Origin of the sequence: Marinobacterium rhizophilum DSM 18822 (assembly GCF_000378045.1) — a bacterium.
GTDB lineage: Bacteria > Pseudomonadota > Gammaproteobacteria > Pseudomonadales > Balneatricaceae > Marinobacterium_A > Marinobacterium_A rhizophilum.
In genome coordinates this window covers 1-85203 of the sequence record NZ_KB899111.1, presented here as the reverse complement: position 1 = coordinate 85203, position 85203 = coordinate 1, and the positions used below count along the sequence as shown (strand labels likewise).

Genomic DNA, 85203 nt, shown 5'->3' with positions numbered 1-85203 from the left:
TGCTGCTCACTGCTCAGAAACGAAAAAAGCCTGACACTTTTCAGTACCAGGCTTTCCTCTTAAATAGGGTAGCGGGGACAGGATTTGAACCTATGACCTTCGCTGCCCTTATGAAGAGCGAGCCCGACGCTTTACGCTCTTGCTGCTCACTGCTCAGAAACGAAAAAGGCCCGAAATCTTTCGACTTCAGGCCTATTCACAAGACCGATAACTAAATATTACCGGCCTTTTAATATGGTAGCGGGGACAGGATTTGAACCTATGACCTTCGGGTTATGAGCCCGACGAGCTACCAGACTGCTCCACCCCGCATCAACGTGGGGCGTATAGTATAGAGGGCTTCGCGACAGCACAACCCCCTTTGGCATTTTATTTTTAAAATCAGCAAATTAGTGTGGATCCTGATTTGCTGTCCAGTGCGCCTGGCAGCCGCCCGCGCTCGAGCGCGGGCAGGCAATACCTCAGGGTTGCTCGATACCAACGATCACCCAGTCGGCATTCTCAACCGACATGTCACGCATGAGGTGCCAGACTTCACTGAACTCGGTGGTCTGATCGGAATCTTCCTTCAGCCAGCCGTAGAAGTTGATGCTCGCAACCACGTGATCCTTGTTGTCAGTGAAGCCCGCCAGTTCTGCCATGACAGACACGACTTCGGTCTTCTGCGCACCCTGCTTGCCCCGTTCAGCCTGCAATTCGGCAAAGAGCTCCGGTGATACGTAGCTGCGGATTTCATCCCAGTTCTGCTCGTCCCAGCATTTCTGCAGGTGGCTGAAGTGCTTCTGGGCACCCACCACGAAAGCGTCGCGGTTAAACCACTGCGGTGTCTCTATTTCACTATTACCAAGCCCGGCACCAAAACCGGCACCCGCAGCATTCGCGGCAACAGGTTCAGCCTGGGCTGAGCTGCGCGCCATCGGTTCACTCTGCGCGGTATCAGCATGCCCCTGGATCGGCGCACCGCCTGCGCCGGCATAGGCCGGTGCATTCTGACGCCGAAACATGGCAAACAGCTTAAATGCCGCGAAGGCCAGCAGGCCGATCAGCAGGAAATCCATTATTTGCATGCCTTCAAAGGCACCGCCCATGAACAGGGCAGCCAGCAAACCACCGGCCAGCAGGCCGCCGAGCATGCCGCCAAAGCCCGGCTTGCGCGGGGCAGTCGTCGGCGCGGCCGCTTTTTGCTGCGTGGTCGACGAAGTGGCTGTGGGGGCCGTCGTTTTCTTGGGCAGGGAGAAACTCTTGCCAATGCTGCTACCGCCGCCGAAGCGCTTACCCGCGTCGGCCTCTGGCGTCAGCAAGGTAAAACTCAGAAAAACGGCGAACATTATGGTCATCAGCTTTTGCATGAAGGCTCCTGTGTTTTGGTTGGTCGCAGGTTACGCAGTGTATCAGTAACGACGGCCAGATAAATGCCACCGAATATTAGGGTGATCCCGATGAAATGAAAAGCCTGTACCTGCTCTCCAAGAAACAATACCGACATCGCCAACCCAAACAGTGGCATAAGATGGATAAAGAGACCCGCCACTGGGGCGCCAAGTTCCGCAACACCCCGATTCCAGCACAAATAAGCCAGGATTGACGGGAATATGGCCATGTACAGTACCGTCAATCCCGTGTGCAACGTCAGTTCGGGCATGCGCCCCTGGCTGAGTTCCAGTATGGCCGGCAGCCAGAGCACCACGGCCCCCACCGAAATGGTGATGCCAAGAAACGCCAATCCACTGATCTCAACCGGCTTGTAGCGCAACAAAATGGAGTACAGTGCCCAGTCCAGCACGGCAACAAACACCCACAAGTCGCCGCGGTTAAATTCCAGGCTGAGCAGCGCCGACAGGCTCGCCTGGCTCAACAATACCAGCACACCACTCATCGACAGTGTAACGCCCACCCACTGGCGCCCGCTGACCGCATGGTGCAGAAAGACCCGACTGATAATCAGAATCAGCACCGGGATCATCGAGTGCATCAGGGTGGTATTGGTCGCAGTGGTGGTCTGCAGGCCGGTATAAATCAGGGTATTGAAGCAGGAAACACCCAGTACCGAGAGCAGCAGGATGATCGGCCAGTGGGCACGGATCTGTTTCCATTCACGCCGAATGCGCGGCAGCACGAAGGGCAACAGAATCACCATCGCGAGCGTCCAGCGTGACGCCGCCAGGGTGACCGGCGGAAATTCCAGATGAATCGCCCGCGCCATCACCGAGTTTCCGACCCAGAACAGTACCGTGAACACCAGCAGCAGTTGGGCCATTACCGCTCACCGCTGCTGCGCAGCAGACGCGACAACAAAGTATGACTGTGGTCCTGCCCGGTGAGCAGGTATTGCAACAGGTTGTAATTATTCACTGTCCACTCCATTTGATGCAGCGCTGTACTCAAGCCACAAAACAATATTTCATCCCCTTCGCGCAGCTCGAGAAGCTCACCCGGCAGCAACCGTACCTCATCGCCACGCCTGTGCATCAGTGGCAGGCATGCCAGGCTGCAGCTGCGATCCCGCGGATCTTTCATGAGAGTACGCAACTTTAGCACCTGCCCCTGCTGCAGCATCAGCAGCGCCGGGGTTTGCTCTTCACACAGCCGAATACCCCAGCTATCGAGTTCCCGGTCGCCCACGACATGACTCATGCGATTCAGCAACACATGGGCCCACACATCATCGTGTTCGCTTAGCATGCGTGCGATAAAAACCGGCAGCAGTGGTGTTTTGATCTGCGCGAGTATTCGGTTGGCAATGATCCGCCCGGGCTCCATCACAAAGTCGGCGCGCGAATGCTGAAACACCAGGTCATTCTCGCCCAGATTCTGGCGCACCACCGTTATCAGCCTGGGGTTCAGCGCCCGCGCCGTCATGATGATCGACAGGTTATCGGCATCGTGGAAGGTACCGGCCACGATGCCGACGGCATCACGAACACCAGCCTCCTCCAGCGTCACCGCTTCGGTACCGATGCCCCGCACATGCTGTCCCGCCAGCACCAGGTCAGGACTGCCCTCGTCAACCAGGGTGAGCTCAACGCCGGCCTGCCTGAAAGCCGAGAACAGCGCGCGGCCAAAGCGGCCATAACCACAGATGATCCAGCGCCCTTCCCGGCGCTTGTGTACCGTCGCCATATGACGGTGCCGGGGATTGAGCAGCCAGTCGTACACCAGGTGGGTATAGGGTGCATGCGTTGTCAGTACCAGATAGTCGGCATAGGATCGAAACGGATCGACGATCAGGTCAGTCCCAAAGGAGTCAAGGTTGGCAGTGGTGACATCGGATTCGGTACGGCTGATCACCATGCGCTCGGGCACCAGCACCTTGCTGGCAATCGCAATGGACAGGTTTGCCTGATCATCGTTGGTCATTGCCAGCACACCAATACAGCACTGGTGCCGCAAGCCGGCATCATGCAGCACATCCGGCAGCGCGGCATCAGCACACAGGCGCGGCACACGGATCGACAGCCCGTCCATTTCCACGGCATCGATGCGCTCCTGCTCGAGATCCAGCACAACGCTGCGAATGTCCCGCGCCGCCAGCTTTTTCACCACCAGGCTGCCGGTCACCCCGTAGCCACACACCAGGTAAAACGGCTCGCGCAGTCGTTGCACTTCAGTAACGAAGGCACGTCGGCGCATCAGGCGCCCGAAGGCCGGCTCCTGCAGTAGCGCGAGCAACATGCCGATGCTGTAGAGCCAGGCAATCACGGTGGCGTAGATACACGCCAGGGTCCAGAAACGCTGAGCATCGGTAAAGGCGTAGGGCACCTCGCCAAACCCGATGGTCGAGCCCATAAAGGAGACGAAATAGAACGCATGGAAAAAGCCCATGCTCCAGGGCTGGCCTTGGTCATCTTCACCGGGAATCAATACCAGCCCCAGCACCGATACCGCGTAGACGACGATGAGCGTGATCAGCGGGGCCCGCAGTCGGCGCAACAGTATATAGATGACATCATTCATCGCAGCGGGCCTGTCAGCGCCGAACCATCACGGTCTCGACCACCAGCAGCACCACGGAAAGGATATTGGCCATCAGCGCCCCACCGGACAGAGAGACAATGCTGGCCAGTATCATTTCGTCGAGACCACCCCCAATCTGGACGGCGTAGCCCCAGATGACCGCTGCAGCCACCAGCTGCAGATCCGCCACCAGGCTGGTCGCCAGCATGAGGGCGCCAACATGGGTACGATCGCCGAACTTCAGCACGGTGCAGATCAGACTCGTCACCAGCGCCGCGAACAGTTCGTACTCATTGTGGTGGTGGGGGTTACTTATCTCACCAATGAAAAAGCCAAAGTTCAGCGTCAGCGCCAGCACGATAAAGAACGCAAAAATCACTTTCTCTCGGTTCATGGTATTCCCTTGCTCGACCGACTGGCCCGAAATAGACTCCGATTGTATCGACTGTAGCCCGTTACTGCCACGCAGCGTACGGACGCGAGCCACAGCATCATCGGCGCGGCCCCATCCACTGCAGGATATCAGGGGAAGCCGAACTTTGCGCCGCGGTCATAGTCACATGGCTCACAACTCTGAGTGACAAGTCATGCGCAGGCTCAGTAGTATGTTGCCCCTGTCGCCGGTACCCAAGGACCTCCAGACGCTATGAGACAACCACGCTTCGCCGCCCCAGTTATACTGCTGTTTTGCTGGCTGATCAGTCTGCCGGTACTGGCCCAGAGCCAAATCAACGTCAGCCCCAACGACACTCGGGACTACCTGAGCTTCACACTGGAAAACCAGCTCAAGGTCTTGGTGATATCGGATCCCGACACCGACAAGGCGGCCGCGTCCCTTGATGTCGACGTAGGCTCCAATGCCGATCCGAAGGAGCGCATGGGGTTGGCGCACTTTCTGGAGCACATGTTGTTTCTGGGCACCGAAAAATACCCGGAGGCCGGCGCCTACCAGGCCTTTATCCGCGCCAGTGGCGGCAGTCACAACGCCTACACATCCTACGACAACACCAATTACTTTTTCGATGTCAGCGCCGAGAACCTGGCGCCGGCACTGGATCGATTCTCGCAGTTTTTTATCGCGCCGCTGTTCAACGAAACCTATGTGGACAGAGAGCGTAACGCCGTTAACTCCGAATACCAGAGCGGCCTGCGCGACGACGGACGGCGCATCTGGAGCACCTACAAACGCCTGATCAACCCGCAGCACAGCTTCAGTCAGTTCAACGTCGGCAACCTGGAAACCCTGTCCAACGACGAACCGGGCGCACTGCGCCAGGACCTGCTTGATTTCTACCAGCGCTACTACTCCGCCAACCTGATGACCCTGGTGGTACTGGGTGCTGAGCCTGTCGAGACGCTGCGTACGCTGGTCGAATCCCGCTTTGCCGCGATCAAGAATTTCGATGCAGCCCCCTATCGTGACACCGCGCCACTCTACACGCCCGGCACCCTGCCCGCCCGGCTCGATATCCAGACACTGGACGATACGCGGCAACTGAGCCTGAGTTTCCCGCTGCCCCCGGCGCGCGACTACTGGGCGCAAAAGCCGCTGCACTACCTGTCGAGCCTGATCGGCTATGAAGGCAAAGGCAGTCTCCTGTCGGCGCTCAAGGCCCGGGGATGGGCCCATGGACTGAGCGCCTCGGCGGGAATGGACCTGCCCAACGCCTCATCCCTGGCCGTCAATATCGACCTCACAGAGCCGGGGTTTGACCACTACCAGCAGGTAGTCGCGCTCTTTTTCAGCTATGTGCGCCTGCTGCGTCAAAGCGGCATCGACGAGCAGCTGTATGCTGAAGAACGCCAGCTCAATGCCACCCGGTTTCACTTTCTCGAACCCAGCCCGCCGAGCCACTACGTACGCTCACTGGCGCGAGCGCTGCAGGAATACCCGGCAAAACACGTGCTGGATGCCAGCTACCTGTTTGCCGACTTCGATGCCGGACTGATCCGCCGCTTTCTGGAACCGGTGCGCCCACACAACATGCAGCTCACACTGCAGGCGCAGGATCTGGACACCGACAGCGTCGACCCCTGGTACAACACCGGTTATCGCATCACGCCACTCGATGATGCGCAGCTGTCCCAGTGGCGCCGCAATCCGGCGGGCGACGACATGCTGGCTATCCGCGAGCTCAACCCCTACATAGCCACGGAACTGGACCTCAAGCCTTTGGAAACGCCTGTGCGTACCCGCCCGCAGGCATTGCTGTCCAAATCCGGACTTGAGCTATGGCATCAGCAGGACAATGAGTTTCGCATTCCCAAGGCCGACTTCTACTTCTCGCTGCTGTCCAAGCCGGGCAATGCCGATGCCACAGGCGCGGTGCTGAGCGCCCTTTATACCCGCATGGTCAACGACCAGCTCAACGAAACCCTGTACGACGCGGCATTGGCCGGCCTCTCGGTGAGCCTGTACCCGCACATGAAAGGTGTCAGCGTACGGGTATCCGGCTACAACGAACGCCAGCCGCTGCTGCTCGATGCCCTGCTTGCAGCCATGGTCAAGCCACAACTGGACGCCGGCCGTTTTGAGCTTATCCGCCGCCAGTACGCCCAGGAACTGGCGAACGAGCGCAACGATACGCCTTATCACCAGACGACCGGCGAGCTGTACAACCTGCTGCTGCCGCAGTGGTCCAGCGAGCAGAAACTGGCGGCACTGAACGACATCTCGCTTGAGCAGCTGCAGCGTTTCGTACCCAGACTGCTCGCAAAAACCCGCCTGCGCGTGCTGTCCCACGGCAACCGACAGGCCGACGAAGCCCTGGCCATGGCACAAACAGTAAACCAGGTGCTACGTCACAACGCCGAGGTTGCCGAGCCCGTCAGTATCGATGTCGTCCAGCTGAACCCGCAGGAGACACTGGTACAGACACTGGAGCTGGAACATGACGACTCCGCCGTAACCCTGTACCTGCAGGGGCAGGACACCCAGCTCAGCACCCGGGCCGCCTACATGTTGCTGGGCGAAATGCTGTCAGCGCCGTTTTACAATGAGCTGCGCACTGAACAGCAGCTGGGCTATGTCGTTTTTGCCAGCGCCCTGCCACTGCTGAATGTGCCGGGACTGGCACTGGTGGTGCAATCGCCCGTGGCGGATCCGCTCACGCTGGCGCAAAAAATGGAGCAGTTCCTGCATGACAGTGCGCCCCTGTTCAGTCAGCTGGACGCCACAAGCCTGGCCGCGATCAAAGCCAGTACACTCTCCCGCCTGCTGCAAAAGGAAACCAGCCTGAGGCAGCGTAGCGGGCGTTACTGGCAGGAGCTGGATCGGGGTGAGCTGGGCTTTAACAGTAAAGAGAAGCTTGCCGCCGCCATAGAGGCGCTCAGTGTAGCGGACCTGCAACGTGAGTTTGGCAGCATTAACAAACGGCGCCTGCTGGTACGCAGCTTTGGCAAAAGTATTCGCGCCGAGTTTGGGACGCGGGAAACGATGCGGCGCGCCGATACGGCCATCAGCGCCCTCAAGGCCGCGGATGCCTTCGTGCCGGGCGCCTGATAAAAGATAAGGCTCAGCCGGATGGCTGCTCCTTCGTTTCAAGATAGGGGGAGCCGGGCTCGGTGCGGATTTGCTCGAAGACTCGGTCTTCCCCGCTCGGTGGTGTGGGCGTGCGTACGGGGCCGATCAGAACTTCACTGGCTTGCGGAGTCCCGGCATAAGGCACGATGTAGGGCGCCGGCAGTTCCGGCCCGCTTGCCTGCGGCCTGACCTCGGGCATGGGCTCCGTATCAAGACTGCCACGCGCCTTGTTGTCATACACGCTCTGGGCGTCGACGGAACCGCCGGAAAAGCCCTGCGGCTCGGTCAGCGCATAGGGCAAAACCTCATCACCCCAGAGGGGCGTTGCCAGCAGGCTCAACACACAGGCGCCAAGCTTCAGACGACTCATCCATCCATGCCTTCCATCGGGTAGATCGCTTCGGCATAGACATTCAACTCTTCCAGAATGCGACGCTGCGCATCGGTGCGCTCCGGTGCCTGGTACAGCGTATTCAAGCGTTCATAGAATGCCGTCATGCCGAGGTAACCGTCGTTGTTGTCACCCAGCAGCTTGCGATGGCGATACTCTTCCCAGTGCAGACGTTCATCATCTGTCAGGCTGTTGGGAAAGTTGCGCGCCTTGTATCGCAGCAACATCTCTTCCAGTCGCGGATCCTGAAAGGCCAGTTCCAGTGAGCCGAGTTCCGCCGGGTCGCAGTCTCGAATCCGTGCCATCGCGGCCTTGTCCGCTTCACCAAAGAAGCCCCCGCTATAAAGCATCTGATCGGGGTCGGATGGCGTATCGAAATCGCTTTCACTGAAGACCTCGGCCAGACAGGCCTGCAGGCCATCAAAACTGCGCAGGATCTGCAAATGCGTACGGCAGCTATCGCCATCGATCTGCAGCCGCTTGGCCTCCGTCGACGTCAGCATTCCGGCCGGCGCGACGATAGGACACTTGTTGATATGCACCTGCTTGAGCGCGATGCGCGGCGCGTCCGGCTCAAGATCCTCATGCCGGGTGTACATCAGGCGGCGAATTTCATCGGCGGGCAAACTGAGCAAGGGCGTCGGATCCACCCGCAAATCCCACACGATCACACTGTTGCGATTGACCGGGTGCCCGGCCAGGGGGGCAACAATGGCGCAGTTACCCCACTCCACCGGATAGCGGGACGAAACATGCAGTACCGGCTTGTGGGTCGCTACATCCAGCAACGCCTGCACCGCACGCTTGCCACGATTTTTCAGCACATAGTCAAACAGCTTTGGCTGACGCTCACGCACCAGCTTGGCCATGGCGATGGTTGCATAAACGTCGGACAGCGCATCATGGGCATGACCATGATCGATGCCGTTGGCACGGGTCAGATCTTCCAGCCGCAGACTGGGTGTACCGTCGTCGTAGCTCGGCCACTCAATACCTTCGGGGCGCAGGGCGCGCGTCAGGCGCAGCATGTCGATGATGTCCCAGCGCGAGCAATCGTTCTGCCACTCACGTGCATAAGGATCGTAGAAATTGCGGTACAGGGTGTAACGTGTCACCTCATCATCAAAACGGATGCTGTTATACCCCACACCGCAGGTACCCGGGCGAGACATTTCTGCATGGATGCGAGCAATGAATTCAGCCTCGCAGACACCCTCCACCAGCGCTTGCTGCGGTGTAATACCGGTAATAAGGCAGGCATCGGGACTGGGCAGAAAGTCATCCGCCGGCTTGCAAAAGAACATCACCGGCTCTTCGATGATGTTCAGTTCCATGTCGGTACGTACACCGGCAAACTGCGCCGGGCGATCGCGCTTGGGGTCGGCGCCAAAGGTTTCGTAATCGTGCCAGAAGAAGGTCGGCGTGGCGGAGACAGACATCGGATCGAAGCTTCCCTGATAAAAATGATCAATCCGACGGCAGACGCCACATCGGATCCTGTTTAGACTATGGGCCAGTATGCGGCCGCACGGATAAACACCGCGCCGCCGCGAGCATTAAAGCCTAACAGCTAGGGCGCCGTCGATCCATTTCCGTCCCGCCGCCGCTGCTTAACCTGACGGATACCCATGTCGAAGAAAAAATCTGCCGCCAAGATGACCGGCACCCCGGACATGCCCTGCCCCTGTCAAAGCGACAAGCTGTACCGTGACTGCTGTGAGCCTGCCATCAGCGGCAAGCGACCGGCGACCACCGCCGAAGGCCTGATGCGCTCGCGCTACAGCGCCTTTTCTCTGGGTCTCGCATCATACCTGATCGACACCCTGGCGCCTGAGCGACGTCAGCCGGGTGAGCGCGGTGCGCTAAAACGGCAGTTCAGACATACCCGCTGGACGGGACTGCGGATTATGGATGTACAGGCAGGCGGCGAGCAGGACACCGTTGGCATGGTGGAGTTCGAAGCGTTTTACGTCAGTGAGGCAGAACCCGGACGGCTGCACGAGCGCTCAAGTTTCAGACGCGACCAGGGCCGTTGGTACTATGTAACCGGCGATGCTGAATTCCAGTCGAACCCGGGCGCGTAACGACGTGAAGACAGCACACTCGCGACTCGGTTCCTGCATTCGACAACTTTGCGTGCATGTCAACTCTTTCACTGCCTTGCACGGCGCCTTAGAATAGTTAACTTTCGCGTTGCAGCATGCCAGGCGCATGCTGCCCAACCCTAATGCCGGGACCCCCCTACCAATGTTTGCGAAGTTTTTCAGGCCCAAGTGGCAAAGCAACAAGGCGGACGTACGGATACGTGCAATCAGCTCGATGCTGACGGAACACCCCGACCAACTCGAAATAATCGCCAGGCTGGCTCAGACGGATCAGAGCCCCGACGTTCGCAAGGCCGCTGTCGCGCGGTTACAAGAGCCAGAACTGTTACTGCGCGTCATTGCCAGCGAGCAGGACCCTGCCATTCGGCATGTCGCCACCGACCAGCTGTGTAACCTGGTGGCCGGTGAAACCAGCGCACTCACGACCGAGCAGCAACTGTCCTGCATCGAGGTAATCCAGGATCAGGACCTGCTGACCCATATCGCCCTGCACACGGGCCAAAGCGCTCTGCAGCAGGCCGCGGTGTTGCGCGTACGCGATGAAAGCAACCTCGAAGTGCTGACACTGAATGCACAGAGTGCCCAGATGCGACGTCTGGCGGCGGAACGCCTCGAAAGCGAAGAGTCACTCGAACGCGTCGGCCGCCAGATGCGCCAGCGCGACAAGGCGGTGTACCGTGTAACACGGGAAAAGCTGCAGCAGCTGCGCGAGCAGGTACGCGCCCAGCAGGCCCTGCAAGCCGACAGGCTAGAGCGCGTAGAGCGCATGGAGCAGCTGGCCGAAGGCGAACTGATGCCTTTGTACGGCGCCCGCATCGATGCGCTTAGCCAGGAATGGCGGAAGCTGGAATCCTCCGCAGATGCACTGGAAGATCGCTTTCAGCAGGCCCTGCTGATTTGCCGGGAACGCGCCGCCAGAATGCAGGCAGAGGCCGATGCCAAAGCACAGTTGCAGCGTCGCCAGAAAGACTATCAGGAACACTGCGAGCAGCTGCTGCAACAACTCGAAGCGATCGAACAACGCAGCCATGAAGCGTTGGCGAATACCCGCCTGGACGCTGAGACCCTCAGCGCCGAACTCACCGCCTGGCAGCAGCAATGGGACGCCCTTGACCACGCCCAGTTCAGCAATGACTCAGCCGATGATGCCGCCAGGGCAACAAGCGCACGCAAGATCCTGGCACGCATAGAGCACACTGCACATAGCGCCCAGGCGTTGCAACAGGCCCAGACCGACCTGCAGCGCGTTTTGGCTCAACCGGTAGACGATGCAAGCCCGGCGGTGCTTCGCAAGCAGCAACAACGCATTAACAGCCTGCTGCAGAAGATCAACTGGCCACAGGCACTGGCACAGCCAGATACCCTGAAGCAGGCCAAGCAGCGCCTGCAGGCGATTGATGCGCGCCACAAGGCACTGCAGGACCAGGAGCAGGGACTGGTGCAAAGCCTGCAGGAGCAGCTCGACCGCCTCGAAAAGGCCATTTCAGAAGGCCACGTCAAACAGGCAGGCAAGTACCATGAACGGGCCGCCCAAGCCCTGGAAATGCTGAATGGCAACGCGTCAGCGTCACTGGATCTACGTTTCAAGCAGCTGCATGCCCGGCTGCTTGAACTCAGGGACTGGCAGGGCTACGCCGTAACGCCGAAAAAAGAGCAGCTGTGCGCGGATATGGAAGCCCTGATCGGCAGCGAACTCGACGTGACGGAACTGGCCGACGCCATCCGCCGCCTGCAGCAACAGTGGAAGGTGCTCGACAGCACAGATCCCTTCCATGCGCAGGCAATCTGGCGGCGCTTCAAGAACGCCTCGGACCAGGCTTATGCACCCTGCGAAGCCTATTTCCAGGCGCAGGGTGAACGCCGGCGCGAAAACCTGGTACAGCGTGGTGTTATCTGCGACCAGCTGGAAAGTTACATCGCCAGCATCGACTGGGATCAGGCCGACTGGAGTGCCATCGATACTATCAGCCGCGCCGCCAAGGATGAATGGAAGCAGTATTCACCCGTCGACCGGGGGCCGGGCAAGCAGGCACAGGAGCGGTTCAACCAGCTACTGCAGCAACTCGATGGTCCACTCCACGACCACTATCACGCCTGCCTGGAACTCAAGCGCGACCTGGTCGACCAGGTCGCAGCCCTGCGCGAGGCTGAAGATCCGCAGGAAGCAGCACAGCAGGCCAAACAACTGCAACAGCAATGGAAAGACGCGGGCAAAACCTTCCGCAGCCAGGAGCACCGGCTGTGGAAACATTTTCGCGCCCATTGCGACACCCTCTTCTCGCGTCTGGGAGAAAGCCAGCAACGCGGGCGCGAGCTGCGTGCAGAGCAGCGCGAATGCGCTGAGCAGATTTGCCGCCAGCTGGAACAGTTGCTGCAAGCGCCCTGCAGCCGCGCCCAGCTGGAACAGGTCTTGCCCCAGAGCATTACCCGTTTCTGTGAGCTCGACGAAGACTTCAGCACACCCTACCTGCGCCGCTTTGACGATGCCCGGCAGCAGCTTGAACGCCAACGCGCTGATCTGGTACAGCTACAGGATGGCAGCGCTTATACGGCGCTGCGACTGCGCATCGAACTTTGCGACGAGCTGGAAGCGCAGCTGCTGGCCGATGACCCGGATACAGCCGTACTGGAGCAACTCCAGGCCCGCTGGGAAACGCTGGACAGCTGCGGCAACGAATATGCTGAACTGATTGAACAGCGCTTTGCGCTGGCACGACAAATCCAGCAGGAACCCGAGCTGCTGCCGGAACTGACCGAAGCAGCCGGCCTGCGTCTGCGACAGCTGTGTATTCAGCTGGAAATCGAGCTGGGACTCTCATCACCGGAAGACGACCAGGTCCTGCGACTGGAATACCAGATGCAGCGCCTGCAACAGGCACTGGAGCAACATAGCGAGTCCGTGACAACGGCAGACCTGCAGCGGCTCGAATATGAGTGGCGCTGCGTCCCCATGGCTCGACGCCACCCGGATCTGGTACAGCGTTTCTACAAGCCTCTCAAAGGTTTGTTGTAACGCCGTGAAAGATCAAAAAAAGGCATAAAAAAATCCCGCTAATAGCGGGATTTTTTATGCGCGAGCGTTAAAGCTCAAACCAGGGCCAAGGCCCTGGCATGTTCCATCACGACATGTGCAAACCGCCGTTCATGGACAGGTCGGCACCGGTGATATAACCGGACTGCTCGTCAGCGACGAAGGCCACCAGGCGGCCGATCTCTTCCGGCGTACCGAAACGCCCAACCGGAATGGTCGCAGTAATCTTGTCCTGGATATCCTGTGCGATCGCCGCCACCATGGCGGTCTTGATATAGCCGGGTGACACGGTATTAACCGTTACGCCCTTGCGTGCCACTTCCTGCGCCAGCGCCTTGGTGAAACCATGGATACCCGCCTTGGCAGCCGAGTAGTTGCACTGACCGAACTGGCCCTTCTGCGCATTAACAGAAGAAATGTTGATGACGCGGCCCCAGCCCTTGTCCAGCATGCCGTTGATCACGACACGGGTCATATGGAACATGGAGTCAAGGTTGGCGGACATGACTTCGTCCCACTGTTCCCATGTCATCTTCTTGAACTGGCCATCGCGAGTGATACCCGCATTGTTGACCAGGACATCAACGGTGCCGCCAGTCTGCTCCTCAACGTTGGCAATACACTGCTTGCAGGACTCTGCGTCAGTCACGTCGCCGTAGGCGATCATGATTTCATAACCATCCTTGCGCTGCTCGGCCTGCCAGGCCTGCGCCTTTTCATGTTTTCCGCCACTGTTATAGCCGGCAACTACGGTGAAACCCTGGTCTACCAGAGAGCGACAGATAGGAGTACCCAGACCACCGGTACCACCCGTTACAAACGCTATTTTCTTACTCATAAACGCATCCCCATAGTGTCAACTTCCTTCTTTTATAAGGTGACTTATAATTTTCGTGCCTACTGCTTAGCTCGTCCCTAAGTAAAACGACAATAATACCAACCCGCTTTACAAATCAACTTCATTTGCTACAGGCCGATGACAATACCCGTAAAAATTTACGGATATGTGACAAAAAGCAAACTCCACGCCCAGCTCGCCCAGTCTGGCTGGCAAACGTTCTGATATACTGCGCGCCCAAAGCCCTGGCACTCTGCACCCTGCATATCCATGAATCTGATCCTGCTGTTTGAAGACGACTTTATCGCGCCGGGCATCGTACGCCTGAGTGACCGGCGCTACAGCCATATCCACGCGGTGCACAAACCCGCGGTGGGCGAAGAACTGAAAGTAGGGCTGCTCAACGGTCTGACGGGATCCGCCCGCGTGCTGAAACTCGATGACCAGAGCATCGAACTGGAAACCCGCCTGGAACAGCAACCGCCGCCAGCCCTGCCGCTGACCCTGATCTTGGCGCTGCCGCGCCCCAAAATGCTCAAGCGCACGCTCCAGACCATTGCCACCATGGGGGTGAAAAAGCTGTGCCTGATCAACTCCTACCGGGTCGACAAAAGCTACTGGTCTACCCCCCTGCTCAGCGATGAAGCTCTGCGAGAGCAACTGCTGCTGGGACTCGAGCAGGCGGGTGATACAACGCTGCCCCAGGTAACGCTGCACAAGCGCTTCAAGCCCTTCGTGGAGGACGAGCTGCCCATGATCGCTGCCAATACGCGCGCCCTGGTAGCCCACCCTTACGAGGCATCAGCCTGCCCTCCCGCTGCGCAGGCACCCACCACCCTGGCCATAGGCCCGGAGGGAGGATTTATCCGTTATGAGATTGAAAAGCTGCAGCAGGCAGGTCTGGCCCCCATACATGTAGGGCAGCGTATTTTGCGCGTCGAAACGGCAGTGCCGGTCCTGCTGGCACGACTCTTTCCACCACTCTGACACAATGCCGGCAAGGCCAATACGATGCCGCCGGCAGTTGCAGTGCCCGTCAAGACTCACCACGAAAGTGCAAGGTTTGCCGACAAATTGCCCAAACATACCTGATGCTTGCATCAGCGGCGCAAACGCCCGGACCTTGGCGGCAGCCGGGTTCGTATCATGATCCTGGTCAAGTTAAGTGAGAATAATACTCATCTCACTTGACAGCGCCTGGAATATTATTAAGAATTGTTCGCATTACCTTTTACATAAAAACGTCGCACAAAAGTGAGTCTCTGTATGAAAAGCTCCCGCACACTGCTTGCTGCCGCCACCCTGACGCTGGCCGGCACCGCGTCTTTCGCCCAGGCCGCGAACGAAGTCAACATCTACTCTTACCGTCAGGCGTTCCTGATCCAGCCGCTGCTGGAAGAGTTCAGCAAGGAAACGGGCATCCAGGTCAACCTGGTCACCGGCGACAAGGGACTGCTGGAGCGACTGGAGCATGAAGGCCGCAACTCCCCGGCAGACATTCTGCTGACGGCTGAAGTCGGCCCGCTGTACGATGCCACCCAGAAAGGCCTGGTCAGCGCCGTGCAGAGCGACGTGCTGAATGAAAGTATTCCGCAGCACTACCGTGACCCCGAAGGTCGCTGGTTTGGCCTCACCGCCCGTTCACGCATCATTTACGCGTCCAAGGATCGTGTGCAGGACGGCGAAATCAAAACCTACGAAGAGCTCGCCGACCCGAAATGGAAAGGCCGCATCTGTACTCGCAGCGGCAAGCACACCTACAACCTGTCACTGATCGCATCCATGATTGCGCATCACGACGAAGCGTACGCCGAGCAGTGGCTCGAAGACCTCAAGGCCAACCTGGCGCGCAAACCCCAGGGTAACGACCGTGCTCAGGTCAAGGCCGTGAAGGAAGGCGTCTGCGATCTCGCGCTGGGCAACTCTTACTACTTCGGCAAAATGCTGACCAACGAAGAACAGCCGGAACAGAAGGAATGGGCACAGTCCGTTAACCTCGTGTTCCCGAACCAGGATGACCGCGGAGCGCACATGAACATCTCCGGCGCCGCGGTAACCCAGCATGCGCCGAACCGCGACAACGCCATCAAGCTGATCGAGTTCCTCGCCGCCGAAAAGGCCCAGAAAATTTATGCCGAAGTTAACTCCGAGTTCCCGGTACGCCCCGGCACACCCAACTCGGCCCTGATCGAAGAGTACATGGGCAATTTCAAGGGCGACGAAATCAGCCTGAGCGAACTGGGACCGCTGCGCGCCACGGCATCCCGTCTGGTGGACAAAGTCGGATTTGACAACTGATCCGGCACGCTCGCGCAGGACACCCCTGACGGGGCACCCTCGCTCGACATAACTGAGCGAAAACGATAGTCTGCCCGGCTATCGTTTTTCGCCGTTTCAGGACCAGGAACCTTACCGATGAAAGCAGGCACCGCCACCCTGGCGTACAGCCCTCCCCGCCAACCCCGTCCACGCCTTGCGGGATGGTACACGGCGGCCTGGGGCATTGCGCTGATGGTGGCGCTGCCGGTGCTGGCCGTTTTCTACCTGGCATTGTTTCCCGACGAGAACATCTGGGTACACCTGGCCAGCACAGTGCTGCCGGTCTATGTCATCACCACCCTGGAACTGATTATCGGCGTTGCCCTGCTATCCATTCTGGCAGGGGTCGGCAGCGCCTGGCTGGTCACCATGTACAGCTTCCCCGGCAAGCGCCTGTTTGAATGGGCCCTGCTGCTGCCCTTTGCCGTTCCGGCCTATGTGATCGCCTACGTCTATACCGACCTGCTTGAATTCGCAGGCCCCGTACAGGGCGCCCTGCGGGCACTGTTCGGCTGGCAGAGTGCCCGGGACTACTGGTTTCCCGAAATACGCAGCCTCGGCGGCGCGATCCTGATGCTGTCGCTGGTGCTCTATCCCTATATCTACCTGCTGACCCGTGCCGCCTTTCTGGAGCAATCCGTCAGCCTGCGCGATGCCAGCCGGTTACTCGGCTGCACAGCCTGGCAGAGCTTTTATCGTGTATCCCTGCCCATCGCACGCCCGGCCATCGCCGTGGGCGTATCCCTGGTGGCAATGGAAACCATCAATGACTTTGGTACGGTTGACTACTTTGCCGTCAAGAGCCTGACAGCCGGCATCTACGACACCTGGCTGAACATGTACAACCTCGGCGGCGCAGCCCAGATCGCCAGCCTGATGCTGGTGTTCGTGGTCATTCTTATTACGCTGGAGCGTATGGCACGCGCGCAACAGCGCCAGTTTCACAGTGCCGACCGCTTCAGCACACTCCAGCCCACAAGGCTGACGGGCGCCGCCGCACTGGCCGCAAGCACCTTCTGCCTGCTGCCGGTCCTGTGTGGCTTTATCGTGCCCTTCTCCCTGCTGAGCTGGTATGCCTCTTCCTATCTCGATCAGCTCTGGTCCGAGGACTTCATCAGCTACGCCAGCCACAGCTTTACCCTCTCGCTCGGCGCCGCCGTATTATCGATCGTGCTGGCCGTGATCCTGGCCTATGCCAAGCGCCTGTACAGCGAGAAGCGGGCGCTGCTGTTCGCCGTACGTTTTTCAAGCCTGGGCTACGCGATGCCGGGTGCCGTACTGGCGCTGGGTGTCATTATTCCGCTGGCGGCATTCGATAACGCCGTGGACGACTTCATGCGACGCACTTTTGACGTGTCCACCGGCCTGCTGCTCAGCGGCACCACCTTTGCCATCATTCTGGCCTATGTTGTGCGCTTTCTGGCGGTATCCAACGGTGCGGTAGACAGCTCCCTGAGCAAGGTGACCCCGTCCATGGACATGGCGGCGCGCTCGCTCGGCCATAGCGCTTCACAGACGCTGCTGAAGGTGCACCTGCCCCTTATCCGCGGCGGCCTGATGACCGCCCTGCTGGTCGTCTTCGTCGACTGCATGAAGGAGCTGCCGGCGACGCTGATTCTGCGACCGTTCAATTACGATACGCTGGCGACGTTCGTATACCAGTACGCATCCGACGAAATGCTTGAGCGCAGCGCGCTGGCAGCCCTGCTGATTGTACTGGTGGGGGTTTTGCCGGTCATACTGCTGAGCCGCTCCATTACCGCAACCCGGCGACAGAATAACGGTTAGCAGCCTATAGGGCTTAACACTGATCTACTGCGGAAAAGCCGATTTTGGTCATTTTGTGTACTCTTTTTTACTCGTCGCAGGCTCCTCGGTCTGCGACCCCGCTAAAGCGGTTCTTTACACTTCGTTGCAAGTGTTAAATAGAGCCGCTATTCGCCTCAAAAGAGCTCAAAAACTGCCTCATTCAATCGTCGGGAACGATTGAATGTGCAAACCCCGAAGGGGTGAAGCACATGGATGTGCTGAACAAAACGGACTTTCCCTCGTTACGACCGGCCAAGCCCGACAGGCTGCTAGCCGATTACAGATCAAAAAATGCGATCGGGCGGTGTACGGAGACCTGCAGATACACCTGCTCACCGACCGCGTAATCCATCTTCTCGCGCACTTCAGACTCAACCCGGCGCCCGTTCGGCAATTCCAGCGTATAAAGGGTCATTCCCCCGAGAAACTCCCGGGTCAGCACCCGTGCCGGCACCTTCCCCTCGGCCGCCGGGCGCAGGTCTGCGGGGCGAATAAACAGCTGCACCGCACTGCCTCGGGGTGTGCAGAAAGGCTCTGCAAACTCCAGCAGACCCAGCTCGGTCTGGACGCAGGTCTCGCTCTCACAAACGCCGGCAAACAGGCTGCCCTTACCGACAAAACCCGCCACCAGCGGATTCGCCGGGGCATAGTACAATGTCTCGGCACGTCCCCACTGCTGTAACTCGCCACCGGCCAGAATACCCAGCTGGTCACTGATCGCAAACGCTTCTTCCTGGTCATGGGTCACAACGATAGCCGCGATATTCTGATGTTTGAGAATATCGCGCACTTCGAGCGAGAGCTGCTTGCGCAGCTCCGTATCCAGGTTGGAGAAGGGCTCATCCATCAGCAGCAATTGCGGACGGGGTGCCAGCGCCCGCGCCAGCGCGACGCGCTGCTGCTGGCCGCCCGACAGCTCGTGCGGATAACGCCTGGACAGGTCAGGCAACTGAACCAGCTCCAGCACCTCGGCAACCACACGCGCCCTTTCAGCCCGCGAGGCCGACACCAGACCAAAGCTGATGTTCTCGAACACATTCAGGTGTGGAAAAAGGGCGTAATCCTGGAACACCATGCCCATCTGGCGCTTTTCCGGTTCCAGCACATAGTCCGCACTGGACACCGGTACACCGTCAATACGGATACAGCCCGACCTCAGGCGGTTAAACCCGGCAAGCGCCCGCAGCACGGTGGTTTTGCCGCAGCCACTGGGACCCAGCAGGCAGGCGATCTCACCGGCGGCGACCGCGAAGGACAGGTCTTTTACCACGACGTTGTCCTGATAGGCGCAACTGACCGATTCGACTTCCAGCAACTGACTCATGCAAATCCATATCTTTTCGGGTTTCAAACAGGCCAGCACCCACCAGAACTGAAGAGGGTAGCGAGCATTCAATATTTCGCGGGCAAATAATAAATGAAAACAATTCTCAATACAGCCTGATTTCGAGCCCAGCCATGGCCAGTGCTGCAATGATCAGCAGCCAGAGTGTCAGCGCCCGGCCGACCAGGCGCTGCAGAGCCTCCATCTCCTCGGCCCCGCGCTGCGCCAGGGTCCCGGCAAGATCGCGGCTGCCCGCATAGTCTCCAATAGCGCCCAAGCCGACACGAAACAACCACTGAATATCGTTGCGCCGATGCGACAACCGCGACAGCGCGGCCCAGGCACCGTTACCGCTTCCCACAACGAAAAAGCTGAAACCCAGCAAACGCACTGGCAGCCACTGCACCCAATAGGCAAGGGAAGCAGGCCTGATGGTTTCGAGCTGCGGCTGCACCAGCACTGCCAGCAAAAGCCCCGGAATACCCGCGAGCCAGAACCAGAACAAGGGCACAAACAGCGTGAGCAGCAACTGCTGCAAGTAACACTGACAGAGGCGGTAATGCAGCCGTTGCGGCCGCTCGACCTCTCTCTGGGCATCGGCATGACGATGAAAGCGGATTTGCTCCGCGGCATGCATGGAGGCTGCGCTGTACTCCCCCCGCCCCCAAAGGCCGGCGTAGTCTCGCAACAGATTGCCGGGGGTGGAGCGCCCCAGCCAATAACTCAACAACGCGATTTCCAGAACTAACACCGGCAACCCATAGGCAAAATCCAGGCTGAACAGCAGTACGGTTTCGAGACACAGGGACAGGAAAAGCCAAGCGATGACCCGATCCCGGGTTGAGCCGGCTGCCGGCTGATAAGGCTGACTGTGAGGGCTAAACAGCAGCCGGCTGATGAACAGAGCGCTTACCAGCGCCAGAAACTTCATTGGCGCGCCTGCGCTAACTGCGCACGAAAACGATCCCAGTCAAACGCCGGTCCAGGATCCGTCTTGCGTCCGGGCGCGATGTCACTGTGACCCACAATGCGTGCATCGGTCAGCTGCGGGAAGCGCTGTTGCAACTGCAGCGTGACCGCTACCAGCGCGCGATACTGCGCATCGGTGTAGGGCTGCTCGTCGGTGCCCTCCAGCTCGATCCCGATGGAAAAGTCGTTACAGTTTGCCTGCCCCTCAAAACGGGAGCGGCCGGCATGCCAGGCCCGCAACTCCAGCGGCACAAACTGAATCAGGGCACCGCTGCGCTCAATCAGCAGGTGCGCCGACACCTCCATGCCTTCGATGTTGCGAAAGTATGGATGGGCATGCCAATCGAGGCGGTTACAAAAAAACTGCTCGACACATCCAGTGCCAAACTGTCCGGGCGGCAGGCTGATATTATGAAGAACCAGCAAGGAAACCTCGCACCCCGCCGGGCGCGTATTATGATTCGGGCTTGCCACAAAACGTGCACTGGAAAGCAGTCCTGCGGGCAGCGGCTTGGCTGTCGCCATCAATTACCCCTATTAGCAACATCCGGATTGGGCTAGAATTCTGCCTATATTAGCATCTCTCGCCTTTCCATTGCTGTTGCAGATCAAACACCTATGCTGACCCAACAAGACCTGAAAGATACCATCCGCGAAAGCGTTGCCCTGGCTCTGGCCGAGGATATCGGCGACGGCGACATTACCGCCCAACTGATACCGGCCACACAACCGGGTCACGCCCGCGTTATTACGCGCCAGCGCGCCGTTATCTGCGGTACCGACTGGGTTAATGAAGTCTTTCGCCAGGTCGACCCTCAGGTTCAACTCACCTGGCACGTGCATGACGAACAGAGCGTGGAACCCGACCAGCTGCTGTTTGAAGCCAAAGGCGCCGCCCGCTCGCTGCTGACTGCCGAACGTGCCGCCCTGAACTTCCTGCAGACCCTCTCAGGCACCGCCACCATCAGCCGCCACTATGCGGACCTGGTCAAGGACACCGGCGTGCGCCTGCTGGACACCCGCAAAACATTGCCGGGACTGCGCAAAGCACAGAAATACGCCGTCACCTGCGGTGGCTGTTTCAACCATCGCATCGGCCTGTACGACGCCTTCCTGATCAAGGAAAACCATATCCTGGCCTGTGGCGGCATAGACGCAGCCATCCGCACCGCCCGCACCAATGAGCCCGGCAAGCCCGTGGAGCTCGAAGTGGAAACCCTGGCACAGCTGGATGAAGCACTTAATGCCGGTGCCGATATCGTCATGCTGGACAACTTCAGCCTGGACGACATGCGCACGGCCGTTAAAACCACCGCCGGCAAGGCCAAACTCGAAGCCTCCGGCGGAATCAGCGAAGCAACCCTGAGGCCCATCGCCGAAACCGGCGTAGACTATATATCCATCGGCGCCCTGACAAAACACTGCCAGGCCGTGGATCTGTCCATGCGGCTGGTTTAAATACCGGATAGTTCAGAAACATGCTGAAAAAATAAAAAAGGGCGTACTGATAAGTGCGCCCTTTTTTGATCTGAATCAAATAATTAATTCCTGGCATTAAGAGCTGCTCGCGAAATACCACTGAAAACAGACCGAGCCGAATACTTAGGGCTTGCAGGACGCCTTGCCAATTAAATTCCAGTCCTCGCTCTGACGGATTTTATCCAGATCGTAGACTTCCACCGAGGTCTCGGTAATTCCCTGGCTTAGCAATAGCGCGCAAACATCCAGCGCCGCGGCATCCTTCGGCGCCCCATCAGCCAGCATACCCACCGCCAGTATGGCCCCATCCTGCCACCAGACCGGACGCGCTGGAAAGCGGGCGTCCTTGGCCAGCTGCGCTTCCACTGCAGCACGCACGCTCTCGGGCACGGGTTCAGCCTGCCGATTAAGATACAGGGTTACGCCGACGGACAACGCAATAAGTACAAGCAGAATTATTCTTTTCATAGCGATCAAGTCTGCCCCAGCAGCTCTTGGGACGATAGTATACTTTGGTAACGCCAAGCCAAGTGCACAAAACCTACCCAAGCAAGGCCATCAAGAAAACAGACAAAGGGATTAGCGACTCCAGCGATTAAAAACCCAACACCAGGCAACGTCTGTCAAAACCTATTCCTTGGAGCCTGCAATAAAGAAAGAGCCCCGGCCTATGCCGGGGCTCTTTCTTGGGGGCAATTTCCTATTTTACTATGATCTAGCGACATTCGTTCGGAACAAATCGCGGATCAACACCAACACCTACGCCCAAAGCTACCGGCACTGCAGCTCCAAAGTTCGTGGTTGCTGTCACGTTTGTTTCAGATACACACGCCCAATCAATCGTGCCGGCAGTACCCGCGAGTAAAGCAGCTCCAAGCTGCGTAGCATCTCCAGGCAGAGGTCCGGTTCGAACGAAAGGAGTCAACGTAAGGTTGAGACCGGCCGCTCCCAGACCAGTAGCAGCACCATCGTAAAGAATCGTAATCACACCCGTAGCTGTATTTACCTGTACAGATTGAACATATTTACTCGAAGCACCAGTATTAGTTGCTTGGGCGTTCCAACTCGTCGCCGCGTTCAAGAGCTCGTTAACGGTGGTACCTTCTGTCGCAACCATCACCTGTGCATCCGCGGCAATACTCAAGCCTTCCGTGACACGCGAGCGCGTCACGTAATCACGGTAAGCCGGCAGCGCGATGGCCGCCAGAATACCGATGATCGCGATAACGATCATCAATTCGATCAGGGTAAAGCCTTTTTGCCCTGTTCTGACTGTTCTGTTCATTTTGTGTTTCTCCAGCGAGTTTTCCATTTTATGAGTCTCCATGATCAGGCAGTTCTACCCAATCAGCCCTGTGACAAAGGGCAGCTTGATCCAATCTGACGACGATATAGCATTGCACTAAATCGTATCATATCTATTACACTCCAGTGACCAAGGATCAGTATAGTCTGCATTTTCAAAGAGTCACGCAAGTGCTATGTTACATCCTGATCGAGTTCAAACATCGGACGGTTCAATTCGGGAGTCAAGGTGAACGCTTTTCAACCCCTCAGCGGTCTCGCCAAGCGACTGGTAAATGATGGTGTATTTTCTGCCGAAGTTGCGGTCGACGCGATCGCCCAGGCACGGGCGGCACAAAAACCCTTTATCAGCCATATCATCGAAAAGCGCCTGGTCAGCGCACACCGCGCCGCCTGCGCCGCCTCCGACGAGTTTGGACTCCCGCTGCTGGACCTTGATGTTATCGCCCGCGAAGCACTGCCCCAGGGGCTGGTGTCGGAAGCACTCATCAGCAAGCACCATGCGCTACCGCTGATGAAGCGTGAAAACCGGCTCTTTATCGCCATCGCCGACCCCACCAATATCCAGGCGCTGGACGAGATAAAATTTCATACGGGCACCACCACCGAAGGCGTGATTGTCGAGGAAGACAAACTGCGCCGGCTGATCGACGCCTTCCTGGATAACCAGCACAGCGCGCTGGACGACCTGGCCGACTCCGACCTCGACAACCTCGACGTCGGCGAAGGCCAGCAAGTCGAGTCCGCCGAAACTGCAGAAGAAGCCGCCAACGACGCTCCTATCGTGCGCTTCGTGAACAAGATACTGCTGGATGCCATCAAGAATGGCGCCTCGGATATCCATTTCGAGCCCTATGAGAAGCACTACCGCATCCGTAGCCGTATCGACGGAATTTTGCAGGAAGTGGCCAAGCCCCCAGCCAACCTGGCGCCGCGCCTGGCCGCGCGCCTGAAAGTCATGTCGCGCATGGATATTTCCGAGCGCCGCATGCCCCAGGATGGACGCATCAAGATGAAGATCTCGGCCAAACGGGCCATCGACTTTCGCGTCAACAGCCTGCCGACCCTGTGGGGGGAAAAAATCGTACTGCGTATCCTGGACCCTGCCAGCGCCAAGATGGGGGTCGATGCACTGGGCTTTGAGCCGGACCAGAAAGAGGTCTTTCTCGCCACCCTGACCAAACCCCAGGGGATGGTCCTGGTAACCGGCCCCACCGGCAGCGGCAAGACGGTGACACTCTATACCGGCCTCAATATTCTCAATGATGAAGAACGCAATATTTCCACCGCCGAGGATCCGGTGGAGATTAACATGGAAGGCATCAACCAGGTGCATGTCAACGTCAAGGTCGGCCTGACCTTTGCCGAAGCGCTGCGCGCCTTTTTGCGCCAGGACCCTGATGTTGTCATGGTCGGCGAGATTCGAGACCTGGAAACCGCCGAGATCGGCATCAAGGCCGCCCAGACGGGCCACATGGTGCTCTCGACGCTGCACACTAACAGCTCGCCCGAAACCCTGACCCGCCTGCGCAACATGGGCGTGCCGGCGTTCAATATCGCCACCTCCGTCACGCTGATTATCGCCCAGCGCCTGGCACGACGCCTGTGTGAATCCTGCAAGCGCCCGGCCGATATTCCCGAGGCCGCCCTGCTCGCAGAAGGCTTCACCCAGGAGCAGCTGGAAAATACTACACTCTTTGAAGCCAACCCCGAAGGTTGCCCGAAATGCAACCGGGGCTACAAGGGCCGCGTCGGGATTTACGAGATGCTGCCGATGAGTTCAGAGGTCGCTAACGTGATCATGAATAACGGCAACTCGCTTGATATCCTGCGCGTGGCACAGGCAGACGGCTTTCGCACCTTGCGCGGGTCCGGCCTGATCAAGGTTGCGAGAGGCCTTACCAGCCTCGAAGAAATGAACCGGGTTATCGTTACCTGAGCGTAAGTCATTACAGGGATTACTATGGCCACGAAAGAAATCAAACTGCAGACCTTTGTCTGGCAGGGGCGTGACAAAAGCGGCAACGTCACCAAAGGCAAGCTCGATGCGGCCAATGTTGCCACGGCCAAGGCCCAGCTTCGGCGCCAGGGCATTACACCCAAGAAAGTCGCCAAGGAAAGCATCTCCATTTTCAGCAACCGCTCCAAGGCGATCAAGCCACTTGATATCGCCTTTTTCACGCGCCAGATGGCGACGATGCTGAAATCTGGTGTTCCTCTGATCCAAGCGCTAGAGATCGTTGCCGGGGGCTCGGAGAAAGACAAACTCAAAAAAATGCTCTACGACATTCGCAACGATGTCAGCGGTGGATCTGACTTTTCCACGGCACTGTCCAAGTTCCCCATTTTCTTTGATGACCTGTACTGCAACCTGGTCAAGGCCGGAGAACAGTCGGGTGCACTCGATGCCATGCTCGACCGCATAGCCACCTACAAGGAAAAGGTCGAGGCCCTGAAAGCAAAAATCCGCAAGGCAATGACCTACCCGGCGGCGGTAATCATCGTCGGTATTATTGTCACCGCTATACTGCTGGTTAAGGTCGTACCCGTTTTTGACGACGTGTTCAGTAGTTTTGGCGCAGATCTGCCGGCATTTACTCGCTTCGTGGTCAACCTGTCGGAATCTGCACAAAAATGGTGGTTTGTAGTACTGCTTGGCATCGCGCTATTCGGCTACCTGTTTCAGAGCACCCATCGCAAGTCGGAGAAATTTCGTGATTTCGTCGACCGCGCGGTGCTTAAAATCCCGGTACTGGGTACGATACTGCACAAGGCGGCCATCGCCCGCTTCGCACGCACACTGGCCACGACCTTTGCCGCTGGCGTGCCGTTGGTCGAGGCTCTGGATTCCGCTGCAGGCGCCGTTGGCAACGTGGTCTATCGCAACGCGGTTATTCAGATCCGTAACGGCGTATCGACTGGACAATCGCTTGTGAATGCAGTCCAGATGACCGGCATCTTCCCCAACATGACCATACAGATGATCGGTATCGGTGAGGAAGCCGGCTCGCTGGAAATGATGCTCGACAAGGTCGCGGCCTTTTACGAGCAAGAGGTGGATAATGCAGTGGATTCCCTGTCCAGCCTGATGGAACCCTTGATCATGGCGGTACTCGGCGTTCTGGTGGGCGGTCTGGTTATCGCCATGTATCTGCCCATCTTCCAGCTGGGTAACGTTTTGTAGGAGACTGTGGGAGCGCTCTCTATGGGCGAATAAAGCTTTCGACACCTTCGGGCTCGCCCGAAGACCGGGCTCCCACAACGAACCGCAGCCTGCCGTCACCATCCAACAATCTCGACCCCAGACTGAATCAATACATGTATTTCGAATTTATGGCAGACGCCCCGCTGATTGCGATCGTTTTTACCTTTGTGGTGGCGCTGCTCGTAGGCAGCTTCCTGAATGTGGTTATTCACCGCCTGCCCCTGATGATGGAGCGGGAGTGGCAAGCCATGGCGACAGATACAGGCTCACATAGCGAGGAGCCGGCCAGCGAGGCTTTCAACCTGGCCGTACCGGCATCGCGCTGCCCCCATTGCCAGCATCGTATCCGCTGGTACGAGAACATTCCGCTGATAAGCTACCTGGCATTAGGGGGCAAATGCTCGGCCTGTTCAGCACCGATATCGATACGTTACCCGATGGTCGAGCTGCTCACCGCCCTGGTCAGCAGCTATGTCATCTGGCATTTCGGCTTCAACTCCACGGGCTTCAGCCTGGTCGCATTAAGCTGGGCCCTGATTGTACTGACGTTCATTGACGTTGATCACCAACTGCTGCCGGATCGCATAACACTGCCGCTCATCTGGCTTGGGCTCATCATAAACAGCTTCACGCTCTTTACGACCCTGGAATCCGCCCTCTGGGGTGCTGTGGTCGGCTACCTGGCGCTCTGGTCCATCTACTGGCTGTTCAAGCTCATGACCGGCAAGGAAGGCATGGGCTATGGCGACTTCAAGCTGCTGGCGGCGCTCGGCGCCTGGTGCGGCGTTGAACAGCTGCCACTGATCATCCTGCTATCCTCGGTTGTGGGCATTCTGCTCGCAATGGCGCTCATACTGCTGCGCAAGCACCAGGTCGCCAATCCCCTGCCCTTTGGACCCTACCTTGCTATCGCAGGCTGGGTCGCCATTATCTGGGGCCGTCCGATTACCGAAGCCTATCTGCAGCTGTTCAGCATCTAGTGTACTGTTGCACTCTTGGTGATGTTTTAGAACGCGCTCATTTTTTCGCCAGTCAAGGCGTGAGGCGGAGTCATAGTAGGGCTATGGCGACAACGAACAACCCAGGATGACGGAAAAAAGAGGCCATTATAAGGTTCATATAGGCTGCAACAGTACACTCGTTCATCGGTCTCGCTGAAAGCAGCAGGAGATATTAAGCATGTTTGTTGCGGGTTTGACCGGCGGCATCGGCAGTGGCAAAAGCGCTGTCGCCAATCTGCTGCAGGAGCAAGGCATCGTTGCGGTTGATGCCGATCAGGTTGCGCGGGACGTTGTCTTGCCGGGAGAACCTGCGCTGGCGCAGATCGCTCAGCATTTTGGCACGGACATACTGCTGCCCGATGGCACGCTGGACCGGACCCAGCTGCGCCAAATCGTGTTCGCTGACCCGAAGGCCCGCCTGTGGCTGGAAGCGCTGCTGCACCCGCTGATCCGGGAGCGTATCCAGGCATCGCTGCACGCCGCAACGTCGCCCTACAGCCTGCTGGTATCACCGCTGTTACTTGAGACCGATCAGCACAGCCTGGTGAATCACGTCATCGTGGTGGACGTACCTGAGGAGACCCAGCTGCAACGTACCGTCGAGCGTGATCAGAACAGCCCGGATCAGGTAAAGCGCATCATGGCGGCGCAAATCGACCGCCAATCCAGACTTGCCAGAGCCGACAGCATCATCGACAATTCAGGCAACCTTCAATCCCTGCGCACCGCCACCCTGCAGTTACATCAGACCTTACTGCAGCTGGCGCAAGACCTGAGAGATTCATGACTACCAGCCAGACCAAGACCAGCAGCAAGACAAAGACCATCAAGTGCCCGCAGTGCGGCAAGCCCAGCGAATGGAGCCCCGCCAACAGCTACCGCCCCTTCTGCAGCGAACGCTGCAAGCTGATTGATCTGGGCACCTGGGCAAATGAAGAGTACCGCATCCCTACGGCGCCATCGGAGGATGATTACAGTACAGGCATGGATGACGACGAACGCCCGCATACGCCTACGCGGCACTGAAAAGCGGTATCAGGTAAGAAGCTGTCCGACCGGCTCAGCCCCACCAGGCGCTGATGGCCGCCACGCCCTGGGCCCCATGGACCCAGGCATCGCCCAGATCACTTTCGCCCAATCCGCCCAGCGCATACACTGGTAGCGTCGCATCGCTGCACAGACGCGCAAACCCCGGCCAGCCAAGTGACGTGGCTTGGGGGTGTGAGCGCGTCGGCGCAAGCGGAGACAGCGTCACGAAATCCAGCCCCAGCGCAGCCGCACGTGCCAGTTCGGAGTCGTCATGACAGGATGCGCTGAGCCACTCCCCCTGAAAGGCGTCTCGTGCATCCAGACGCGCCAATCGATGACGATTGAGGTGCAATGCACGAGCCCCGAGACTGTTCGCCAGCGCCAGCTCGCAATTCACGGCAAGCGTGGCGCCGGCAGCATCACACAGGGGCAACAGCTGCCGGTACAGGTCGCAAAAGTCGGATTCCGATAGTGCCGGCGCCCGCAGCATTACCCAGCGCAGCCCGAGCGCCAGCGCACGCTGCGTGCACGCAAGGTACTGTGCCATATCCGCCGCTTCGCCGGTAATCAACATGCGGGCGGGCAGTCTCGCGGCCGCCAGAATAGGCTGGTTGGCGGCCGGAAAACGGTAACCGGACAGCTCATCCAGACTCACCCAGCGCACCGGCTGACCTTCGCGCCCGTGGGCCTCACCGTCAAACTGATCCACGACAAACACGTCCAGCAGTACCGACTTGTCGGCATAGTGGTGCGGTATTTGAATCAGCGGGCGCGCGCCACGTACACGAATACCCAGCTCTTCATGCAGTTCGCGATCCAGCGCATCAGGCACCGCCTCACCGGCCTCGACCTTGCCCCCGGGGAACTCCCAGAGCCCGCCCTGGTGCTTGTCATCGGGCCTGCGGGCCAGCAGAACGCGCTTGTCCCGGTCCAGGATAACGGCAGCGGCAACGTGAATCAGTCGATGTTTTGTATTGCTCATGCAGGAAGTCTTCGAGATACACGCGTGCCAGGCGCCCCAGGACGGGCAACCCGGCACACGATGGTCAGGAGTTAGCTGCGGTAATCCGCATTGATACGTACATACTCTTCAGAGAAGTCCGTCGTCCAGACGGTTTCACATGCATCCCCCCGGTCCAGCACCACGCGGATCAGGATATCCTCCTGCTGCATGACGCGCTGCCCGGCAGCTTCGGTGTAGCCTGGGGAGCGACCGCCATTCTCGACAATGCACACATCGCCCAGGTAAAGGCGCAGCGCATCAAGATCGAGGTCCTGGATACCCGCGCGGCCAACGGCTGCCAGAATACGGCCCCAGTTTGGATCACTGGCAAAGAGTGCCGTTTTCACCAGCGGCGAATGCGCGATGGTATAGGCGGTCTGCAATGCTTCGGCGCTGGTGCGCGCACCCTCTACCTGCACAGTGACAAACTTGGTCGCCCCCTCACCATCGCGCACGATGGCATGGGACAACTCCAGCAATACCGACTCCACCGCCGAGGTGAACTGCGCCAGCAACTCTGCATCATCCTCATTGACAACGACACCGCTCTGCCCCGTCGCGATCAGCATGCAGCTGTCGTTGGTCGAGGTATCGCCATCAATGGTAATGCGGTTAAACGACTTGTCGGCTGCGGCTGCAAGAATCCGCTGCAGCAGGGGTGCGGCTACGCCAGCATCCGTGCCTATATAGGCCAGCATGGTAGCCATATTTGGCATGATCATGCCGGCACCCTTGGAAATACCGGTCAGGCTCACGGTTTTGCCCTGGTATTCGAACTGGCACGAGGCCGCCTTGGGCCGCGTATCAGTGGTCATAATACCGCTGGCCGCGTCTTCCCAGCCGTTTTCATCCAGAGCGTCCAGTGCCGCCGGCAAGGTTTCTACGATCTTGTCGACCGGCAGCTTTTCACCGATGACACCGGTTGAAAACGGCAGTACCCGCTCAATCGGCTCGGACACCAGCTGCGCCAGTGCCGCGCAGCACTGGGTCGCATCCTGCATGCCCTCGGCGCCGGTACCGGCGTTGGCATTACCGGTATTGGTCAGCAGGTAACGCGGCGCACAGGCCAGATGGCGTTTGGCAATCTGCACCGGTGCGGCACAAAATGCATTGAGGGTAAAGACGCCGGCAACGGTGGCGCCCTCGCACAGCTCCATCACGACCAGATCCCTGCGACCTGGTTTTTTGATGCCCGCCGAAGCGGTGCCAATACGCATGCCCCTGATCGGGTGCAGTACGGGTAAGGTTCCGGGACCTACAGCCATAACCTTTTAATCCTCAATAGATGCCGCCCGGGCAGTACCACGGGGCTGAAACCTCAGCCGGGTACCGCCTGCTGCCAGCGGCCTTAGCTTAATTGACCGTGACACTGCTTGTACTTTTTGCCCGAACCGCAGGGGCAGGGATCATTGCGTCCGACCTTGGGCGCTTCACGCACAAAGGTCTCAACCTGGGCATCATCACCCTGTGCCACGGCGCGGGTGTCTTGCGCCGCCGCCTGAGATTCCGCCTCCTCATGCATGGCGCTGCTCGCATCATGCTGATAGTTCATCTGCTGACGCTCTGCCTGCTCGCGGCGCTTCTGCTCGACAACCTCGACCTCTTCAGGCTGGCGCACCTGTACATGGCTCAGCACCTTGATCAGGTCGCGCTTGATATTCTCAAGCAGCTCCTGGAACAGCTGGAAGGCTTCGCGCTTGTACTCCTGCTTCGGGTTTTTCTGCGCATAACCGCGCAGATGAATACCCTGGCGCAGCTGATCCATGGTTTGCAGGTGCTCCTTCCACAGAGTGTCGAGTACCTGCAGCATGACCTGCTTCTCAAAGGTGCGCATACCCTCTGCCCCCACCAGCGCCTCCTTCTGCGCATAGCTTTCGCTGATGGCAGAGGTGATTTTCTCGCGCAGGCCCTCTTCATGCAGGCTGTCGTCTTCGTCCAGCCACTGCTGCAACGGCAGCTCTATGGCAAATTCGGCTTGCAGGGCCTTCTCCAGCCCCTCGATATCCCACTGTTCGGCAAGGCTTTGCGGCGCGATGTATTCGCTGATGGCGTTATCAACCACTTCAGCGCGCACTTCTGCCACGATATCGGAGATATCGTCACTGGCCATCAGTTCATTGCGCTGACGGTAGATTACGCTGCGCTGGTCGTTTGCCACATCATCGTATTCGAGCAGCGATTTGCGGATATCGAAGTTGCGGCCTTCCACCTTGCGCTGTGCCTTCTCAATGGCATTGCTGACCATTTTGTGCTCGATAGCCTCTCCCCGCTCCATGCCCAGCGCCTGCATGAACTGGCGTACCCGCTCGGAAGCAAAAATACGCATCAGGTCATCTTCCAGCGACAGGAAGAAGCGCGACGACCCCGGATCACCCTGGCGACCGGCGCGACCACGCAGCTGGTTGTCGATACGACGCGACTCGTGGCGTTCGGTGCCCAGAATGTGCAGGCCGCCCGCCGCTACCACCTGGTCGTGACGCGCCTGCCAGGCTGCCTTCGCCGCCGCCACTTGCTCGTCGGTCGGGTTGTCCAGCGCAGCGAGTTCCGCCTCCAGCTTGCCACCGAGCATGATATCGGTACCACGCCCCGCCATGTTGGTGGCGATCGTCACGGCGCCCGGGCGCCCGGCATCGGCAATGATGCCGGCTTCCATGACATGGTTCTTGGCATTGAGCACGCTGTGCTTGAGGTGCTGCTTGTTGAGCAGGGTCGAGATCAGCTCCGAGGACTCGATCGAAGCCGTACCCACCAGCACCGGCTGGCCTTTTTCCTGGCACGACTTGATCTCGTCGATAATGGCTTCGTACTTCTCTTCCATGGTCAGGAAGACGATATCGTTCTGGTCCACCCGGGAGACTGCTCGGTTGGTCGGAATAACGACCACATCGAGGCCGTAAATCTGGCGCAGCTCGAAAGCCTCTGTATCGGCGGTGCCGGTCATGCCGGACAACTTGCTGTACAGGCGGAAGTAATTCTGGAAAGTCGTGGAGGCCAGGGTCTGGCTTTCAAGCTGAACCTGAACACCCTCCTTCGCTTCAACCGCCTGGTGCAACCCTTCGGACCAGCGCCGCCCCGGCATGATGCGCCCGGTGTGCTCGTCGACGATCACGACCTGATTGTCCTGCACGATGTAATCAATATCGCGCTGAAACAGGTTGTGCGCCCGCAGCGCCGCCAGCACATGGTGCAGCAGGCTCAGGTTGCTCGGCGCATAGAGGCTTTCACCCTCACCCAGCAGACCGTTGCTGACCAATATTTCCTCAACCCGCTGATGGCCGGCTTCGGTCAACTCAACGCTGCGGTTTTTCTCGTCGACCACGAAGTGCTCGTTGATAACCTGCGTATCGTCCTTGGGATCGATCTCGCCTTCAAAGCGCTTGAGCTCGGGTATCAGGGTATTGATCTTGCGGTACATCGCTGAGCTGTCTTCGGCGGGACCAGAGATAATCAGCGGAGTACGGGCCTCGTCGATCAGGATGGAGTCAACCTCATCGACCACGGCGAAATTGAACGCGCGCTGTACCTTGTCGGCCAGGCTGAAGGCCATATTGTCGCGCAGGTAGTCAAAGCCGAATTCATTGTTGGTGCCGTAGGTGATGTCGCTCGCGTAGGCCGCACGCTTGACCTGCTGATCCTGACCCGACAGCACCACACCGACACTCAGACCCAGTCCTTCATAGAGCGGGCGCATCCAGTCCGCATCGCGCCGTGCCAGGTAGTCATTGACGGTAACCACGTGCACGCCCTCGCCATCGAGCGCATTGAGGTAAACCGCCAGCGTTGCCACCAGGGTTTTACCTTCACCGGTGCGCATTTCGGCGACTTTGCCTTCATGCAGGGCGATACCACCGACCATCTGCACATCGAAGTGGCGCAGCCCCAAAGTACGCTTGGAGACTTCGCGTACCACGGCAAAGGCTTCCGGCAGCAGCGAATCGAGCGTTTCGCCCTGCTCAAGGCGCTGCCGAAAAGCAGCGGTTTGTCCGCGCAGCGCCTCGTCACTGAGCTTTTCTATTTCGGGCTCAAGCGCGTTGATTTGTTCGACGATCTTGCCCATGCGCTTGAGTTCCCGGTCGTTCTTGCTCCCGAAAACCTTCTTCAATAGTGATGTCAGCATAATCCGAATTTCAACCAGTTGAATACAAAGACTTTTACGCGCGTGCCACGAAAAAACAACTCGACATTCTACCCATATTGGGGCGCCGAGTAGAATTTTAAACGTAATTATTTTCCGGCATGACAGAAACCCGTCCGCCTGAACGCAATCAGGCCGGGCAAACGCCCGGCCTGATTGCACAAAGATCAATGAGACTGCATACAAATCAGACGGTTTGGGTGGCCTTGACGAAGGCGATCGGCGCCTTGGCATCGTCCTCTTCGAAGGTCACGAGTTCCCAGGCATCCTTGGTTTCCAGCAGTTTGCGCACCAACATATTGTTCAAATAATGACCGGACTTGTGACCGATAAACTCACCGATCAGGCTTTTGCCTGCCAGGTAAAGATCCCCTACCGCGTCCAGAATCTTGTGCTTGACGAACTCGTCCTCGTAACGCAATCCCTCGGTGTTCAGAATACGGTGGTCATCCACCACAATCGCATTGTCGAAACTGCCCCCCAGGACCAGGTTCTTCGAACGCAGGTACTCGATATCGCGCATAAAACCGAAGGTACGGGCCCGGCTGACTTCACGCACGAAGTTGGTGCTGGAAAAATCCAGACAGGCCTCCATGTCGCGATCACTGAAGGCGGGATGATCGAATTCGATGGTAAAACCCACCTTGAAGCCGTCAAATGGCTTGAAGGTCGCTACCTTGTCGTCGGCGGTAAAACTGATCTCGCGCGTGATACGGATAAACTGCTTGGGCGCTTCCTGCTCCTGAATGCCAGCGGACTGGATCAGGAATACAAAGGGCGCAGCACTGCCATCCATGATCGGCACTTCTTCGGCACTCAGCTCCACATAGGCGTTGTCGATGCCAAGCCCCGCCAGAGCCGACATCAGATGCTCGACAGTTGCCACCCGGGCACCGCCAGCTGACAGGTTACTCGACAGCGTGGTATCCACCACCAGCTCGGCTCGAGCCGGGATCTCCACGACAGGGTCCAGATCGACCCGCCGAAAAACGATACCCGTATCCACCGGTGCGGGCTTGAGTGTCAGGTACACTTTCTGTCCGGTGTGCAGCCCGATCCCCGTCGCCTTGATGCTGTTCTTCAAAGTACGCTGTCTGATCATGCTCGTAGTCACACCAGGTTCCGCCCGCAGAGGCGGCGAATAGTATCAAAGGTGAGTCGAGCGAAGCAAACCAGGTCCGGCCTGGCCAGGTCCGGCGCGGCTAGGTCCGGCCTGGCCCGGCCCGGCCGGCAGCACCCGGCGCGGCATGCCCGCCCTCTCACCCGAATACGCCGCATCAGTCCGCCTGACGGCGCAGGAATGTCGGAATATCCAGTGCGCCGTATTCAGCCTGCGCGTTGTTGCCACCCTGACGCAAAGAACCACGCGAGGGTTTTTCTGCATCGGCGGGAGCCGCCGGCTCATCCAGCATGGCCTCCTGGCGCTTGCGACGCAGCACAGTCGGCAGTTCGATTTCCTGCATGTTCAGGGCACCATCGGGCTTGTAGTTGCTGTTGTTGCTGACCACCCGGATTTCCTCGGCACGCTTGTCCAGCCCCGTCGCAACCACGGTGACCTTGAGGTCGTCGGTCATTTCGGGATCGATAACAGTACCCACCACGATAGTGGCGTTGTCGGACGCATATTCCTCGACGATGTTACCGACTTCGGTAAATTCGCCCAGGCTCAGGTCCAGACCCGCGGTAATGTTTACCAGAATGCCGCTGGCGCCCTTCAGATCGACATCTTCCAGCAACGGGCTCTTGATAGCCGCTTCTGCCGCCAGCGTGGCCCGATCTTCGCCGCGGGCAATCCCGGTGCCCATCATCGCCATGCCCATTTCAGCCATGACCGTACGCACGTCGGCAAAGTCGACGTTGATCATGCCAGGGCGGGTGATCAGGTCCGCGATGCCCTGTACGGCACCCTTGAGCACATCATTCGCCGAATTGAAGGCGTTCAGCAGACTGCAGTTGCGTCCCAGCACCTGCATCAGCTTTTCATTGGGGATGATAATCAGGGAGTCGACCGACTCACGCAGTTCACGAATGCCCTCTTCGGCAATCTTCATGCGCTTGCGACCTTCAAACGGGAACGGCTTGGTCACGACCGCCACGGTCAAAATGCCCAGCTCGCGCGCCACTTCCGCCACGATGGGTGCGGCCCCGGTACCGGTGCCACCGCCCATGCCGGCGGTGATGAACACCATATCGGCACCACGAATCATTTCGGCGATCCGCTCGCGGTCCTCGATCGCCGCCTGACGACCGACTTCCGGGTTGGCGCCGGCGCCAAGCCCCTTGGTTAACTCATTGCCAATCTGCAGCACAGAGCGTGAAGCGGAGTTGCTTAACGCCTGGGCATCCGTGTTGGCACAGATAAAATCGACACCGTCAACGTCGCTGTTCAGCATGTGATGAACGGCATTACCGCCGCCACCGCCAACACCGACAACCTTGATTATTGCGCTTTGTGGTACGTTTTCGAGTAATTCAAACATATCCCCTTCCTCCGTTATAGCGCCTGCCTACTACATTCCGGCACCGTCAAAAACTAAAAATCGCCATGCTGAGGCCGTCGAAACGCCTCAGAAATTCCCTTGAAACCATGTTTTCATGCGGCCCAGCATCGACCCCACACTAGGTAATGCGGGCATTTCGATCGAGCCGCGCCGTGCCGGTAGCTCCTGCATCGAACTGCGGGCCGACAGTGCCGGCAACTTGTTCGTGGGCGCCCGGTACTGGTGCTCCTGACGGGCGTAATGCAAAAGGCCTGTTCCGGTGGCATAGATCGGATTTTTCAGCACATCTTCCATGCCGAAAACACCACTGGGCACTGCCAGACGCACCGGCATATGGAAAATTTCTTCGGCCAGTTCCACCGCGCCTTCCATCTTGGCGCTGCCGCCGGTCATGACCAGCCCCGCCGCAACCAGGTCCTCAAAACCACTGCGTCGCAACTCGGTCTGGATCAGTGAGAACAACTCGTCGTAGCGGGGCTCCACCACTTCGGCCAACGCCTGGCGTGATAAATCCCGTGCTGGACGATCCCCCACACTCGGCACCTTGATGGTTTCGTTCACGCCCGCCAGCTGGGCCAGCGCGCAGGCGTACTTGATCTTGATCTGCTCGGCATGGGGCGTCGGGGTGCGCAGCGCCATGGCAATGTCGTTGGTGACCTGGTCGCCTGCGATCGGAATCACCGCCGTATGCCGAATGGCACCGCCGATGAAGATCGCGATATCGGTGGTACCACCGCCAATGTCCACCATGCAGACACCCAGCTCCTTCTCGTCATCGGTAAGCACGGCATAGCTGGAAGCCAGCTGCTCGAGCACCACATGATCGACTTCCAGCCCGCAACGACGAATACACTTCTCGATATTCTGCACCGCGTTAATCGCGCCACTCACCAGGTGTACCCGGGCTTCAAGGCGCACGCCGGACATGCCAAGCGGCTCTCGAATGCCTTCCTGGTTATCGATCAGGTATTCCTGCGGCAGAATGTGCAGAATCTTCTGATCCGCCGGAATCGCCACCGCCCGGGCGGCATCGATGACCCGTTCCAGGTCATGCTCGGTCACTTCCCGGTCCTTGACCGCGACGATCCCGTGGGAGTTCATGCTGCTGATGTGACTGCCCGCAATGCCCACGGTAACCGAGTGGATCTTGCAGCCGGCCATCAGCTCCGCTTCTTCCACCGCCCGCTGAATCGAGCTGACGGTGGATTCAATGTTCACCACCACGCCACGCTTGAGACCGCGGGAAGGCTGGGAGCCGACGCCGATAATTTCAATGCGCCCCTCGGGGCCAACCTCACCCACCAGGCAAACCACCTTGGAAGTGCCAATATCGAGCACCACGATCATGTTGCTGTCAGACATAGTTCTAACCCGCTTTCTCGTCTGTATCCGGACTGGGCCGCCATTTGACGGCCACACCGTTGGTATACCGAATATCTACCTGTTCGATCTGCGCCGCGTGCTCTGCGAGCCCCTGGCGGTAGATCTGAATAAATCGTGCCAGCCGCTCGGTAACCCGCTCGCGCCCCACGACCACCCGCATGCCATTGTCCAGCTCCAGTGTCCAGGCGCCCCGCGCCTCCAGTGACAGGCCACTGAGCTTAAGCCCCGCCCCCTGAAACATGCGGTTAAGGTCATGAAACTGCGCCATCACCCGACCGGTATCACTGGCCGGCCCGTTAAGCCGCGGCAGCGTGGCGTACTCGGGCTTCAGTTCGGGCCAGAAAATATCACCCTCGTGATTCAGCAGTCCCTTGTCGCCCCAGCGCGCCACCGGCACTTCCTCATCGATATGCACCTCAATCGCGGGCGGCCAGTCACGCCGAATCTTGGCACCGTGGACCCAGGGCTCATCCAGCAGCCGATCCCGCACCCCGGCCAGATCCAGCTGCAGCAGCGGCGCATTGAGGCCGGCTCCCAAACGCTGGGCCAGCTCCGCCTTGTTCAGGTGACGCGCATCACCAAGCACTCGCACCTCGGTCACGGGCTGGTCCAGCCAGCGCCACACCTGCTGGACCAGTGCACTGCAGAGCGCGACAAAGATCGCCAGCGATACCAGCACCAGCACCGTTCGAATCAGCCCGTTCCCCACCACGCCCGCAGGCACAGAAGCGGATGCAGCCGCGTTCGACACCGGCACTGCCGATGCCTTTCGCGCTGACAACATCGCTGTCACGCAGCGCCCCGCAGAATCCGCACAACCAGCTCCTCGAAACTGATGCCCGCGCGCTGTGCCGCCATCGGGACCAGGCTGTGGTCTGTCATGCCCGGCGCAGTATTGACCTCCAGCAGCTGGAACTGGCCGTCCGCATTCTGCATTACGTCGATGCGCCCCCAGCCACGACATCCGATCACCGCAAATGCCTCGCACGCCAGCGCCTGCAATGCTGCACTCTGATTGTCATCCAGGCCGTGTTCGAACAGGTAAAGCGTGTCGTTGGCCTGGTACTTGGCGTCGTAGTCGTAAAACTCGTGCGGCGTTTCGAGGCGGATCACCGGCAGAGGTTCGCCATCCAGCACCGCCACGGTGAATTCGGCACCGGTCAGCCACTGCTCGGCGATCACGCTGCGGTCGTAGTGCTCTGCCTCTGCCAGGGCGGCCAGGAACTCGGCGCGATCGCGCACCTTGCTCATGCCGATGCTTGACCCCTCGTGCGCAGGTTTGACCATCACCGGGTAGCCCAGACGGCGCTCTGCCTCATCCAGCATTTGCGCCGAAGACAACACCGCAAACGGCGCCGTGGGCAGACCCGCGCCGACGAACAGCTGCTTGCTGCGCAGCTTGTCCATGCCCAGCGCCGAAGCCTCGACACCGCTGCCGGTATAGGGAATGCCGAGCATTTCCAGTACGCCCTGAATAACGCCGTCTTCGCCGCCGCGCCCGTGCAGTATCAGAAAGGCACGATCAATCGGCTGCGCCTGCAACTGCGTGACCGGACACAGGTCCTGCTGCTCGCCGTACAGATCAATGCCAAAGGCATCGACGCCGGCGCGGCCGAAGGCATTGAGCACCGCCGTGCCGCTGTTCAGCGAGACGGCGCGTTCTGCCGAATTGCCGCCCATAATGACCGCCACCCGCCCAAAAAGTGCGGCCTCGGCGGCAGAAACACGAAAGTTGGCAGCATTGACCATGTTTTCTCCCCCGTCAGTCATGGGTCAGGCTCAGTGATGTGAGTTCGTGGGCCAAGGCGGTAATGTTGCCGGCCCCCTGGGTCAGCAGCAGGTCACCGGGGCGCAAGATATCGCGCAGTACATCGGCTACCTGCTCGTTGTTCTCGATATAGACCGGATCGACCCGGCCACGCTGGCGGATACTGCGGCACAGGCTGCGGCTGTCGGCGCCGGTCACCGGCTCTTCGCCGGCGGCGTAAACCTCCATCAGCAACAGCGTGTCCACCTCGGTCAGTACCTGCACGAAGTCTTCATACAGGTCACGGGTACGGCTGTAACGGTGCGGCTGATAGATCATCACCAGCCGACGCTCAGGCCAGCCATCACGCACGGCGCGAATGGTGGCCTGCACTTCGCGCGGGTGATGGCCATAATCGTCCACCAGCATGGCGCTGCCGCCGTCCACCGGCAGCTCGCCGAGCACCTGAAAGCGACGGCCAACCCCCTCGAACCGCTCCAGCGCGCGGCAAATGGCCTCATCACCGATGCCTTCGTCCGTCGCCACCGCAATGGTCGCCAGCGCATTCAGCACGTTATGCCGTCCCGGCATGTTCAGGCAGATCTCAAGGTCGGCGTGCCCCTCGGGGCGCTGCACGCGAAAGCAGGTGCGCATGCCGCTCTGGGTCACGTCCAGCGCCCGGTAATCGGCGCCATCGTTGAAACCGTACGTCAGCATCGGGCGGCCGATGTCAGGAATGATTTCGCGCACCACCTCGTCATCGCTGCAGACTACCGCCAGGCCGTAAAACGGCAGATTGTGCAAAAAATCAACGAAGGTCTTCTTCAGGCGATTGAAGTCGCCTTCGTAGGTATCCATGTGGTCTGCATCAATATTGGTGACAATCGCCACCATGGGCTGCAGATGCAGGAAGGACGCATCGCTTTCATCGGCTTCGGCCACCAGGTAACGGCTACCACCCATTTTTGCATTCGTGCCGGCGCTGTTCAGGCGACCACCGATGACAAAGGTCGGGTCCAGGCCGCCCTCGGCCAGCACCGAAGCGATCAGGCTGGTGGTGGTGGTCTTTCCATGGGTACCGGCCACGGCAATACCGTGGCGATAGCGCATCAACTCGGCCAGCATTTCGGCGCGGGGTATTACCGGCACCCGGCGCTCCCTGGCTGCCATCACTTCAGGGTTCTGTTCATTCACCGCGGTGGAGGTCACCACCACGTCGGCCTGTTCGACATGCTCAGCCGCATGGCCGATAAAAATGCCGGCCCCCAGCGAAGCGAGGCGCTGCGTTGTGGCGGACGGGCGGATATCAGACCCGGTCACCCGGTAACCCTGGTTAAGCAGCACTTCGGCAATGCCACACATGCCCACACCGCCGATGCCGACAAAATGAATACTGCGAATACGCCGCATTTCAGGGACTTCAAACACTGTTGGGCTCTTCTGCATTACGGTACTCATTTCGTGATTTCCAGGCAGGTTGGCGTCACGTCGATGAACACTTGGCGTATCCGTGTCACCTCGGCCGGAACTTCAAACACTGTCGGGCTCTTCTGCATTACGGTACTCATTTCGTGATTTCCAGGCAGGTTGGCGTCACGTCGATGAACACTTGGCGTAGTATCCGTGTCATCTCGGCCGGAACTTCAAACACTGTCGGGCTCTTCTGCATTACGGTACTCATTTCGTGATTTCCAAACCGGTTCGCGTCACGTCATCCGGTACTTCAAACCGCATCGAATTTTTCTGTATCTTGCTCATTTCATGGTTTCCAGGCAGATTCGTGCCACGTCGCGGCTGGCTTGTGGCCGGCCCTGTGCGCGCGCGATCTTTGCCATGCTGAGCAGCGTTTCCCGGCTGCTCAGCTGCTCAAGTAATTTTTTCAGCGCAGCCTCATCCAGATCGCGCTGCTGAATCAGCAAAGCCGCTCCCGGGCCTGCCAGATAGCCGGCATTGCCGGTCTGGTGATCGTCCACTGCATGGGGAAAGGGCACCAGCACGGCAGCGACGCCGGCGATGGACAGTTCGCTCACGGTCAGGGCACCAGCCCGGCACAGCACCAGATCAGCCCAGCCATAGGCCTCATCCATGCGATCGATAAAGGGCACCACTTCGGCCTCGACGCCACACTCGCGATACAGCGCCTGCGTCTCGTCGAGCAGCTTTTTGCCTGTCTGGTGGCGCACCTGCGGTCGCTGTTCCGGCGGCAGCGAGGCGAGCACGCGTGGCAACAGATCATTAATCGCCCGCGCGCCCAGACTGCCGCCGACCACCAGCAGGCGCAGCGGGCCGGTACGCCCCTGCATGCGTTCTTCCGGCGGCGCCAGATCGAGAATGGCTCCGCGCACCGGATTTCCTGTCAGCGTGACATTACGGCCAGCCTCAAAGGCGCCACCAAAGGCTTCGAGCACGCGTGTCGCAATGCGGGACAGAATACGGTTGGTCATGCCAGCGGTTGCGTTCTGCTCATGTATCACCAGCGGGCGCCCCTGCAACCGTGCAGCCAGACCGCCCGGGCCGGCGGCAAAGCCTCCCATGCCCAGCACCAGATCAGGCTTGTAGCGGCGCAGCAGGCACCAGGCCTGCCAGAGTGCCCGCACCAGGCGCAATGGCGCCAACACCAGGCTGAGCCGTCCCTTGCCGCGCAGGCCCGCAACATCAATGCAGTGCAGCTCGATACCGGCGGCCGGAACCAGGTCTGACTCAATACCTCGCCGCGTGCCAAGCCACTCCACCTGCACGCCTTCGCGCTGCAGCTCACGGGCCGTCGCCAGAGCCGGAAAGACATGACCGCCCGTACCGCCGGCCATGACCAGCACCTTTTTACCCTGCCAGGCCGTCATGCCACAGACTCCGTTACTTGTGCATCGGTGCGGGCACGACGGCGCCGACTTGTGCGCGGCGCTGCTGCCAGACGCCTGGTTTTTAGTTCAAAATCTATTCGCTGCACGATGGCAATCATGGCGCAGCACACCAGCAGGCTACTGCCACCGTAACTCAGCAGTGGCAGCGTCAGCCCCTTGGTCGGCAACGCGCCGACATTCACTCCGATGTTGATCAATGCCTGCCCGGCAAAGATAAAGCCGAAGCCATAGGCGGCATATGCCATGAAAAACTCTTTTTGCTTCTCCGCCTGACGGCCGATCAGGAAGACCCGTGTCACCAGCAACATGTAAAGACCGATCACCAGCAAGGCCCCCATCAGGCCAAACTCTTCTGCGACAACCGAGAACACGAAATCGGTGTGAGCCTCCGGCAGGTAAAACAGTTTCTGCACGCTGCTGCCCAGCCCGGTGCCGAACCAGTCCCCGCGACCAAAAGCAATCTGTGCCTGGGACAACTGGTAACCGGCACCGAAGGGGTCGGACCAGGGATCCTGGAAGGACTTGAGACGCTCCAGTCGATACGGTTGTGCAATCGCCAGTACGCCGATCAGCGCGCCGGCACCGAGGGTCACCATCAGGAATTGCACAAACCGCATGCCGCCCAGAAAGATCATGCCCATGACCGTACCCATCAGCACAACCGCTGCTCCGTAATCGGGTTCCATGATCAGCAGGAACACGAGGATACCCAGCGGCAATGCTGGTTTGGCCACACCGGTCCAGCTGGTGCGTACCTCGGACAGACGCCGCACCAGATAGCCACTGAGGTACAGCACCATGAAGAACTTGGCGACCTCGGATGCCTGCAGGTTAATCGGCCCCAGGCCAATCCAGCGTCGGCTGCCATTGACTTCACGTCCCACGCCGGGAACCAGCACCAGCACCAGCAACAGCAGGGCTATCAGCAACAGCACAGGCCCCATGCGATGCCAGAAGGCCAGCGGAATGCGTGACACGACCAGCGCCAGCACCAGGCCAATGACGATGAAAACGCCATGACGGATACTGAAGAAAAAGGCACCGCCGAAACGCTCGGCCGCCACATCCATCGATGCCGAGGTAATCATCACGAAGCCGGTCAGTACCAGGCTCACGGCGGCCAGCAGCAACCAGGGGTCAAATGGCAAGGCACCCTTCTGCTGTGGCTGCAATGCCTGCCAGTACTTCATCATCATGCCAGGGCTCCTACCGCTGCAACGAAGCGGCGGCCACGCTCGGGATAGCCACTGAACATGTCAAGGCTTGCGCAGGCAGGCGACAGCAACACGATGTCGCCCGCCTTTGCCAGTGCTGCGGCCTGCTGCACGGCATCCTCCATGGACTGGGCATAGACACGCGGCACCGTGCTGATGGCCGCATCAATGCGCGGGGCGTCACGGCCGATCAGCACCAGCGCCCGGGCATAGCGATTCAGCGGTTCGTCCAGTTCGGCAAACTCGGCGCCCTTGCCGTCACCACCGGCGATCAGCACGATACCCGCGCACTCGGCAAGGGTCGGCCCAAGCCCGTTCAGCGCCGCCACGGTGGCACCGACATTGGTGCCTTTGGAATCATTCACGTAAGCGACGCCAGCCACGTCTGCAACCCATTCACAGCGGTGTTCCAGACCACCGAAGCTGCGGAGCGCCTGCAGCATGGCCGGCATCGGCAGTCCGGCCGCCTGGCCAATGGCCAGCGCCGCCAGCGCATTGCTGACGTTGTGCGTACCGCGAATCTTCAGCTCCTTCACGGGCAGTAAGCGCTCACGCCCCAGTGCCAGCCAATCCTGCCCCGCTTCATCCTGCAACAGCCCAAAACGTTTCAGGTCCGGTGCGCCCAGGTGATACAGCCAGGTTTCCACGCCCTTGGGCAGCAGCGGATGCGTCAGCGGATCATCCCGATTCTCCACCACCTTGCGCGCACCGCGAAAGATACGGTGCTTGGCACGGTAGTAATCCTGCACGCTGTCGTAACGGTCCAGATGATCGGGGCTTATATTCAGTACCGTGGCCACCTCGGCGCGCAGATCCGAAGTCGTCTCCAGCTGAAAACTCGACAGTTCGAGCACGTACAGCGCCTGCTCGCCGCCGGCCAGCATATCCAGTACCGGCGTACCCAGGTTGCCGCCCACGCCCACATCAATGCCGGCCGCCGCCGCCATCTCGCCCACCAGGGTGGTCACCGTGCTCTTGGCGTTGGAACCGGTAATGGCAATGACCGGCGCACTGATGGCACGGCAAAAGAGATCGATGTCACCGGTCAGATGAACGCCCGCGGCCACCGCCTGGCGAATCGCCGGATGACTCTGGGCGACGCCCGGGCTCAGCACCAGCTCGTCGGCCTGAGCCAGGTAAGCGCCGTCCAGCTCACCGCAGTGAACCTCGACATCGGGCGCCAGCGCGCGCAGTTCCTCGAGCCCCGGTGGCGCCGGACGGGTGTCCACCACGGCAAAGCGACGGCCAAGGCGCTGCAGATGCCGCGCACAGGAGAGCCCGGTCTTGCCAAGACCGATCACCACTGTTAGCCGATCACTCGAAATCAGACTCATGTCGTTTTTAATCCCGTTCACAAACCATCAGTACATTCACATCAACGAATCTTCAGCGTCGCCAAGCCAATCAGTACCAGCACGACGGTAATAATCCAGAAACGCACAATAACGCGCGGCTCGGGCCAGCCCTTCAGTTCAAAGTGATGATGGATCGGCGCCATTCTGAAGATGCGCCGCCCGGTCAGCTTGAACGATGCCACCTGCAGAATCACCGATACCGTTTCCATCACAAAGACGCCGCCCATGATGACCAGCACCAGCTCCTGGCGCACGATCACCGCCACGGTACCCAATGCGGCCCCCAGTGCCAGCGCACCGACATCGCCCATGAAGACCTGGGCCGGATAGGTGTTGAACCAGAGGAACCCAAGCCCCGCACCGACGATGGCGCCGCAAAAGATGATCAGCTCACCGGCACCGGCGATATAGGGAATGTTCAGGTAGCTGGCGAACTGGCTGTGGCCGGTCAGGTAGGCGAAAACCGCCAGCGCACCGGCCACCATGACTGTCGGCATGATCGCCAGTCCATCCAGGCCATCGGTCAGGTTCACCGCATTGGAGCTGCCGACAATGACGAAATACGTGAAGACGATAAAGAAGATGCCCAGATCCAGCGCCACTTCCTTGAAAAAGGGCACGATCAGGGTCGTTTCGGCGGCACCCGGCGCCGACGCATAAAGCGCGATGGCCGCACCCAGACCACCGACCGACTGCCAGAAGTATTTCCAGCGTGCCGGCAGGCCACGGGAATTCTTTTCGACCACCTTGCGCCAGTCATCAACCCAGCCCACAGCACCGAAGATGAAGGTCACGCCCATCAGAATCCAGACGTAACGGTTGCCAAGATCGCTCCACAAAAAGGTACTGATACCAATCGCCAGCAGAATCAGGCCGCCGCCCATGGTCGGGGTACCGGCCTTGCTGAGGTGGGACTGGGGCCCGTCATTGCGCACGGACTGACCGATCTGGCGATTTTTCAGCAGACTGATCAAACGCGGACCGGCGAACAGCGAGATCGCCAGCGCCGTCAGCACGCCGAGAATGCCGCGCAGCGTAATGTACTGAAACACAGCAAAGCCTTTAAAATACTGTGTCAAAAATTCGGCAAAAATAACCAGCATCTAGTGAGAGTCCCCTTGCGTCAGGCCGGATACGACCTGGTCCATAGCGGCGCTGCGTGATCCCTTTATCAACAGGGTCATCCGCGCATGCGCCAGTGTATTGAGTGTGCTGGTTAAATCAGCCCGATTGTCGAAACTCTGCCCACCGACGCCACCTGCGCGGCGATAGGCCTCAATGGCATGACGGCATAGCGGGCCTGCGGCACAAAAGCGATCGATGCCCGCCGCCGCCGCATAGACACCCACCTCGGCATGCTGTTGTGCCGCGTCCGGACCGAGCTCGGCCATGTCGCCGAGCACCAGAACCCGTTCACCCGGCAAGCCCGCCAGCACGTCAATAGCGGCCTTTACCGATGCGGGGTTGGCGTTGTAGCTGTCATCAATAACTCGACAGCCGGCTGCGCCCGGCAGTGGCTTCATACGCCCGGCAACCGCTTCGAAACGCTCCAGCCCCTGCACGATCACGTCCAGGTCCAGGCCTGCGGCAAAGGCCGCCGCTGCTGCCGCCAGAGCATTGGCAACGTTATGGCGTCCCAACACCTGCAGATGTACCGGGGCGCGTTGCTGGCCCAGCACCAGCTCAAAGCCATGACAGCCACTGGGCTGATAAAACAGACCGGTCGCTGTCACATCCACATCGCTGCGTTCAAGCCCAAAGCACAACACCCGTCGTAGCTCCAGTTGCCGCAGCCAGTAATCGGCGTGAGGATCATCGGCATTGACCACGGCCGTGCCGCCGGCGTTGAGACCGTTGAAAATCTCGCCCTTGGCCCGAACAACCCCCTGCAGCGATCCAAAACCCTCGAGATGCGCACCAAAGGCATTATTCAGTACAGCTACGTCAGGACGCGCCAAGCCCGAGACATAATCAATTTCTCCGGGACCGCTGGCGCCCATCTCGATCACGGCATAGCGGTGTTGCTGCTCAAGCTCGAACAGCGTCAGCGGTACACCGATGTCATTGTTAAGGTTGCCTTTTGTCGACAGCGTCGGGCCTGCGGCGGCCAGTATGGTAGCAAGCATTTCCTTAACAGTAGTTTTACCGCTGCTGCCGGTGACCGCGATCAGGGGGCCCGCAAAAAAGGTGCGATTGTATTGCGCGATGGCCCCGAGAGCGAGTCGCGTATCGGCAACAATCAGCTGCGCAATATCCAGCGGCAGCAACCGCTCCACCACCGCCGCCACAGCCCCCTGGCGCTGCGCCTGGGCCACAAAGTCGTGGGCATCGAAATTCTCGCCACGTAACGCCACAAAGAGATCGCCCGGCTGTATCTTGCGGGTATCGGTACTGACCCTTGCAATACGGATGTCCGCACCTTCGGCCGCACCCAGGCGCGCACCCAGCACCGGCATCAGCTCAGCAAGACTGAAACTCCCGATCATGACAGCGCTCCCTGTTTGCGTTTTCCCAGCGCCTGTTGCGCGACTTTCTGATCGCTGAACGGACGACGCTGGCCGTGAATTTCCTGGTAGTCCTCATGCCCCTTGCCGGCAATCAGCACGATATCGCCCGCGACTGCGCGGGCCAGAGTCTGCTCGATCGCCCGGGCGCGATCGACCTCGACGCGAGCGCAGGTGCCGTCATCGATACCTTCCTGAATCATCGCAACAATGTGCTGCGGATCCTCTGTGCGCGGATTATCACTGGTGATCACCACCTGATCAGCCAATGCCGAAGCGACAGCCCCCATTTGCGCGCGCTTGCCGGTATCACGGTCACCACCACAGCCAAACACACACCAGAGTTGACCTTCGACATGCTCGGCCAGCGCCTGCAGCGCTTTTTCCAGCGCATCCGGCGTGTGGGCATAATCGACCACGACCAGCGGCAAGTCGCCGCCGCCAAAGCACTCCATGCGCCCACAAACCGGCGTCAGGCCGCTGAGTCCGCGCTGCATTTCTGCGCTGTCGAGCCCGGCCAGCTGCAGCACCGCGGCGCTGAGCAGCACGTTGCTGAGGTTAAAATGTCCGAGCAGGTGGTTCTGCGCATGGATCTCGCCCAGCGCCGTATGCAGGCGCACTTGCATGCCATTGCTGTTCAGTTCGCTGTGCAGGGGATAGACATCGACATCCTGGGTGGTACCAAAGGCCAGCACCTGCCGCGCATCGGGAAAATGGCGCTGCAGCAGCGCTCGCCCAAAGGCATCATCGGCATTGATGGCCAGCAAGGGCACCTCCATGGCCTCAAACAGGCGCGCCTTGGCTTCGCCATAGGCATCCATTGAGCCGTGGTAATCAAGATGATCGCGACTGAGGTTGCTGAAGGCCACGATATCGAAAGCGATGCCCTCAACACGCCCCTGATCCAGCGCATGGGACGATACCTCCATGACGACCGCGTCGGCACCCTGCGACCGAAAATCCGCCAACAGACGCTGCAGTGCAATGGGATCAGGTGTGGTGTGACTGGCAGGCTCCAGCGCATCAACAAAGCCGTTTCCCACGGTGCCGACCAGTGCCGTGCGCCGCGCCGCGAAATTGAGCGCCTGGGCAATGTAATGAGTGCAGGATGTCTTACCGTTGGTGCCGGTCACGCCGATCATCTGCATCGACTGGCTCGGTTCACCGTAGAATAGCGAGGCCATGGGGCCGATACGGCGTGCAAGCTGGGCAACCGCGAATACCGGCACGCCAAAGTCAACCTCTGCGACAGACGCCCGCTCGGCCTCATCCACCAGCACCGCAACGGCACCGCGCGCCACCGCAGCCGGAATAAAATCCACGCCACGGTGCGCCAGTCCTGCGCGGGCGAAGAACAGGTCTCCCGCCTGCAAACTTCGACTGTCCTGCGACAGCCCCCCGATAACGAGCGAAGCCAGAGGGGTGTTAACCGCCTCTGGCAGGAGCTGTTGCAACGTATATTGCGCCTTTGGAGTCATGCTATTTCATTGCCACCCGCTTGGTATCTTTCTCAGGCCAGTCATCCGGCGCCACGTTCAACAGGCGCAGAGCGCCTGCTGCAATTCGGGAGAAAACCGGTGCCGCCACCTCGCCACCGTAATATTCCTGCCCCTTGGGATTATCCACCATGACCACCATCACCAGTTCCGGATTTTCTACCGGCGCCACGCCTGCAAAGACCGATACATACTGATCCGCGATATAGCCGCCGGAACCGATTTTGTGCGTCGTGCCTGTTTTGCCTGCAATCCGGTAGCCCGGCACCTTGGCGCGGGTACCGGTACCGCCGCTGTTGGTCACGGTTTCCATCATCGCCAGCACCTCTTTTGCCACCTGTTCAGGCATGACCCGCGTCATGGGCGCAGGTTCGCTCTGCTTGAGCAGTGACACCGGGCGAATCATGCCATTGCTGGCAAATGGGATGTAGGCATGGGCCAACTGCAACGGCGTGACTGATAGCCCGTAGCCATAAGACATGGTGGCACGTTCCACCACCTGCTTTTCAGATACATACGGCAGCGAGCCCGACTGTTCGCCCGGAAAGCCCGTGCCCGGCACTTCCCCGAGGCCCACATTGGTCATCAGGTTGCGCACTGCATCGCCATGCATGCTCAACGCCAGCTTTGTCACACCCACGTTACTGGACTTGGTGATAATGCCAGTCAGGTCAAGAATGCCGTAGTTTCGATGATCTCGAATGGTGTGACCCTTGATGCGAATGTAGCCCGGCGACACATCCACCGGCGTATCCGCCTGGTACTGGCCACTCATCAGGGCCGCGGCCACGGTAAGGGACTTCATTGGCGAACCGGGTTCAAACACATCGGTCAGGGCACGGTTACGCAGTGCGCTGCTGTTGAGCTTGCTGCGATCGTTGGGGTTATACGAGGGCTGATTCACCATGGCCAACACCTCTCCGGTATGGGCATTGAGCACCACCACCGCTGCACCATCGGCCTGGTGCACCTGCACCGCGGCCTTGAGTTCGCGATAGGCCAGATACTGCAACCGCAGATCAATACTCAGCTGGAGATTACGGCCCGGGTCGGACTCTTCGACCGAACGGATATGCTTGATCGTGCGGCCGAGGCGATCCTTGAGGACCAGTTTGCTCCCCGGATCGCCACGCAGCCAGTCGTTGTAGGCCAGCTCCATGCCCTCCTGGCCTTCACCATCGACATTGGTAAAGCCAACCAGATGACTGGTGACTTCTGCCGCCGGGTAATAGCGCTTGTATTCCCTGTCGACATGGATGCCCGGCACCCGCAGCGCCGCGACCTGCTGGGCCAGTTCCGGTGATACCTGGCGTCGCAGATAGAGGAACTGGCGTGACTTGAATTCGTTCAGACGTCCAAGCAACTCGGAGCGATCCAGCTCCAGCAATTGCGCCAGGCGTCCGAGGGACGGATGATTCAAGTCAGCTTTGCCTGGATCGGCCCAGATGGTCGCCACCGGGGCACTCACCGCCAGGGGCTCGCCGTTGCGGTCGGTAATCTGGCCGCGGTGAGCCGGAATCAGCATCGTGCGCAACGTGCGGGCATCACCCTGACTCTGCAAAAATGCCTGGTCCTGCCCGTAAAGGGAAAACAGCTTGAACAGAATGGCCGAGGCGATCAACGCCAACAGACCAAACAGCAGGATCAGGCGCCAGCTTCTGGCGGCCTGGTTGTCGACCTTGGCGGACTCAGCGTTCATGACGCACTATCTCGATCATGCCAGGTTCCGGCACCAGCATGGACAGCCTTTTGCTGGCGATCTGTTCAATGCGATTGTTCGCAGCCCAGGCGCTCTCTTCCAGCACAAGTTGCCCCCACTCCACCTGAAGTTCATCCCAATTCGCCACCAGGTTCTGGTGTTGATTAAACAGGACACGGTATTGATAAGCGCTGAGAATCACCGCCATGGCACTGCCAACGACCAGCAGCAACAGCACGACCAGCACCGCGGCCGGTCGGGTCAGCTCAGCAGCACGGAGCAGACGCAGCGACGGGGCGGCAGCGGATTTCTGGTCTGCCACCACCCCGTCGCGGGAGAAAAGCGCACGTATCAGGCGCGGGAGCCGAAACTGGCGCCAATCCATGGCTGGGAAATTCATTTTATGCGCACCGCAACACGCATGACTGCGCTACGCGCTCGGGGATTTTGCTGAACTTCGGCGGGGCTGGCCTTGACCGCCTTGCCCACGGACTTGAGACGCTGGCGCAGCATGTCCTGCGTCACCGGAATGCCGCGCGGCAAATGCTCATCGCCCTTAACATGTTTGCGAATGAAACGTTTAACGATACGGTCTTCCAGCGAATGAAAGCTGATCACCACCAGGCGGCCTCCTATCGATAGCAAATCCAGTGCCTGGTCCAGGCAACGCTCAAGGTCTTCCAGCTCCCGGTTTATGTGAATCCGGATAGCCTGAAAAGCCCGCGTCGCCGGATGTTTCCCCTTCTCCCAGGCAGGGTTCGCTTCCGCGATAATCTTGGCCAACTGCGCCGTGGTGGTGATCTGCACCTCTTGGCGCGCTGCAACAACAGCGCGCGCCATACGCCTTGCGAAGCGTTCTTCACCGTAGGTGAAAATCACATCCGCCATTTCCTTTTCACTGGCCGTCGCGATCCACTGCGCCGCGCTCTGGCCGACATCGGGGTTCATCCGCATATCCAGCGGACCTTCATTCAAAAAGCTGAAACCGCGCGCCGCGTCGTCCAGCTGGGGCGAGCTCACGCCCAGGTCCAGCAGGATGCCGCCCACCTGACCCTCAAGCCCACGCGCTTGCACATACTCTTGCATGTCTGCGAATGAACCGCGCTCAATCTCAAAGCGCGGCTCGTCGGCAAAGCGCTGCGCAGCATAGGCGATCGCCTCGGGGTCCTTGTCGATCGCCAGCACGCGGCCCTTTGCCTGCAGCTGCTGCAGAATCAGCCCGCTATGACCACCCCGCCCAAAAGTGCCATCTATATAGAAGGCATTCGGGTCCTGCACCAGGGCCTCGACGGCCTCGTGCAGCAATACGGTGGTATGACTGAAATCCTGTATCATTCGCGCTCGACAACCTGTTTGCTGTAAAAAATTGGCTTACAGTGACAGCGTCTGCAACTCATCCGGCAGCGCCATACCACCCTCTACTTCTTTCAGATACTGCTCGCGGGTCTCATTCCAGAGATCTTCACTCCAGATCTCGAACTTGCGCCCCTGCCCAAGCAGTATCACTTTCTTGTCGAGCCCAGCGTATTCGCGCAACGGCGCTGTGAGTAGCAACCGGCCGCTGCCATCCATCTCCAGGTCCGTGGCATGACCTATCAGCAGGCGCTGAATGCGCCTGGTGGCCTTGTTAAAGCTGGACAAGGCCTCGATCTTCTGTTGAATCTGTTCCCATTCGGGTAGTGGATAAAGCAGCAGGCAACGCTCTTCGGTATCAATGGTGGCGACCAGACAACCCTCGCATCCCGCCTGAATCTGCTGGCGATAGCGTGCCGGAATGGCCATGCGGCCCTTGGCATCAAGATTGATCGGATTTACACCACGAAACATGGAGCTGCCATCCTCTGCTTAGAGCATTTTCACCACAAAATTCCCATAATTACCCACATCTGCCCACTTTACCCCACTTGCGCACACTATAGGAACTAACCACAGGCAATGCAAGGCAGCCGGAGTGGCACCTTCCATGGAGATAAACGGACGCATTAGCTAATTTAAAGCCACTGACAGGGTGTCAAAGGTGGCTGGAAAATAACTGATATAGAAATCAGTCAATTAGGACGTAAACGCGGAAAAATCAGAAACGCGGAACACTGTTGTTTCATGAGCAAATTAGTTGGATGAGCTCGCCTGTAAGCCGGGTTCTGTCGAGGACAGTCATTCATCTACGGTGCATGTCACCATACACCTTTAGCGACCTACCCGGACCCAGCGCGGGCCGCGCCTGATGGGTCCCTATTTGGTCTTGCTCCGAGTGGGGTTTACCGTGCCGTGGAATGTTGCCACCCACGCGGTGCGCTCTTACCGCACCCTTTCACCCTTACCGGCATCCGAGGATGCTTAGGCGGTCTACTCTCTGTTGCACTGGCCGTCGGCTTGCGCCGCCCAGACGTTATCTGGCACTCCGCCCTGTGGAGCCCGGACTTTCCTCCCCTGCGCAAGCGCAGCGGCGACTGTCCGGCGAACTCATCCGGGCGCAAGAATACCAGTATCCACACAAAGCGCAAGCCAAGACGCCCACCCTTTGCATACCGTTCTTAATCAGGCGTCCCGACGCGCCAGCGCAGCCTGATAAAGGAAGTTCTTTTTCAGGCCGGTCAGTTTTGCCGCCAGCGCCGCGGCCTGCTTGATCGGCAGCTCTTCCAGCAGCACGTCAAGCACCCGCATGGCCTCGGCATTGAGCGCATCATCGGCGGGCGCCGGCGCGCCCTGCACGAGCACGACAAATTCACCTTTCTGCTGATTGGCGTCCTGGCGCATCCATTCAAGCAGCTCCGCCACCGGCGCACCCTTTATCGTCTCGAATGTTTTGGTCAACTCCCGTGCAGCCACAACCATGCGCTCGGCACCAAAGCAGGCTTGCATGTCTTCCAGTGATGCCAGAATCCGATGCGTTGACTCATAAAAGATCAGGGTACGCTCTTCGCGCGCCAGCGCCTCCAGACGCTGGCGCCGCGCCAGGCTCTTGGCCGGCAGAAAACCTTCGAACACAAAGCGGTCGGATGGCAAGCCCGCCGCACACAGCGCGGTCACCAGCGCACTGCAGCCCGGCACCGGCACAACCCTGAACTGAGCCTCGCGCACCGCCCTTACCAGCACGAAGCCGGGGTCTGAAATCAACGGCGTACCAGCATCAGAAATCAGCGCAATGCTTTCACCCGCCGCCAGGCGCTCAAGAATTCGCTCAATTCGCTGTCGTTCGTTGTGATCATGCACTGAAATCATGGGCGTTTTAATGTTAAAGTGCGCCATCAAACGCACACTGTGACGGGTATCTTCCGCCGCGATCAGTGTCACCGTCTGCAACACCTCAATTGCACGCGCAGTCATATCTGCGAGATTGCCTATGGGCGTTGCGACAACATACAAAACCGCTTCCGACATCGTGAATCCATCCGTCTTTTGGGGTGACAGAGTATATGATGAATCCGCTGCGCCTGTCTCTGACCGCCAGCCTGCTGGCCGTATTGCTTGTCGGCTGCAGTACGCCGACATCCAGGGCACCCACATCCGCCGCCACTCCGGCCGAACGCCAGCAGGACGCCATTGCCGCACTGCTCGATGAAGCCAGCCGCGCCCAACCCATCCGCGCGGCCGAACTGCGCACCGAGGCTGCGCGCAAACTGATCGACGCCAACCAGCGCGACCAGGCCATTGCCATTCTGGAGCGCATCGATACCGCCCTGCTCCCCCCCATCCTGCGCTTTGATATCGCCACGCTCAAGGCAGGCACCGCACTGGAACGCCAGGACAGCGGTCAGGCCCTGCGCTATCTGGCAGAAATGCCCAGCAGCGAACCGCTGCCCACCGCTCAGGCCATAGAGCTGGGCGAACTGCGCGCGCAGGCCTATCAGCAGCAGCAGGACAGCACTGGCGAATTGCGGGAATTAATCAAGGTGGCACAGCTGCGCCAGGAGCCCGCAATGCGCCAGGCCCTGCATGAACGCATCTGGGCCCTGCTGGGCGCACTCCCCACCGACGGACTGCAGCGCCTGGCCAGCGCCGGTGAGGCATCCTATTACGAGCAGGGCTGGTACGAGCTGGCCATCAATCTGCGCACCAGCACCGACCTGGCAGAGCAGTACAGCAACCTGGACGCATGGCGCACCCTGTGGCAATCCCACCCCGCCCTGCAGCAGCCCCCCAAGGCCGTGGCCGCACTGTTCGACTCCAGCATTATGCCGACCCGACGCATTGGCCTGCTGCTACCCCAGAGCGGCTCGCTGGCCAAGGCCGCCAGCGCCATCAGTGACGGCTTCATGGCCGCCTACTACCAGGCCCAGCGCGAAGGCCGGCCTGTACCGGAAATCCAGCTCCTGGACTCAACGCTGGTCAATACACCGGAGCAACTGCTAAACCTCACCCGCACCATGCAGCTTGAACTGATCATCGGCCCGCTGGACAAGAACTATGTCAACCAGCTCGCCCTCACCGACACACTGCCCGTGCCGGTGCTGGCACTGAACAACTCCAACATCCAGGCACCGGGAAACCTGTACCAACTGGGCCTCGCCGCCGAGGATGAAGCCGAAGCGGCCGCGCTTCGCGCCTGGCAGGATGGCAACCGCCGCATGCTGATGATGATCCCGGAAACCGATTGGGGCTCACGCGTCGGCCAGGCCTTCGTGCGCAAATTCGAAAGCCTCGGCGGCCAGGTGGTCGGCGCCGTCACCTTCGCCGAACAGGCCGGCCTTGCAGACCGGGTGGCATCGCTGCTCAATATCGACGATAACGAAGCCAGAACCAAGCGAGTACAACAGGCCATTGGCAACCGCATCCAGTCCGAACTCCAGCCACGCAATGATGCCGACGCACTGTTCCTGAGCGCCCTGCCGGTGGACGCCCGCCAGATCAAACCCCTGCTGGCTTTTAACTACGCCGCCGATCTGCCGGTATATGCCACCTCGCACCTGTACAATGGCAGCCCCAACAGTCTCAGCGATATCGACCTTAACGGCATTCTGTTCTGCGACCTGCCCTGGGTTATCGGTCCGCCAAGCACACTGAAACTCGCCATGAGCCAGCAGCGCGAAGATACCGACACCCGCTTCGGCCGGCTCTATGCCCTGGGGGCCGACGCCTTCACAGTGCACCCCTACCTGGAGCAGCTGCGGGCGAGCCCGCTGACACGCATCAGCGGCGAAACCGGCCAGCTGTACCTGACAGAGGGCTCGCGCATTGCCAGGGACCTGCCCTGGGCCCGGTTTGACAATGGCGTCCCCAGCCTGCTGACACCGGCAAGCAACTGATGGATCGACGCGCCAGCGGACAGCTCGCCGAAGACCTGGCCCTGCATTGGCTCGAACAGCAAGGCCTGGTACTGCTGACGCGCAACTATCACTGCCGCCTGGGTGAAATAGACCTCATCATGCAGCACGCCGACTGCCTGGTTTTTGTCGAGGTGCGCAAGCGTGCCCGCACCAGCCTGGCCAACGCCGCTGCTTCGGTCGACGGCCGCAAGCAGCAAAAAATCATCCTTACCGCCAACCACTACCTGAGCAAATACCCCCAGCGGGCCACCCAGCCCTGTCGCTTTGATGTGATCGCACTCGAATCAGATTCACCGACGGCAACCCCGCTATGGTATAAAGACGCCTTCAGGCCCTGAGATCGGAACCACCGCTGAATGGAACTCGAAGACCGCATTGTCAGCCAGTTTCACAGTTCGATGGATATCAATGCCCATACCATCGAACATTACACCCCCATGATCGCCCACGCCGGCGAACAACTGCTGCATTGCCTGATAAATGAAAACAAGATCCTGTGCGTGGGCAATGGCGGCTCTGCCGCACTGGCGCAGCACTTCAGCGCGCTACTGCTGAACCGCTACCGCCATGAGCGCCCCGGCCTGCCCGCGCTTGCACTGTCCGCCGACAGCGCCACCCTGACCGCCATCAGCGAAGACAGCAGCTTCAGCGACATCTATTCCAAGCAGATTCGCGCCCTCGGACAGCCCGGTGATGTTCTGCTGGTCATATCGACCCACGGCCGCGCCAATAACCTGGTGCAGGCGATCCAGGCGGCCCACGACCGGGAGATGAGCGTCATTGCACTGACAGGATATGATGGCGGAAATACCACGGCACTTTTACGCCCCGATGAGATCGAAATCTGCGTTCCGTCCGATGACGACGTACTGATACACGACGCTCACCTGCTGGTACTTCACTGCCTGTGCGATCTCATCGACTACCAACTGTTTGGAGCCTGAAATTGATGAAAAAACTGTTAATTGCCGCAAGCCTCGGCAGCCTGGTCATCCTGTCCGGCTGCTCTTCCCTCATTAGCGCGACTCGGGAAGAGCCTATCCAGGAAGACAGGGGGAGCCGCACGCTGGGCAACTACCTGGAAGATGAGGTCATCGAAACCAAAACCCTCGTCAACCTGAATAAGGGTTCCGTCGCACTGCGCAACTCCCATGTCGGCGCCACCAGCTACAACGGCCTGGTCTTGCTTACCGGCCAGGTACCCAACACCGCCACGAAAGAAGAAGCTGAGCGCATCACCAGCCAGATACGCGAAGTGCGCAAGGTACACAATGAATTGGAAATTGCCGGACCGACGTCATCCATCGTTCGCAGTAACGACGTTTACCTGACCAGCCGCGTCAAGCTGCAGCTACTGGCCGAGCGCAACATCAACGGCGGCCGCATCAAGGTCGTGACGGAAAACAGCACTGTCTATCTGATGGGTCTGGTAAGCCAGAAGGAAGCGGATCTTGCGGTACGCGTTGTACGCACGATCACTGGCGTACAGAAGATCGTCAAGGCGTTTGAATACATCTGATGAAATCTGACGGGTGGTGCATGGCACCGCCCGTCACGTAGCGTTATTACTTCACCACCTTAAGACTCGCGCGCCCCTTGGGCTTTTGCGGCACCGGCGTTTTTTCAATCCCTTCAGCAACCTCCTGACCCGCCGACTCACCCGCCTGTACCGGCTGCAGACGCTCGTAATAATCCGCACCGGGCTCCATGCCAAACCCCATTCCCATGGCATTCTCCTTGGCAAAGATCGCGACCAGCGCAGCATAGGGCACCCGCACCTGCATCGGCACACCACCAAAACGGGCACTGAACGAAATTTCGCTGTCACCCATCAGAAAGTCGCGCACGGCAGAGGGCAGCACGTTCAGCACAATCTGACCGTCCTGTACGAACTGGCGCGGCACCACGACATCGGGCGCATCCGCATCGACCACCAGATGCGGCGTACAGTCATTATCGAGGATCCATTCATACAGGCCTCGCGCGATATAGGGACGACTTGGATTCATTGCTCGCTCTCCGCAGACGCCACCGCACTTCCCTGTTACGACAGCGGATATTCATAATGTTTAACATGATGGGACTTTACACCATAAAGACCAGCCGCACGTAAATCGACCAACCCCCGGAACACAGGCGATAAAAAAGGGACAGAGTCACCTCCATCCCTTGCTTCAATCCCTTGACTCAGCCCCGACGCAACAAAAAGCCTGGGCTCAGTCGCGCATCTCGCGCTCAGCTTCCGACAGGCTTTCCTGGAAAGCTTCGCGCTCAAAAATACGCTTCATGTAACGCAACAGCATCTTGCACTGCGCTTCTGGCAGCTCAATACCCATCGCAGGCAAACGCCACAAAATCGGCGCCAGGCAGCAGTCCACCAGCGAGAACTCTTCACTCATGAAGAAGTCCTTTTCTCCGAAGATCGGAGAAATGGCCACCAGGCCGTCGCGCAATTCCTTGCGGCAACGCTCAATCTCGGCTGCATCAGCCTTGCCTGCCAGAATAGTGTCCGCCAGGCCGCACCAGTCATGCTGAATGCGGTACATGTACAGACGACTTTCTGCACGCGCGACCGGGTAAACCGGTAACAGCGGCGGATGTGGAAAACGCTCATCGAGATATTCCATCATCACATTCGGCTCATACAACACCAGATCCCGATCCAGCAGGGTCGGCAGGCTGTTGTAGGGATTCAGTGACGACAGATCCTCGGGCAAGTCATTTTCGGTGCAGTCGACGATATCGACTGCGACCCCTTTTTCCGCCAGCACGATACGCACGCGGTGGCTGTAATGGTCAGCGCCATTGGAAAAGAAGGTCATGGAAGAACGCTTAGCCACTACTCCCATCGGATAGTCCCCGTCAGTCTTCATTTAAAAACATAAATGCGGCCCGATCCATCAGGCCGCATACGATCATTACACGAACACAAGAGTCTTAGTGTACGTCTTTCCAGTACTCTTTCTTCAACGCAAATGCGAACAGGAAGAAAACGAACAGGAAGATAAGCACCTTGGTACCCATGCGCTCGGAGTCAAGACGGTACGGCTCACCCATGTAAGTGAGGAAGTTCGTCAGGTCATATACCGTCCGGTCGAACTCCTCGACTGTCTGACTGCCCGCCTCTGCAACTGTCAGGCAGCTGGACATGCGGGTGTTGGTCAGCGGATCAATCTCGCCGGACGCCGCATGTGCAAACTCTTCCGGCGTGCAGTGATTGACCTGCAAGCCCTGCAGATCCTGCAGTACGTTAGGCATGCCGACATCCTTGAACACCACGTTGTTCACGCCCCAGGGACGCGACTCATCCTTGTAGAAGGTACGCAGATAAGTATAGATCCAGTCAGGGCCGCGCAGACGCGCTTCCAGAGACAGATCCGGCGGGGGATTACCAAACCAGTTGGCAGCATCCCCCTTGTCCATGGCGATCTTCATCTGCTCGCCAATCTTTTGACCACCGAACAGCAGGTATTCTTCCACCAGCTCGTTAGGGATCTCCAGATCGTTGGCTGCGCGTTCGAAGCGCTGATAATCAGCCGAGTGACAGCCCATGCAGCGGTTCACGAATGTCGCCATGCCGCGCTGCAAAGAGGCGTTATTCTCGAGATCCACCTCGATAGAATCGAGATGCACACCGCCGACCGCGGCCTGAACCGACACCGGCAACAGAACCATCATCAATGCAATCAGATACTTTTTCATTAGCCTGTAACCCTTTCCGGAACCGGTTTAGTGCTCTCCATCCTGGTGTAGATCGGCATCAGAAAGAAATACGCGAAATACAGCGCAGTACAGATCTGGGCCACCACCGTACGGGTCGGATTGGACGCAACCACACCCAGGTAACCCAGAATCACGAAGCTAACCGCGAAAACCGCCAGCGCGATCTTGCTGAGCATTCCCTTGTAGCGTATGGACTTGACCGGACTACGATCCAGCCAGGGCAGCACGAACAGAATGGCAATGGCACCACCCATGACGACAACGCCCGGGAACTGGGAGCCGGCAATAGGCGGAATGGCACGCAGCATGGCGTAGAACGGGGTGAAATACCAAACCGGCGCAATGTGCTCAGGCGTCTTCAGCGGGTTGGCCGGCTCAAAGTTCGGCGCCTCGATAAAGTAGCCGCCACCTTCAGGGAAGAAGAAGATCACGGTACAGAACACAAACAGGAATACCACCACGCCGACAATGTCCTTGACGGTGTAGTACGGGTGGAACGGAATGCCATCGAGCGGCACGCCATTTTCATCCTTGTTGGCCTTGATCTCGATACCATCGGGGTTGTTGGAGCCCACCTCATGCAATGCAATGATGTGCAGCACAACCAGCGCCAGCAGCACGATGGGCAGTGCGATGACGTGCAGCGAGAAGAAACGGGTCAGGGTAATGCCAGAAATCAGATAGTCACCACGAATCCACAGCGACAGATCTTCACCAATGAACGGCACCGCCGAGAACAGGGAGACGATAACCTGGGCACCCCAGTACGACATCTGCCCCCAGGGCAGCAGGTAGCCCATGAAGGCTTCCGCCATCAGCGCCAGATAGATGGTCATGCCAAACAGCCACACCAGCTCACGCGGCTTGCGGTAGGAACCGTACATCATGCCACGGAACATGTGCAGGTAGACCACCACGAAGAAGGCCGATGCACCGGTAGAGTGCATGTAGCGCAGCAGCCAGCCGTACTCGACGTCACGCATGATGTATTCGACAGAGGCGAAGGCGCCTTCCGCTGATGGGTTGTAGCTCATGGTCAGCCAGATGCCGGTGAGGATCTGGTTAACCAGAACCAGCATCGCCAGGGAACCAAAGAAGTACCAGAAGTTGAAGTTTTTCGGCGCATAGTACTTGGAAAGATGGTCTTCCCACATCTGCGTCGCCGGGAAACGATCGTCGATCCAGCGCATCAAACCGCTTTCGGCCTTGCTCTTGTTCGGATTAGCCATTATGCAGTCTCCTGATCTACGCCGACGACGATAACGTTATCGCTTTCGTACATGTGGGGAGGAATGACAAGATTCTGCGGCGCAGGAGAGCCCTTGAGCACGCGACCGGAGAGGTCAAAACGCGAGCCGTGGCAAGGACAGTAGTAGCCACCGACCCACTCAGGTCCGAGATCTTCGGGCGCGACTTCCGGACGATAGGTCGGAGAGCATCCAAGATGAGTACAGATACCAACAAGCACGGAAATATCGGGGCGCAGTGAACGATTCGCATCGTGCGAGATATACTCCGGCTGCTGCGGACTCGCAGAATCAGGATCCGACAGCTGATCCGTCAACCCGGCCAGGTTGCTCAATGCTTCCTCGCTGCGCTTAACGATCCACACCGGCTTGCCGCGCCACTTCACGACCATCTGCTGGCCCGCTTCGAGCTTGCTGACATCCGCCCGTACCGGAGCACCCGCCGACCGCGCCTTGGCGCTGGGCATCCAGGAAGCCACGAACGGAACAGCAACGCCCGCTGCGCCGACTGCCCCGACCGCAGAGGTCGCACCGACCAGCAGTCGACGCCGCCCCTTGTTCACGCCGTCATTACTCATTAACTCTCTCCCTCGTTCAACCTGCTATTTAACGCCCCGCTTGAACGTAAATAACTCGATTGCTCAACTAAAAACCATCAAATAACGGATTTTTAAAATGGCCCAAATGGTAATGAAATTACCCTTCGCTTACAAGAACATTGGCAGGCTAAAACCCTGTAATCTCTGCGACTTTTGACTTAGACCCAAACAAAAAAACGCCCAAACCCGAAGGTTTGAGCGTTTTTTTTGCCACCAGTCTTCGACCGAAGCCGAAAGCGAATTAACGCTTGGAGAACTGAGGACGCTTACGTGCTTTGCGCAGACCGACTTTCTTACGCTCAACCATACGCGAGTCGCGGGTTACGAAGCCAGCGCTACGCAGCTCAGGACGCAGAGTCTCATCATAAACCATCAGTGCACGGGTGATACCGTGACGAATGGCGCCAGCCTGACCGAAACCACCGCCACCGGCGACAGTAACAAAAACGTCGAATTTTTCGACAGAACCGGTCAGTTCCAGCGGCTGCTTAACGATCATGCGCGCAGTTTCGCGACCGAAGTATTCTTCGATAGTACGATCGTTGATAGTAATAACACCTGTACCCGGACGCAGGAAGACGCGAGCAGTAGAGGTTTTACGACGGCCGGTACCGTAATACTGAGTAGTGGACATAGTCTGCCTTCCCCTTAAATGTTCAGTTCTTTGGGCTGCTGAGCCTGGTGCGGATGTTCGGTGCCAGCGTAAACTTTCAGCTTGCTGTGCATGGCACGACCCAGCGGACCCTTGGGCAGCATACCCTTGACCGCGATCTCAAGAACCCGCTCCGGGTGAGAATCGATCATTTTCTGGAAAGAAGCTTCACGCAGACCGCCCGGATAACCGGTGTGACGGTAGTACATTTTGTCTTTACGCTTATTACCGGTCACGCCGATCTTTTCAGCGTTGACGACAACGATGTAATCACCGGTATCAACGTGCGGAGTAAATTCCGGCTTATGCTTGCCGCGCAGGCGACGTGCAATTTCAGTAGCCAGACGACCCAGGGTTTTACCCTCGGCGTCAACAACGTACCAGTCGCGTTTTACTTCGGCTGGTTTAGCAACAAAAGTTTTCATTTGTATATTGCCTTCATTTAACTCAGCTCTCGCTACACATTTCGAATGCGCTACCGAGCTGACTTATAATTCTTGGTTGTATTTGGGAGCATCCCAAGCACAACAGTAACAACCCATAGAAATGGGTGGCGCGCATTATAGACAACTCACACTGCGAATGCGAGCGCAAAAACACAGCTTTTGCTCCGCACAGCACACATTTTTTCAGGCCCGGTGCGCCCGCGCCAGGTACTCATGGGACTGCATCTCGAGCAATCGGCTCTGGGTACGCTGAATTTCGAACTCCAGGCGGCCCTCGGTGTAGATCTCATGGATCGGTGCCGCCGCCGACAAAATCAACTTCACGCCGCTGTCATAGAACTCGTCGACCATGTTGATAAAACGGCGCGCCGCATCATCATTGCTGCGTCCCAGCTGGGGGACATTCGATACCAGCACCGCATGATAAACCTTGGCCAGCTCAATATAGTCATTCTGCGAGCGCGGCCCCTGACACAGATCGGCAAAGTCGAACCAGACCACATCCTCACAGCAACGACGCGAGCGAATGCCTCGACCATTCACCTCCAGCACCTCGCCCTCCACCACTTCCAGCAGATCTGGCGCCAGCGACTCGAAACTGGCATTAAGGCTTTCATCAGCCTTGCCATCCAGTGGACAGTGGTACAGCTCCGCTTGCTCCAACGCCCTCAGGCGGTAATCAATGCCACCATCCACGTTCACCACTTCCGTATACTTGTTCAGCAACGCGATGGCCGGCATAAAGCGCGCACGCTGCAAGCCATCCTTATAGAGACCATCCGGCACTATATTGGACGTCGCCACCAGCGCCACGCCATTGGCGAACAACTGTTCCAGCAGACTGCCCAGAATCATGGCGTCAGCGATGTCCGAGACAAAAAACTCGTCGAAGCAGATAATGCGGGTTTCTTCGGCATAGCGCCGCGCCAATTCCACCAGCGGGTTCTTTTCTCCACCCAGTGTCTTCAGGTCCTGGTGCACACGCTGCATGAAACGATGGAAATGAGTGCGGGTTTTCTGCTCGAACGGCAGACTGTCGTAAAAGGTGTCCATCAGGTAGGTCTTGCCCCGCCCGACCCCACCCCAGAAATAGAGTCCGCGCAGCGGCTCCTTCGGAGCCTTCTTCCAGCCAGTGGCCAGACGCTGCATCAGTCCAGGCTTGGGCGGCGGCGCGGCAACCAGCTCATCAAACAGGCGCTGCAAATGCTTTACTGCCAGTTCCTGCGCCGGATCATAGGAAAAGTCGTCACGCTCGAGATCTTGCTTGTAGCGTCCTAACGGAGTCATACCGGCCCCAGCCCCTGCCATCTGTTCGTCAATCAAAAAAGTGCCGGCACTTTACCTAGCCAGATCAGCTTTAGCAATCACGGCTTGGGAACCGACAGGGCCTGGATCCTGAAAAAACAGACAGAAAAACCCGGCTCTGTGTTACCGGCGTCCACCCATAATGGAGCCCAGCAGGCCTCGCACTATCTGACGCCCAAGCTGGGTGTCAATTGCACGCATGGCGCTTCTCGCCAGCACGCCAAACATGCCGCCAGACCCGACAGCCCCCCCTTTATGTCGGCCATGAAAACCGGCACCCGTTGCGGGAAAAACGCTCCGCCAGCGCCTGCAAGGTGACTGCCTTGCCCGTTCCCGTTGCGCCCGCGATCAGACCATGACGATTCGCCATCATCAGCGGCAGTTCAACTTCCTTGCCCGTAACACTGCGCCCTAGCATCAGGTTACCCGATGACATACGCGATTCCTCCGCCTCGTCCGATTAAGCGAGCGCCTCTCCATACAGCCCCGCCAGCATTCACCGTCGCAATCTAACAGCCACAGCAACCGGTGCACTGCCCTGCGCCGCAAACACTCCAAACGACGCGTCCACCTGCATATTTTTAATACTGATTTCCATACAGGATCAGCGCCAGCGCTACGCTATACTGACTACGCCAAATACATGTTGCCGACCGGAGTTACTGAATGAAAAGGACTTTCCCGCTTTTTGTCCTGCTGTTACTCAACACAGCACACGCCCAGGCAGAAGACCCCGCAAACGCACAAAACCTCAAAGACGGCATCTATGCCGCCTGCTTTCGACTTAATATCGAAGCCAAGAACACATACAAACGCATCGTCGCCAATGACAAGCGCAGCCTGACCATCAGCGAGGACCACCGCAACGGTCACCTCAGTGTTGAGGAAGCCCTGACCGAAGCCGAGCAAATCCTGAAGCAGCAGCGCGTCGCCTACGACCACCTCGCCAATGTACTGGTCGCTACCGACCGCCTGGCGTGCCCGGAAACCGCGAACCGGCTTGGCGAAGTTGAAATGCAATAGCAGTTATAGGTCCCCCATCTACGCGTAAGCGCTTGTTTTACAAAACAGGCTTGACATCATCTGAGCCCGGATTATAATTCGCGCCCTGTTCACAACAGTTTGTCGAAAGGCCTGTTGCGGGCATCGGTTCGGGGTATAGCTCAGCCTGGTAGAGCACTGTCTTCGGGAGGCAGGGGTCGTAGGTTCAAATCCTGTTACCCCGACCAAATTTTTCCCGCTTTAACAACTGCTTCGCAGTTGGCCCTCAGGGCATCGCAGCGCTATGCTGCAAAGGTAATTCAGATACGTCGGGGTATAGCTCAGCCTGGTAGAGCACTGTCTTCGGGAGGCAGGGGTCGTAGGTTCAAATCCTGTTACCCCGACCAAATCTTTTTCGCTTTTTCCCATACTGTTATCCCTTTTCGACCAGTCATACACCTCCGATATTTGGCCGCTAGCGTTCAACTCCCTGCTCAGCAACGCCGTATCAGCCCTGCACATCCCCAAGCAACCTCCCACTGCACCCACTCAATGACAAGCGCCGCTCAAACACAGCCGCACGCGAAAACAAAACACGCCAGAGCATCAATACATTCTGCTCAAAAAACATACAGAACATCGCTGAATTAACAGAAGTTTATTCAAATTCAAGCTAACGCGTAACATAGCTGCTGCTACACTTTACCGGCGGAGTCGCCCGCAAGACATCTCAGCAGCCTTACAACTGGCAAGGTAATTGCTCGTAAACAACAGTATAAGTAGCGTGACGCGACTTTTTCACAGCCCTCCCGGTCAGGCAGCACCAACAAGGGTCACTGCGCCCCTTATTGGTTCGAAAAACGCCCCACTTTGGTGAGTTGAATGCAACAGGGATCAGCAGAAGGCTTTAAGTCATGAGTATCGATTGGAAACAGTATGACAGTGGTGGTTTCTTCGACGAATTGATTAGTTCACCCGGCAATGCCAGGGCCCCGGCCCGCAAGCTTGCCAACTATCTCGCAAGCCTCGAAGATGAAGAACTCGAAAAACGCCGCCTCATGGCCGAGGCAACAATTCAGGAAATGGGTGTCAGCTTCACCGTCTATACAGAGGAAGGAAACATAGACCGGGCCTGGCCATTTGACCTGATTCCCCGCACGATTTCCCGCAAACAGTGGGACAAGACAGCCGCAGGACTGAAGCAGCGCCTGCGTGCCCTGAACATGTTTATCAATGACCTTTACCACGATCAGAACGTCATTAATGACGGTATTATTCCGCGCCACCTGATCGAAAACTCCGCCAACTTTCGTCCCGAGTGCGTCGGCGTCTCGCCCCCCCATGGCGTCTGGGCACACATCTGCGGCACCGACTTGGTGCGTGACAGCGACGGCGAATTCTACGTACTGGAAGACAACCTGCGCGTCCCCTCCGGCGTATCCTATATGCTGGAAAACCGCGCCATCACCAAACGCGTACTGCCCGAGCTGTTTGAAAACGACAACATAATGCCGATTGATGACTACCCGGCCCGTCTGTTTGACACCCTCGCCGCGCTGTCACCCCGCAAGGTCAAGCAGCCCGAAATCGTGGTATTGACACCCGGCATCTTCAACTCCGCCTATTTTGAACATGCCTTTCTGGCCCAGCAGATGGGCGCAGAACTGGTAGAGGGCAGCGATCTGGTCGTAAACGAGGACGACCTGGTCTTTATGCGGACTATCGATGGACTGACCCGGGTCGACGTGATTTACCGCCGCATCGACGACCTTTTCCTGGACCCCGAGGTATTTCAAAAGGACTCGGTACTGGGTGTCCCCGGACTGATGCGCGCCTGGAAAAGCGGTAACGTTGCGCTGGCAAATGCACCCGGCGCAGGGGTCGCCGACGACAAGGTCATCTATGCCTATGTACCGCAACTGATAAAGTACTACCTCGACGAAGAACCCCTGCTGCCCAACGTCAAAACGTACCTGTGCGAAAATGACAAGGACCGCGAATACGTGCTGGCCAACCTCGACCAACTCGTCGTCAAGCCGGCCAACGAGTCCGGTGGATACGGCATGCTGGTCGGCCCGCACTCAACCAAAAAGGATCAGGCAAAATTCGCCGAGCTGATCAAGGGTAACCCCCGCAACTACATAGCCCAACCGACCCTCGCGCTATCGACGGCGCCGACCCTGGTAGACAACAACAAGCTGGAGCCGCGCCACCTGGATTTACGCCCCTTCATCCTGCAGGGCAAGGACACCTATGTCACCACCGGCGGCCTGACCCGAGTCGCCATGAAGAAGGGCTCCCTCGTGGTTAACTCCTCCCAGGGTGGCGGAAGCAAAGACACCTGGATCGTTGATACGGAGGCAAAATGATGCTGTCCAGAGTAGCTGAACGGATTTACTGGGCTGCGCGCTACCTTGAGCGCGTTGAAAATACCGCACGCCTGGTCAGCGTCTACGACAACCTGCTATTCGACCTGCCCCGCAGCGTAAATATCGGCTGGTTTAACCTGGTGATCATCAACAGTGGCAGCGAGCTGTTTTTTGAGCGCTACCGCGTGCAGGACGAGCGCAATGTCGTGAAGTTCACACTGGCCGACGATACGAACCCGAGCTCCATGCTGTCGTCCCTTACCATGCTGCGCGAGAACATCCGCACAGCCCGCGACGTGCTACCATCTGAAGCCTGGGAGCTGGTCAACGAACTGCTTTTGTTCGCCCGCAACAATATTCAGCAGGGCATCAATCGCAACGGCCGCCATGCCTTTCTCAACGGCATTATCGAAGGGTGCCAGGGCATTAACGGCCTGCTGCTCGGCACCGTGAGCCGCGATGCCACCTGGCATTTCTTGCGCCTGGGCTGCAACCTGGAGCGCGCCGACATGACAACCCGATTGCTCGACGCCGGCGCCGCCGTGCTGCAGCTGTCCGACGATAACGACACTACCAACCTGTCTCAGATCGTATGGGGCAATGTACTGCGCTCCGGCAGTGCCTACATGGCCTATCGTCGTACCATGCGTACCACGGTTAATGGCTCCGACGTGGCGCACTTTCTTCTCAGCGACGAGGAATTCCCGCGCTCGGTCGGCTACTGCCTGGACCAGGTCCGCTCCGCCACTGCCAAGCTGCCTTGCGCCGGGAAGCCCTACCCCGCCATCAAGCCCCAGCTACCGAAATACGATATCAGGGATAGCGACAGCTTGAACGCCGACTTTCGTGACTATCTCAACGACCAGCAGCTCATGCTGGCCGAGACCCACAACCATATTTCCAGCAACTGGTTTGCAAACGATTAGGGGTCAAGATGACTATTCGGACCAAAATACACCACCTGACGCGTTACAAGTTCGACCGTCATGTGAACCTGGCGCCCCATGTATTGCGCCTAAGGCCCGCCGCCCACTCCAGAACCCAGATTCACGGCTATTCGCTCAAGGTTACACCGGAAAACCACTTCATCAACTGGCAGCAGGATCCGTTCGGCAATTTTCTGGCTCGGCTGGTTTTCCCTGAGAAAACCACCGAGCTGTGCATCGAGGTCGAAGTAATCGCCGATATGACGGTGATCAACCCGTTTGATTTCTTCGTCGAAACGTATGCCGAGCACTTTCCGTTCAAGTACGACGAAAGCCAGCAGAAGGAACTCGCGCCTTACCTTGAGTGCACCGAACCCGACAGCCCGCTGTTGCAGGAATGGATTGCTTCGGTGCCGCGCACCAAGACACCGATAAACGACTTTCTGGTAGCGCTCAATCAGCGCCTGCAAAAGGATATCGACTACGGCCTGCGCTTTGAGCCCGGTATCCAGACCTGCCAGGAAACCCTTGAGATGAAAAAGGGTTCATGCCGCGACACCGCCTGGCTGCTGGTTCAGATCCTGCGTGAATTGGGGCTGGCGGCACGCTTTGCCTCCGGCTACCTGATTCAGCTCAGTTCAGACGTAAAATCACTTGACGGCCCCAGCGGTCCGGAAGCCGACTTTACCGACCTGCACGCCTGGTGCGAAGTCTATATCCCGGGTGCCGGCTGGATCGGACTGGATCCGACCTCGGGCCTGATGACCGGCGAAGGTCATATCCCGCTGGCCTGTACACCGGACCCGGCCTCCGCCGCTCCAATCAGCGGCGCCATGGACGAGTGTGAAGTTGAATTCGAATACAGCAACGAAGTCTATCGTATCCATGAAGACCCCCGGGTAACCAAGCCCTACCTCGAGCACCAGTGGGAGGAAATTCTTGCCCTGGGTGATGCGGTGGATGCTGATCTCGACGCACTGGACGTGCGCCTGACCATGGGTGGCGAACCGACCTTTGTCTCCATCGATGACATGGAGTCTGCGCAGTGGAACACCGCGGCACTGGGTGCCGACAAGCTGCGCCTGGCCAAGACGCTGCTGTTGCGCTTGCGTGACCGCTTTGCACCTGGCGCCGTGCTGCATTACGGCCAGGGGAAATGGTATCCGGGCGAAGAAACACCGCGCTGGGCGCTGGGCTGTTTCTGGCGTCAGGATGGCGAGCCGCTGTGGCATAACCCCAAGCTGCTGGCCCGAGTGGACCAGAATCTGGGGCACAAGCTTGATGATGCCGAGCGCTTCGCCGAGCAGCTATGCACCAACCTTGAAGTCTCGAAGAAGTACATACATCCTGCCTATGAGGATGCACTGCACTACCTCGACAAGGAGCAACAGCTGCCGGCCAACCTGGACCCGCTCAAGGCGGATCTTACGGACAGCCTCGACCGACAGCGTCTCGCCAGACTGCTGCAGCGCGGCCTCAATACGCCCAGTGGCTTTGTCGTGCCGCTGAGCCGGGATGAAATTGGCACCGGCTGGCGCAGCTGCACCTGGGAGTTGCGACGTGGCGCCCTGGTCCTGATCCCGGGCGATGCACCCATCGGTTTTCGCCTGCCGCTCAACTCACTCCCCTGGGTGAGCAAGGAAGAGCGCGAGATAGAGCCCGATCCCGATCATTTTGCAGAGCGCCCGCCGCTGCAAAGCACGGTCTACGATATCAACCGGTTTACCAAGGCAGCCCCGCCGCAATCCGATATGCGGGAAACCCCGAAGACCGATACCAGCAGCACGCCGGCCAGCCAGGTGATACACACAGCGCTGTGCATCGAGCCTCGAGACGGGCGCCTGCACCTGTTTCTGCCGCCCATCAAGGACCTGGAATCCTACGTACTGCTGATCAATGCCATTGAGCGTACCGCGGCAGAACTCAAACTGCCGGTGGTACTCGAAGGCTATGAGCCGCCCAAGGATTCACGCCTGCTGCGCCTGCTGGTCACCCCGGATCCCGGCGTGATCGAAGTCAACATTCACCCGGCCAACAACTGGCGCGAACTGACCCACAACATGATCACCCTGTACGAGGAGGCTCACCAGTCCCGCCTCGGCACCGAGTCATTCATGGTCGATGGCCGCCACAGCGGTACCGGCGGCGGCAACCACATCACGCTGGGCGGCGCCAAACCCGAAGACAGCCCGCTGCTGCGCCGACCCGATATTCTGCGCAGCCTGGTCACGTACTGGCAGCACCATCCCAGCCTGTCCTACCTGTTTTCGGGCATGTTTATCGGCCCGACCAGCCAGGCTCCCCGTGTCGACGAGGGTCGCGATGAGGCGCTGTATGAGCTTGAAATTGCCTTCCAGCAAATGCCTGAGGGACTGGTCGATCAGCCCTGGCTGATTGACCGTCTGATGCGCAACCTGCTGGTCGACATCACCGGTAACACTCACCGGTCGGAATTCTGCATCGACAAGCTCTATGCACCGGGCAGCGCCACCGGACGCCTGGGCATTCTGGAATTCCGCGGTTTTGAAATGCCGCCACACCCGCGCATGGCGCTGGTCCAGGCGCTGCTGCTGCGGGCACTGCTGGTGCGCTTCTGGAAGGAACCGTACCACAAGCCCCTGGTGCGCTGGGGCACCGAGCTGCATGACCGCTTCATGCTGCCGCACTACACCTGGGCCGATGTGCAGGATGTCGTGAAGGATCTGCAGCAGCATGACTGCCCGTTCCAGCTGTCCTGGCTTGCTCCATTCGAAGAATTCCGCTACCCGCACTACGGTCGTGTGAATATCGACGATGTCAGCCTCGAGCTACGCTGGGCCATCGAACCCTGGCACGTGCTGGGTGAGGAAATCAGCAGCTTTGGCACATCCCGCTATGTCGACTCTTCAGTCGAACGGCTGCAGGTCAAGGTCAACGGTCTGACTGAGGGCCGCTACGTGCTGGCCTGCAATGGTCGCCGCGTACCGCTGCGCAACACCGGCCGCAAGGGCGAATATGTCGCCGGAGTGCGCTATCGTGCCTGGCAGCCGCCGTCGGCACTGCATCCCACGATCGGCGTACATGCACCGCTGGTATTCGATCTGATCGATACCTGGAACGGCCAGTCGATCGGTGGCTGCACCTACCATGTGCGCCACCCGGGCGGACGCAGCTATGACAGCTTCCCGGTCAACGGCTTTGAAGCCGAGGCCCGGCGCGTAAACCGCTTCTGGGAGTTCGGTCATACACCTGGACCCCTGGAGCCCCTGTCACAGTTCGATGCCATTCGCGAGTTCTTTCCTCACCAGAAAGCACCGCATCCGATGGCACCACCACCAGAAGAGCCCAGCAATGAATACCCGCACACCCTTGACCTTCGTCGCCAGCCTTAAAAAGCCGGCGACGCTAAAGCCACGGACTCGGGTATACTATGCGCAACCTTCCTGACAACCACCGGATTTGTGACAGGATCACGCCGCATGAGCTTTTCTCAACAGCAGCAATCCGACCAGGGCCTTGCCCTGGTCTACCCGCGCCCGGCGGGATCCATGGATGAGGTCTATGCACCCGATGGCAGCATTCGCAGCCATTGGGAGTATCTTCTCGACAGCCTGAACGTTCTGGGCTCCGAAACCCTGAATGAGCGCCAGCGCAAGGCTGAACGCATCCTGCGTGATGACGGTGCGACCTATACGCTGTCCAGCGGCTCGCTCGCCAGCCACACCTGGGGACTGGACCCCATTCCTCTGCTGATCGGCAGCGAGGAATGGAGCCAGATCGAAACAGGCCTGAGTGAACGCGCCGAACTGCTCGACCTCCTTTTAAAGGACATTTACGGGCCCCGTGAGCTATTGCGCAACGGCATTCTGCCGGCCGAGCTGCTGTACAGTCACAGCGGTTTTCTGCGCCCCTGCCAGGATATCAAGCTCAAGGGTAACAACCAGCTGATCCTGCACAGCGCCGATATGGTACGTGGCGCCGACGGCAACATGGTCATCATCGCTGACCGCACCCAGACTCCCAGCGGAGCAGGCTATGCACTGGAAAACCGCACCGTCATGCGCCGCGTATTTCCCAGCCTGTTTCGTGACAGCCATGTACACCGGCTGTCACTGTTTTTCACAACACTGCGTCACACACTGACGCGACTGGCCCCTGCGGGCAACCTGACAAACGGCGATTTGCCCAGCATCGTCATACTGACCCCCGGCGCGTACAGCGAGACCTATTTCGAACACACCTACCTGGCCAACTACCTTGGTTATCCGCTGGTACAGGGCGGCGACCTGACGGTACGTAACGGTTATGTGTGGATGAAGTCCCTCGACGGCCTGACCCGGGTGGATGTCATTCTGCGCCGCGTGGACGACAACTACTGCGACCCGGTCGAGCTCAGAAGCGATTCACGCCTGGGCGTACCCGGCTTGCTCGAAGTGGTACGCTCGGGCCGGGTGGTGGTCGCCAACCCCATGGGCAGCAGCGTGCTGGAAAATACCGCGCTGATGAAATACATGCCCAAGATCAGCCAGTTTTTTCTCGGTCACGAGCTGCAGCTGGCATCGGCCACGACCTACTGGTGTGGTGATCCCGGAGACCTCAGCCATGTGCTTGCCAATATCGACAAGCTGGTGATCAAGCGCTGTGCCAGGCGTGCCGGCGAGTTCAGCGTATTTGGCTGCGACCTGTCGGCCAGCGAGCGCCAGGAGCTGATTGAACGCATACGGCTCAACCCGCTGCACTACACGGCGCAGGAGTACATCGCGCCGTCCAATGCACCGAGCTGGCACAAGGGCACCATGCAATCGCGCCCTTCCGTGTTGCGCAGCTTCTCGGTCGCCGGCGAGGGTTCCTATTCGGTGATGCCGGGCGGCATGACCCGCGTGGGCATCGCCACCGATAGCCGTCTGATTTCCAACCAGCTGGGCTCCTTCAGCAAGGACACCTGGGTACTCGCCTCTGAACCGGAAAAACAGCTGACGCTGCAGGTCGTACCCGGCGGAGAAAGCATCAACCAGATACACCAGTACACCACCCTGCCGAGCCGCATGGTGGAAAACCTGTTCTGGATGGGACGCTATTCCGAACGGGCCGATGCCGCTATCCGCCTGATGCGCACCGTGTTTGTCCAGCTCAACAGCGCGGTCATTCTCCCCTCAGGCGCCGAGCGGCTGCTGCTGCGGGCGGTCTCCGAGGTCACGCTGACGTTGCCGGGCTTTACCAAGGACAACCTGGAACTGCTGCGCAAGCCCGAGCCAGAGCTGCTGTCGGTCATTACCGATGCGCAGCGCACCGGGAGCGTCAAGGCCTCTCTGATTTCCATGCTTAACTGCGCCGAAGAGGTCAAGGAACTGCTCTCGGCCGATATTCAACGTATTATCAACGACATACGTGATGAGCTGAATGGACTGGAAAACGCGGTAACCCGCGGCATGGCATCGGCGCCGGAAGAAACGCTGGATCCGCTGATCTCTGCCCTGCTCGCCCTGAGCGGCCTGTATCAGGACAGCATGTTCCGCGGCCTGGGGTGGCGCTTCTTGCAGATCGGCCGCCGGCTTGAAAAAGCCCAGCAAGTCGCGTCCCTGCTGCGCCACCTGCTGGTACCGGTCCATGTAGACCCCAGCGAGCCCCTGGCACTGGAATCCGCCTTGCTGTCCACCGAGGCACTGAACACCTACCGCCGCCGCTTCCGGGCCGAAACCAACATTGTCAGTGGCCTTGGGCTGCTGCTGATTGACCGCAGTAACCCGCGTTCACTGATTTACCAGCTCGACAAGCTGTTCAAGGACCTGAGCGAACTGCCAAGTCGCAGCAAGGGGCCTGAATTGTCGCGCAACCAGCGCCTGGTACTCGAAATTTCGACCGCAGTCCGTCTCGCAGACATGCAAGCCATGGCCGTGGTGGATGAGAAACTGCAAAGCCGCGTCCAGCTCGACAAGCTACTGCGTCAGGTCCAGCAGCGCCTGAACGAAACCGCAGTGGCGGTCAGTGAAGACTACTTCGACCACACCGGCGGCCCCCAGCAGCTGGTCAATACCGGATTGAACAGCGAACTATGATCTACCGCATCCGACACCTGACCGAATACGTATACCAGCACCCGGTAAGCCTCTGCTACAACCTGGCCCATCTGCAGCCACGCAATACCAGCTATCAAAGCTGCCTGAGCAGCAAGCTGCAGATCAACCCGATGCCGGCCTACAGCCGCAAGCGCAAGGACTATTTCGGCAACAACATTGTGCACTTCTCGATCGAGGTGCCACACAGAAAGCTATCGGTGGAAATCACCAGCGAAATTCGCATCGACGAGAACCGCGCCAGTCCGGAGCTCAACCTGGATCTGGGTAACACCTGCGCCCAGGCGCTGGAGGCGTTGCAGCAAAGCCAGACCAAAAGCACGCTCATCGCCCGTGAATTCGTGCTCGACTCGCCGATGGTCAAGGTTATGGACGCGTTGCGCGACTATGCCGCGCCCTCCTTTGCCTCCGACCGGCCACTGCTGTCGGCAGCCCGCGAGCTGACTCACCGCATTTTTACCGACTTTACCTACGATCCGGCGTTTACCACCGTGGCCACTCCCCTGTCCGACGTACTCGAACACCGCCGCGGCGTGTGTCAGGATTTTGCCCATCTGGCGATTGGCTGCCTGCGTGCACTCGGCTTTCCGGCGCGCTATGTGAGTGGCTATCTCGAAACCCTGCCCCCGCCCGGACAGGTTAAAATGGTCGGATCCGATGCGTCCCACGCCTGGTTCTCGCTCTACTCACCGGACGAAGGCTGGTTCGAATTCGACCCCACCAATGACAACATGCCGGCCGAGCAGCACATCACAACGGCCTGGGGCCGGGACTACTCCGATGTAGCGCCCTTGCGAGGCGTGCTGTTTGATGGCGGCAAACCCCAACCGCCCCGGGTCGCGGTGGATGTGCAGCGGGTAGAAGACTGAGACGAAAACCCCGCTGGCGCACTGACTTCAGTATTGCGGCGCAGGGTTTTCTCCTACAATGCAACCCCCGGAATCTGTCATGCGGGGCCGCACGCTAACCGGTCGGCCAAACAGACTCCCAACTTTGTGATCACGAGGTTTTATCCGATGCCCAAAGCATCCGAACTCAAGCGGGGCCATGTCGTCGAGCTCAATGGCCATGTCTATGTGGTGCAGCATGTCGATGTGCGCAACCCCACCTCCCGCGGTGCCACAACCCTGTACAAGATTCGCTTCAACCAGCTGCCCGAGGGCGGCAAGCACGAAGTGACCTTTACCGGTGACGACATGGTCAAGAATGTTTCACTGGAGCGGCGCAAGGTTTCCTACCTGTACCGCGAAGACGACCTCTTCACCTTTATGGACGTGGAAGACTACAGCCAGTACTACCTCAATGGCAGCAGCATCGAAAGCCAGCTGCCGTACCTGAGCGATGGGCTCGAAGGCATTATGGCGCTGCTGATTGAAGGCGAGATAGTCACCATTGAATTGCCGGCTACCGTTACCATGGAGGTGGCTGAATGCGTGCCCGGCATGCAAGCGGCCAGTGCCACCGGCCGTACCAAGCCGGCCATCCTGACCAACGGACTGGAAATACAGGTACCCGAGTACATAAAGCAGGGCGAGAAAATCAAGATCAATACTGAAACCGGGAAGTTCATGACCCGCGCCTGATTGCTCAGGTACCATACAGCCGCACCGGGTGGCCCGCGCCACCCGGCTGCACCAGGACAATGAACCACCAGGGAGTGCCATTACCGATGCGTAAAGTTACCAAAGCCATCATCCCCGTCGCCGGACTCGGCACCCGCGTATTACCCGCCAGCAAGGCTATTCCCAAGGAAATGCTGCCGGTCGGCGATAAACCTGTCATTCAGCGCGTTGTCGAGGAAGCGGTGGCCGCAGGCATCACTCAGATTATTCTGGTGACGCGCTCCGGCAAGGAAGCCATCGAAAACCATTTCGATGCCCACTATGAACTCGAAGCCGAACTCGAGATCAAGGGCAAGATTGCCGAGCTCGCCTCGGTACGCAATATCCAGCCGCCGGAAGTAGAGATTATCTCCGTACGCCAGCCACGCGCACTGGGCCTTGGCCACGCGGTCCTCTGCGCCGCTGGAATCATCGGTGACGAACCCTTTGCCGTGATGCTGCCGGATGTACTGATCAACAATCGAAGCTCCGACAACGGCCACGTCGACATGGCCGGCATGATGGCCGCCTTCAGTCGCGCCGAGCATCCGCAGATCATGGTAGAACCCGTGCCGCACGAACACGCCGAGCGCTATGGCATTGTCGATTGCGCGGGCGCAAGCCTGACCGGTGGCGATGCCCACCCGATTCAGGGCATGGTAGAAAAGCCGCCCCAAGGTACGGCCCCGTCGAACCTGGCCATTGTTGGCCGCTACATCCTGCCGGCGCGCATCATGCAGCTGCTCAAGACCACACCGCGCGGTGCCGGCGGTGAAATTCAGCTGACCGACGCCATGGCCGCGCTGCTGAAGGAAACGCCGATGGAGGCCTACCACATGGAAGGCAAGTCCTACGACTGTGGCAACAAGCTGGGCTACCTGCAGGCCAACATGGTGTTTGGTCTGCAAAGTCCGCATACAGGCGCAGAGCTGCGCGCATTTCTCACGCAGCAACTCGACGCGCTGGACAAGGCCTGACCAGCAAGGGGCGACGTGCTACACGTCGCCCCTGCCAGAAGCCTGCCCCTTGTTTCCTGGCCTACGACCTAGACAGTTGGGCTGTAAAACTCTCGGTACCAGGCAACGAATTTCGCCACCCCCTCCTCCAGCCCAACCTGCGGACTAAACCCGGTCAGATCCCGCAACGCCTGGGTTGATGCCCAGGTACGGGCGACATCACCCGGCTGCATGGGCAGAAAATTTTTCCGCGCTTCTATTCCCAGCCCGCGCTCCAGTGTCTGGATAAAATCCAGCAGCCCCACCGGCTGCCCCGCACCTATATTGAAAATACGGTAGGGTGCCGAACTCTGACCGCGGCTACCCAGCTCCGGTATCCAATCGGGCTGCGGTACTGGAACCTGATCGAGCACCCCCACGACACCCTCGACAATGTCGTCGATATAGGTAAAGTCGCGACTCATCTCGCCCTGGTTGTACACATCGATTGGCTCCCCGGCACAGATCGCTCGGGCAAACTTGATCGGCGCCATATCCGGGCGCCCCCAGGGACCATACACCGTAAAGAAACGCAGGCCAGTCGCGGGCAGACCATATAAATGGGAATAGGAATGGGTCAGCAACTCGCCGGACTTCTTGGTGGCGGCGTAGAGTGACACCGGATGGTCCACCGCATCAGTTTCGGTAAAGGGCACCTTGGTATTCAGCCCGTAGACGGAACTGGACGACGCATAGACCAGGTGCGCCACCTGCTGCACACGGCAGCCCTCCAGCACATTCAGCAACCCCGAAAGATTCGCATCGACATAAGCATGGGGGTTTTCCAGCGAATAGCGCACCCCCGCCTGGGCTGCCAGGTGGATAACCCGATCGAAGGTCTGGCCGGCAAACAGTGACTCCATCGCCGCTCGATCCGCCAGATCGGTACCGACAAAGCGAAAGCCGGGCTCTGGTGTCAGCAACGCCAGGCGGGCACGCTTGAGCGCAGGGTCGTAATAGTCATTCAGACTGTCCAGCCCCAGCACCTTCCACCCGCCCTGCAACAAGCGCCTGGCAACATGGAACCCGATAAAACCCGCAACCCCGGTGATGAGTACGTTCATCCGTCAACCCTTGATACAGCCCGGCGACAGCAGCTCCCGCTACCTCTGTCTTTGAGCCCGCACTATATCATTAACTGACGAGAGTACTTAGATTAGCGGCCGCTGGATCAGGAAACTGCAGTCTAACCCGGCAGATGGACGGATGATGGTCTGGAATGAGCTGCATGCCGATTTCGCCAGACACAGGAGACGCCCCCTTCGCTCGCAGCATCGGCGGCTGGGGTACCAGGAGTTGTGGCACTCCCCATACAAAAGCATGGAGGTCGCCAGGAGCGACTCGAATAGCCTCGATGGGGTAGCGATTATTGCTGAGTCCTCGCCCTGTCTCGACACCTCTGCCCCTGCGCATCTCTTCACCCACAGAATACATACGTCCAGGCATAAAAAAGCCACTCAAGCGAGTGGCCTTTTGTTTACATCAGTCTGCAGCTTTGTAAAAACTATCCTGTACCTGGCACGGCTGTATTGCAGGCCGGTAAAAAATCAGGACCCCAAGCAGGGCCCTGACGCCAAGGTTTTGGAAGTGGGTCTTTCCAAAGTGCTACAGCACCAAGCGACGAATATCGCTCAGCAGACTGTTCAGGTAGGTCAGGAAGCGTCCAGCATCCCCACCATTGATCGCCCGGTGGTCATACGACAGGCACAGCGGCAGCATCAGACGCGGCGCGAACTCCTTGCCGTTCCAGCGCGGTTCGATGTCCGCTTTGGATACACCAAGGATACCAACTTCCGGCGCCGGCACGATCGGCGTAAAGCCGGTTCCGCCAATGCCGCCCAGGCTCGAGATGGTAAAGCAGCCGCCCTGCATCTCGTTGGGCTTCAGTTTGCGGTCCTTGGCCTTGCCAGCCAGTTCGTTCGCTTCCAGTGACAACTGGTAGATCGACTTTTTGTCCGCATCCTTGATCACCGGGACCATCAGGCCGTTCGGCGTATCCACCGCCAGACCGACATTGATGTATTTCTTCAGCACAATGTGTTCGCCGTCGGCATGCAGCGAAGCATTGAACTTGGGGTTTTCCTTCAGCGCCTGGGCCACCGCCTTGATGATGAACGGCAGCGGCGTGAGTTTCACACCCTCTTTCGCTGCAGCGTCCTTCATTTCCTTGCGGAAGGCTTCCAGTTCAGTGATATCCGCCTTGTCGAACTGGGTCACGTGCGGCACATTAAGCCAGCAACGTGTCATGTTCGCCGCCGTCACCTTGGCAACCTTGCTCATCTTCTGCATTTCGATCTCGCCGAACTGGCTGAAATCGATGGCAGGAATGGCAGGAATACCGGCACCCGCAACAACGCTGCCTCCGGCCGGCTTCTCAGCCAGCGCCTTGAGGGAGGTCTTGACGAAGTTCTGTACGTCTTCCTTAACGATACGGCCACGACGACCGGTACCGCTTACCAAGGACAGATCAACGCCAAACTCGCGGGCAATGGCACGTACAGCCGGTCCTGCGTGGACACTGCGATTTTTCTGTTCCAGGGCCTGGTTGACCGTAGTAGCCGAAGCCGCCGGGGCAGCCTTGGCCGGTGCCGCAGGCGCCGGTGTGGCTCCAGCAGGTGCAGGAGCAGCGGCAGCAGGCGCTGCAACCGCAGCACTGCCCGCCACCTCCAGCATCAGGATGACATCACCTTCGTTGCAGGTCGCACCAGCACTGATGCTGACGGACTTGACGGTACCGCCCTTGGGCGCCGGCACTTCCATCGAAGCCTTGTCGGTTTCCAGCGCCATCAGGCTGTCGCCCTCGGCAATGACATCACCGGCCTTGACCAGCACTTCGATGACATCGACATCGGTCGCACCGCTCAGATCCGGAACCCGAACTTCCTCGATACCGCCGGCAACAGCGGGTGCCGCCGGTGCCGCAGCTGGTGCAGGCGCCGCGGCAGCAGCGGCCGGAGCCTCTGCCTGGGGCGCGGCGGCTACCGAACCTGCCACTTCAAGCATCAGGATCAGATCGCCTTCGTTGCAGGTGCCGCCCGCCGCAATCTTGACTTCCTTGACCGTGCCGCTCATTGGCGCCGGCACTTCCATGGATGCCTTGTCGGTTTCGACGGCAATCAGGCTGTCACCCTCGGCAATAACGTCACCGGCCTTGACCAGCACTTCAACCACGTCGACATCGGTAGCACCGCTGAGATCCGGTACTCGAACTTCTTCGACACTGGCTGCTGCGGCCGGAGCAGCGGCAGCAGCAGGCGCTGCCGCTGCAGGTGCCGCCGCGGCGGGCGCCGCTGCAGCAGGAGCCTCAGCCTCAGCGGCGGCTCCGGTTTCCAGTAACAGGATCTGGTCACCTTCGTTACAGGTGCCGCCTTCCTGGATAATCACTTCCTTGACTGTACCGCCATGGGTAGACGGAACTTCCATTGAGGCTTTATCGGTCTCAACGGCAATCAGGCTGTCGCCTTCGGCAATGACATCGCCGGCCTTGACCAGTACCTCGACGACATCTACATCCGAGGCGCCACTCAGGTCTGGAACGGTAATTGTGATAGTGCTCACGATAATGTCCTCTACTAATTCTCAACCGTTACGAAGTTCACAGGAGCCTTAAACGGTCCAGGGCGCCGGTTTTTCCGGGTTCAGATTGAACTTCTGCATCGCCTTGGCAACTTCGGTTGCAGGCACCTTGCCTTCTTCCTGCAGCGCCTTGAGCGCAGCCAGAACGACGTAGTAACGGTTGACTTCGAAGAACTCACGCAGCTTGGTACGCGTATCGGAACGTCCGAAACCATCGGTACCCAGCACCTTGTAGCGGTGCGGAATAAACTCGCGCAGCTGGTCGGCAAACATGCGCATGTAATCGGTCGAGGCGATAACCGGACCCTGACGGTCCTGCAGGCACTCGGTCACGTAAGGTACACGCGGTTCGTCGGTCGGGTGCATCATGTTCCAGCGATCAGCCGCCTGAGCCTCACGGCGCAGTTCGTTGATCGAGGTGGTGCTCCAGACGTCGGCTTCAATACCGAACTCTTCACGCAGGATCACCGCCGCTTCACGTACTTCACGCAAAATGGTGCCACAACCCATCAGCTGAACCTTGAGGTCGGCCTTCTTGCCTTCTTCAAGCAGGTACATGCCCTTGATGATGCCCTCTTCCGCACCCACCGGCATTTCCGGATGGCTGTAGTTTTCGTTCATCGTGGTGATGTAGTAGAAGCGGTTTTCCTGCTTCTTGTACATGCGCTCAAGGCCGTCCTGTACGATAACAGCCACTTCATAGGCGTAGGTCGGATCGTAGCTGATACAGTTCGGGATCATCTGTGCCATCAGGTGGCTGTGGCCGTCCTGATGCTGCAGGCCTTCGCCGTTCAGGGTCGTGCGGCCGGATGTTGCACCGATCAGGAAACCGCGCGCCTGGCTGTCGCCGGCCGCCCAGATCAGATCCATGACGCGCTGGAAACCGAACATCGAGTAGAAGATGTAGAACGGTACCATCGGGCAGTTATTGTTGCTGTAGGAGGTGGCACAAGCCAGCCAGGCAGAGAACGCGCCGGCTTCGTTGATACCTTCTTCCAGCACCTGACCTGTCTTGGACTCTTTGTAGAACATGATCTGGTCAGAGTCATGCGGTACATAACGCTGGCCGGCAGAGGTGTAGATACCCAGCTGGCGGAACATGCCTTCCATACCGAAAGTACGGGCTTCGTCTGGAACGATCGGCACAATGCGATTACCGATCTGCTTGTCCTTGACCAGTACATTGAGTACGCGGTTCAGACCCATCTGCGTCGAGAGTTCACGCTCACCGCTGGATTTCAGCTGGCTGGCGAAAGCCTCAAGCGACGGCGTTTCCAGCACGTCAAACTCAGTACGGCGAGTCGGGTAGAAGCCTCCGAGCTGCTTGCGGCGCTCGAACATGTACTTCATTTCCGCGGAATCCGGTGACGGACGGTAATACGGAACTTCAGTCAGCTGCTCATCGGTCAACGGAATGTTGAAGTTGTCGCGGAACGCCTTGAGGTCGTCCATCGCGACTTTCTTGATGGAGTGGGTATCGTTCTTCGCCTGGCCGGAAGTGCCGGTACCGTAGCCCTTGACGGTCTGCGCCAGAATGACGGTGGGCTGGCCCTTGTGCTGATAGGCTGCCTGGTAAGCCGCATAGACTTTGTACGGGTCGTGTCCGCCACGGTTCAGGTTCATGATGTCCTGATCGGACATGTCTTTCACCATTTCGAGCAGTTCCGGGTATTTGCCGAAGAAATGCTCGCGGGTGTAAGCGCCGCCGTTAGCCTTGTAGTTCTGCAACTCACCGTCACAGACTTCATCCATGCGTTTTTGCAGCAGACCAGTAGTGTCTTTTTCCAGCAGCGGATCCCAGTGACGTCCCCACAGGCACTTGACTACGTTCCAGCCAGCACCACGGAAGATACCTTCGAGTTCCTGCACGATCTTGCCGTTACCACGTACCGGACCGTCAAGACGCTGCAGGTTGCAGTTGATGACGAAGATCAGGTTTTCGAGCTGCTCACGGCCGGCCAGGGAGATCGCACCCAGGGTTTCCGGCTCGTCGCACTCACCGTCGCCCAGGAAAGCCCAGATCTTGCGGTCACCGCGATTAATCAGGCTACGGGCGGACAGGTAACGCATCACGTGCGCCTGGTAGATCGCCTGAATCGGTCCCAGACCCATGGACACGGTCGGGAACTGCCAGAAGTCCGGCATAAGCCAGGGGTGAGGATAGGAAGACAGACCATTACCGTCCACTTCACGACGGAAGTTGTCGAGCTGCTCTTCGGTCAAACGGCCTTCAAGGTAAGCGCGGGCGTAGATACCGGGGGAGATATGCCCCTGGAAGAACACCATGTCGGCATCCTGCTCGCCTTCATTGCCGCGGAAAAAGTAGTTAAAGCCAATATCATACAGCGTAGCGGACGACGAGAAGCTGGAGATATGACCACCCAGCCCTTCCTTGTTGTCGTTGGCGCGCATGACCATTGCCATGGCGTTCCAGCGTATAAAGGAACGAATACGCCGTTCGACAAACAAATCACCCGGCATGCGACTTTCGTCTTTGGGAGCGATCGTGTTGCGGTACGGGGTCGTGGTGGCACCGGCGCTACCTACGCCGATATCCGCCGCCTTACGCCCCAGCTGTTTGAGAATATATCGTGCACGATCATCACCGTCGCTTTTGGCAACAGACTCCAGTGCATCCAACCATTCATGGGTTTCAATCGGATCAATATCTTCAACGAATTCTTGCACTTTGCTTTCTCCACTCATTCTTATTCGAGCAGTCAATCCCACTTAAGCGTTAAGACGGAACAGCCTATTGTGCAGGCTCCCCCGCGCCCCACCACCTTCTCGTTCTTATTATCTTGTAGTATTACTACATAATGGTGTCAATATTATGCACATATCGCCTGTTGATGGCAACAAAACCGGCTTCGAACGACAATTTTGTAGTAATAATACCAAATCGGAAAATTACGATTCCTCAACCTCGGCAGGCGTTTCGTGACATCGGACACCCATTACGGGCCCGCACTCATACCCATATCCCTGTAGATACGGCGATGCAGCATATAAAGTACCATCAAACACCGGCATTGGCCCGGCGCAGCGCACGCTCCTGTCGAGTATTTTCCCGCTCGCCTTCAAGCAGGGCCTCTTCAACAAAAGCGATATGATAATGGGCAGCCTTGCGCGCGTTGTCCGGTTCTCCGGCAAGGATAGCAGTCATCAGCGCCTCGTGCTGACCGTGGATCTTTTCCCGGTAACCTGCCCTGGGATAGATATTCAAAAGGTTGTCGGTGATATGCTGTCGCAACAGACTGAAAAGCGCACGCATCATGTGCAGCAGCACCATGTTATGCGTCGCTGCGGCAATGGCCAGATGAAACTCGACATCGGCCTCGACCTCCTTGGCGAATTCCTTGTTGCGGTGAAAATGCTCCAGCTCGTTATAGCGCGCCTGGATAGTGTCACGGTCGGCGGCGGTACTGCGCAACGCAGCATAATATGCAGACACGCCCTCAAGCGCATGCCGAAATTCCAGCAGATCGTACTGAGCTTCGGGGTGCGTTTTGAACAGTTCGAGCAGCGGGTCGGAGAAGGAGCCGCCAAGGTCTTCGGAGACATAGGTTCCACCGCCCTGACGACTCACCAGCAATCCCTTCGCTGCCAGCTTCTGCACAGCCTCTCGCAACGATGGGCGTGATACATCAAACTGCTTGGCAAGCTCACGCTCGGGAAGCAGCTTCTGCCCCGGCTTGAGCGTACCCTCGAGAATCATTTCCTCTACCTGCTGCACAATGACATCGGAAATTTTGGGTTGTTTTACCCGCTGATAAGCCACCTTGATTCCACTCCCCCGCCACGCAACTGCCATATTAAAACACTAATAAAAACGCCATGTTACGGCGCTTTTCCATCTGACGCCTATAGTTGTAGCTCACATGACCCGACACTCGTCAAAAATACAAATTGGTAATACCACTTTCTACTCTATCAGCTCGCTCTTATCAAGAAAGCATACTCACCCATGCATCGAAAAATAGAGACCTAAGTTTAAGCACGAAAACATTGACAATGACTGTACATAAAAAATACAGTACACACACAAATCGGGTAAATTGGTATTACCAATCTACAGATATGTAGCCCGATTACACAAGAAAACACGACACTCCAACAAAAATAACCATCGCTTGTCCGAGGACACTTCATGAAAAAACTTACAAAAAGCCTCATGTCCGCCGCCGTCGTCAGTGCAATTTTTACCGGCACCGCCTTCATGACTGCCAGTCCCATTGCACTGGCCGCTGACAAGGTGTTGCTGAAAACACCGATCGCCTTTGGTACCAACCTGCCGGCGCTGGGCACCACAATTACCTGGGTAGCGGAGCGGCTCGATAAGGTCAGCGACGGCAATATCCGCATGAAGGTCTATGAGCCTGGCAAACTGGTCAGTCCGCCGGAGATTCTCGATGCGGTATCCTCCGGCAAGGTCAACTCGGGTTATGCCACCGCCGGTTACTGGCAGGGCAAGATTCCCGCCGCCGCGCTGTTTTCGGCCGTGCCCTTCGGCCCCGAAGCCGGCGAGTACATGGCTTGGCTGTACTACGGCAACGGCATGAGCCTGTATCAGGAGATGTACGACAGCGCCGGCTTCAACGTCAAGGTGCTGCCCTGCGCCATCCTGTCGCCCGAAACATCAGGGTGGTTCGCCAAGCCGATCGACAAGCCTGAAGACCTGCAGGGCCTGAACATGCGCTTCTTTGGCCTTGGCGCCTCGGTGATGGAGAAACTGGGGGTCGGTACTGTGCAGCTGCCTGGCGGCGAGATCTTTGGTGCGCTTGAGAAAGGGGCCATTGATGCCACCGAGTTCTCCCAGCCCGCCATCGATACCCGCCTTGGGCTGAATAAAATCGTCAAGTACAACTACTTTCCCGGCTGGCATCAGCAGGCGACCATCTTTGAGTTGCTGGTCAACAAAGATGCCTGGAACGGCATGAGCGAGGGTCAGAAAGCAACGATTGAGACCACCTGCATGGCATCCATGACCAACTCGATAGCTGAGGGTGAGGCCATGCAGTTCCCCGTCATGGCAAAGGCCCAGGAAGAAGGCGTGCAGATTCGCTACTGGAATCAGACCATGCTGGATACCTTCAAGAGCAAGTGGGATGAGGTGGCTATTGAGAAATCCGCCGCGGATCCCTTCTTCAAGAAGGTCTGGGACGACCTGAGCACCTTCCGCAGCGGCTACGACCTGTGGGAAGCCAATGCGTTCCTGCCCCGCAGCCGCGCCGAGTAATACCTGCCGCCGGGGCAGGGCGCCCCGGCTTTTCAGGCGTACCC

The 85203-nt window shown here is 58.7% G+C and carries 71 protein-coding genes, 3 tRNA genes and 1 other RNA gene; 27 read left to right on the top strand and 48 right to left on the bottom strand.

Features of this window, described 5'->3' with window-relative positions; all coding sequences use genetic code 11:
• Positions 1-235: 235 nt before the first annotated feature.
• The 5 genes from F451_RS0120540 to F451_RS0120520 form a co-directional block, all read right to left on the bottom strand.
• A tRNA-Met gene (locus F451_RS0120540) sits at positions 236-312 on the bottom strand.
• 149 nt (positions 313-461) lie between these two features.
• The gene (locus F451_RS0120535) at positions 462-1349 is read right to left on the bottom strand and encodes a Tim44 domain-containing protein (protein ID WP_020683299.1); all 888 of its coding nucleotides are present in this window, start codon (positions 1347-1349) and stop codon (positions 462-464) included.
• On the bottom strand, positions 1337-2257 hold the full coding sequence (locus F451_RS0120530; protein WP_020683298.1) for a DMT family transporter: 921 nt from the start codon (positions 2255-2257) through the stop codon (positions 1337-1339). The genes F451_RS0120535 and F451_RS0120530 overlap by 13 nt, the downstream gene beginning before the upstream one ends.
• Positions 2257-3954, bottom strand: coding sequence for an NAD-binding protein (locus F451_RS0120525; RefSeq protein ID WP_020683297.1), 1698 nt, complete (start codon positions 3952-3954; stop codon positions 2257-2259). Before F451_RS0120525 ends, F451_RS0120530 begins: the two co-directional genes overlap by 1 nt.
• A gap of 13 nt (positions 3955-3967) precedes the next feature.
• Entirely contained in the window at positions 3968-4348 is a 381-nt protein-coding gene (locus F451_RS0120520) for a DUF6394 family protein (protein WP_020683296.1), read from the bottom strand.
• Positions 4349-4600: 252 nt separating this feature from the next.
• Between F451_RS0120520 and F451_RS0120515 the strand changes: the two genes are divergently transcribed.
• Positions 4601-7456 carry an insulinase family protein gene (locus tag F451_RS0120515; protein WP_020683295.1) on the top strand — a complete coding sequence of 952 codons (2856 nt, stop codon included), beginning with the start codon at positions 4601-4603 and terminating at the stop codon, positions 7454-7456.
• A 13-nt stretch (positions 7457-7469) separates the two neighbouring features.
• Here the strand turns inward: F451_RS0120515 and F451_RS0120510 are convergent, their stop codons facing one another.
• Both F451_RS0120510 and sbcB read right to left on the bottom strand, forming a co-directional pair.
• A complete protein-coding gene (locus tag F451_RS0120510; RefSeq protein WP_020683294.1) occupies positions 7470-7847 on the bottom strand; it encodes a hypothetical protein in 378 nt (125 codons plus the stop codon).
• A complete protein-coding gene (gene sbcB / locus F451_RS0120505) occupies positions 7844-9307 on the bottom strand; it encodes an exodeoxyribonuclease I (RefSeq protein ID WP_020683293.1) in 1464 nt (487 codons plus the stop codon). Before sbcB ends, F451_RS0120510 begins: the two co-directional genes overlap by 4 nt.
• 189 nt (positions 9308-9496) lie before the next feature.
• On the opposite strand from sbcB, the gene F451_RS0120500 reads away from it, so the two are divergent.
• The gene (locus F451_RS0120500) at positions 9497-9952 is read left to right on the top strand and encodes a YchJ family protein (protein WP_020683292.1); all 456 of its coding nucleotides are present in this window, start codon (positions 9497-9499) and stop codon (positions 9950-9952) included.
• Positions 9953-10115: 163 nt separating this feature from the next.
• Positions 10116-12986 (top strand): DUF349 domain-containing protein, encoded by a 2871-nt coding sequence (locus F451_RS0120495; protein WP_020683291.1) that lies wholly within the window; start codon positions 10116-10118, stop codon positions 12984-12986.
• A 106-nt stretch (positions 12987-13092) separates the two neighbouring features.
• Here the strand turns inward: F451_RS0120495 and phbB are convergent, their stop codons facing one another.
• Positions 13093-13842 (bottom strand): acetoacetyl-CoA reductase, encoded by a 750-nt coding sequence (gene phbB / locus F451_RS0120490; protein ID WP_020683290.1) that lies wholly within the window; start codon positions 13840-13842, stop codon positions 13093-13095.
• A gap of 270 nt (positions 13843-14112) precedes the next feature.
• On the opposite strand from phbB, the gene F451_RS0120480 reads away from it, so the two are divergent.
• From F451_RS0120480 to F451_RS0120470, 3 genes are all read left to right on the top strand, one after another.
• Positions 14113-14829 carry a 16S rRNA (uracil(1498)-N(3))-methyltransferase gene (locus F451_RS0120480; protein ID WP_020683289.1) on the top strand — a complete coding sequence of 239 codons (717 nt, stop codon included), beginning with the start codon at positions 14113-14115 and terminating at the stop codon, positions 14827-14829.
• Positions 14830-15108: 279 nt separating this feature from the next.
• Entirely contained in the window at positions 15109-16140 is a 1032-nt protein-coding gene (locus F451_RS0120475; protein WP_020683288.1) for a Fe(3+) ABC transporter substrate-binding protein, read from the top strand.
• 117 nt (positions 16141-16257) lie between these two features.
• Positions 16258-17949 carry an ABC transporter permease gene (locus F451_RS0120470; protein WP_020683287.1) on the top strand — a complete coding sequence of 564 codons (1692 nt, stop codon included), beginning with the start codon at positions 16258-16260 and terminating at the stop codon, positions 17947-17949.
• Positions 17950-18247: 298 nt separating this feature from the next.
• On the opposite strand, the gene F451_RS0120465 is transcribed toward F451_RS0120470, so the two are convergent.
• The 3 genes from F451_RS0120465 to ampD form a co-directional block, all read right to left on the bottom strand.
• Positions 18248-19294, bottom strand: coding sequence for an ABC transporter ATP-binding protein (locus F451_RS0120465; RefSeq protein ID WP_020683286.1), 1047 nt, complete (start codon positions 19292-19294; stop codon positions 18248-18250).
• Between the two features lie 106 nt (positions 19295-19400).
• Positions 19401-20225, bottom strand: coding sequence for a hypothetical protein (locus F451_RS0120460; protein WP_020683285.1), 825 nt, complete (start codon positions 20223-20225; stop codon positions 19401-19403).
• Entirely contained in the window at positions 20222-20788 is a 567-nt protein-coding gene (ampD, locus tag F451_RS0120455; protein WP_020683284.1) for a 1,6-anhydro-N-acetylmuramyl-L-alanine amidase AmpD, read from the bottom strand. The genes F451_RS0120460 and ampD overlap by 4 nt, the downstream gene beginning before the upstream one ends.
• 93 nt (positions 20789-20881) lie before the next feature.
• Here ampD and nadC point away from each other — a divergent pair, with 93 nt between their 5' ends.
• Positions 20882-21721, top strand: coding sequence for a carboxylating nicotinate-nucleotide diphosphorylase (nadC, locus tag F451_RS0120450; protein WP_020683283.1), 840 nt, complete (start codon positions 20882-20884; stop codon positions 21719-21721).
• Positions 21722-21865: 144 nt separating this feature from the next.
• Here the strand turns inward: nadC and F451_RS0120445 are convergent, their stop codons facing one another.
• On the bottom strand, positions 21866-22210 hold the full coding sequence (locus F451_RS0120445; RefSeq protein WP_020683282.1) for a hypothetical protein: 345 nt from the start codon (positions 22208-22210) through the stop codon (positions 21866-21868).
• A 247-nt stretch (positions 22211-22457) separates the two neighbouring features.
• The gene (locus F451_RS0120440; protein ID WP_020683281.1) at positions 22458-23054 is read right to left on the bottom strand and encodes a pilin; all 597 of its coding nucleotides are present in this window, start codon (positions 23052-23054) and stop codon (positions 22458-22460) included.
• Positions 23055-23276: 222 nt separating this feature from the next.
• On the opposite strand from F451_RS0120440, the gene pilB reads away from it, so the two are divergent.
• From pilB to yacG, 5 genes are all read left to right on the top strand, one after another.
• Entirely contained in the window at positions 23277-24986 is a 1710-nt protein-coding gene (gene pilB, locus F451_RS0120435) for a type IV-A pilus assembly ATPase PilB (RefSeq protein WP_020683280.1), read from the top strand.
• Between the two features lie 24 nt (positions 24987-25010).
• Positions 25011-26231, top strand: coding sequence for a type II secretion system F family protein (locus F451_RS0120430; protein WP_020683279.1), 1221 nt, complete (start codon positions 25011-25013; stop codon positions 26229-26231).
• Positions 26232-26365: 134 nt separating this feature from the next.
• Complete coding sequence (locus F451_RS0120425; protein ID WP_020683278.1) at positions 26366-27232, top strand: prepilin peptidase; 867 nt, start codon at positions 26366-26368, stop codon at positions 27230-27232.
• A gap of 199 nt (positions 27233-27431) precedes the next feature.
• On the top strand, positions 27432-28040 hold the full coding sequence (gene coaE / locus F451_RS0120420; RefSeq protein ID WP_020683277.1) for a dephospho-CoA kinase: 609 nt from the start codon (positions 27432-27434) through the stop codon (positions 28038-28040).
• Positions 28037-28279: a DNA gyrase inhibitor YacG gene (gene yacG / locus F451_RS0120415; RefSeq protein WP_020683276.1), complete on the top strand. Its 243-nt coding sequence runs from the start codon at positions 28037-28039 to the stop codon at positions 28277-28279. Before coaE ends, yacG begins: the two co-directional genes overlap by 4 nt.
• Positions 28280-28313: 34 nt before the next feature.
• Here the strand turns inward: yacG and F451_RS0120410 are convergent, their stop codons facing one another.
• The 21 genes from F451_RS0120410 to rsmI form a co-directional block, all read right to left on the bottom strand.
• Entirely contained in the window at positions 28314-29264 is a 951-nt protein-coding gene (locus tag F451_RS0120410; RefSeq protein WP_020683275.1) for a Nudix family hydrolase, read from the bottom strand.
• Positions 29265-29335: 71 nt separating this feature from the next.
• Positions 29336-30550, bottom strand: coding sequence for a bifunctional glutamate N-acetyltransferase/amino-acid acetyltransferase ArgJ (gene argJ, locus F451_RS0120405; protein ID WP_026291933.1), 1215 nt, complete (start codon positions 30548-30550; stop codon positions 29336-29338).
• Between the two features lie 83 nt (positions 30551-30633).
• Complete coding sequence (gene secA, locus F451_RS0120400) at positions 30634-33402, bottom strand: preprotein translocase subunit SecA (protein ID WP_020683273.1); 2769 nt, start codon at positions 33400-33402, stop codon at positions 30634-30636.
• Positions 33403-33607: 205 nt separating this feature from the next.
• Complete coding sequence (gene lpxC, locus F451_RS0120395) at positions 33608-34522, bottom strand: UDP-3-O-acyl-N-acetylglucosamine deacetylase (RefSeq protein WP_020683272.1); 915 nt, start codon at positions 34520-34522, stop codon at positions 33608-33610.
• 175 nt (positions 34523-34697) lie between these two features.
• A complete protein-coding gene (ftsZ, locus tag F451_RS0120390; protein ID WP_020683271.1) occupies positions 34698-35900 on the bottom strand; it encodes a cell division protein FtsZ in 1203 nt (400 codons plus the stop codon).
• An 87-nt stretch (positions 35901-35987) separates the two neighbouring features.
• A complete protein-coding gene (ftsA, locus tag F451_RS0120385; protein ID WP_020683270.1) occupies positions 35988-37283 on the bottom strand; it encodes a cell division protein FtsA in 1296 nt (431 codons plus the stop codon).
• Between the two features lie 4 nt (positions 37284-37287).
• Complete coding sequence (locus F451_RS0120380; protein ID WP_156826571.1) at positions 37288-38088, bottom strand: cell division protein FtsQ/DivIB; 801 nt, start codon at positions 38086-38088, stop codon at positions 37288-37290.
• A gap of 5 nt (positions 38089-38093) precedes the next feature.
• On the bottom strand, positions 38094-39053 hold the full coding sequence (locus tag F451_RS0120375) for a D-alanine--D-alanine ligase (protein WP_026291932.1): 960 nt from the start codon (positions 39051-39053) through the stop codon (positions 38094-38096).
• A gap of 13 nt (positions 39054-39066) precedes the next feature.
• On the bottom strand, positions 39067-40509 hold the full coding sequence (gene murC, locus F451_RS0120370; protein WP_020683267.1) for a UDP-N-acetylmuramate--L-alanine ligase: 1443 nt from the start codon (positions 40507-40509) through the stop codon (positions 39067-39069).
• 296 nt (positions 40510-40805) lie between these two features.
• A complete protein-coding gene (gene murG / locus F451_RS0120350; protein WP_020683264.1) occupies positions 40806-41891 on the bottom strand; it encodes an undecaprenyldiphospho-muramoylpentapeptide beta-N-acetylglucosaminyltransferase in 1086 nt (361 codons plus the stop codon).
• The gene (gene ftsW, locus F451_RS26165) at positions 41888-43108 is read right to left on the bottom strand and encodes a putative lipid II flippase FtsW (protein ID WP_020683263.1); all 1221 of its coding nucleotides are present in this window, start codon (positions 43106-43108) and stop codon (positions 41888-41890) included. The genes murG and ftsW overlap by 4 nt, the downstream gene beginning before the upstream one ends.
• Positions 43105-44460, bottom strand: a complete 1356-nt coding sequence (murD, locus tag F451_RS0120340) for a UDP-N-acetylmuramoyl-L-alanine--D-glutamate ligase (protein WP_020683262.1) — start codon at positions 44458-44460, stop codon at positions 43105-43107. The genes ftsW and murD overlap by 4 nt, the downstream gene beginning before the upstream one ends.
• A 41-nt stretch (positions 44461-44501) precedes the next feature.
• Positions 44502-45584, bottom strand: a complete 1083-nt coding sequence (gene mraY, locus F451_RS0120335) for a phospho-N-acetylmuramoyl-pentapeptide-transferase (RefSeq protein ID WP_020683261.1) — start codon at positions 45582-45584, stop codon at positions 44502-44504.
• Positions 45585-46967 carry a UDP-N-acetylmuramoyl-tripeptide--D-alanyl-D-alanine ligase gene (locus F451_RS0120330; RefSeq protein WP_020683260.1) on the bottom strand — a complete coding sequence of 461 codons (1383 nt, stop codon included), beginning with the start codon at positions 46965-46967 and terminating at the stop codon, positions 45585-45587. It lies immediately after the preceding gene.
• Positions 46964-48463 carry a UDP-N-acetylmuramoyl-L-alanyl-D-glutamate--2,6-diaminopimelate ligase gene (locus F451_RS0120325; RefSeq protein ID WP_026291930.1) on the bottom strand — a complete coding sequence of 500 codons (1500 nt, stop codon included), beginning with the start codon at positions 48461-48463 and terminating at the stop codon, positions 46964-46966. Before F451_RS0120325 ends, F451_RS0120330 begins: the two co-directional genes overlap by 4 nt.
• A 1-nt stretch (position 48464) precedes the next feature.
• Positions 48465-50180, bottom strand: coding sequence for a peptidoglycan D,D-transpeptidase FtsI family protein (locus F451_RS0120320; protein ID WP_020683258.1), 1716 nt, complete (start codon positions 50178-50180; stop codon positions 48465-48467).
• The gene (gene ftsL / locus F451_RS0120315) at positions 50170-50580 is read right to left on the bottom strand and encodes a cell division protein FtsL (protein WP_240476523.1); all 411 of its coding nucleotides are present in this window, start codon (positions 50578-50580) and stop codon (positions 50170-50172) included. The genes F451_RS0120320 and ftsL overlap by 11 nt, the downstream gene beginning before the upstream one ends.
• Complete coding sequence (gene rsmH, locus F451_RS0120310) at positions 50577-51515, bottom strand: 16S rRNA (cytosine(1402)-N(4))-methyltransferase RsmH (protein ID WP_020683256.1); 939 nt, start codon at positions 51513-51515, stop codon at positions 50577-50579. Before rsmH ends, ftsL begins: the two co-directional genes overlap by 4 nt.
• 36 nt (positions 51516-51551) lie before the next feature.
• Entirely contained in the window at positions 51552-52007 is a 456-nt protein-coding gene (gene mraZ, locus F451_RS0120305) for a division/cell wall cluster transcriptional repressor MraZ (protein WP_020683255.1), read from the bottom strand.
• Between the two features lie 287 nt (positions 52008-52294).
• Positions 52295-52646: RNase P RNA component class A (rnpB, locus tag F451_RS26925), an RNA gene on the bottom strand.
• A 72-nt stretch (positions 52647-52718) separates the two neighbouring features.
• The gene (rsmI, locus tag F451_RS0120300; RefSeq protein WP_020683254.1) at positions 52719-53561 is read right to left on the bottom strand and encodes a 16S rRNA (cytidine(1402)-2'-O)-methyltransferase; all 843 of its coding nucleotides are present in this window, start codon (positions 53559-53561) and stop codon (positions 52719-52721) included.
• Between the two features lie 35 nt (positions 53562-53596).
• Between rsmI and F451_RS0120295 the strand changes: the two genes are divergently transcribed.
• Genes F451_RS0120295 through F451_RS0120280 form a run of 4 tightly spaced genes read left to right on the top strand, consistent with a single transcriptional unit; the run spans position 53597 to position 56966 of the window.
• Positions 53597-55426 (top strand): penicillin-binding protein activator, encoded by a 1830-nt coding sequence (locus F451_RS0120295; RefSeq protein WP_083928502.1) that lies wholly within the window; start codon positions 53597-53599, stop codon positions 55424-55426.
• Positions 55426-55785 (top strand): YraN family protein, encoded by a 360-nt coding sequence (locus tag F451_RS0120290; RefSeq protein WP_020683252.1) that lies wholly within the window; start codon positions 55426-55428, stop codon positions 55783-55785. Before F451_RS0120295 ends, F451_RS0120290 begins: the two co-directional genes overlap by 1 nt.
• 18 nt (positions 55786-55803) lie before the next feature.
• Positions 55804-56391 carry an SIS domain-containing protein gene (locus F451_RS0120285; RefSeq protein ID WP_020683251.1) on the top strand — a complete coding sequence of 196 codons (588 nt, stop codon included), beginning with the start codon at positions 55804-55806 and terminating at the stop codon, positions 56389-56391.
• 5 nt (positions 56392-56396) lie between these two features.
• A complete protein-coding gene (locus F451_RS0120280) occupies positions 56397-56966 on the top strand; it encodes a BON domain-containing protein (protein ID WP_020683250.1) in 570 nt (189 codons plus the stop codon).
• Between the two features lie 46 nt (positions 56967-57012).
• Here the strand turns inward: F451_RS0120280 and F451_RS0120275 are convergent, their stop codons facing one another.
• From F451_RS0120275 to F451_RS0120235, 10 genes are all read right to left on the bottom strand, one after another.
• Positions 57013-57456: a ClpXP protease specificity-enhancing factor gene (locus F451_RS0120275; protein ID WP_020683249.1), complete on the bottom strand. Its 444-nt coding sequence runs from the start codon at positions 57454-57456 to the stop codon at positions 57013-57015.
• Between the two features lie 207 nt (positions 57457-57663).
• Entirely contained in the window at positions 57664-58296 is a 633-nt protein-coding gene (locus F451_RS0120270; RefSeq protein WP_026291929.1) for a glutathione S-transferase N-terminal domain-containing protein, read from the bottom strand.
• 88 nt (positions 58297-58384) lie between these two features.
• Positions 58385-59149, bottom strand: a complete 765-nt coding sequence (locus tag F451_RS0120265) for a cytochrome c1 (protein WP_020683247.1) — start codon at positions 59147-59149, stop codon at positions 58385-58387.
• Positions 59149-60399 (bottom strand): cytochrome b, encoded by a 1251-nt coding sequence (locus tag F451_RS0120260; RefSeq protein ID WP_020683246.1) that lies wholly within the window; start codon positions 60397-60399, stop codon positions 59149-59151. Before F451_RS0120260 ends, F451_RS0120265 begins: the two co-directional genes overlap by 1 nt.
• Positions 60399-60995 carry a ubiquinol-cytochrome c reductase iron-sulfur subunit gene (petA, locus tag F451_RS0120255; protein WP_020683245.1) on the bottom strand — a complete coding sequence of 199 codons (597 nt, stop codon included), beginning with the start codon at positions 60993-60995 and terminating at the stop codon, positions 60399-60401. The genes F451_RS0120260 and petA overlap by 1 nt, the downstream gene beginning before the upstream one ends.
• Before the next feature lie 262 nt (positions 60996-61257).
• The gene (gene rpsI, locus F451_RS0120250) at positions 61258-61650 is read right to left on the bottom strand and encodes a 30S ribosomal protein S9 (protein ID WP_020683244.1); all 393 of its coding nucleotides are present in this window, start codon (positions 61648-61650) and stop codon (positions 61258-61260) included.
• Between the two features lie 14 nt (positions 61651-61664).
• Positions 61665-62093 (bottom strand): 50S ribosomal protein L13, encoded by a 429-nt coding sequence (rplM, locus tag F451_RS0120245; protein ID WP_020683243.1) that lies wholly within the window; start codon positions 62091-62093, stop codon positions 61665-61667.
• A 204-nt stretch (positions 62094-62297) separates the two neighbouring features.
• Positions 62298-63401, bottom strand: coding sequence for a cell division protein ZapE (gene zapE / locus F451_RS0120240; RefSeq protein WP_020683242.1), 1104 nt, complete (start codon positions 63399-63401; stop codon positions 62298-62300).
• 141 nt (positions 63402-63542) lie between these two features.
• Positions 63543-63620, bottom strand: a complete 78-nt coding sequence (locus tag F451_RS28870; RefSeq protein ID WP_420835282.1) for a hypothetical protein — start codon at positions 63618-63620, stop codon at positions 63543-63545.
• Positions 63621-63672: 52 nt separating this feature from the next.
• Positions 63673-63855, bottom strand: a complete 183-nt coding sequence (locus F451_RS0120235; protein WP_026291927.1) for a helicase HerA-like domain-containing protein — start codon at positions 63853-63855, stop codon at positions 63673-63675.
• A 230-nt stretch (positions 63856-64085) separates the two neighbouring features.
• Here F451_RS0120235 and F451_RS0120230 point away from each other — a divergent pair, with 230 nt between their 5' ends.
• The 10 genes from F451_RS0120230 (at position 64086) to galU (ending at position 76326) form a co-directional block, all read left to right on the top strand.
• Entirely contained in the window at positions 64086-64442 is a 357-nt protein-coding gene (locus F451_RS0120230; RefSeq protein WP_020683241.1) for a hypothetical protein, read from the top strand.
• 129 nt (positions 64443-64571) lie between these two features.
• Positions 64572-64648 (top strand) — tRNA-Pro (locus F451_RS0120225).
• 82 nt (positions 64649-64730) lie between these two features.
• Positions 64731-64807, top strand: a tRNA-Pro gene (locus F451_RS0120220).
• 507 nt (positions 64808-65314) lie between these two features.
• Entirely contained in the window at positions 65315-66769 is a 1455-nt protein-coding gene (locus tag F451_RS0120215) for a circularly permuted type 2 ATP-grasp protein (protein ID WP_020683240.1), read from the top strand.
• Positions 66766-67695 (top strand): alpha-E domain-containing protein, encoded by a 930-nt coding sequence (locus F451_RS0120210; RefSeq protein ID WP_020683239.1) that lies wholly within the window; start codon positions 66766-66768, stop codon positions 67693-67695. Before F451_RS0120215 ends, F451_RS0120210 begins: the two co-directional genes overlap by 4 nt.
• Positions 67696-67703: 8 nt before the next feature.
• Positions 67704-71066, top strand: coding sequence for a transglutaminase family protein (locus F451_RS0120205; RefSeq protein ID WP_020683238.1), 3363 nt, complete (start codon positions 67704-67706; stop codon positions 71064-71066).
• 87 nt (positions 71067-71153) lie between these two features.
• Positions 71154-73730: a circularly permuted type 2 ATP-grasp protein gene (locus F451_RS0120200; RefSeq protein ID WP_020683237.1), complete on the top strand. Its 2577-nt coding sequence runs from the start codon at positions 71154-71156 to the stop codon at positions 73728-73730.
• Positions 73727-74617, top strand: a complete 891-nt coding sequence (locus tag F451_RS0120195) for a transglutaminase family protein (protein WP_020683236.1) — start codon at positions 73727-73729, stop codon at positions 74615-74617. The genes F451_RS0120200 and F451_RS0120195 overlap by 4 nt, the downstream gene beginning before the upstream one ends.
• A 147-nt stretch (positions 74618-74764) precedes the next feature.
• Positions 74765-75331: an elongation factor P-like protein EfpL gene (gene efpL / locus F451_RS0120190; protein ID WP_020683235.1), complete on the top strand. Its 567-nt coding sequence runs from the start codon at positions 74765-74767 to the stop codon at positions 75329-75331.
• Between the two features lie 86 nt (positions 75332-75417).
• Positions 75418-76326: a UTP--glucose-1-phosphate uridylyltransferase GalU gene (gene galU, locus F451_RS0120185; protein WP_020683234.1), complete on the top strand. Its 909-nt coding sequence runs from the start codon at positions 75418-75420 to the stop codon at positions 76324-76326.
• Positions 76327-76394: 68 nt separating this feature from the next.
• Here the strand turns inward: galU and F451_RS0120180 are convergent, their stop codons facing one another.
• From F451_RS0120180 to pdhR, 4 genes are all read right to left on the bottom strand, one after another.
• A complete protein-coding gene (locus F451_RS0120180; protein WP_020683233.1) occupies positions 76395-77408 on the bottom strand; it encodes an NAD-dependent epimerase in 1014 nt (337 codons plus the stop codon).
• Positions 77409-77949: 541 nt separating this feature from the next.
• Positions 77950-79902, bottom strand: coding sequence for a dihydrolipoyllysine-residue acetyltransferase (aceF, locus tag F451_RS0120175; protein WP_020683232.1), 1953 nt, complete (start codon positions 79900-79902; stop codon positions 77950-77952).
• Positions 79903-79950: 48 nt separating this feature from the next.
• Complete coding sequence (gene aceE, locus F451_RS0120170; RefSeq protein WP_020683231.1) at positions 79951-82626, bottom strand: pyruvate dehydrogenase (acetyl-transferring), homodimeric type; 2676 nt, start codon at positions 82624-82626, stop codon at positions 79951-79953.
• Positions 82627-82939: 313 nt separating this feature from the next.
• The gene (pdhR, locus tag F451_RS0120165) at positions 82940-83734 is read right to left on the bottom strand and encodes a pyruvate dehydrogenase complex transcriptional repressor PdhR (protein ID WP_169434546.1); all 795 of its coding nucleotides are present in this window, start codon (positions 83732-83734) and stop codon (positions 82940-82942) included.
• A 336-nt stretch (positions 83735-84070) separates the two neighbouring features.
• On the opposite strand from pdhR, the gene F451_RS0120160 reads away from it, so the two are divergent.
• A complete protein-coding gene (locus F451_RS0120160; RefSeq protein ID WP_020683229.1) occupies positions 84071-85159 on the top strand; it encodes a TRAP transporter substrate-binding protein in 1089 nt (362 codons plus the stop codon).
• Positions 85160-85203: the final 44 nt, after the last annotated feature.

What these genes read in the sequence shown, in the direction of transcription:
- murG (WP_020683264.1), bottom strand. Translation starts at nt 41,891, where the DNA reads ATGACGGCCTGGCAGGGTAAAAAGGTGCTGGTCATGGCCGGCGGTACG.
- F451_RS0120160 (WP_020683229.1), top strand. Translation starts at nt 84,071, where the DNA reads ATGAAAAAACTTACAAAAAGCCTCATGTCCGCCGCCGTCGTCAGTGCA.
- F451_RS0120210 (WP_020683239.1), top strand. Translation starts at nt 66,766, where the DNA reads ATGATGCTGTCCAGAGTAGCTGAACGGATTTACTGGGCTGCGCGCTAC.
- mraZ (WP_020683255.1), bottom strand. Translation starts at nt 52,007, where the DNA reads ATGTTTCGTGGTGTAAATCCGATCAATCTTGATGCCAAGGGCCGCATG.
- rsmI (WP_020683254.1), bottom strand. Translation starts at nt 53,561, where the DNA reads ATGTCGGAAGCGGTTTTGTATGTTGTCGCAACGCCCATAGGCAATCTC.
- F451_RS0120465 (WP_020683286.1), bottom strand. Translation starts at nt 19,294, where the DNA reads ATGAGTCAGTTGCTGGAAGTCGAATCGGTCAGTTGCGCCTATCAGGAC.
- murD (WP_020683262.1), bottom strand. Translation starts at nt 44,460, where the DNA reads ATGAGTCTGATTTCGAGTGATCGGCTAACAGTGGTGATCGGTCTTGGC.
- F451_RS0120275 (WP_020683249.1), bottom strand. Translation starts at nt 57,456, where the DNA reads ATGAATCCAAGTCGTCCCTATATCGCGCGAGGCCTGTATGAATGGATC.
- F451_RS0120380 (WP_156826571.1), bottom strand. Translation starts at nt 38,088, where the DNA reads ATGTTGTCAGCGCGAAAGGCATCGGCAGTGCCGGTGTCGAACGCGGCT.
- secA (WP_020683273.1), bottom strand. Translation starts at nt 33,402, where the DNA reads ATGCTGACATCACTATTGAAGAAGGTTTTCGGGAGCAAGAACGACCGG.
- F451_RS0120230 (WP_020683241.1), top strand. Translation starts at nt 64,086, where the DNA reads ATGAAAAGGACTTTCCCGCTTTTTGTCCTGCTGTTACTCAACACAGCA.
- ftsA (WP_020683270.1), bottom strand. Translation starts at nt 37,283, where the DNA reads ATGTCTGACAGCAACATGATCGTGGTGCTCGATATTGGCACTTCCAAG.
- pdhR (WP_169434546.1), bottom strand. Translation starts at nt 83,734, where the DNA reads ATGGCAGTTGCGTGGCGGGGGAGTGGAATCAAGGTGGCTTATCAGCGG.
- F451_RS0120235 (WP_026291927.1), bottom strand. Translation starts at nt 63,855, where the DNA reads ATGTCATCGGGTAACCTGATGCTAGGGCGCAGTGTTACGGGCAAGGAA.
- F451_RS0120430 (WP_020683279.1), top strand. Translation starts at nt 25,011, where the DNA reads ATGGCCACGAAAGAAATCAAACTGCAGACCTTTGTCTGGCAGGGGCGT.
- F451_RS0120375 (WP_026291932.1), bottom strand. Translation starts at nt 39,053, where the DNA reads ATGGTCAATGCTGCCAACTTTCGTGTTTCTGCCGCCGAGGCCGCACTT.
- yacG (WP_020683276.1), top strand. Translation starts at nt 28,037, where the DNA reads ATGACTACCAGCCAGACCAAGACCAGCAGCAAGACAAAGACCATCAAG.
- F451_RS0120475 (WP_020683288.1), top strand. Translation starts at nt 15,109, where the DNA reads ATGAAAAGCTCCCGCACACTGCTTGCTGCCGCCACCCTGACGCTGGCC.
- petA (WP_020683245.1), bottom strand. Translation starts at nt 60,995, where the DNA reads ATGAGTAATGACGGCGTGAACAAGGGGCGGCGTCGACTGCTGGTCGGT.
- F451_RS0120325 (WP_026291930.1), bottom strand. Translation starts at nt 48,463, where the DNA reads ATGACTCCAAAGGCGCAATATACGTTGCAACAGCTCCTGCCAGAGGCG.
- F451_RS0120320 (WP_020683258.1), bottom strand. Translation starts at nt 50,180, where the DNA reads ATGAACGCTGAGTCCGCCAAGGTCGACAACCAGGCCGCCAGAAGCTGG.
- F451_RS0120440 (WP_020683281.1), bottom strand. Translation starts at nt 23,054, where the DNA reads ATGGAAAACTCGCTGGAGAAACACAAAATGAACAGAACAGTCAGAACA.
- F451_RS0120195 (WP_020683236.1), top strand. Translation starts at nt 73,727, where the DNA reads ATGATCTACCGCATCCGACACCTGACCGAATACGTATACCAGCACCCG.
- F451_RS0120535 (WP_020683299.1), bottom strand. Translation starts at nt 1,349, where the DNA reads ATGCAAAAGCTGATGACCATAATGTTCGCCGTTTTTCTGAGTTTTACC.
- argJ (WP_026291933.1), bottom strand. Translation starts at nt 30,550, where the DNA reads ATGGCTGTAGGTCCCGGAACCTTACCCGTACTGCACCCGATCAGGGGC.
- F451_RS0120180 (WP_020683233.1), bottom strand. Translation starts at nt 77,408, where the DNA reads ATGAACGTACTCATCACCGGGGTTGCGGGTTTTATCGGGTTCCATGTT.
- murC (WP_020683267.1), bottom strand. Translation starts at nt 40,509, where the DNA reads ATGAGTACCGTAATGCAGAAGAGCCCAACAGTGTTTGAAGTCCCTGAA.
- F451_RS0120515 (WP_020683295.1), top strand. Translation starts at nt 4,601, where the DNA reads ATGAGACAACCACGCTTCGCCGCCCCAGTTATACTGCTGTTTTGCTGG.
- galU (WP_020683234.1), top strand. Translation starts at nt 75,418, where the DNA reads ATGCGTAAAGTTACCAAAGCCATCATCCCCGTCGCCGGACTCGGCACC.
- F451_RS0120205 (WP_020683238.1), top strand. Translation starts at nt 67,704, where the DNA reads ATGACTATTCGGACCAAAATACACCACCTGACGCGTTACAAGTTCGAC.
- lpxC (WP_020683272.1), bottom strand. Translation starts at nt 34,522, where the DNA reads ATGATCAGACAGCGTACTTTGAAGAACAGCATCAAGGCGACGGGGATC.
- ftsW (WP_020683263.1), bottom strand. Translation starts at nt 43,108, where the DNA reads ATGATGATGAAGTACTGGCAGGCATTGCAGCCACAGCAGAAGGGTGCC.
- F451_RS28870 (WP_420835282.1), bottom strand. Translation starts at nt 63,620, where the DNA reads ATGCGTGCAATTGACACCCAGCTTGGGCGTCAGATAGTGCGAGGCCTG.
- F451_RS0120500 (WP_020683292.1), top strand. Translation starts at nt 9,497, where the DNA reads ATGTCGAAGAAAAAATCTGCCGCCAAGATGACCGGCACCCCGGACATG.
- F451_RS0120330 (WP_020683260.1), bottom strand. Translation starts at nt 46,967, where the DNA reads ATGATCGGGAGTTTCAGTCTTGCTGAGCTGATGCCGGTGCTGGGTGCG.
- ftsZ (WP_020683271.1), bottom strand. Translation starts at nt 35,900, where the DNA reads ATGTTTGAATTACTCGAAAACGTACCACAAAGCGCAATAATCAAGGTT.
- mraY (WP_020683261.1), bottom strand. Translation starts at nt 45,584, where the DNA reads ATGCTGGTTATTTTTGCCGAATTTTTGACACAGTATTTTAAAGGCTTT.
- F451_RS0120480 (WP_020683289.1), top strand. Translation starts at nt 14,113, where the DNA reads ATGAATCTGATCCTGCTGTTTGAAGACGACTTTATCGCGCCGGGCATC.
- efpL (WP_020683235.1), top strand. Translation starts at nt 74,765, where the DNA reads ATGCCCAAAGCATCCGAACTCAAGCGGGGCCATGTCGTCGAGCTCAAT.
- zapE (WP_020683242.1), bottom strand. Translation starts at nt 63,401, where the DNA reads ATGACTCCGTTAGGACGCTACAAGCAAGATCTCGAGCGTGACGACTTT.
- F451_RS0120265 (WP_020683247.1), bottom strand. Translation starts at nt 59,149, where the DNA reads ATGAAAAAGTATCTGATTGCATTGATGATGGTTCTGTTGCCGGTGTCG.
- aceE (WP_020683231.1), bottom strand. Translation starts at nt 82,626, where the DNA reads ATGAGTGGAGAAAGCAAAGTGCAAGAATTCGTTGAAGATATTGATCCG.
- F451_RS0120285 (WP_020683251.1), top strand. Translation starts at nt 55,804, where the DNA reads ATGGAACTCGAAGACCGCATTGTCAGCCAGTTTCACAGTTCGATGGAT.
- nadC (WP_020683283.1), top strand. Translation starts at nt 20,882, where the DNA reads ATGCTGACCCAACAAGACCTGAAAGATACCATCCGCGAAAGCGTTGCC.
- F451_RS0120510 (WP_020683294.1), bottom strand. Translation starts at nt 7,847, where the DNA reads ATGAGTCGTCTGAAGCTTGGCGCCTGTGTGTTGAGCCTGCTGGCAACG.
- F451_RS0120530 (WP_020683298.1), bottom strand. Translation starts at nt 2,257, where the DNA reads ATGGCCCAACTGCTGCTGGTGTTCACGGTACTGTTCTGGGTCGGAAAC.
- F451_RS0120215 (WP_020683240.1), top strand. Translation starts at nt 65,315, where the DNA reads ATGAGTATCGATTGGAAACAGTATGACAGTGGTGGTTTCTTCGACGAA.
- F451_RS0120280 (WP_020683250.1), top strand. Translation starts at nt 56,397, where the DNA reads ATGAAAAAACTGTTAATTGCCGCAAGCCTCGGCAGCCTGGTCATCCTG.
- F451_RS0120425 (WP_020683278.1), top strand. Translation starts at nt 26,366, where the DNA reads ATGTATTTCGAATTTATGGCAGACGCCCCGCTGATTGCGATCGTTTTT.
- F451_RS0120445 (WP_020683282.1), bottom strand. Translation starts at nt 22,210, where the DNA reads ATGAAAAGAATAATTCTGCTTGTACTTATTGCGTTGTCCGTCGGCGTA.
- F451_RS0120520 (WP_020683296.1), bottom strand. Translation starts at nt 4,348, where the DNA reads ATGAACCGAGAGAAAGTGATTTTTGCGTTCTTTATCGTGCTGGCGCTG.
- F451_RS0120270 (WP_026291929.1), bottom strand. Translation starts at nt 58,296, where the DNA reads ATGGGAGTAGTGGCTAAGCGTTCTTCCATGACCTTCTTTTCCAATGGC.
- coaE (WP_020683277.1), top strand. Translation starts at nt 27,432, where the DNA reads ATGTTTGTTGCGGGTTTGACCGGCGGCATCGGCAGTGGCAAAAGCGCT.
- ampD (WP_020683284.1), bottom strand. Translation starts at nt 20,788, where the DNA reads ATGGCGACAGCCAAGCCGCTGCCCGCAGGACTGCTTTCCAGTGCACGT.
- F451_RS0120525 (WP_020683297.1), bottom strand. Translation starts at nt 3,954, where the DNA reads ATGAATGATGTCATCTATATACTGTTGCGCCGACTGCGGGCCCCGCTG.
- F451_RS0120290 (WP_020683252.1), top strand. Translation starts at nt 55,426, where the DNA reads ATGGATCGACGCGCCAGCGGACAGCTCGCCGAAGACCTGGCCCTGCAT.
- F451_RS0120410 (WP_020683275.1), bottom strand. Translation starts at nt 29,264, where the DNA reads ATGAGCAATACAAAACATCGACTGATTCACGTTGCCGCTGCCGTTATC.
- F451_RS0120460 (WP_020683285.1), bottom strand. Translation starts at nt 20,225, where the DNA reads ATGAAGTTTCTGGCGCTGGTAAGCGCTCTGTTCATCAGCCGGCTGCTG.
- phbB (WP_020683290.1), bottom strand. Translation starts at nt 13,842, where the DNA reads ATGAGTAAGAAAATAGCGTTTGTAACGGGTGGTACCGGTGGTCTGGGT.
- F451_RS0120495 (WP_020683291.1), top strand. Translation starts at nt 10,116, where the DNA reads ATGTTTGCGAAGTTTTTCAGGCCCAAGTGGCAAAGCAACAAGGCGGAC.
- rplM (WP_020683243.1), bottom strand. Translation starts at nt 62,093, where the DNA reads ATGAAAACTTTTGTTGCTAAACCAGCCGAAGTAAAACGCGACTGGTAC.
- F451_RS0120470 (WP_020683287.1), top strand. Translation starts at nt 16,258, where the DNA reads ATGAAAGCAGGCACCGCCACCCTGGCGTACAGCCCTCCCCGCCAACCC.
- rsmH (WP_020683256.1), bottom strand. Translation starts at nt 51,515, where the DNA reads ATGATACAGGATTTCAGTCATACCACCGTATTGCTGCACGAGGCCGTC.
- rpsI (WP_020683244.1), bottom strand. Translation starts at nt 61,650, where the DNA reads ATGTCCACTACTCAGTATTACGGTACCGGCCGTCGTAAAACCTCTACT.
- F451_RS0120260 (WP_020683246.1), bottom strand. Translation starts at nt 60,399, where the DNA reads ATGGCTAATCCGAACAAGAGCAAGGCCGAAAGCGGTTTGATGCGCTGG.
- F451_RS0120200 (WP_020683237.1), top strand. Translation starts at nt 71,154, where the DNA reads ATGAGCTTTTCTCAACAGCAGCAATCCGACCAGGGCCTTGCCCTGGTC.
- F451_RS0120295 (WP_083928502.1), top strand. Translation starts at nt 53,597, where the DNA reads ATGATGAATCCGCTGCGCCTGTCTCTGACCGCCAGCCTGCTGGCCGTA.
- ftsL (WP_240476523.1), bottom strand. Translation starts at nt 50,580, where the DNA reads ATGAATTTCCCAGCCATGGATTGGCGCCAGTTTCGGCTCCCGCGCCTG.
- sbcB (WP_020683293.1), bottom strand. Translation starts at nt 9,307, where the DNA reads ATGTCTGTCTCCGCCACGCCGACCTTCTTCTGGCACGATTACGAAACC.